Here is a 115,343-nt window from a genome sequence, read left to right on the forward strand (position 1 = left end):
CATGGCGATCATCGGCTCCGGTATCTTTGCGGTGATCCTGCTTATCATTGCAGAACCCTACCGTATGCGCCGTGTGACGTCGTTCTGGAATCCCTGGGAAGATCCGTTTGGGAGTGGCTACCAGCTGACCCAGTCGCTGATGGCCTTTGGCCGCGGTGAGTTCTGGGGACAGGGACTCGGTAACTCCGTGCAAAAGCTGGAATATCTGCCGGAAGCGCACACCGACTTTATTTTCGCCATCATAGGGGAAGAACTCGGTTACATCGGTGTGGTATTGGCACTTTTAATGGTATTCTTCGTCGCTTTTCGTGCGATGTCGATTGGCCGACGTGCGCTGGAGCTGGATCAGCGTTTTTCCGGCTTTTTAGCCTGTTCAATTGGCGTCTGGTTCAGCTTCCAGGCGCTGGTTAACGTCGGGGCTGCAGCCGGTATGTTACCGACTAAAGGCCTGACCTTACCGCTGATCAGTTACGGTGGTTCGAGTCTGATCATTATGTCGACCGCCATCGTCTTTTTATTACGCATAGATTATGAAACGCGCCTGGCGAAAGCGCAGGCGTTTACCCGAGGTGGTCGATGAGCGGTAAGCGATTGATGGTGATGGCAGGCGGAACCGGCGGACATGTTTTTCCCGGTCTGGCTGTCGCCCATCATCTGATGGAACAGGGCTGGCAGGTTCGCTGGTTAGGCACCGCCGACCGCATGGAGGCCGATCTGGTGCCGAAGCACGGCATTGAGATCGACTTTATCCGCATCAGTGGACTGCGTGGTAAAGGCCTGAAAGCGCTGCTGCTGGCGCCCATGCGCATCTTCAATGCATGGCGTCAGGCGCGCCGCATTATGAAAGCCTGGCAGCCCGATGTTGTGCTGGGCATGGGCGGCTACGTTTCCGGTCCCGGTGGCCTGGCGGCCTGGAGTTGCGGCATTCCGGTGGTACTGCATGAGCAGAACGGGATTGCCGGACTGACTAACAAATGGCTGGCGAAAATTGCCACCAAAGTGCTGCAGGCGTTTCCGGGGGCTTTTCCTGCTGCCGATGTGGTGGGCAATCCGGTGCGTACGGATGTGCTGGCGCTGCCTCTGCCGGCACAACGGCTGGCCGACCGGTCAGGCCCGATCCGGGTGCTGGTGATTGGCGGCAGTCAGGGCGCACGGATACTGAATCAGACGCTGCCGCAGATTGCGGCGCTGGTGGGTGATGAGATCACCCTGTGGCATCAGACCGGTAAAGGGGCGCTGCCCGAAACGGAAAAAGCCTATCAGCAGGCGGGTCAGACGCAGCACAGGGTCACCGAGTTTATCGATGATATGGCGGCGGCCTATGCTTGGGCCGATGTGGTGGTCTGCCGCTCCGGAGCGTTAACCGTGAGTGAAGTCGCTGCCGCTGGTTTACCGGCGATTTTCGTGCCGTTTCAGCACAAGGATCGCCAGCAGTACTGGAACGCGCTGCCGCTGGAAAAAGCGGGCGCCGCCAGAATTTTTGAGCAGCCGCAGTTTACTGCGGAGGCCGTAGCGGATCTGCTACGCCACTGGGATCGCGCAACCCTGTTGACGATGGCTGAGCAGGCCCGTCAGGTGGCGATCCCCGATGCGACCGATCGGGTCGCACAGGAAGTGGCTCGCGCCGCAAAGTAATCATTCCGGTCAGCGTGTCTGACCTGTACCCGGGCCGGGTACAAACTGAAAGAGCAGGTAATTGAGAGCGATGAATACACAACAATTGGCAAAACTGCGTTCTATCGTGCCCGAGATGCGTCGCGTCCGGCACATCCACTTTGTCGGCATCGGTGGTGCTGGCATGGGCGGTATTGCCGAAGTGTTAGCAAATGAAGGCTACCATATCAGCGGTTCAGATCTGGCCCCTAACCCGGTGACGCAGAACCTGATAGCGCTGGGTGCGACCATCTATTTTAACCATCGCCCTGAAAACGTGAACGATGCCAGCGTGGTGGTGGTTTCCAGCGCGGTTTCACAGGATAACCCTGAACTGGTGGCGGCGCGTGAACAGCGCATTCCGGTCATTCGTCGCGCGGAGATGCTGGCGGAGCTGATGCGATTCCGTCACGGCATCGCCGTTGCGGGCACCCATGGCAAAACCACCACCACGGCGATGGTCTCAAGCATTTATGCGGAAGCCGGGCTGGATCCGACCTTTGTGAACGGCGGACTGGTCAAAGCAGCAGGCACCCATGCCCGTCTGGGCAACAGCCGCTATCTGATTGCCGAAGCGGATGAGAGTGACGCGTCGTTCCTGCATCTGCAGCCGATGGTGGCGATTGTAACCAACATCGAAGCGGACCACATGGACACCTATCAGGGCGATTTTGAGAACCTGAAGCAGACCTTTATTAACTTCCTGCACAACCTGCCGTTTTACGGTCGCGCAGTGATGTGCGTGGATGATGCGGTGATCCGCGATCTGATCCCACGTGTAGGACGGCACATTACCACCTACGGTTTCAGTGATGACGCTGACCTGCGCATTGAGAATTATGAGCAGAGTGGTGCGCAGGGACATTTCACCCTGATCCGTCAGGATAAAGCGCCGCTGCAGATTACGCTGAACGCACCGGGCCGCCACAACGCGCTGAATGCGGCCGCCGCGGTTGCCGTCGCCAGTGAAGAGGGCATTGAAGACAACGCCATTCTGGCCGCGCTGGAGAGCTTCCAGGGCACGGGCCGTCGCTTTGATCTGCTGGGTGAGTTCCCGACCGAACCGGTAAACGGGCAGCCGGGCAGCGCAATGCTGGTGGATGACTATGGTCATCACCCGACTGAAGTTGAGGCGACGATCAAAGCGGCACGTGCAGGCTGGCCGGACAAAAAACTGGTCATGGTATTTCAGCCGCACCGTTTCAGCCGAACCCGCGATCTCTTCGATGATTTCGCCAACGTGCTGTCACATGTCGATGTCCTGCTGATGCTGGATGTCTACTCTGCCGGTGAGACGGCCATTCCGGGCGCAGACAGCCGTTCGCTCTGCCGTGCGATTCGCAATCGGGGCAAAGTGGATCCGATTCTGGTGCCGGAACATGACGCGCTGCCGGAGATGCTGGCACCGCTGCTGTCAGGCAACGATCTGATTCTGGTGCAGGGAGCCGGTAACGTCGGCAAGGTTGCCCGCAAGCTGGCTGACGCGAAGCTCCAGCCGGAGCAGAAAGCGGAGGATCGTCATGGCGGATAAAGTTGCCGTATTAATGGGCGGTACCTCGGCAGAGCGTGAGGTGTCGCTTAACTCGGGTCAGGCTGTGTTAGCCGGATTACGGGAAATGGGCATTGATGCACATGGCATCGATACCCGTGATGTTTCGGTTCTCACGCTGAAAGAGCAGGGCTTTACCAAAGCCTTTATCGCTCTGCATGGCCGGGGTGGCGAAGATGGCTCGCTACAGGCGGTACTGGAGTTTCTTCAACTGCCCTACACGGGCAGCGGCGTGATGGCCTCAGCCGTCACCATGGACAAGCTGCGCACCAAACTGCTGTGGCAGGGGCGCGGCTTACCTTCAGGACGCTTTGTCTGGCTGACGCGTCAGCAGTTTGCTGCCGGGCTGGATGCCGAGAGCGACGCGGCGATTGCGGCGCTTGGCCTGCCACTGTTTGTTAAGCCAGCCTGTGAAGGCTCCAGCGTGGGCATCAGCCGGGTCAACGATCTGAGCGCGCTGCCTGCTGCACTGGAACTGGCGTTTAAGCACGACAATGACGTGCTGGTCGAGGCGTTTCTCAGCGGCGCGGAGTATACCGTCGCAATTGTGGGCGATCGTATTCTGCCTGCCATTGAAATTAAGAGCGCCAGCGAGTTCTATGACTATGAAGCTAAATACATTTCTGACGATACTCAGTATCTCTGTCCGGCCGATTTAAGTGCCGAACGGGAAGCAGAATTGCAGCAGCTGGTGCTGGCAGCCTGGCGTGCGCTGGGATGCCGTGGCTGGGGACGGGTTGATGTGATGACCGACGGAGAGGGGAACTTTCAGCTGCTGGAAGCCAACACCTCACCGGGCATGACCAGCCACAGTCTGGTTCCGATGGCGGCGAAACAGGCGGGTATGCGTTTCCCGCAGCTGGTTGCCCATATTCTGGAGCTGGCCGACTGATATGTCACAGGCGGCGATGAGAGTTCGAAACCGTGAACCGCAGGAGCGTACTCGCACCGGGCGCAGTAACGGAGCCCGACTGTTCGGTATTGTTTTCCTGCTGATCGTCATCGGGATTATGATTTCCGGCGGGCTGGTGGTGCTGAAGTGGATGAATGATGCGTCCCGGTTGCCGTTATCCAGACTGGTGGTAACGGGGCAGACGCACTACACCACGCACGATGATATCCGCCAGGCGATCCTGTCGCTTGGCCCACCGGGCACCTTTATGTCGCAGAATGTCGACATCCTGCAGCAGCAGATCGAGCGGCTGCCGTGGATTAAGCAGGTCAGCGTGCGTAAACAGTGGCCGGACGAGCTAAAGATTCATCTGGTGGAGTACACGCCAGTGGCGCGCTGGAACGATGTGCATATGGTGGATGCTGATGGGGTTTCCTTCAGTGTGCCTGCCAGCCACATTGGTAAAGAGACGTTGCCAATGCTGTATGGACCTGAAGGGAGTGAGAAAGAGGTCCTGGCGGGCTATCACAGCATGGATGATGTGCTGAAAGCCCGGAAGTTTACTCTGAAGGTGGCGTCGATGACGGCCCGGCGTTCATGGCAGCTGGTCACCAGCGATGATGTTCGTATCGAGCTGGGCCGCAGCGACACCATGAAACGACTGAATCGCTTTATTGAGCTCTACCCGGTGCTGGAACAGCAAGGTCAGAACGAGAGCAAACGTATCAGCTACGTGGATTTGCGATACGACTCGGGCGCTTCTGTTGGCTGGACACCGGTTGTGATGGAGCCACAGGACAGTAATCAGCAACAGAACCAGGCACAGGCTAAACAACAATGATCAAGGCAACGGACAGAAAACTGGTAGTTGGACTCGAAATCGGCACTGCGAAGGTCGCCGCCCTGGTTGGGGAAATTCTGCCCGATGGTATGGTCAACATTATTGGGGTGGGCAGCTGTCCCTCCCGCGGTATGGATAAAGGTGGCGTAAACGACCTTGAGTCGGTGGTGAAATGCGTTCAGCGTGCCATCGACCAGGCTGAGCTGATGGCAGATTGCCAGATCTCCTCTGTCTACCTTGCTTTATCGGGCAAACATATCAGTTGTCAGAACGAAATCGGGATGGTTCCGATTTCGGAAGAGGAAGTGACTCAGGATGATGTGGAGAACGTCGTGCATACCGCCAAATCGGTGCGTGTGCGTGATGAGCATCGCATCCTGCACGTGATTCCTCAGGAATATGCCATCGACTATCAGGAAGGGATTAAGAACCCGGTCGGACTTTCCGGCGTGCGTATGCAGGCGAAAGTGCACCTGATCACCTGTCACAACGACATGGCGAAGAACATCGTGAAAGCCGTTGAGCGGTGCGGGCTGAAAGTCGATCAGCTGATTTTTGCCGGCCTCGCCTCCAGTTTTGCCGTTTTAACGGAAGACGAACGTGAGCTGGGCGTGTGTGTTGTCGACATTGGTGGCGGTACAATGGACATTGCCGTATATACCGGCGGCGCTTTACGGCACACTAAGGTCATACCGTATGCGGGCAACGTCGTCACCAGCGATATCGCCTATGCGTTTGGCACACCGCCAACCGATGCGGAGGCGATTAAAGTGCGGCATGGCTGTGCGCTGGGATCGATTGTCGGCAAAGATGAGAACGTTGAAGTGCCAAGCGTGGGCGGACGTCCACCGCGCAGCCTGCAGCGTCAGACGCTGGCAGAGGTGATTGAGCCGCGTTATACCGAACTTTTGAATCTGGTCAACGACGAGATTCTGCAGTTACAGGAACAACTGCGTCAGCAGGGCGTGAAGCACCACTTAGCCGCAGGCATTGTCCTGACCGGTGGCGCCGCGCAAATTGAAGGACTGGCGGCCTGTGCGCAACGCGTATTCCATACGCAGGTGCGTATCGGACAGCCGCTGAATATTACTGGCCTGACTGATTATGCGCAGGAATCGTACTACTCCACCGCGGTGGGACTGCTGCACTACGGCAAAGAGTCGCACATGAACGGTGATGCAGAGACCGAAAAGCGTGTCTCAGTAGGTAACTGGTTCAAGCGTTTTAACAGTTGGTTAAAAAAAGAGTTTTAATTTTTGTGAAAGGAGATCATGCTGTTTTCTTTAGTGATCTCCAGGCGACAGGCACATAACGGAGAGAAATCATGTTTGAACCTATGGAATTAACCAACGACGCGGTGATTAAAGTCATCGGCGTCGGTGGCGGCGGCGGTAACGCCGTAGAGCACATGGTACGCGAGCGTATCGAAGGTGTGGAATTCTTTGCTGTGAATACCGACGCTCAGGCGCTGCGTAAAACAGCGGTCGGCCAGACGATCCAGATCGGTAACAACATTACCAAAGGTCTGGGTGCGGGTGCGAACCCGGAAGTGGGCCGTAACTCTGCAGAAGAAGATCGCGAAGCACTGCGTTCTGCGCTGGAAGGGGCAGACATGGTGTTCATCGCAGCCGGCATGGGCGGCGGTACCGGTACCGGTGCAGCGCCTGTCGTGGCTGAAGTGGCAAAGGATTTAGGCATCCTGACGGTGGCCGTGGTCACTAAGCCGTTCAACTTCGAAGGCAAAAAACGCATGGCGTTTGCCGAGCAGGGGATCGCTGAACTCTCTAAGCATGTCGATTCACTGATCACCATTCCTAACGACAAGCTGCTGAAAGTGCTGGGTCGCGGCATCTCCCTGCTGGATGCGTTTGGCGCAGCCAACGACGTGCTGAAAGGTGCAGTCCAGGGTATTGCCGAGCTGATCACCCGTCCGGGCCTGATGAACGTCGACTTTGCTGACGTGCGTACCGTCATGTCTGAAATGGGCTATGCGATGATGGGTTCAGGCGTTGCGTGCGGTGAAGATCGCGCGGAAGAAGCGGCTGAAATGGCGATCTCCAGCCCACTGCTGGAAGATATCGACCTGTCTGGTGCACGTGGCGTGCTGGTCAACATTACGGCAGGCTTCGATCTGCGTCTGGATGAGTTCGAAACCGTGGGTAACACCATCCGCGCCTTCGCCTCTGACAACGCAACCGTGGTTATCGGCACCTCGCTGGATCCGGAAATGAACGACGAACTGCGCGTCACCGTGGTGGCAACCGGTATCGGCATGGACAAGCGTCCGGAAATTACGCTGGTCACTAACAAGCCAGCCAGCCAGCCTGTGATGGATCATCGCTATCAGCAGCACGGTATGTCACCGCTGCCGCAGGAGCAGAAACCCGCTGCTAAAGTGGTTAACGACCAGGCTGCGCAGTCGAACAAAGAGCCCGACTATCTTGATATTCCGGCCTTTTTACGCAAGCAGGCCGATTAGGATTAACCCTATAATTGGGGTTCTCCGCTCTTTGTGCTAAAGTGTCTGCCCGCTGGTAAAGTATACTGGCGGTCGGAAAGGTAATATTGCGAGATAATGCGATGATCAAACAAAGGACATTAAAACGTATTGTTCAGGCGACGGGTGTCGGTTTGCATACCGGCAAAAAAGTCACCCTGACATTACGCCCTGCGTCGGCTAACACCGGGGTCATCTATCGTCGCACCGACTTGAATCCACCGGTAGATTTTCCGGCTGATGCAAAATACGTGCGCGACACCATGCTGAGTACCTGCCTGGTGAATGATGACGGCGTGCGTATTTCAACGGTCGAACACCTCAATGCCGCCCTGGCCGGTCTGGGTATCGATAACATTATTGTTGAAGTCGATGCTCCGGAAATCCCGATCATGGATGGCAGCGCAGCACCGTTTATCTATCTGCTGATGGATGCGGGTATCGAGCAGCTCAACAGCGCGAAGAAATTCGTGCGCGTTAAGCAGACCGTGCGTGTGGAAGAGGGTGATAAATGGGCCGAGATCAAACCGTACAACGGTTTCTCGCTTGATTTCACCATCGACTTCAAACACCCGGCTATCGATTCCAGCTCACAGCGTTATGCGATGAACTTTTCTGCTGATGCCTTTGTTCGTCAGATCAGCCGGGCGCGTACATTTGGCTTTATGCGTGAAATCGAATATCTGCAGTCTAAAGGCCTGTGCCTGGGCGGTAGCTTAGATTGTGCGATAGGTCTGGATGATTTCCGCGTACTGAATGAAGAAGGCCTGCGTTTTGAAGACGAGTTTGTCCGTCACAAAATGCTGGACGCTATCGGCGACCTGTTTATGTGTGGTCACAACATCATTGGTGCATTTACTGCATTCAAATCAGGCCACGCACTGAACAACAAGCTGCTGCAAGCGGTTCTGGCTAAGCAGGAAGCCTGGGAATGGGCAACCTTCGAAGACGAAGCTGAACTGCCGCTGGCATTCAAAGCACCGAATCTGGTTCTGGCTTAATTACCCCGGAACGCGAAACGGCTGGTTATGCTGACACCCTCTCCGGTCAGCGGCGCCAGCCGTTTTTTATTGCCCTCCTGTTCTCCGTCGCAATTGTGTGACCTCTCTCGTAACGCCTTGTCTGTTCTGCTGAATTGCTGAACAATCGCTCGCCTTTTCTCACACCGCCACTTTAATCTCAGGTGTGGATGCCCCACATTAATGATACTATCTGTGGCGCTTTTACAGGCCGAAATCCGTTGCAGCATGCGGCGGTTGAACGAAAACAAAGGCGCAGGAGCATGCGCAATGGAAAGGGTGTGATCGGGATTCTTCAGCGCTGGCGACAATTGGGTAGACGCTATTTCTGGCCCCATCTCCTGTTAGGGATGGTCGCGGCCAGCTTTGGCCTGCCAGCCTGTGCGCAAAACTCCGAACTCAGCACCTCTTCAGAATCTCCGGCCAGCAGCCTTTTTCTGGGCAGTGCCGCACGTTTTGACCACCTGATACGGCTTCAGGAAGCGTCCCGCCGTCCCAGCTTCAGCGTGGATTACTGGCATCAGCACGCCATCCGTACGGTTATCCGTCATCTTTCGTTCACGCTGGCGCCACAGGCCCAGGCGGAGCCACAGATTTTACCGCTGGCGGCACAAAAGCTGGCGCTGATTGATTCACTGCATAACTTACTGACGTCTCATTCTGCGCGGCATACCGCCCCGCAGCTGATGACGGCACCCCCGCTTTTCACCGCCGTAACCCGCTCATGGGTTGAGTGGCATGCCAGCGTGCATGGCATTCGCGCCGGACCTGCCCGATTGTTCTGCTAATATTTTTGGTTTTATTCACTCTGTTAAGATTTCGCAGTCCGGCAAGCGCCGGCTGAATTGAGAAACTATTGATTATGTTAAGCAAAATATTGACCAAGGTTTTTGGCAGCAGCAACGATCGTACGCTGCGCCGCATGCGCAAAGTGGTAGATGTCATCAATAAGATGGAGCCTGATTTCGAGAAGCTCTCTGATGATGAACTGAAAGCCAAAACGGACGAGTTCCGCGAGCGCCTGAAAAAAGGCGAATCGCTGGAGAGCCTGATTCCTGAAGCCTTTGCGACAGTGCGTGAAGCCAGTAAACGTGTGTTTGGCATGCGTCACTTCGACGTTCAGCTGATTGGCGGCATGGTGCTGAACGACCGCTGCATCGCTGAGATGCGCACCGGTGAAGGTAAAACCCTGACCGCGACCCTGCCAGCCTACCTGAACGCACTCTCCGGCAAAGGCGTTCACGTGGTGACCGTCAACGACTATCTGGCTCAGCGCGATGCGGAAAACAACCGTCCACTGTTCGAGTTTCTTGGCCTGAGCATTGGTATCAATATGTCGGGCCTGCCTGCGGTAGCGAAGCGCGAAGCCTACGCTGCAGACATTACCTACGGCACCAACAACGAGTATGGCTTCGACTACCTGCGCGACAATATGGCTTTCAGCCCGGAAGAGCGCGTACAGCGTAAACTGCATTACGCGCTGGTGGATGAGGTCGACTCCATCCTGATCGATGAAGCGCGTACGCCGCTGATTATCTCCGGTCCGGCAGAAGACAGTTCTGACCTCTACACCAAAGTGAACAAAATCATCCCTCATCTGGTTCGTCAGGATAAGGAAGATAACGAAACCCATCAGGGTGAAGGTGACTTCTGGGTCGATGAGAAAGCGCGTCAGGCTCACATGTCCGAGCGCGGTCTGGTTAAGGTGGAAGAGCTGCTGGTCAGCCAGGGCATCATGGAAGCGGGTGAGTCACTCTATTCACCGACCAACATCATGCTGATGCATCACGTTACGGCGGCGCTGCGTGCTCATGCGCTCTTTACCCGCGACGTGGACTATATCGTCAAAGATGGCGAGGTCGTGATTGTTGATGAACACACCGGCCGTACCATGCAGGGTCGTCGCTGGTCCGATGGTCTGCATCAGGCGATTGAAGCGAAAGAAGGGGTAGAGATTCAGAACGAGAACCAGACGCTGGCCTCTATCACTTTCCAGAACTACTTCCGTATTTACGAGAAGCTGGCCGGTATGACCGGTACCGCAGACACTGAAGCGTTCGAATTCAGCTCCATCTATAAACTCGACACTATCGTGGTGCCGACCAACCGTCCGATGGTACGTAAAGATCTGGCTGACCTGGTCTACATGACCGAGAAAGAGAAGATCGACGCTATTATCGAAGATATCCGTGAGCGTACTGCTAACGGTCAGCCGGTGCTGGTGGGGACGATCTCGATTGAAAAATCGGAAGTGGTCTCTAACGAACTGACCCGTGCGGGTATCAAACACAACGTTCTGAACGCCAAGTTCCACGCCCGCGAAGCGGATATCGTGGCGCAGGCGGGTCAGCCGGGTGCGGTAACGATCGCCACCAACATGGCGGGTCGTGGTACAGATATTATGCTGGGCGGCAGCTGGCATGCCGATGTGGCGGCGCTGGAGAATCCGACCGAAGCGCAGATCGAAGAGATCAAAGCGGCCTGGAAGGTTCGTCACGATGCGGTTCTGGCATCAGGTGGTTTGCACATCGTCGGTACCGAGCGTCACGAGTCCCGCCGTATCGACAACCAGCTGCGTGGTCGCGCAGGTCGTCAGGGTGATGCCGGTTCCTCACGCTTCTACCTCTCAATGGAAGATGCGCTGATGCGTATTTTTGCCTCCGATCGCGTGTCGAATATGATGCGTAAACTGGGCATGAAGCCCGGCGAGGCGATTGAGCATCCATGGGTCACCAAAGCGATCGCCAATGCTCAGCGCAAAGTTGAAAGCCGTAACTTCGATATTCGTAAGCAACTGCTGGAATATGATGATGTGGCAAACGATCAGCGTCGCGCTATCTACAGCCAGCGTAATGAGCTGCTGGATGTCTCTGATGTGAGCGAAACCATTAACAGCATTCGCCACGATGTCTACAAAGCGACCATCGATACCTACATTCCGCCGCAGTCACTGGAGGAGATGTGGGACGTGCCAGGGCTGGAAGAGCGTCTGCGCGCCGACTTCGATCTTAACCTGCCGATTGCGGAATGGCTGGATAAAGAGCCGGATCTGCACGAGGAAGTGCTGCGTGAGCGCATCATGACCCACGCGACCGAGAGCTATGCTGCCAAAGAAGAGATCGTCGGTGCCGAGATGATGCGTAACTTCGAAAAAGGCGTGATGCTCCAGACGCTGGATTCGCTGTGGAAAGAGCATCTGGCTGCGATGGACTATCTGCGTCAGGGCATCCATCTGCGTGGCTATGCGCAGAAAGATCCGAAGCAGGAGTACAAGCGCGAATCCTTCGCCATGTTCGCTGCGATGCTGGAATCACTGAAGTATGAAGTGATCAGTACCCTGAGCAAGGTTCAGGTGCGTATGCCTGAAGAGGTTGAAGCGATGGAGCAGCAGCGTCGTGAAGAAGCCGAGCGTCTGGCGCAGCAGCAGCAGCTGAGCCACGTAGAAGAGGATGCGCTGGCAGAACCGGCGGCAGAGCAGAGCGGTGAACGTAAAGTCGGCCGCAACGATCCCTGCCCGTGTGGTTCCGGTAAGAAATACAAGCAGTGTCATGGCCGTATCGCCTGATACGCAATGCTGATGAAAAAGGAGCCGCTGGCTCCTTTTTTTATGCCCGCGGCCCATCTCGCCAGAGCAGACGTAAAGCGGTTAACTTCCGCTATAGCATGTTCTAAAATCAGCCCTCACTCATTACGACCGGACAGTTTCCATGAAGCACCTGCAGGTTGCGGTTGGCATCATTCGCAATGCCAGTAAACAAATTTTCCTTGCCCAGCGCGCGTCAACGTCTTACATGGCGAACAAATGGGAGTTTCCCGGCGGCAAGATTGAAGCGGGCGAAAGCGCGGAAGAGGGGCTCGTCAGAGAACTCCATGAAGAAACCGGTATTGAAGTGACCGATGCGCGCCCGATTGGTCATGCCGACCATACCTATGACGATCTGCGCGTAACGCTGCATTTCTTTCTGGTCGAAGGCTGGAAGGGAGAGCCGTGGGGTAAAGAGGGGCAGCCGCAGCGCTGGGTTGATCAGCAGGCGCTGGTCGCCGACGAATTTCCGGCCGCGAATCATCAGCTGATTGCGCGTCTGGTCGCCGGCGAGCTCTGAGCGGATGGGGCAGTGCGCCCCATCCTTCTGTCAGCGATCTTCTTCGCTCCAGTTTTCACTGTCGTTCATATCATCGCTGCTGGGAATGCGTTTCTCTTCGGCAGCCCATTCCCCTAAATCGATAAGCTGACAGCGCTTACTGCAAAACGGCCGAAACGGGCTGAGTTCATCCCAGATCACCTCTTTGCCGCACTGCGGACAGGAGACGGTCATGACTTCTTGCTGCATAGTTACCTCTAACAACAGGCCAGCTGGAAGTTAAGACGGGCGGGCACTTCGCCGCGCTCGCTGTCCAGCGGCATAAAACGAATGGCGTAGCGGCTTTTGTGGCCGGACACCTGTGGATAGAGCGCATCATCCAGCGACAGCTGCAGTCGCAGCAGATCGGCATCCTCGGCATTATCCTGATAAAAGCCATTGAGGCTGGTCTGCGTATGGAACGAACCCGACTGGCGGATCAAATCCAGCACCATCGCCAGGGCATGATGGAGTGGCTCCAGGGTCTGCATCCAGGCTTCAACCTGCGCATCGCGGACTTCCTGTGGCAGATGCAGCCAGATGTGCAGACCCGGCAAATCAAAACTGCAGCAGCCGCCAGGAATGCTCAGACGCTGGCGAACCAGGGCAATGAGACGATCCTCGCGGAGTTGCTGCCCCATCCGTGGTGCATTCATCAACCGGGTTGACTGACTTTTGAGTTTATCGCTCAGGGCATCAACCCGCGTCATATCGACACCCGGCACATCCGCCCAGGCGCGTAATTTCTGCTGCTGACGCTCCAGCTCTTTCAGCAGCTCTGTGCGAATATCGCCCCGCTCGCAAATGTCGAGCAACTCGCCGGTGAGGCGGAAAAAGGTCAGTGCATTGACGGTTTTATCCAGCGGGGTCGTTTCGTCTAACTGATTAATTAAAAACTCAACCCGTAGCCAGGTCCGCATTTTTTCATTCAGTGGGTGTTCAAACAGAACGGGTGTGCTCATGTTATTAATCCTGTTTCGTTGCCGCCAGCCAGAGGTAGCGCTGGTGAAGTCCGGCAACCTGTGGCAAGGCGTCATCGGGCTCGCCACTGTTATCAATAATATCGTCGGCACAGGCGAGGCGCTGCTGGCGCGTCGCCTGCGCGGAAAGAATACGTTGCGCCTGCTCCAGGGAGAGCCCATCGCGCTGTCGGGTACGGGCTAACTGCGTCTCCTCATCAACATCCACGACCAGCACCCGATCAGCCTGGTGCTGTAACTGATTTTCTACCAGTAGTGGCACCACCCAGAGCACATAAGGTGAGGCCGCCTGGGCGATCAGCTGTCGCGTCCGGGCGTTAATCAGCGGGTGCAGCAGCGCGTTTAACCAGCTTTTCTCTTCGGGCTGCTGGAAAATAATTTCGCGCAGGCGAGCACGGTCAAGCGTTCCCTGTCCGGTCACGATCGATGCGCCGAAGCGCGCCTCAATGGCCTGCAGAGCGGGAGTGCCTGGCTCGACCACTTCGCGTGCGATCAGGTCAGCATCAATAATTTCCACACCAAGCGCAGCAAAGGCTCCGGCTATCGTGCTTTTACCACTGCCGATTCCTCCTGTGAGCGCGACGGTATAGGGCATGTTTCTCACCTGGCTTCTCATATGGACATAGGTTCAGGGTAATGATCTGAACAAAAAACGCAAAAATGAGCGACAGATCACACCAGTAAAGCAGCAATAAATTTTACGGATTGTAGCGTAAATAAAGTGAAATTCGCAGTCTTGTCGCGTCGCCAGAGGCGCGTAATATAACGTCACTGGAACCGTGCTTATTTCGCGAACGGCGAGTTGTTGCCACCTACCAGGACACTGTTTATGCGTATTGAAGAAGATCTGAAACTGGGCTTTAAAGATGTCTTAATCCGGCCCAAACGCTCCACGCTGCAAAGCCGCTCGCAGGTCGAGCTGGAACGCAGCTTCACCTTCCGGCACTCCCGCCTGAGCTGGAGCGGCGTCCCGATTATCGCGGCCAACATGGATACCGTCGGCACCTTTTTAATGGCTGAGGCGCTGGCCAGTTTTGATATTCTCACCGCCGTTCACAAGCACTACAGCGTGGAGGAGTGGCGGGCGTTTATTCAGCGCGTCCCCGCCACGGTTCTGAAGCATGTGATGGTGTCAACCGGCACCTCTGAAAACGATCTGAACAAGCTGGTCGCCATTATGGCGCTGTCCGACGATCTGCAGTTTATCTGCATCGACGTGGCCAACGGTTACTCGCAGCATTTTGTTGATTTTCTGCAGCGCGCTCGTGAGATGTTTCCCGCGAAAACCATCTGTGCCGGTAATGTGGTGACAGGGGAGATGGTGGAAGAGCTGATTCTGTCGGGTGCGGATATCGTTAAGGTTGGCATCGGTCCGGGGTCGGTCTGCACGACCCGGGTGAAAACCGGCGTGGGCTATCCGCAGCTTTCTGCCGTCATCGAATGTGCCGATGCGGCCCATGGCTTAAGTGGACAGATTGTCAGTGATGGCGGCTGTTCGGTGCCAGGCGATATTGCGAAAGCCTTTGGCGGCGGAGCGGACTTTGTGATGCTGGGAGGCATGCTGGCGGCACACGATGAGTGTGAAGGGCAGGTCGTCGAAGAAAATGGCGAAAGCTTCATGCTGTTTTACGGCATGAGTTCTGAATCGGCGATGAAACGTCATGTCGGCGGTGTCGCCCAGTATCGGGCTGCCGAAGGTAAAACGGTGAAGCTGCCACTACGTGGCCCGGTGGCTGATACTGCACGGGATATTCTGGGAGGTTTGCGGTCCGCCTGCACCTACGTCGGGGCTGAGCGTCTGAAAGAGCTGACCAAGCGCACGACCTTCATCCGGGTCAATGAGCAGGAAAACCGCGTATTCAACCGGTAATCGTCCGGGGCGCATCCGGCGCCCCTTAATGCATCGCATCACCCAGACCGAATACGGGCAGATACATCGCGACTACCAGCGAGCCGACGATAGCGCCAATGACCACCATCATCACCGGCTCCAGCGACGCCGCCAGGGTATCAGCACGTTTGCGGGTCTCTGCCTCGTGCCACTCCGCCAGACGCGCCAGCATCACATCCAGTGCCCCCGCCTCTTCGCCGACCCGAATCAGCTGACCACATAACGGCGTGAAAAGCGAATGATGCATCAATGCCTGATGCAGGGGATGACCCTGAGCAATGTGCTGCTGGAGGGCGGCCATGGCCTCCCGCCAGAGCAGGGCAGAGAGCGTCACTTCTGCGGCGGCCAGTCCCTGCAACAGGGTCAACCCGGCACGCTGCGTCAGCGTCAGGATGGTGTAGATCTGCGTCAGCTGCATCCCCCGCCATAATCCGGCAAGCAGCGGGAGGCGCAGCAAAAGCGCCTGTTCGCGGCGCTGCCACTCCGCAGAGCGTCGTCGCAACTGAAACACAATCGCCAGTATCAGCGTTACGCCGAAAGCGAGGACGCCTCCCCATGCCTGAAGCAGGGCTGATAGCTGCATCACCGCTGCCGTAAAGGCGGGCAGGGGCGCGTCAAAGGCGTCATAGACGGCAACGAACTCAGGCAGCACAAACAGCAGCATGCCGCAGGTGACAGCGAGGGCCACCAGCAGGATGAACAGCGGATAACGCAACGCTTTCACCACCTGCTGACCTAACTGCTGTTGCCGGATCTGCTGGCGGGCCAGCTCCTCGCAGCAGACATCGAGCTGACCGGTCAGTTCACCCACCTCCATCAGTGCCGGATAGAGCGCCGGAAAAATCTGTGGCCATTCACGTAATGCCTGAGAAAAAGGGGCACCGCTGAGCACACGATAATGCAGGGCGAGCAGCAATGCCCGCCAGCCTGCATGCGGATGCCCCTCTGCCAGCAACGCCAGACTCTCTGCCAGCGGCAGACCGGCTTTGAGCAGGGTCGCCAGCTGGCGTATCAGATCGCTCTTCTGCTGCCACTTCCATTCCGACTGACGCCAGCCCTTTTCCCGCTTCCAGCTCACGGGCAGCAGGTCGCGCTGCGCCAGCACCCGCAGCAGGGTTTCACTGTCAACCGCCAGCAGCTGACCGCTGCGCAACTGCCCCTGGCTATCTACCGCCTGCCAGCGGAACAGCGCTGCATCAGCCATCGTCCAGCCCGATGACCCGCTGCATCTCTTCCAGCGAGGTGTCGCCCCGGCTTACGGCTTCCAGACCGGAAACCAGCAGGGGGCGCAATCCCTGCTGTTTTGCCAGCGTGAGCAGATTCTCCAGCGGCATCTCAGCAGCAATGGCATTCTGTAGCCTGGCATTGATCGGCAGCAGTTCAAACAGCGCCAGCCGGCCAAAGTAGCCGGAGAAACAGTGATCGCAACCGGGCGCCCGCCAGGTCTGCAGCGTGCCGGGCCAGATTTCTGCGGGGTAGTGCGCCACCGCCTGAGCCGGCTGACGGCAATGGGGGCAGAGGCGCCGGACCAGGCGCTGAGCCACGATCAGCTTCAGCGCCGGGCCCAGCAGATAACCGGGGATACCCATCTGCCGCAGCCGCGTCAGCGTCTCGGCGGTAGAGTTGGTGTGCAGGGTTGAAAGCACCAGATGGCCGGTCTGCGCTGCCTTCACTGCAATCTCTGCCGTTTCGGCATCGCGGATCTCTCCGACCATAATGACGTCCGGATCCTGTCTTAGTAACGCCCGCAGCACACGGTTAAAATCCAGCCCCTTGCGGTTATGGATCTGCGTCTGATTAATGCCGGACAGCGGGATCTCAATCGGATCTTCCACGCTGCACAGGTTTTTTTCTGGCCGGTTCAGGGCGCTGAGTCCACTGTAGAGGGTAAATGTCTTGCCGCTGCCGGTCGGCCCGGTGACCAGGATCAGCCCCTGCGGCTGGGCCAGCGCCGCCATGAAGAGGCGCAGCTGCGCAGGGGGGAGGCCGAGCTTATCCAGTGACAACGCCGCGCTTTCACTCTGCAACAGCCGGATGACTGCTTTTTCACCGCCATACACGGGTAACGTTGCCAGACGAAAGGAGGCTGACTGACCGGCGATCGCCAGACTGAACTGACCATCCTGGGGCAACCGGCGTTCGGCAATATCCAGTCCGCTGAGGATTTTCAGGCGCGCCAGCAGCGCCGCAGGCTGGGTCACAGGCAGGGAAGAGAGCGGGTGAAGGACACCGTCAATACGCAGCCGCACCCGCATCCCCTCAGCGCCGGGTTCGATATGCACATCCGAGGCGCGACGTTCCAGCGCCTGACGCAGAATCAGCTCGGCGGCTTCAATCGCCGATTCAGCGGGTGTCTCTTCGCGCGCGACCCGCCCCGTGTCGGCATGCTGACGTTGATCCAGGCGGGCCTGAGGCCAGCATTCAATGTCAATCTGACACTGACTGGCAAAGTGAAGCGCTTCAGAGAGGCCGGGCGGAACGCTCTCCGCTACGGCAACGCGTAACCGATCGGCATCATGCTGCAAAATCAGCGCGCGATAGCGCTGGCAGAGTGCTGTTATTGCGTCGTCAGGCGGATTCATCGCTGGCCCCTTTATCCGCAAAGCGGAACTGTTCCAGGCAATTGTCGCGCAGATTGTTGTTGCTGCTGGTGCAGCTGCGCTGCCAGCTGATGCTGCCATCCGTGGCATCATGAATCGGCACCATTTCAACGCTCAGGCCATTCAGACTCTCCTGGCCGGTCAGTGTAATCACCCCGTTAGTGACGCTCAGTGCCGAAACGTAGCGCGATCCTTTCGCAGCAGGGATACCAGCCTGTCCGGCCTGACACTGCGTCGGGCCGCCGCGCTCCATGGCACAGAGTTCGACGGCGGTTTTATAGGGCACCATCGTTTGCAGCATGTCGGTAAGCGCGGCGCGCTGCAGATAGTTTTGATAGGCGGGCAGGCCGATGGCACTCAGAATCGCCACAATGCCGACCACAATCATCAGTTCAACCAGCGTAAATCCACGTTGATAGTTCATTCCATCGTCTCCTGATTAAGAAGTCGACAGGGTAGAAAGCGGGGGCGGTGAAAAACAGTGGCGAGTTTTCAGGCTGGAAAGGATCACCGAAAGAATGTGCGTCGTTACAACGCAGTAGCAATGGCGCTGTAAGCGAGGTCGCAAAACGTGTGGCCGCGCGGGCGGGTCAGCAGAATGCGCGGACAGAGGCAGCGGCACTGACCGTGCCGCTGCGGTTTACTTTTGCTGAAAACGCATCGAGAGATCCAGCGCCCGGACATGTTTGGTCAGTGCGCCAACCGAAACGTAGTCCACGCCGGTCAGGGCGATCTGCGGCAGGGTGGCTTCGGTAACGTTGCCGGAAACTTCCAGCAGCGTCCGCCCCTGATTCAGTTCGACGGCGGTACGCATCTCCTCCAGGCTGAAGTTATCCAGCATGACAATGTCAGCGGCGGCCTCCAGCGCCTGGCGTAACTCCTCCAGCGATTCCACCTCAACTTCAACCGGCACGTCGGGCTGTAACCACTGCGCTCTTTCCACCGCCTGAGCAATCGACCCGCTGGCGATAATATGATTCTCTTTGATCAGATAGGCGTCAGAGAGGCCGAGCCGGTGATTGCTGCCGCCACCGCAGAGCACGGCATATTTCAGCGCCGTCCGCAGGCCGGGCAGGGTTTTGCGCGTGTCCAGCAGCTGGGTCTGGCTGCCTGCCAGCAGCGCAACATAGCGGCTGACTTCGGTCGCCACGCCGGAGAGCGTCTGCACAAAATTGAGCGCCGTCCGCTCGGCGGTCAGCAGCAGGCGGGCCGGGCCTTCAATTTCAAACAGCAGCTGGTCAGCCTTGATCGGATCGCCATCACTGACGTGCCAGTTCAGGGTGGCGTGCGCGCCCAGCTGAATAAACACCTCTTCGACCCAGCGTTTACCACAGAAAACACCGGCTTCGCGGGTAATGACCTGCGCATGGGCCTGGGTGTCGGCCGGTAACAGCTGTGCGGTGATATCGCGGTCGGCGTCGATCTCCCCACCGAGATCCTCCTTTAACGCCAGCGCAACGGCATCCGGGATGTCACTTTCAATGCGTTTAATCAGCGCCTGACGGCGGCTGTCGGGATCATAACCACGAGAAGACATAGGCTTACACTCCAGAAAAGGGGATGTCTGAGGCGGTCACAATAGCCTGAACTGCCACGCGGTGCCAGCCATAAACCGTATTTTGTTTAGTATCCTTAACACGAAATCAGATAATGTCACGCTGCCGACACACTAAGGGGCAAGAATCCTTTATTATTCATGCTATTCTCAGCCAGTCAGAACAAGGAAATCCGGTATGAAAATCAAACAGGGCTGGCTGACCGGCGTACGTCAGGTGCCCTCATCACATTGCAATGAACGACCTGACAATGAGGCACCGTCGCTGCTGGTGATTCACAATATCAGCCTGCCGCCGGGAGAGTTTGGCGGACCGTGGATCGATAAGCTGTTCACCGGCACGCTTCCGCCGGATGCGCATCCCTATTTTGCCGATATCGCGGCACTGAAAGTGGCGGCACACTGCCTGATTCGCCGTGACGGCGAGATTGTGCAGTATGTTCCCTTTGATAAGCGCGCCTGGCATGCGGGGGTTTCGCAGTTTGAGGGCCGGGAAAACTGCAATGACTTCTCTATTGGCATCGAGCTGGAAGGAACTGACAGCGAGCCTTATACCGGGGCGCAATATCGGGCTTTGCAGCAGGTTACGCAGTTGCTGCTGCAGCACTATCCGGTCACGCCTGCACGTATTACCGGGCATAGCGACATCGCTCCGGCGCGCAAAACCGATCCTGGTCCTGCTTTTGACTGGGAGTACTACAGAGAGCTGTTAACGCAGCAAAAATCCTGATTTTTGCGGGGTCAGTATGACGTTGTTTACCTTGTTGTTGGTTCTGGGCTGGGAGCGCCTGTTTAAACTGGGCGAGCACTGGCAGCTCGAACACCGGCTGGAGCCGATTTTTCGCCATCGCCGCCACTTCTCCATGATGCGGACGCTGCTGATGACCGTGCTGGCGATGGCGCTGACGGCACTGGTGCTGGTGACGCTGAAAGGCGTGCTGTTTGGCGTGGTGCTATTGCTGTTCTGGATTGTGGTCGGGCTGCTCTGTATCGGGGCCGGTTCAGTGCGGCAGCACTACCATCACTATCTGAAGGCGGCCAGTCATGACGACGATGCGGCGCATCAGGCGATGGCGGCGGAGCTGACGCTGATTCATGGTGTGCCGGTGGAGTGCAGCGAACGCGAATTTCTGCGCGAGCTGCAGAATGCGCTGATCTGGATAAACTTCCGTTTTTATCTGGCACCGATGTTCTGGCTGGTGGTGGGAGGTCCCTGGGGACCGGTGCTGCTGGTGGGTTACGCCTTCCTGCGAGCCTGGCAGGGCTGGCTGGCAAAGCACGGCACACCGATGGCGCGGGCGCAATCGGGGGTCGACGGTATTCTGCATCTGCTCGACTGGATACCGGTCCGGCTGGCGGGGGTGGCTTACGCTCTGCTGGGTCACGGTGAAAAGGCGCTGCCCGCCTGGTTTGTCTCACTGACCGATCGTCACCGTTCTCAGTATCAGGTGCTGACCACCCTGGCGCAGTTCTCGCTGTCCCGCGATCCGCACACGGATAAAGTTGAAACGCCACGGGTGGCCGTGGCGTTGGCGAAACGGACCTCACTGGTGCTGGTGGTGGCCGTAGCGCTGCTGACGATTTATGGCACGCTGGTGTGATCAGCAGGGGGCACGCCAAAATCGGGCGTGCCATCGCTGCGCCAGCTGAAATATTTCAGTCGGGTATGGCGGTTCGGGTCCCATAACGGATCGCCCTCAATCTCCGTGTAGTTTCGCGCATGGTAGACCAGCACGTCCCGCCCCGACTCATCCTGCGTAAAACTGTTGTGCCCCGGCCCATACTGATGATTGTCCCAGCTGGACACAAACACCGGCCGCGCCGATTTCTGCCATGCGGTCACATCGAGCGGGTCCGCCTCTGCGGCAATCGACAGCATGCCCAGGCAGTAATTCTCATCGGTGGCGCTGGCGGAGTAGGTAACAAACAGCCTGTCACCATGACGAATGACCGCCGGTCCTTCATTCACGCTAAATCCTGCACACTCCCACTCATATTCAGGCCGGCTTAGCATTACCGGCGTGCCTTTCAGCGTCCAGGGATTAAGCAGCTCCGCCAGATAGAGGTTGGAGTTACCGGGAATGGCGGGATCTTTCTGTGCCCAGAGATACCAGTTTTTACCCTGATGCACGAAGTGGGTGGCATCCAGTGAAAAGCTGTCAAGCTGGCTGAAGACGCGCCGGCAGGGCTGCCATTCGCCCTGCAGCGGGTCGCCGGCCTCGCACACCAGTGCGTACATACGATGCTGGAATAATCCCTCTTTAATGTCGCGCGTCGGTGCCGCCGCGAAATAGATCACCCACAGCCCGTCGATATAGTGCAGCTCGGGTGCCCAGATGAGTTCGCTGCAGGGGCCGCTCTCCGGCTTGTGCCAGACCACCACCGGTTCTGCGCTGCGCAGGTCAGCCAGCGTGGTGGCGCGGCGAATCTCCAGCCGGTCATATTCCGGTACTGAGGCGACAAAATAGTAGTGCTGTTCATGGCGCAGAATAAACGGGTCAGCGCGCTGCTCAATAAAAGGATTCGGCCAGGCTGGGCTCATTTTACATCTCCGGTTGGCGTGGCAGCACGGTTGTGCAGATGAACAGTGTGTAAGTCGTGGAAGTTTTCGCGACGCAGCGCCAGATCCTGCTGGATGGTGAGCATCATTTTGCGGTCAACCTTCATCAGCCGTACCACGCCGGCGGTGATCAGGTAGCCGACGCCCGGAATAACGGTAAACAGCAGCATGATGCCGTTAATTGCCTCGGCTGACTGCTGTTTTGCGCCCGCGTTGTAGCCATACATTGAGAGCAGAAAACCGACCATCGCTCCCGCGACAGCCAGACCCACCTTGAGGAAAAAGAGGTTGCCGGAGAAGCTGATGCCGGTAATGCGTTTACCGGTTTTCCATTCGCCGTAGTCATCCACATCGGCCATCAGCGACCAGTGCAGGGGGGAGGGGATCTGATGCAGAATATTCAGCACAAAATAAGCCACCACGACCATCAGGGTGGCGTGCGGATCGATCCAGTAAAAGCCGCTGGAAAAAAGGGCCAGCGCGATATTGGTCCAGAAAAAGACTTTGAGTTTGCACCAGCGGTCGGTGAGCACTTTCGCCAGCGTGCTGCCCACCATCATGCCGATTACCCCCAGGCTGATAAACAAGGTGGCGAAGTGCGTTGACTGACCCATGACCCAGGTTACGTAGTACATGGTCGCCGCCATGCGAATGAAGCCGGGACAGACGTTGCAGAAGGTGAGCAGCAGGATCCGGACCCACTGGTCATTCTTCCAGACGTCACGCAGATCTTTTTTCAGGTCATCATTGCTGGGAACGGCAGGGCGGATGCGTTCACGCACCGTAGCAAAGCAGAAGAGAAACATCGCCAGGCCCAGAGTGGCCAGCACCGCCATCGCCATCTGATAGCCGCGCGCCTTATCCGCGCCGCCAAACCACTCCGCCATCGGCAGCAGTGACAGGGAGAGGGTCAATGTAGCGATGCCGACCATAACAAAGCGGTAGGACTGGCAGGAGACGCGCTCGCCGGGATCGCTGGTAATCACGCCGCCCAGGGAACAGTAAGGAATATTAATGGCGGTGTAGGTCAGTGACATCAGGAAGTAGGTGACAAATGCCCAGATCACCTTGTTGTGATAGGTCCAGTCTGGCGTGGTAAACATCAGCACGCTGAACAGCACGTAGGGAACGGAAACCCACAGCAGCCAGGGACGAAAACGACCCCAGCGACTCTGGGTACGATCGGCAATCGCGCCCATAATCGGGTCGGTGACCGCATCCAGCACCCTGACCGAGAGCAGCAGCGTGCCCACCAGCGCCGGAGCCAGGCCGAACACGTCGGTATAGAAGTAGTTGAGAAACAGCATGATGGCACCGCCAATCATGTTGCATCCGGCATCGCCCATGCCATAACCCAGTTTTTCTTTGAATGTGAGTGCCGCGGGCTTCATTGTGCTTCTCCTGCAAACCATGAAGCTAATGATTATCAGCGCTTAAGTCATTCACGGCGTGGCAGTATTGAGTCACAGAGATGGACAAAACGGGCGGGCGCAAAAAAATGTGAACTGGCACGCAGGCGCGGGCCCGTTCACATCACATTAAGCGGGGCAGGGCGGCAGAGAATCGTTAAGCTGCGCTGTTATTCTGTCCTTCAACCAGGCCACCGAGCAGACTGCCAATCCAGCCACCAATGGTGCTGAAAAGCGTACTGGCCACCGAGGAGATCACGCCGTTGAGAAAGGGAATCGGTATCAGGGAACCCATCACGCTGCCCAAAAGCGAACCGGCCTGCTGGCCGACGGCGGTGGTGATATCCTGAATCAGGCCACATCCGCTGACGGCCATAATTTCTGAAGGTGCGAGTTCACGCATAGTTATTTTTTCCTTTATTGGGTGAGAAGCAGGAAAAAATTATCACTACCCGTCAGCAATAAAAATAGTAACAGAACGAAAGTGGCCGGTGCGCCTGAGCAGGCGCACCGGATAAGAGAAGGGATCAGACTTTCTGCGTCTGGTTCTTAATAAAGTAACCCAGCGCCAGAATCACCAGCCAGACCGGGATCAGCCAGACAGAGATGGCCATGCCCGGCGTGGTTGCCATCAGCACCAGAATTGCCGCCAGGAAGATCAGGCAAATCCAGTTACCGGCCGGATAGAGCAGCGCTTTGAAGCGGGTGGTCACGCCCTGCTGATCTTTCTTACGACGGAACTTAAGGTGCGCCAGGCTGATCATCGCCCAGTTGATGACCAGTGCAGAGACCACCAGTGACATCAGCAGGCCGAACGCTTCACCGGGCATCAGGTAGTTGATCAGCACGCAGAGCGCCGTGGCAACCGCAGAAACCAGAATGGTTAAGACCGGAACGCCGCGACGGTCAACTTTCAGCAGCGATTTGGGCGCGTTGCCCTGCTGAGCCAGACCAAACAGCATACGGCTGTTGCAGTAAACGCAGCTGTTGTAGACCGACAGGGCGGCCGTCAGGATCACCACGTTCAGCGCATTCGCCACCATGGCATCGCCCAGCTCGTGGAAGATAAAGACAAACGGGCTGACTTCAGAGGTGACACGGCTCCACGGCATCAGTGACAGCAGCACCGCCAGTGAACCAATGTAGAAAATCAGGATGCGCCACAGCACCTGGTTGGTCGCTTTCGGGATGCTGACTTCCGGATTATCGGCTTCAGCGGCGGTGATCCCCACCAGCTCCAGCCCACCGAATGAGAACATGATGATCGCCATGACCGTCACCAGACCGCCAATGCCGTGCGGGAAAAAGCCGCCCTGTTCCCAGAGGTTACGCACCGTCGCCTGCGGACCGCCGTTGCCGCTGAAAAGCAGCCAGCCGCCGAACAGGATCATGCCAATGACCGCCACCACTTTAATAATGGCGAACCAGAACTCCATCTCACCAAAGACTTTCACGTTGGTAAGGTTGATGGCGTTAATCATGACGAAGAAGATGGCTGCCGAGGCCCAGGTCGGAAAGTCGGGCCACCAGAACTGAATATATTTGCCGACGGCAGTGAGCTCTGCCATGGCGACCAGCACGTAAAGTACCCAGTAGTTCCAGCCCGAGGCGAAGCCGGCAAAGTTGCCCCAGTATTTATAGGCGAAGTGGCTGAAGCTGCCGGCAACCGGCTCCTCAACGACCATCTCGCCCAGCTGGCGCATGATTAAAAAGGCAATAAAACCGGCAATGGCATAGCCCAGAATAACGGCCGGACCGGCGGATTCGATGACCGATGCGCTGCCCAGAAACAGGCCGGTTCCTACTGCTCCACCCAGCGCGATGAGCTGAATATGGCGGTTCTTAAGACCACGTTTCAGCGCCTCGCCTTGCTGTTGTTCCATACAAACCTCGTGATGTTTTTATTCTTCGTTCCCAGCGCGGTTCGCTGTAAGGAAGTAGTTACATTAACGTATTGATTATTTTACGGTATCTGGCGTGCTGAGTGCTGCCATGCGCTACCCTGGCGACAAGAATAGTGATAAGCGAATCGCTTTGCACCTGCTTTCGCCTTTCGTGCTGAGAGTTGACTGAAAAAACGCCGTCCCGGTCACGTCAGGCCAGAGAAATTTCTGCCATGAAATGCGGTTCATGACGAATAGCTTTCACTTATGGATGCCGCTGCGCTTCGGGGCTAAGCAGGTGTAAGGTTTGGTAAAAGTGAATTTATTTAACATTCAGCTCAACGCGAATTTTTCATTTTTTTAACCGCAAGTTAGCGTCAGAGCGGGCTTCAGAGGCAGGGGAATGTCACAGACACCATATAGACACAAGGTGAATACTTTGTTACTTTACCGCCACCTCTGTACAATTGGTATTACCAATTTACTCCGGACGACTGGCTTAATAAGAAGGGATGATGGCTTACAGTAAGATTCGCCAACCCAAGCTCTCAGATGCTATCGAGCAACAGCTCGAATCCCTGATTATGGAAGGGACACTGCGTCCGGGAGAGAAGCTGCTCCCTGAGCGCGAACTCGCCAAACAATTCGATGTCTCACGTCCGTCTCTCCGCGAAGCGATCCAGCGCTTAGAAGCGAAAGGATTGTTGCTGCGCCGTCAGGGCGGCGGAACATTCGTACAGGAGCATCTCTGGCAAAGCCTGAGTGATCCACTCGTTGAGCTTCTCGCAGACCATCCGGAATCACAGTTTGACCTGCTGGAAACGCGTCATGCCTTAGAGGGCATCGCCGCCTATTACGCGGCGCTGCGCGGCACAGAAGAAGATCTGCTGCGCATTCGCGACTGCCATGTGCACATCCAGCAGGCGCAGGATAGCGGCGATTTAGACGCCGAAGCGGACGCCGTGATGCAGTATCAGATCGCTGTCACAGAAGCGGCCCATAATGTGGTGCTTTTGCATTTGCTACGCTCAATGGGCCCTATGCTGGAACAAAACGTCCGTCAGAATTTCGAATTGCTCTACTCTCGCCGGGAAATGCTGGCAAAAGTGAGCGGTCACCGCGCCAGAATCTTTGAGGCGATTGTGGCCCGTGAGCCAGAAAAAGCGCGCGAGGCTTCACACCGTCACCTGGCGTTCATAGAGGAAATCTTGCTGGACAGAAGTCGGGAGCAGAGCCGTCGAGAACGCTCCCTGCGTCGTTTACAGCAACGTAAGGAATAACGTGCGACAAAGATCGTACGGACATGTGCGACGAGCCTGCCTGCTTGTGCTTTGACAGGCTCCCGATTATTCAACGTATTAGACACAGATAAGGAACACACCCATGTCAGAACGTTTACACAATGACGTGGATCCGATTGAAACTCGTGACTGGCTACAGGCGATCGAATCGGTCATCCGTGAAGAAGGTGTTGAACGTGCACAGTATCTGATCGATCAGGTACTGGGTGCAGCCCGCAAAGGCGGCGTGAACGTTGCTGCAGGATCGTCTGCTATCAGCAACTACATCAACTCTATTGCCGTTGAAGATGAACCCGACTATCCGGGCAACACCTCTCTTGAACGTCGTATCCGTTCCGCTATCCGCTGGAACGCCATCATGTCGGTGCTGCGCGCATCGAAGAAAGATCTGGAACTCGGCGGCCATATGTCCTCCTTCCAGTCTTCTGCGACCATTTATGAAGTGTGCTTCAACCACTTCTTCCGCGCGCGTAATGACAAAGATGGCGGCGATCTGGTCTATTTCCAGGGCCACATCTCTCCGGGCATCTATGCCCGTGCGTTCCTTGAAGGTCGCCTGACCGAAGAGCAGATGAACAACTTCCGTCAGGAAGTTGACGGTAAAGGTCTCTCTTCTTATCCGCACCCGAAATTAATGCCAGAGTTCTGGCAGTTCCCGACCGTTTCTATGGGTCTGGGTCCATTGTCAGCGATCTATCAGGCGAAGTTCCTGAAATATCTGGAACACCGTGGCCTGAAAGATACCTCTGCTCAGACCGTCTACGCCTTCCTGGGTGATGGTGAGATGGATGAGCCAGAATCCAAAGGTGCGATCACCATCGCGACCCGTGAAAAACTGGATAACCTGGTCTTCATCATCAACTGCAACCTGCAGCGTCTGGATGGCCCGGTCACCGGTAATGGCAAGATCATCAACGAGCTGGAAGGCATCTTTGCCGGTGCTGGCTGGGAAGTGATCAAAGTCATCTGGGGCGGTCGCTGGGATGAGCTGCTGCGCAAAGATACCAGCGGCAAGCTGATTCAGCTGATGAACGAAACTGTCGACGGCGACTACCAGACCTTTAAATCCCGTGATGGCGCCTATGTGCGTGAGCACTTCTTTGGTAAATATCCGGAAACCGCCGCGCTGGTTAAAGACATGTCCGATGATGAAATCTGGGCACTGAACCGTGGCGGCCACGATCCGAAGAAAATCTACGCGGCACTGAAAAAAGCGCAGGACACCAAAGGCAAGCCGGTGCTGATCCTGGCGCATACCATCAAAGGTTATGGTATGGGCGACACCGCGGAAGGCAAAAACATTGCTCACCAGGTGAAGAAGATGAACATGGATGGCGTGCGCTATATCCGTGATCGCTTCAACGTGCCGGTTGCTGACGATAAAATCGAAGAACTGCCGTACGTGACCTTCGAAAAAGGCTCAGAAGAGCACACTTACCTGCACGGTCAGCGTGAGAAGCTGGGTGGCTACCTGCCAACGCGTCAGCCGAAGTTCACCGAGAAGCTGGAAATGCCAGCGCTGGAAGAGTTCGGTGCGCTGCTGGAAGAGCAGAACAAAGAGATCTCCACCACCATCGCCTTCGTTCGTGCCCTGAACGTGATGCTGAAGAACAAGTCGATCAAAGATCGTCTGGTTCCGATCCTTGCGGATGAAGCGCGTACCTTCGGTATGGAAGGTCTGTTCCGTCAGATTGGTATCTACAGCCCGAACGGCCAGCAGTACACTCCGCAGGACCGTGAGCAGGTTGCTTACTACAAAGAAGATGAGAAAGGCCAGATTCTGCAGGAAGGGATCAACGAGCTGGGCGCAGGTTCATCCTGGCTGGCAGCGGCGACCTCTTACAGCACCAACAACCTGCCGATGATCCCGTTCTACATCTATTATTCGATGTTCGGCTTCCAGCGTATCGGCGATCTGATGTGGCTGGCGGGTGACCAGCAGGCGCGCGGCTTCCTGGTCGGCGGAACCTCCGGCCGTACCACGCTGAACGGCGAAGGTCTTCAGCATGAAGATGGCCACAGCCATATTCAGTCGCTGACCATCCCGAACTGTATCTCTTACGACCCGTCTTACGCCTATGAAGTGGCTGTCATCATGCATGATGGTCTGGTGCGTATGTATGGCGAAGCGCAGGAGAATATCTACTACTACATCACCACGCTGAACGAAAACTACCATATGCCAGCCATGCCGCAGGGTGCGGAAGAGGGTATCCGTAAGGGTATCTACAAGCTGGAAACGGTAGAAGGCAGCAAAGGCAAAGTGCAGCTGCTGGGCTCAGGTTCTATCCTGCGTCACGTACGTGAAGCGGCACAGATCCTGGCGAAAGATTACGGTATCGGCTCTGATGTCTACAGCGTCACCTCGTTCACCGAACTGGCGCGTGATGGCCAGGATTGTGAGCGCTGGAACATGCTGCATCCGACAGAAGAAGCACGCGTGCCTTACATCGCTCAGGTGATGAATGACGCGCCAGCGGTTGCCTCAACCGACTACATGAAACTGTTCGCTGAACAGGTTCGCAGCTATGTTCCAGCCAGCGATTACCGCGTGCTGGGTACCGATGGCTTTGGTCGCTCTGACAGCCGTGAGAATCTGCGTCATCACTTTGAAGTTGATGCATCTTATGTGGTGGTTGCTGCGCTGGGTGAGCTGGCTAAACGCGGCGAGATCGAGAAGAAAGTGGTGGCGGATGCCATTACCAAATTCAACATCGATGCCGATAAAGTTAACCCGCGTCTGGCTTAAGAGGTAAGAGAGTAATGGCTATCGAAATTAAGGTACCGGATATCGGGTCTGACGAAGTTGAAGTCACCGAGATTCTGGTGAAAGTTGGCGACAAGGTGGAAGCCGAGCAGTCGCTGATCACCGTGGAAGGCGACAAAGCCTCAATGGAAGTGCCTTCCCCGCAGGCTGGCGTAGTGAAAGAGATCAAAATCGCCACCGGTGACAAAGTAGAAACCGGCTCGCTGATCATGGTGTTTGACGCAGAAGGGGCCGCAGAAGCGGCACCTGCCGCCGCCGAAGAGAAGAAAGCGGATGCGGCACCTGCACCCGCCGCGGCAGCCGCCACCGCCAGCAAAGAAGTGGCTGTGCCGGATATCGGCGGTGACGAAGTCGAAGTCACTGAGATTCTGGTGAAGGTTGGCGATAAAGTTGAAGCCGAACAGTCACTGATTGTGGTGGAAGGTGATAAAGCGTCAATGGAAGTGCCGGCTCCGTTCGCGGGTGTGGTTAAAGAAATCACCATTGCGACCGGCGATAAAGTCAGCACCGGTTCTGCCATCATGGTCTTTGAAGCGGAAGGGGCTGCACCGGCCGCTGACGCGAAGCCAGAACTGAAAGAAGAAGCGGCATCGGCACCCGCCGCAGCGGCGGGCGCAAAAGAGGTTAACGTCCCGGACATCGGCGGTGATGAAGTAGAAGTCACCGAGATCCTCGTGAAAGTGGGCGACAAAGTTGACGCTGAGCAGTCACTGATCGTGGTGGAAGGCGATAAAGCGTCAATGGAAGTGCCTGCGCCATTCGCGGGTACCGTCAAAGAGCTGAAAGTGGCGACCGGCGACAAAGTCAGCACCGGATCACTGATCATGGTGTTTGAAGTCGAAGGTGCCGCACCGGCCCCGGCGGCAGCGAAGCAGGAAGCCGCACCGGCCCCGGCTGCGAAACCTGAAGCTAAATCTGCGGCGCCTGCTCCGGCAGCCAAAGCGGACAGCAAAGGTGAGTTTGCCGAGAACGATGCGTACGTTCACGCTACCCCGGTGATCCGTCGCCTGGCGCGTGAGTTCGGTGTGAACCTGGCGAAAGTCAAAGGCACCGGCCGTAAAGGTCGCATTCTGAAAGAAGACGTGCAGACTTACGTGAAAGAGGCGGTGAAACGCGCTGAAGCGGCACCGGCTGCGTCAAGCGGTGGCGGCCTGCCAGGCATGCTGCCATGGCCGAAAGTGGACTTCAGCAAGTTCGGTGAAGTTGAAGAAGTCGAACTGGGTCGTATCCAGAAAATTTCGGGTGCGAACCTGAGCCGTAACTGGGTGATGATCCCGCACGTTACGCATTTCGACAAAACCGATATCACCGATCTGGAAGCGTTCCGTAAGCAGCAGAATGCCGAAGCAGAGAAGCGTAAGCTGGATGTGAAGTACACCCCGGTGGTGTTCATCATGAAAGCTGTCGCTGCCGCGCTTGAGCAGATGCCACGCTTCAACAGCTCGCTTTCCGAAGATGCGCAGAAGCTGACGCTGAAGAAATACATCAACATCGGTGTGGCGGTCGATACGCCAAATGGCCTGGTGGTTCCGGTCTTCAAAGACGTGAACAAAAAGGGCATTACCGAGCTGTCGCGTGAGCTGATGGCGGTGTCGAAGAAAGCGCGTGACGGTAAGCTGACCGCGGGCGACATGCAGGGCGGATGCTTCACCATCTCCAGCCTGGGCGGCCTGGGAACCACACACTTCGCGCCGATTGTTAACGCGCCGGAAGTGGCTATCCTGGGTGTCTCTAAATCGGCGATGGAGCCGGTGTGGAACGGTAAAGAGTTTGCACCACGTCTGATGATGCCAATCTCTCTCTCCTTCGACCACCGCGTGATCGACGGAGCTGATGGTGCAAGATTCATCACCATTATTGGCAATATGCTCTCAGACATACGTCGTTTAGTTATGTAAATGTGAAGAAGGCCGGCGGATGCCGGCCTTCCTTTAACGTTTCGTCGCGTCACGGTTGGCAGTTTGTTAACAATTCTGTAAACTCTTGCGGTGAAAGTCCCGGTGGAACAAGGGCATTATAAGAACGTCTGACCCGCCGGATATCAAATAAGAGGTCATGATGAGTACAGAGATTAAAACCCAGGTCGTGGTACTTGGGGCAGGTCCTGCAGGTTACTCTGCAGCCTTCCGTTGTGCGGATTTAGGTCTGGAAACCGTACTGGTAGAGCGTTACAGCACCCTTGGCGGTGTGTGTCTGAACGTCGGTTGTATCCCCTCTAAAGCGCTGCTGCACGTTGCCAAAGTGATCGAAGAGGCGAAAGCCCTTGAAGAGCACGGCATTGTGTTTGGTCAGCCCTCTACTGATATCAACAAGATTCGCAGCTGGAAAGAGAAGGTGATTAACCAGCTGACTGGCGGCCTGTCAGGAATGGCAAAAGGTCGTAAAGTCAAAGTGGTTAATGGCCTCGGCAAATTCACCGGTGCTAACACCCTGGTGGTGGAAGGTGAAGGCGGTGCGACCACCATCAACTTCGATAATGCCATCATCGCTGCGGGTTCACGCCCAATCGAACTGCCTTTCATTCCTCATGACGATCCCCGCGTCTGGGATTCAACCGATGCGCTGGAACTGAAAGAAGTGCCGAAGCGTCTGCTGGTTATGGGCGGCGGTATCATCGGTCTGGAAATGGCGACGGTGTATCATGCGCTGGGTTCAGAGATCGATGTGGTTGAGATGTTTGACCAGGTTATCCCGGCTGCGGATAAAGATGTCGTCAAAGTCTTTACCAAGAAAATCAGCAAGAAGTTCAACCTGATGCTGGAAACCAAAGTGACCGCCGTTGAAGCAAAAGACGATGGCATTTACGTTTCAATGGAAGGCAAAAAGGCACCGGGTGAAGCGCAGCGTTATGACGCCGTGCTGGTGGCTATCGGTCGTGTGCCGAACGGTAAAGGTCTGGATGCCGGTAAAGCGGGCGTGGAAGTGGACGATCGCGGCTTTATCCGTGTCGACAAGCAGATGCGTACCAACGTGCCACACATCTATGCTATCGGCGACATCGTCGGTCAGCCAATGCTGGCGCACAAAGGCGTGCACGAAGGCCACGTTGCGGCGGAAGTGATCTCCGGTCTGAAGCACTACTTCGACCCGAAAGTGATCCCATCCATTGCCTATACTGAGCCAGAAGTTGCCTGGGTCGGTCTGACCGAGAAAGAAGCGAAAGAGAAGGGCATCAGCTACGAGACCTCCACCTTCCCGTGGGCTGCCTCTGGCCGTGCTATCGCTTCTGATTGTGCAGACGGTATGACCAAACTGATTTTCGACAAAGAGACGCACCGTGTCATCGGTGGCGCGATTGTCGGCACTAACGGCGGCGAGCTGTTAGGCGAAATCGGTCTGGCGATTGAGATGGGTTGTGATGCGGAAGATATCGCGCTGACCATCCATGCTCACCCGACCCTGCATGAGTCAGTCGGTCTGGCAGCAGAAATCTTCGAAGGCAGCATCACCGATCTGCCTAACGCGAAAGCGAAGAAGAAGTAAGTTTCCGCTGCTGCAAAGAGAAAGCTCCCGTTATGGGGGCTTTTTTTTGGCTTGGATTCTGAGCAGTATATTAAGTATGTATCTAGGGTAAGTCAGGGTGTAAAATCTGGTAGATTTTTGGTGTCCGAAAAAATCTTTTTTAATCATCAAGATAATTTTAGAGTGTTCCCCGCACGAGCGGGGATAAACCGCCGCTCATCAGCGGCTTTGATGTTAGTAATTAGTGTTCCCCGCACGAGCGGGGATAAACCGCCCAAGTTTATGATGATTACTGAGCGTTTAAAGTGTTCCCCGCACGAGCGGGGATAAACCGGATAAATTCATAACAAACTCCATTTATATTATGTGTTCCCCGCACGAGCGGGGATAAACCGGCGGGCGGATTGTTCAGGCGTGGTTTAACCGTCGTGTTCCCCGCGCGAGCGGGGATAAACCGTATATGGATAGAATTTTGCTTACAGATGATATGTGTTCCCCGCGCGAGCGGGGATAAACCGCCGTGTATTTACATGTGCTGGTGAATGCCTCAGTGTTCCCCGCGCGAGCGGGGATAAACCGGAGCTGGAGGCGGCATCATCTGCCAGCGGCACGTGTTCCCCGCGCGAGCGGGGATAAACCGATGGTGAGTGATGAATGCAGCAGCCAGAGAAAGTGTTCCCCGCGCGAGCGGGGATAAACCGCAGTCTTTTATGCTCCGTTCGGTATCACAGGTGTGTTCCCCGCACGAGCGGGGATAAACCGACGGAGCCTCATTTTTCATGCGGTTGGTTGAGGTGTTCCCCGCACGAGCGGGGATAAACCGAAATCCGCACAGGGCACGCTCAAGACGTTTGGGTGTTCCCCGCGCGAGCGGGGATAAACCGAGATAGGGCTTTTTTGATGGCATCGGTGAGAGGTGTTCCCCGCACGAGCGGGGATAAACCGCACGTCACTGGTCACCAAAATGTCATTCAAAAGTGTTCCCCGCACGAGCGGGGATAAACCGCCCCGGCGACGGGGCAGGTACAGACCGCGCCCGTGTTCCCCGCACGAGCGGGGATAAACCGGATTGGCTGTTCCATTATTCCACCTCCGGCGCGTGTTCCCCGCACGAGCGTGGATAAACCGCGATTAGCCAGTACATCGATGGTGTTCGCCAGGTGTTCCCCGCACGAGCGGGGATAAACCGAAATTTTCAAATACAAAACATCTGACCAATTAGTGTTCCCCGCACGAGCGGGGATAAACCGGTCTGGAAGTTTAAAGACAGATTTCCTCTGCTGAGTTCCCTGCGCGAGCAGGGATAAACCGCAGTAGCCGTGAGGGAGATTATATTGAGGGCGGCGGTCCCCGTGCGAGCGGGGATGAACCGTCCAGCTGTTCACGATGGTGGAGGGCTAAACGGTATTACCTGTATGAACAGGGATAATTCCCCCAATAAATCTTTACTGGATATATGACAGCAGGGTATCACCCGAGTATGCAGGATAAAACGCCGGATACATAATCGGTTGCGCCGTTAACTTTAAATTCAAAACAAGATTTTTACAGCAACAGCCGGGCAAGCAGAGAAATACGTAATATAAATTAACCTTATCAGGAGGTGTTTTTTAACATCGCCATCAAAATCGAATTCAAATCAAAAAAAACACAAAAATCTTCGAAAAATGTTGGAATTCTATTTCTGGGGCGTATTTTAGGAAAGAATTTAGCTGATTCCCTGAATAAGGAATTTTATGGTGTTAGCAAAGGACGACCTTTACCACTATTGGGGGAAGGCAAATCGTAGTGACGCGAATGCTCCGCCAGCGTCTCATTTATTACCTTATCATTGCCTGGATGTTGCAGCCGTAGCAGCCTATTGGTGGGATCACGCCCCTGCATTAAGAAAGAGCTTTTCTCAGAAAGAGAACCAGGCAGAATATCGCGGCTGGTTACTTTTTTTTATTGCTCTGCATGACCTGGGTAAATGGGACATACGATTCCAGGCTAAATGCTGGCATGCCTGGGAGGCATTAAATAGCGTCACCTCAGGAAAAAATGCGATTGGTAAAACGTGGGATCACGGTCAGGGTGGTCTTTACTGGTTTAAACAAGATTTCGATCAGGATAGCGATTATGACGGCGCTTTTATTACGCATAGTCTGCATCCTAAAGAGAAATGGTTTCCCTGGGTGGAGGCCGTTACAGGGCATCATGGTTATATTTATCAGCATATCAATCTTACCACATCAGATTTAGCGTTAAGCGTTCAATTAAAGCTTCAGGGCGAGAGAGATAAAAAGGCTCGTCTGGCATGGCTTGATGCACTGGCTGTCCTCTTTCTGCACCCGGTCGGGCTATCGCTTGATGATAATCCGCCATCCTGCTCATCCTTACTGGCAGGTTTTTGTTCAATATCGGACTGGCTGGGATCCTGGAATAGTGAAGAAACGTTTCAATTTCAGTCAACGCCGGAACCTTTACACGACTATTATTTGCGCCGTTATGCTGTTGATGCACCAGTAGTAATGAAGCGAAGTGGCTTGCTGAGCAAGATTAACCCCTGGGGGGGGACCGCTGCCTTACTCAATAAGGGCTATAAGCCACGTCAGCTTCAGACGCTGGTTGAGGCGTTGCCGGATGAGCCGGGATTGATAATTATTGAAGCTCCGACAGGGTCTGGGAAAACGGAAACTGCACTGGCCTATGCCTGGCGACTATTAGCCAGTGGTTATGCCGACAGCATAATTTTTGCCCTTCCTACCCAGGCGACTGCCAACGCAATGCTTAATCGACTTGAGAAGCTGGCTTCAGCGCTATTTGGTAAGCCTAACCTGATTCTTGCTCACGGCAACTCACGTTTTAGCTCGGATTTTAATGCCATTAAATCGCGCAGCAAAAGTGTGCAGGAACAGGAAGCCTGGGCTCAATGCTGCGAGTGGCTGAGTCGGAGTAATAAACGTGCTTTTCTGGGACAGATTGGCGTCTGCACCATCGATCAGGTGCTGATCTCCGTGTTACCAGTGAAGCATCGCTTCATTCGTGGCTTCGGTGTTGCCCGCAGCGTGTTGCTGGTTGATGAAGTCCATGCTTACGATACATACATGCACAGCCTGCTGGAAGAGGTATTACGACAGCAGGCCATGGCCGGACAAAGTGCGTTACTGTTATCCGCTACTTTGCCTGCATCTTTAAAACAACGCCTACTTAAAACTTACGGTCACTCAGCTACAACCTCTCCATCGGATGAATATCCTCTGGTCATATGGCAACAGCAGGATCGCCAGCGTTGCTTTGATCTTAGCGCTGCTCCAGAGCATCTACCGCCAGTTGTTCAGCTCAATATTGAGTGCTGTTATCTCAATGAAATGCAGCCTGATGCTGGCCTGCTTGAGCAAATGATCGCTGCCGCTCAGGCGGGGGCTCAGGTCTGTCTGATCTGTAATCTTGTGGATGTTGCCCAGCAGGTTTATCAGCGGTTGTGCGCCAGCACAGCGCTTGAGATCATCCTTTTTCATTCTCGCTTCACCTTGACCGACCGGGCAACGAAAGAAGAGCTGACGCTGCGCTATTTTGGCGCGTCAGGCGATCGCAGCATCGGACGTATCCTTGTGGGCACTCAGGTCGTGGAGCAGTCTCTGGATGTCGATTTTGACTGGCTTATAACGCAACTTTGTCCTGTAGATTTGCTGTTCCAGCGTGCCGGACGGCTGCATCGTCATTCCCGTCAATGCAGACCTGAAGGCTATCAGCAGCCGAAACTGACCGTGCTGCTTCCTGCCAGTCATGATTATGGTAACAGTAATTACGTCTACACCAATACGCGTGCCATGTGGCGAACCCAGCAGTTGCTAGAGCAACAGGGCCAGTCAGCTCTCTGTTTCCCGCAGGCATACCGACTTTGGATTGACCATGTCTATCGGGATGAAACGGACGAGTCAGAACCTGACTGGGTTGCAGAGGGATTGGCTCGCTTCGAATCACAGGAGCAATCAAAGCGTTATAACGCCCGACTTTCATTAAATCAGGCGACACGAGTCACCCCCTTTGCTGATGACGATGTACGTATCCGCGCGGTTACCCGTGATGGTGAAATGAGTCTGCCAGTCGTACCTTACGTAGAGACAGCCAGAGGAAAGCAGCTTTGCGACAGACAATATCTCAGTCAGCTGTCTGAGTTTTCACTGCCTGAGGCACTGGCACTTAACCGGGTTAATGTGCCGGGTAGCTGGCAACGGAGATACAGGCTTGAGCCAGATGAGGAGGGGATGGTGTGGATAGCCGGAACACTGAAAAATGGTCAGTGGACAGCAGAGATGGTTGATTACTATCTGGTTTATTCGAAAGAAGTGGGGATGAGTGTTATTCAGTTCAATTTTCAGGGAGGAATCTAATGAATTTACTTACGGATCGCTGGATCCCGATCAGGCCGGTTGCGGGCTGCGGAGTGGAGCAAATAAGCCTGGAAACATTGCTATGTGAACCCCATCAGCGAGCGCTTTCTCTCCCGCGTGATGACATGGAAATGGCAGCCTGCCAGCTACTTGTTTGCATCGTCCAGCTACTCTGGCCCCCGACGAACATGGAACAGAGTATCCAGCGCATACAAACTCCGCTTACAGAAGAGGAGTTTTTAACAGGTCTCACTGGCTGGGAAGAGAGTTTTATTCTTAATCATCCTGAGCATCCATTTATGCAGGTTAAAGGCGTCATTGCCAAAGAGACCACTGACATGGACAAGCTCATGGTTGGCCTGACCGGCTCCACCAGCTGTGCCTTTGTGAATCAGCCTGGTCAGGGCGAAGCACTTTGTGGCGGATGTGCTGCCATCGCACTATTTAATCAGGCTTGCAATGCGCCTGGATTTGGCGGTGGATTTAAAAGTGGTTTACGAGGCGGTGCGCCCATAACTACGCTAATCCAACAGAGATGCCTGCGCTCGACACTCTGGGCCAATGTACTCAACGCTGAAAGCCTGGAAAGGGATTACCCTGAATGGCAGAAACAGCACTGTCAGGGTTTTACCTGGCAAAAACCGATTGTCAGTAATGAAAAGATCCCGGCGCATAGCATCGGGCTGGCACGCGGTCTGTTCTGGCAGCCCGCACATATTGAACTCTCACCTCCCTCGGCAGCAGGGCAGTGCAGCGCTTGTGGGGGCCAGGCTGATAAACGTTATCTGAGCTTTCTTAAAGCCAAATTTAACTACACCGTTGAAGGCTTCTGGTTGCACCCGCACTCTCCTTGCGTAGAACAGACTAAAAAGGGAATATCTGAAAAACGTCATATTGGCTTCACATTACCGATCCCTTGCTGGACGCAGGTTGGACGACTATTAATCTCTCAGCAGTTAGAAAAGAACCAGGAAGGTCGACGTCCGGCACTGGTCATTGAGCAGGCAAGACAACTTGCTAACGGTAAACCGCTATATATGAGTATTGGTGGTTATCGTAATAATCAGGCGGCAATAGTGGAGCGGCGACATGAGGTAATGGTATTCAGCCAGGGCTGGGATCGCCATCAGGATATCATCAATGAAATTATCCATACTGGTCAGGGGTATCGACTTGCACTACGCAAAGCACTTTATCTTTTTGTTGAGGGTATGAAGGATAACGATATCATTGGTTCGCGTATTCCGGTTCATGAGGTCGCTGAACGTCGTTTTTACCGTGAAAGCGACATCTATATTACCCGGCTGCTGGCGACAATAAATTATGAGCGGCCTTTAAAAGAACTGGAATCGCTGCATCTTTATCTTTCCGCTTTATGCCAATCATTGTTTGAAGCCGCTACCGATCCCTATGATCACCATGTGAAATTAATCCAGACCCTGGCAATTTCCCGTCGCGTATTAATAGCACAGTTATCCGCTTTAAAAATGCAAGGAGAGCAAGCTGATGAACCCACACCTTGAAACTAAGGCGCTCTATGACGCCTGGCCCAGCCTGGATAAAGGCAGCCAGGCAAAATTAAGACGGGCTGACTCACCCGACAAACTACTGGAGATCCCTGATTTCTACGTATTAGCAGGTAAGTTTGGCTGGCCGGAAGAACGTTTCGCATTGCAAAGAATGATCTATTGCCTGGCTACAGGAGCTATTAAACACAGCGATGATGAATCACTAACTTTGGGTAAGGCGCTGGCACAAAGTAAAAAAATTTCACTAGTGCGCGTAATGCAACTTGTCCGGCAGGAATATCCTAATGATATGGTTCAGCTAAGACGCATGTTAATTCATGCTGAGCCCGTAGTGCATTGGCCTTTGCTGGCAGCACAATTGAAGTGGTGGGGCAAACATGAACGCCGGAACCTGATTGAAAGTTTTGTTCTCTCTTCTCCTAAAAAATAACTGTGTAAGGATACCCGATGAATAATTTTCTTAACTTTCATGTTTTGATTTCTCATAGCCCCTCCTGTCTTAACCGCGATGATATGAACATGCAAAAGGATGCAATCTTTGGCGGCAGACGTCGCGTACGTATCTCCAGCCAGAGTCTGAAGAGAGCAATACGCAAAAGCCACTACTACCAACGTCACATTGGCGAATCCAGTATCCGGACAATTCATCTGGAACGGCTGCGGGATGTTGTGCATCAGAAACTGTCAGAAAAATATCCTGCTGAAGTCATTAACACCACGCTGAGTCTGCTCAGTGGCAAAAATATTGCTCAGGAAGAGAAAATCGACGGAGGAGCCGTTTCTCCATGGGTACTGGATGAGATTGAGTGGTTTTGCCAGCAAATTAATGACCCGCAAAATAGTGCTCTGGGTACAGATGAGAAAAAATGGACCAAGGCGTTAAAAGATCAGATCACGGGGCTACGTTCCATGCTCAGCAGCGCGGTGGACATCGCGCTGAGCGGCCGGATGGCGACCAGTGGCCTGATGAGCGAACTGGGTAAAGTTGATGGTGCAATGTCACTGGCACATGCCATCACGACGCATGTTGTTGAATCTGACATCGACTGGTTTACTGCTGTTGACGATCTGCATAAAAGCACTGGTGCGGCTCATCTGGGCACTCAGGAGTTTTCTTCAGGCGTGTTCTACCGTTATGCCAGCCTGAACCTGGCTCAGCTTCAGGAAAACCTTGGTGGAGCCACTCGTCAGCAGGTGCTGAAGATTGCTGCCCATCTGGCCCACATGCTGGCAACAGAGATTCCCGGCGGTAAGCAGCACAGCTTTGCGGCGTTTAACCCAGCTGACATGGTAATGGTTAACTTTTCTGATTTACCAGTTTCGATGGCAAATGCTTTTGAAAAACCGGTACCCGCCAGCAAAGAGGGTTTCCTGCGTCCTTCCCTTGAAGCTTTTAACAGTTACTGGACGAAAGTCTCCCGGGGTTATGGTCTGGCAGGCCCGGTGGCTCAGTTCGTGCTCGATGACGTTGCTTCAGCAGAAAGCGTAATGCAGATGACTGATTTAAAAGCACTTAAGCAATGGATAGGTAATGACGGCGAGGTCTGAGATGCAGGATTTTTTGATTTTGCAACTAAGTGGACCGATGCAATCATGGGGGTTACCTACCTTTGAGGGCATCCGGCCGAGTGCGCCTTTCCCAGGCCGTAGTGGGTTGCTGGGGTTACTTGGCGCATGCCTAGGTATTAAGCGCAACGATCGCACATCACTGCAGAAGCTTTCAGCAGGCACACGGTTTGCTGTCCGTTGTGATAACCGTACCAGCTATCATCCCGTAAACATCTCCGATTTTCATACCGTCAAGGATGCCAGGGAAAAACCGGGAAGCCTGAAAATGAATGATACCATTATCACCCGTCGTGAATATCTGTATGACGCCAGCTTTACAGTAGCGGTCTGGACTGCTGGTTTACCAGAGCAATGCTATACACTGTCTGAGCTTATTGATGCGGTTCAGCGTCCTTGCTATACCCCTTATCTTGGAAGAAGGTGCTGTCCACTTTCCCGACCACTCTTCAATTCTGTTCAGCAGGCGAAAAATCCTGTTGCGGCTTTAGCAGCAGGCGTTCCTGGCGACGGTGCTATTTACAGCGAGGAACCACTAACCGGTAATGAACGCTGTTTGTCAGTACGCGATGACCCTATCATCGATCTGCCCCGGCAGTTCGCCAGACGATCGTGGTTTGTCATTCAGGGAGACAAAAATGTTCCTGAGTAAAGTGCTTGTTAACTGGCGCTGGGCTAAAGATCCTTACCAGCTTCATCGTGCGCTGTGGCAGTTATTTCCTGATCGTCCTCAGGATCAGCGCGACTTTCTGTTCAGAGTTGAAAGTGGAGAGGCCAGACAGGGTCTCAATGTGTTACTGCAATCATCTCACTCTCCGCAGTCGGCAAAAGCAGTCACGGTACTGGCAACGAAATCTTTTAATCCGGTTTTACCGTATGGCAGATATCGCTTCCGGCTGCGGGCTAATCCCATCAAATGCATTAAAGATGAGCAAGGGCGTTTAAATGCACGTGGGGAAATAAAAATCTGTCGGGTTCCGTTACTCGGAGATGAAGAGTGCATGAAATGGCTGGTACGCAAACTCGGTCATGCGGCACAGCTGGAATCGGCTCAAATGGTTAAAGAACCGGTGATGGTGTTCAATAAAAAAGAGACGAGCGGCAAAATTCAGACAATCTGTTTTGATGGCATCCTCAGCATCAGGGATGCAGAGGCATTTGCTTCGCTGCTCCATTCCGGTATTGGTCCTGCTAAAAGTATGGGATGCGGCCTACTTTCTCCAGGGCGGATATGAAATAAGGATAAAGCGGCGCAATGCCGCTTTTACAGGATGTGATAATGACTTATGTGCCTCTGGTTCCACTTCCTCTTAAAGATCGCATTTCAATAATTTTCCTTAAGTATGGTCAGGTTGACGTCCTTGATGGTGCTTTCGTCCTTATCGATGCATCAGGTATACGTACTCACATCCCGATAGGTAATGTAGCCTGCATTATGCTGGAACCTGGGACCCGTGTTTCACATGCTGCGATAAAACTGGCCGCAATGGTCGGCACATTACTGGTATGGGTTGGTGAAGCCAGTGTGCGGTTATATGCCGCAGGACAGCCAGGAGGAGCGCGTTCCGATAAGCTACTTTATCAGGCGCGACTTGCACTTGATGAAAATCTGCGGCTTAAAGTTGTTCGCAAAATGTTTGAACTTCGTTTTGGCGAAGAGGCCCCATCCCGACGTTCTGTTGAACAATTGAGAGGCATTGAAGGCGTTCGTGTTAAAGGTATTTATCAACTTCTGGCAAAGCAATATGGCGTCAGATGGCAGGGACGCCGTTACGATCCTAAAGACTGGGAGAAAGGAGACATTATTAATCAGTGCATCAGCGCGGCAACTGCCTGTCTTTATGGCATCACTGAAGCCGCAGTGCTTGCAGCTGGATATGCACCCGCGATTGGATTTTTACACAGCGGCAAACCACTCTCTTTTGTCTATGACATTGCCGATATTATTAAATTTGAAACTGTTGTACCTGCTGCTTTTGAGATAGCAGCCCGCCGTCCTGACGAAGTGGAAAAACAGGTCAGGATGGCGTGCCGTGATCTCTTCCGAACCAATAAAACTGTTGCCAGGCTTATTCCTTTAATTGAGGAGGTGCTTTCTGCTGGTGGTATTACACCGCCACCGCCTCCTCAGGATGCTCAGCCAATAGCCATTCCTGAACCGACTCCCTTTGGGGATGTCGGACATCGGAGTGCATGATCATGAGTATGTTGATGGTTGTTACTGAGAATGTACCACCACGTTTAAGGGGCCGGCAGGCCATCTGGCTGCTGGAGGTACGTGCCGGCGTTTATGTGGGTGATGTTTCTCGTCGCAGCAGAGAGATGATCTGGCAACAGATTAGTAAGCTATCTGAAACGGGCAATGTCGTAATGGCATGGGCGAGTAATAATGAATCTGGTTTTGAGTTTCAGACTCTAGGAGAAAACAGGCGTTTGCCGGTGGAGATGGATGGTATCCGCTTAGTCTCTTTTCAACCCATTAATAATCAATAGATTATGGCTCTTTAAAAATGCAGATAAGTTGGTGAGATTTTTAGTAACTAAGATATTATTATATTTCAAATGCATACATTTAGAGTGTTACCCGCGCGAGCGGGGATAAACCGCATTAATTACTACTGCCTTCAGTATATTTCACGTGTTCCCCGCGCGAGCGGGGATAAACCGACGCCGACGGGCCGTTAACCCATGTTTTGGGAGTGTTCCCCGCGCGAGCGGGGATAAACCTCATGATTTCATAGTCACGCGGCATAACAAATCGTGTTCCCCGCGCGAGCGGGGATAAACCGGTGATTATTATGGTTAGTAAAAACACAAAATCGTGTTCCCCGCGCGAGCGGGGATAAACCGATACTGCTGATATGCAGCAGAGACAGGTTGAGGTGTTCCCCGCGCGAGCGGGGATAAACCGATCGTCTATCTGATTGAATGCCGGAATTATGAGTGTTCCCCGCGCGAGCGGGGATAAACCGCAGCCGCAAATCAGCTCGGAACGGCTATCAAAGTGTTCCCCGCGCGAGCGGGGATAAACCGGATGTTTCCTGGTCGTTACAGGATGAAAATTCGTGTTCCCCGCGCGAGCGGGGATAAACCGACCTAACATATTGGCGTGAGGTGACGTCATCAGTGTTCCCCGCGCGAGCGGGGATAAACCGAGTGCAATTACTACCGGCAACTAAAGCACCTGGTGTTCCCCGCGCGAGCGGGGATAAACCGGACGGTGAAACCATCGACGGGAATGGGCTGGAGTGTTCCCCGCGCGAGCGGGGATAAACCGTCGTTAGGTGCTACGCATGTGCAATTCCGTAAGTGTTCCCCGCGCGAGCGGGGATAAACCGCCTGCACGCGGGCAACAGCGGCATTCTGACCGGTGTTCCCCGCGCGAGCGGGGATAAACCGCAAAACTTCATGAGAGCCGGTTCACAAATCTAGTGTTCCCCGAACGAGCGGGGATAAACCGGTACTGGGCGGTATCAATTAGTCTGGGTTGGGATGTGCCCTGCGCCAGTGGAAATAACCCCATCACCTCTCCTCCACGGCGTCCTGTAAACCTTCTGATCACCGCTCAGCGACGCGCTTCCCATACCGCCACCCGCTCCACAAACATCTGCGCCAGGGCCGCAATGGCGCTGTTGCCGGGCAGCCTCTCTTCATTGATATACATCACCAGCGAACTGCTGCGTCGGCGGCCCTGCAACAGCGGCAGGGGACGCAGTTCACCGCTCTTTAGCAGCCCGGCGATATTCTGTTCCGGTAACCAGCCATAGCCCAGCTGATGCTGGACTGCTTCAATCGCGGCGGAGAGCGTCGTGAAGGACCAGTTCTCCGCCTGATCGCCACTGACCTCGGATTGCTGCTGTTGCTGCCGATCCAGGATGGTGATGCAGGGCCAGCGAGCCAGCGTGGTGGCACTCAGCGGGGCAGGTTCACTGTGCAGCGGATGATCACGATGGGCAACGGCCACGAAATCGACGCTCATCAGGCTTTCGCCAGCGACAGGGGCATCGCCATATTGCGCGACCAGCCAGAGGTCGGCCTGCTGCTCAGCCAGCCTTTCCGGCGTTTCGCTGCGAACAATTTCGCTGAACCAGATGCGGACATGGGGGTAGTGCTGCTGAAAGGTCTGCAGCACATCAAACAGCAGAGGTTTAGGCAGCGTCGCGTCCACCATCAGATCGATGCGCGAACGTTCACCCCGCTGCAGCGCATGCGCCTTAGCTTCAAGCGCGCTGAATCCCTCCAGCAATGGACGAACCTGAGCCAGTAGCTGATGTCCCTCGGCAGTGAGGACGGCGCGACGCCCCTCCTGTTGCAGCAGTGTCAGACCCAGCCGCTGCTGAAGCAGGCTAAGCTGATAGCTCAGTGACGACTGGCTGCGATGATGCTTTTCTGCGGCCAGCGCAAAGCTTCCTTCATTCACCACCGCGTCGAGCAGCGCCCACTGTTCCAGTGTCGTTTTATACATGACAACTTATCGAAAAATTAGATTATTCAGTGCTAAAAATAGCGTTATTCATCTCATCTGTAACGCGCAATAATCTCCTCAAGGCAAATAAATGAGGAATTGACCATGAGCACTTTTGATAAACACGATCTGTCAGGCATCGTTGGCAAACACCTGGTTTACACCTACGACAACGGCTGGAATTACGAGCTCTACATCAAAAATGCCAGCACTATCGACTATCGCATCCACAGCGGCATGGTGGGTAATCGCTGGGTTAAAAATCAGCATGTCTATGTCGTCCGTCTGGCGCAGGATGTCTATAAAGTTTCCTGGACTGAACCTACCGGCACCGATGTCAGCCTGGCCGTGAACCTGGCGGATAAAATCTTCCACGGCACCATCTTCTTCCCGCGCTGGGTAATGAATAATCCGAAAAAAACCGTCTGTTTCCAGAATGACCATCTGGAAGAGATGGCTGCCTTCCGCGAAGCAGGTCCGGCTTACCCAACCGAAGTCATTGACGAGTTCGCAACGCTGACCGTGATCCGCGATGTGGGCGAAAATAACGAAAGCGTGATCGACTGCCCGCCCGATCAGCTGCCCGCTGACTTCCCGGAAAATCTGAAAAACTGATAGCAGGCAGAAGAGGCCATTAAGGCCTCTTCTGCTCCGCTGTGTCTGGCCGGTGGCATCGATGGCCAGTCCCACAAACCGCACCTTTCTATTCCTGTCCGTTATCGATTCTGCCCTGATACTTCTCTTAAACCGCGATAAACCTGACATTTTTCGGGGCTAATTTCCCCGGCATGCGGTACGCTCGGGACCGTCCGTTTACGCACAATCAGCCCGCGCAGACGGCGAACCGGACGGGCAGAATGGGCGTAGTCGATTATGTTGTATTTTTGTAAACAGATTAACAAACAGACGAAATCCTGCTATTCTGCCCTCCGCGAAACCGGGCACCTCAACCTGGACAAGAAAAGGGAAGGTTGTTCTCCATAAGTGAGCAAGGTGGTCGGAAAGCCCTACATAATGAGAGCGAGGATAACGTCGTGCTAGAAGAATACCGTAAGCACGTTGCCGAGCGTGCTGCCCAGGGAATTGTTCCTAAGCCTTTAGAGGCTTCCCAGATGGCCGCGCTGGTTGAACTGCTGAAAAATCCACCTGCGGGTGAAGAAGAATTTCTGACCGATTTACTGGTCAACCGAGTCCCACCTGGCGTCGATGAAGCGGCGTATGTCAAAGCTGGTTTCCTGGCGGCTGTTGCCAAAGGCGAAGCAACCTCTCCTCTGATCTCTCCTGAAAAAGCGGTCGAACTGCTCGGTACCATGCAGGGCGGTTATAACATTCATCCGTTGATCGAGGCGCTGGACGACAGCCGACTGGCCCCCATCGCGGCCAAAGCCCTTTCACACACCCTGCTGATGTTCGACAACTTCTATGATGTCGAAGAGAAAGCCAAAGCGGGCAATGAATACGCGAAGCAGGTCATGCAATCCTGGGCCGATGCGGAATGGTATCTGTCACGTCCTGAGCTGGCCGAAAAGATCACGGTCACGGTATTCAAGGTAACGGGCGAAACCAACACCGACGATCTCTCTCCGGCCCCGGATGCCTGGTCACGTCCTGACATCCCGCTGCACGCCCTGGCGATGCTGAAAAATGCCCGCGAAGGTATTGAGCCGGATGAGCCGGGCAATATCGGCCCGATCAAACAGATCGCAGCGCTGCAGGCCAAAGGCTATCCGCTGGCTTACGTCGGTGACGTGGTCGGAACCGGCTCATCCCGTAAATCCGCCACCAACTCGGTGCTGTGGTTCATGGGCGACGACATCCCGAACGTGCCAAACAAAAAAGGCGGCGGCGTGGTGCTGGGCAGCAAAATTGCGCCTATCTTCTTCAACACCATGGAAGATGCGGGCGCACTGCCTATCGAAGTGGACGTCAACGACCTGAACATGGGCGATGTGATCGACATCTACCCTTACAAAGGGGAAGTGCGTAACCACGAAACCAACGACCTGCTGGCCAGCTTCGAACTGAAAACCGAAGTGCTGATTGACGAAGTGCGCGCCGGTGGCCGTATTCCGCTGATCATCGGCCGTGGCCTGACCACCAAAGCGCGCGAGTCGCTGGGTCTGCCGCACAGCACCGTATTCCGTCAGGCGAAAGATGTTGCGGAGAGCACCCGTGGCTTCTCACTGGCGCAGAAAATGGTCGGCCGCGCCTGTGGCGTAACCGGTGTGCGTCCGGGCGCGTATTGCGAACCGAAGATGACCTCCGTGGGATCGCAGGATACCACCGGTCCGATGACCCGTGACGAGCTGAAAGATCTGGCTTGCCTGGGCTTCTCGACCGATCTGGTGATGCAGTCCTTCTGCCACACCGCCGCCTATCCTAAGCCGGTCGATGTGAACACGCACCACACGCTGCCAGACTTCATCATGAACCGTGGCGGTGTCTCACTGCGTCCGGGTGACGGCATTATCCACAGCTGGCTGAACCGTATGCTGCTGCCGGATACCGTAGGAACCGGCGGTGACTCCCATACCCGTTTCCCTATCGGTATCTCTTTCCCGGCCGGTTCGGGCCTGGTGGCGTTTGCTGCGGCAACGGGCGTCATGCCGCTCGACATGCCGGAATCGGTCCTGGTGCGCTTCAAAGGCAAGATGGAACCCGGTATTACGCTGCGCGATCTGGTTCACGCCATTCCGCTTTATGCCATCAAACAGGGCCTGCTGACCGTTGAGAAGAAAGGTAAGAAAAACATCTTCTCTGGTCGCATCCTGGAGATTGAAGGTCTGCCGGATCTGAAAGTTGAGCAGGCGTTTGAGCTGTCCGATGCGTCAGCAGAGCGTTCTGCGGCGGGCTGTACCATCAAGCTGGATAAAGCGCCAATCATCGAATATCTCAACTCCAACATCGTGCTGCTGAAGTGGATGATCGCAGAAGGTTACGGCGATCGTCGTACGCTGGAGCGTCGCGTGGAGAGCATGGAGAAATGGCTGGCCGATCCTCAGCTGCTGGAAGCCGATGCGGATGCGGAATACGCCGCCGTGATCGAGATCGATCTGGCTGATATCAAAGAGCCGATCCTCTGTGCCCCTAACGATCCAGACGATGCCCGTCTGCTCTCGGACGTTCAGGGCGAGAAGATCGACGAAGTGTTTATCGGCTCGTGCATGACCAACATCGGTCACTTCCGTGCTGCCGGTAAGCTGCTGGACAGCCACAAAGGTCAGCTGCCAACCCGTCTGTGGGTGGCGCCGCCAACCAAGATGGATGCCGCACAGCTGACCGAAGAGGGCTACTACAGCGTCTTCGGTAAAAGCGGTGCGCGTATCGAGATCCCGGGCTGTTCACTCTGCATGGGTAACCAGGCGCGTGTGGCAGACGGTTCGACAGTGGTTTCCACCTCGACCCGTAACTTCCCGAACCGTCTGGGGACCGGCGCAAACGTCTATCTGGCGTCTGCCGAGCTGGCTGCCGTTGCATCACTGCTGGGCCGGCTGCCCACGCCTGATGAGTATCAGCAATTTATGGCGCAGGTCGATAAAACGGCCAGCGACACCTATCGCTATCTCAACTTCGACCAGCTGGCGCAGTACACCGACAAAGCGGAAGGCGTGATTTTCCAGACCGCAGTCTGATCCTTCACCTTGTAAGCATGCATAAGGGGCGATGATTCGCCCCTTTTTTTCGTCTTCGCGCCGGTCACCGGCACGATCAAAAGCTGGATTTCGCCTGACAGCCTGTAATAATGCGCGACGTGTCACATTATGCTGCAAAGCCAGCCGTGACACTCATTGAGTGACGCGACGACGTTGAGAGGAACGGGCGATGGAATATGAATTTTTACGCGATGTGACCGGACAGATTAAGGTCCGCATGTCGATGGATCATGAAGCGGTCGGCCACTGGTTCAACGAAGAGGTGAAAAACGATCCGGGTCTGCTGGATGAAGTCGAAGCCGCTATCGAAGACGTCAAAGGCAGTGTGCGACAGTGGCAGCGCATCGGCAGCGAATACACCATCCTGGTGGATGAGGAGGAGGTGATGATTCGCGCCAACCTGCTGGCGCTGGAAGATGACGGCATGGAGGAGGGGATGAACTACTACGACGAAGAGAGCCTCTCATTCTGCGGCATTGAAGATTTTCTGCTGGTCATCGCCGCGTATCGCCAGTTTGTGAACCAGTATGGCAATCCCGTCCGGCGTTAAATGCCGGACAGGTGGCGCTTCACGTCTGGCCGGGATGTGAAACCGCCCGGCGGGCGGCAGGGGCAGCTTAGCTCAGCGAGGCGCCACCGCAGATCACCAGTTGCTGCCCGGTGATTGCCGCTGCTGAGGGAGAGAGCAGGAACGCCACCAGATCGGCCACTTCCTGCGGCTGAATATAGCGGCCTATTGGCGGCAGGCGCGGCGGTGAACTGGCGCGGCCCGGCTGGTTCAGCATCGGTGTTTCGGTCGCACCGGGGGCCACGATATTGGCGGTAATGCCACGCGGAGCCAGTTCTGCCGCCCAGCTGCGCACCATGCCGATCATCGCTGATTTGGTCGCCACGTACTGACTGCGGCCTGCGGTACCGCCTGACGTACGGCTCCCCAGCAGCAGCACTCTCCCGCCTGCCGCCATCCGCGGCGCAAAATGGTTCGTCAGCTGTTCCGCAGCGGCCACGTGCAGCTGCCACAGACGGGCGCTGGCCGCCAAATCCAGTTCCCCCAGCGGCGCGGCCTGCATCATACCCGCGGCATGGATCACCGCCTGCGGCACAGGCAGTTGTTCCAGCAGCACCTGCAGGGCAGCGCTGTCACTGATATCGATCTGATGACTCTGCCAGCCCGGTTCTGTTCGGCTGACCGCCGAACGGCTCAGGCCGATCACCTGCCAGCCGTCACTCAGTAAGCGGTCACAAATCGCCTGACCGATGCCGGAGCTGGCACCGGTCACCAGCGCCATCCGTTCATTCACGCGTCACCTCCCTGCACCCATGACTCCTCAATCCGCACATATTTGATCGCCTGACGATACCAGGTATAGGCGATATGCAGTTCGCCATGCAGACCCTCTTTGATGCTGGGATAGGAGAACTCACGGTTTAACTTCTGCTGCGAGTTATTGGTCATACAGTAGCCATCGCCTTCGTCCAGATTGCGCTGCAGCGGCCAGCTTTTGCCGCCATCGGTTGAGATCGCCAGCGTCATGGGCGCTCGGGGCGCACCCCAGAAGGCGGTACGGCCGCTGTGTACCACCGCTTCGGCGGCCACCGCCACCTCATCGTCCTCTTCATCATCTTCAATTTCGTCATAGAGCGACAGGCGACGTTCGCTGGCACCTTCAGCGCTCATGGCGTTAAACACCAGCGCCAGATGACCGTTGCGCAGCGTCGTGACCTGAATAGAGGAGTTGTTATTTGGCAGCGACAGCGCTTCGGGTGCGCTCCAGCTCTCTCCCTGATCAAACGAGCGGCTCTGGTAGATGTGATCGGCCCAGCGACTGCGGTAGAGCGCCAGCAGCGAGCCATCCTCCAGCAGGGTGACGTTCATATGGACGCAGCCGGTGCTGTCAGGCACGCTGACATCGCGCCAGCTCCGGCCTTTATCCTCTGAGATCTTCACGGCGCTGACATCATAGTTTCCCACCCATTTTTCACCGGGCGGCGTCAGGCAGTAAAAGACCGGCAGCAGCCAGTTGCCATTCGGCAGCACCACGATCGGCTGACGAATAAAGGTGCCAGGCTTATCCAGCAGGGTGTCGATCGCGCCCCAGCTCCGGCCCAGATCGTGAGACTGACGATAGCGCACGATGGCGGTGTCCTGATTACCGGACTTCTGCGCCGTCCAGAGCAGCCACAGGACCTGATCGGGATCGAGGAACAGCACCGGATTCTGCTCGGACCGCGTCGGATCCTCAGAGAGTTTCTGCGCCTCACTCCAGCGATCGCTGCCTTTCTGCAGCCGTGAACACCAGACAGAGATATCGGCGATCCCCTCCTGGGTGCCGCCAAACCAGACGCAGAGCAGATCGCCATCCGGCAGCGGCAGCAGGTTAGCCGCATGGTTTTGCGGGCAGGAGGAGGGCAGCATCGCAACCTGCTGCGCGCTATCCTGCGGATGCGGCGCAAGCTGGCCGGTGCGTTCGGCGGTGACGGTTTCCTGAGTCATATTAGGCTCCACTCTTTTGTGCATTGCGTTGCGGTTGAGGCTGAGACTGGCGTGACGGGATGCAGCGGTCAATCACCATAATGATCGCTGGTGTGGCCAGCGCCACATACATATTATCGATGCCAAACGGATTCCCCATCAGGAACCAGACGGAGGTGACCAGACAGGAACCAATCAGACCGGCGTTGGCACCGCGTGTGCTCTTAAACCACGGCAGATAGAACGCCATGATCGCCACGACGGTGATCGACAGGCGAATCGCGCGGGTAAAGAAGGAGAGCTTCAGCACTTCCGGGAAGAACAGCACAAACAGCAGCGGAAAGAAGCCGATGGCAATCGAGAACCAGCGCGTCACTTTGAACTCGCGCTCTGGCGTAGGGTGACGGTAAGGAACATAAAAATCTTTCACCACCAGCGAGGCGATCGCCAGCGCCACGGTGCCGACGCTGACGAAAATCGATGCCACCAGCGAGGTCGTCACGATGCCCGCCAGCCAGGGTGACATATCCTGCAAAAACACCGGCAGGGCATAGAGGCTCTTGATGTCGGGATGAGCAAACTTCGCCGCCACGCCGATCAGTGCCATCGCCAGGCCGATAGGCAGGCAGAAGAAGAAGGCGACCCACGTGGCACGCTTAGCGGATTTGACATCTTTGGTCGAGGAGATCGCCTGGATCACAAACTGGGTGCAGAAGATCGAGCCCACGGTTCCGATCAGCCAGGCCACAATGGTACTGGCCCCGACATGACCATCCCACGTCCAGTAGAAGGCGGGCATTTTCTCGATCATCGGGGCCACGCCGCCGGTCATCTTCAGCGCCACGTAGAGGATAATCAGGATCCCGATGTACTTAATGGCGCTGTGCAGCAGCGTCACCCAGGCCACCCCTTTCATGCCGCCAAACGCGAAGTAGAAGGTACTCACCACCGCGGTAATAAAGGCCGCCTGGGTCAGGTCGATCTTCAGCACGGTAGAGATCGCCGCCGCGCCGCTGATGTAGTTGCCGACGTTCACCAGCAGCAGCGCATAGATCATGATCAGCGAAATGATGTTTTTGGTCGAACTGCCATATTTTTCGGCGATCGCCCCGGAGATGGTGATCTTACCGGTGTTGTAGATGCGCTTCACCAGGATCAGACCAAACAGCGGAAAGCCAATCGCCGCGCCGATCACTGACCAGGAAGCGGCGAAGCCATTTTCAAAGGCGGCCTGCGCAGTGCCGATCGTGGATTTTGCCCCGATATATTCCGACATCAGCATGATGCCGACGATAAAGGCAGGCATGGCGCGGGAGCCTTCCATAAAGTCACCGCTGCTTTTACTGCGCAGCCGCCAGGTCAGCCAGGTGGTGAACAGGATATAGGCGACCACCATGCCTACGATCAGTAAGGTGCTCTCAGTTGAAAATGCGTTCATCATAACCTCGATTGTGCTGGCAGATGGCGACCATCAGGTTCGTTCTCATCTGACCGGTAGGAGACAAAGGCGATGGCGTTTATTGCAGGTAGTGGGTGACGATCTGACGGATCTGCTGCTGCTCTTCGGCGCTGAACTGCACCGCATAGCGGCTTTCACCCACCTCGAAGCCCAGCAGGCTGACCGCTTTTTTCACGGCGGCCGGTGAGAAACCGATGCTGTAGAGCGCCGTGCGCAGACCGGTGACGTTCTCCTGAGCCTGCTGCGAACCGGCAATATCGCCGGCAGCGAAGCGCGCCCAGATAGCGTTAATCGCCTCCGGGGCCACGTTGGCCAGCCCGGAAATGGCGGCGGAGCAGCCCTCAACAAACCCCTGATGGATCAGCGAGTCGGGGCCATTCAGCACATCAAAACCGTCACAGTCGGCGGTGGCCTGCAGGAAGCCGCGCAGGCTGTCATAACTGCCCGCCGAATCTTTGATGCCGATGATATTTGGATGGGCGGCCAGCGTGCGCACCGTCTCCGGCTGCAGCGTATTGCCGGTGCGCGCCGGGATGTTGTAGAGGAACAGCGGCACCGTCAGCGCGTCAGCCACGCGCCGGTAGTGATCGATCAGCTCCTGCTGTTTCAGCGGCACAAACCAGGGGGTGATCGCGGAGACGGCATCCACGCCCAGGCGGGCGATCTGTGTGCCGAGCCGGATCGTTTCACGCGTCGAGATTTCGCCGATGTGCGCCACCACCGCCGCGCGGCCGCTGACTTCATCCACGCAGGTGGCGGTGACGGCGAGCTTTTCCTGCTCGTTCAGCACAAAGAATTCGCCGTTGGTGCCGCCGCAGAAGATGCCGTTACCGGCCCGGAGCTGTCGTCTGACCTGCTCACGCTGTCTCACCGGATCAAAAGCGCCGTCACGATCGAAGGTGGTGACGATGGCAGTCAGTACGCCGCTTATTTTCTTATTCATGACAATCCTCATTACGCCTGGCAGGAAGGAAACAGGGTCAGATAGACCGCGCGCACATCGTCAGCGGTGACCGCCATCGGGACATTTTTCATCAGGCGCTGCACGTCGAGCGCGGCTTCCACCAGATAGGGCAGGTGATCCGGGCCGATGCCCAGCGCTTCCAGACTGGCAGGCAGCTGCAGACGCGCCACCAGTGCGGTGAAGTAGTCGACCAGCGCATGGGATTTCGCTTCATCACTTAAACGGTGGTCAGCATCAGGCAGCAGGTCATAGGCCTGAGCGAATTTACTCACCGCCGCCGGACGGACAAAGCGCATGCAGGGGGCCAGCAGAATGGCATTCGCCACGCCGTGCGGCAGATGATATTTGCCGCCGAGCGGGTAGGAGAGGGCGTGCACCAGATGCGTGCCGGCATGGGCAATCGACGCACCGCCATAATAAGAGGCCCACAACATCTCCAGTCGTGCCTGCAGATTCTCCGGCTCCCGCAGGGTGGTTTCGAGATTGGCGAACAGCTTCTTCATCCCGATCAGCGCATAGTTATCGCTGACCGGATTGGCGACGCAGGCGGTAAAGCACTCTATCAGGTGGCAGAGGGCATCAATACCGGTTGAGGAGGCGATGTGCGCGGGCATGCTGGTGGTGAGTTCCGGCAGCAGCGCGACGACATCGGGCAGCATGATCGGGGAAATAATGCCGACTTTGGTCTCCTTCTCCGGGATCGCCAGAATCGCATTGGGCGTGGCTTCTGAGCCGGTACCCGCGGTGGTCGGAATCAGCATGGAGCGGGTGCGGTGCTGCGGTTTCTCCCCCGCCAGCAGGGCTTCCAGCGACGGGGCCGCATCCACGCACAGCACCGACAGCAGCTTTGCCACATCCAGCACGCTGCCACCGCCAATACCGATCACCATGTCAGCCCTGCGCGACGTGAGTGCGGCAAGAAGGGCGGCCACATCATGCTGGCTCGGCTCGGGGGGAACACTGTTCACCACGCTGATCTGGGGGATCTGCTCCCGGAGTTGCCCCAGCAGCGCCTGCACAGCCGGAATCGCTTCAATGTTCCGGTCAGTTACCACTACCGCGGATGAAACCCCCTCCAGCAGATAGCGCATGTCGTTTAACGCCTGATAGCCGCTGATCACCGTGCTGTTAATGTTCATTTCATACCCTTATGTCGATCGCGTCTGAGCAGATGATTAACTTTGCTCATCTCAATGCGAGGTCAGTCACTCTGTATGGCTCATTTTATAGGGCATATCGATTTCGATTAATTTGAAGTTGCTCACATATAATCAATTATGATTGAATATAATCAATGGCAGCGGCAATCGCCTGACAGGAGTGAGGATGGGCTCATCATTATGGAAAACGCCGGTACTGGTCATCGCCGATGACTTTACCGGTGCCAACGATGCGGGAAGCGGACTGGCGCAGGCCGGCGCAGGCGTTCAGGTGCTGTTCGACACCCGGGGCGCGTTGCCAGAGACGGCAGATGTGCTGGTCGTCAGCACGGAGAGTCGGGCGATCAGCGCCACCCAGGCGGCAGAGCGCGTCACGCAGGCGGTGCGGCACTTCGCGGCGCAGTTTCAGCACGGCTGGCTGTTCAAAAAGATCGACTCTACGCTGCGCGGCAATATCGGCGCTGAAACGGCGGCGGCACTGAAGGCCAGTGCGAAAACGCTGGCGCTGGTTGCACCGGCGGTGCCCCGACTGGGCCGCACCACGTGCGGAGGTCACGTCCGGGTCCATCAGCGTCTGCTCACGGACACCGAATTTGCCAGCGATCCGAAAACCCCGATCGCCAGCGCCAGCGTTCTTGAACAGATGCAGATCGCCGGCAGCGTGCTCGATCTTGCCACGCTGCGCAGCGACCGGCTTGATGCGGTGCTGGCGGCGGCGCACGGCATCGTCGTCGTGGATGCCGAAACCGGGGCGGACCTGGCGCGACTGATCGCCGCGGCTGCGCGGCTGCGCGAGACGCCGCTGCTGGTCGGGGCCGCCGGATTAAGCGATGCGCTGGGCGCCGCGCTCCGGGTGCGAACGCCCCGGCCGGTGCTGGCGGTGGTGGGATCGATGAGCGAGAGCGGGCAGCAGCAGGTTGCCCAGCTGCTCAGCCAGCGTGACGCAGCGAGAGTGGATGTCGATATCCGGCAGCTGTTCCGGCAGCCCGCCTGGCCCGATCGGGATCGCTGGATCGATGAGGCGGCTGCGGCACTGCGGGCCGGTCGCCATACGGTGATCACCACCTGCCAGCACGAGGCGCAGCGGCACGAGATTGCGCAGCTCTGTCAGCACTTCAGCATGACGCGCCAGCAGCTGGGGGAGGCGATCTGTCAGTTTCTCGGCGAGATTACTTACCGGCTCTGCCGCAGCGCGCAGCCGCATGCGCTCTATCTGTCGGGAGGGGATGTGGCGATGGCCGTCGCCCGGGCACTGGGTGCCAGCGGCTTTACCATTCAGGGTCTGGTGGCGGGCTGTGTGCCGCACGGGGTTCTGCTTAACAGTGAATTTACTCTGCCGGTGATGACCAAAGCGGGTGGCTTTGGTGATGAAAATACCCTGGTAGCAGCCATTGATTTTATTGAGGAGAAGTCGAGTGAGTAAAATTATTGCGATCACCATGGGCGACCCGGCGGGCATCAGCCCGGAAATCATCATTAAATCGCTCTCTGAAGGTGAGCTGAATGGCATTCCTGCCGTGGTGATTGGCTGCGCCAGTACACTGCGCCGCATTCTGGCGATGAACATTACGCCCCAGGCCGAGCTGCGGGTCCTTGACCGGGTGCAGGATGCACGCTTTGCTCCTGGCATCATCAACGTGATTGACGAGCCGCTGGCTGACCCCGACGCGCTGAAACCCGGCGTGGTGCAGAAAGAGGCGGGCGATCTGGCGTGGCGCTGTGTGAAACGTGCTACGGCGCTGGCGCTGGCGGGCGACGTGCAGGCGATTGCCACCGCGCCGCTGAACAAGGAGGCGATGCATGCGGCCGGCCATCTCTATCCGGGGCACACGGAGCTGCTGGCCCACCTCACTGACACCCGGGATTACGCCATGGTGCTCTACACCGATAAGCTGAAGGTGATTCACGTCACCACCCACATTGCACTGCGTAAGTTCCTCGACACGCTGAACCAGCCGCGCATTAAAACGGTCATTGGTATGGCGGACACTTTCCTGCGGCGCGTCGGTTATCAGGCTCCGCGCATCGCCGTGGCGGGCGTCAATCCCCATGCCGGTGAGAACGGGCTGTTTGGCGATGAGGAGATCACCACCGTTGCACCTGCCATTCAGGCGATGAAAGCGCAGGGGATTGATGTCGCCGGGCCGTGCCCGCCGGACACGGTGTTCCTGCAATGCCAGGAGGGGCTCTATGACATGGTGGTCGCGATGTACCACGATCAGGGGCATATCCCGCTGAAGCTGCTGGGCTTCTATGACGGCGTCAACATTACCGCCGGCCTGCCGTTTATCCGCACCTCTGCGGACCACGGCACCGCTTTTGATATCGCCTGGACAGGTAAAGCGAAGTCTGAGAGCATGGCGATCTCTATCAAACTCGCGATGCAGCTCGCATAGGGAAATATGAAGGGACAGAGCCGTCTTGACCAGATTATGGATTATCTGAAAAGCCATAATCTGGTGACTGTTGAGCAACTGGTCAGTGCGATCTCCGCCTCACCCGCCACGATTCGCCGTGATTTGATCAAGCTGGATAAAGAGGGCGTGATCAGCCGCAGTCACGGTGGTGTCACCCTGAATCGGTTTATTCCCGCCCAGCCGACCACCCTGGAGAAGATGCAGCGTCACCTGGCGGAGAAGCAGGCCATTGCGGAGTGCGCCGCCAGCTTTGTCCGGGCAGGCGACGCCATCGTGCTGGATGCCGGCACCACCATGCTGGAACTGGCGCGTCAGCTGACACATCTGCCGCTGCGGGTGATCACGGCCGATCTGCACATTGCGCTGTTTCTGTCGGAATTTAAGCAGATTGAAGTGACGATTATCGGCGGGCGGATTGATGACTCCAGTCAGTCCTGCGTGGGGGAACATGGACGCCGGTTGCTGCGCAGCATCAATCCCGATATCGCCTTCGTCAGCTGTAACTCCTGGAGCCTGGAGCGCGGCATCACCACGCCGACCGAGGAGAAAGCGGGGCTGAAACATGACCTGCTGGCCAATGCGGCTCGCCGGGTTCTGCTGGCGGACAGCAGCAAATATGGTTCCTGGTCGCTGTTCTGCGCGGCACCGCTGGATGAGCTGACCGACGTGGTTACAGACAGCGGTTTAGAGGACGCGGTCTGCCGCACGCTGCGCGAGCGCGGCATTGCGCTCGCGCTGACAGCCTGAGAGACAGCACGCGCAGGTTACCGCCGGTAACGCTGCGCGCCTGAGGGTTACAGCGTCTTCAGACCGACAGAAGGGATGTTTCTGCCGTAGTAGATCTCACGCATCTCTTTCCACAGCAGGTCGGTGATGCGTTTGTGCTCCTGCGGGCTGAGATCTTCCGGACGGGTGTTAAACAGGTAGTGCTTCAGCTCAAACTCTTTCAGCAACATCTTGGTGTGGAAGATGTTTTCCTGATAGACGTTCACATCCACCATGTCATACATCGCCTTCATATCCTCAGACATGAAGTTCTGAATCGAATTAATCTCGTGGTCGATAAAGTGCTTCATCCCTTTCACGTCACGGGTAAAGCCGCGCACCCGGTAATCGACGGTGACGATGTCTGACTCCAGCTGGTGGATCAGATAGTTCAGCGCTTTTAGTGGTGAGATCACGCCACAGGTTGAGACTTCAATATCCGCGCGGAACGTGCAGAGTCCACCTTCAGGATGGCTCTCCGGATAGGTGTGCACGCAGATATGGCTCTTATCCAGATGGGCCACCACCGAGTTGGGCAGGGGACCCGGATGTTCTGAGTTATCGATATCTTTCGGATCGATCGGCTCTTCGCTGACCAGAATCGTGACGCTGGCTCCCTGCGGCTCATAATCCTGACGCGCGATGTTCAGCACGTTGGCACCGATGATGGAGCAGGTCTCGGTCAGGATCTCCGTCAGGCGATTCGCGTTATATTGTTCATCGATATAGGCGATGTACCCATCGCGTTCAGCTTCAGTATTCGCATAGCAGATATCGTAAATACAAAAACTCAGGCTTTTCGTCAGGTTGTTGAAGCCATGTAGTTTTAGCTTTTGCAATTTCATTCACCCCCTTAGAAATGTGCTGTCAGCATGCGGCAGACAGCGCATTCAACAGATATTGTGGCAGGGCAAAGCTGCCGGTATGGATGGCTGGCGTGTAGTAACGGCAGGCCAGGCCAGCGGCCTCGAAACGCGCCTGTAGCGTGGCGGTATCCAGGTGGCGCAGCGCCGGATTGTCGCTCGCCCAGGCAAACGTCATGATGCCGCCGTAGTAGGTCGGGATCGCGGCCTGATAGAAGCTGACATCCGCAAAGTAGTGACCCAGCTTGCGATGGCTGTTCACCGCCTCATCCTGCTGCAGGAAGCAGACGCCATTCTGTGCCACAAAGATGCCATTTTCATTAAGGGCCGCTTTGCAGCCGGCATAAAATTCAGAGGTGAACAGACTCTCGCCCGGACCAATCGGGTCGGTACAGTCGGAGATGATCACATCGAATTTTTCCTGCGTCTGATTGACGAAGTTTACCCCGTCATCGATCACCAGCGTAAAGCGCGGATCGTCGTAGGCGCCTGCGCTGTGGTTCGGCAGGTACTGGCGGCAAAAGGTCACGACGCCCGCATCGATCTCCACCATGGTAATCTTTTCGATCTGAGAATGACGCGATACTTCACGCAGCATCGCACCGTCACCACCGCCAATGATCAGCACGCTCTTCGCGGCGCCGTGCGCCAGCAGGGGAACGTGAGTCATCATTTCATGATAGATAAATTCGTCACGCTCGGTCGTCTGAACCACACCGTCCAGCGCCATGACGCGACCCATCGCGGCATTTTCGAAAATGATTAAATCCTGATGCGCAGTTTTTTCACGGTACAGCTCTTTGTCTACCGTAAAATACTGGCCAAAACCGGCATGAAGGGTTTCATGCCACGTTTCATTGTGGGCCATGGTGCTCTCCTCTGATGTCGCCATGAAGATGGGCGGCACATCATAGCTAACACTGACCGTGGTTGCACGGTCAAATGTCCGGCAGCAGAGGGCGGGGGCGTTACCTGACGTAAGCCAGCAGGCTCAGTGAATCGCGGGCCAGAGACTTGCACTTTTTGTCGTTGGTGATGGCGATGCCGCTGAGGTCGCGATAGCTCTCTTCGCCCAGCGCTTTCATGTTGTAGTTGCTGTAGTTGCTTAAATCCCAGCGGTTTTGCTGAGCAAAAAAGACCAGCGCTTTGCGAATCTGCGCGTCCGGAAGATCCTGATAGCCACAATCATTTTTCAGATAGACGAAAACCGCCGTGAGATCCGCCAGATCTTCCGCTTCGGATTCACTCAGGGCAAAACTGGTGGAGGAGAAGCCAAGGAGTCCCGTCAGCAGCAGGATCTTGATGCTTTGCTTCATAGTCGTTCTCTTCAATGGATATTGTTAATGACGTTAGCACAGTTGCTCTCAGGTTTTCGATTAATTTGCCGTGGTGAGCCGCTGCGCCGCCTTTTTTCGTCAGATTATCACGGGTAGCGCTTGACCTTCCCATAAGGTCAGGGTTTAGGCTGTGCGCTCTGATGCCACAAGGATGATCACCATGCAACGTCGCCACTTCCTGAAACTCACCGCCGCACTGAGTGCAGCCGGAGCGTTACCGCTCTGGAGCCGTTCGCTGATGGCGGCACCCCGTCCGCTGCTGCCGATTCCCTCTCTGCTGGAACCCGACGCCAGAGGCACATACAGCCTTACCGCCATGCAGGGGAGCACGCAGTGGAACGGCAAAGCGGTGCCGACCTGGGGCTACAACGGCAGCCTGCTGGGGCCGGTACTGCGGCTACAGCGCGGCCAGCCGGTGACGGTGAACATTCATAACCGGCTCAGCGAAGCGACCACGCTGCACTGGCACGGGCTGGAAATCCCTGGCGCGGTGGATGGCGGACCGCAGGCGGCGATAGCCCCCGGCGGCTCGCGTCAGGTCTCCTTCACGCCCGATCAGCCCGCCGCAACCTGCTGGTATCACCCTCATCTGCACGGCAAAACCGGGCATCAGGTGGCGCAGGGGCTGGCGGGCCTGATCCTGCTGGAAGATAAAGAGAGCGGCACACTGCGGCTGCCTGTGCAGTGGGGCGTGGATGATGTGCCGCTGATTTTTCAGGATAAGCAGCTGACTCAGGATGGCCGCCATATCGACTATCAGCTCGACGTGATGCGCGCGGCGGTAGGCTGGTTTGGTGACATGATGCTGACTAACGGGGCGCACTATCCGCAGCATGCGGTGCCGCGCGGCTGGCTGCGTCTGCGCCTGCTCAATGGCTGTAATGCCCGGTCGCTGCACGTTGCCGCCAGTGATAAACGTCCTCTCTATGTGATCGCCAGCGACGGCGGTCTGCTGGCGGAGCCGGTCAGCGTCGACGCGTTGCCGATCCTGCCGGGCGAGCGCTTTGAGGTGATGATCGACACCTCCGACGGCAAAGCCTTTGATCTGGTGACGCTGCCCACCGATCAGATGGGGATGACGCTGCCGCCATTCGATCAGCCGCTGCCGCTGGTGCAGATCCTGCCGCTGCGGGTGATGGCCAGCGCCACGCTGCCGGATCGGCTGGCGACGCTGCCCGCTCTGCCCGCGACAGAGGGGCTGCACACCCGCTGGCTGCAGCTGATGATGGACCCGCAGCTGGACCAGCAGGGGATACAGGCGCTGATGCAGCGCTATGGCGAGAAAGCGATGGGCAAAGGCGGGCATCACGCAATGCCGCAGAGGCAGGGAAAAGCCGGGGAGACGGGCGACCATCCGGCGATGGCGCAGGCGCACGGCTCATCCGCCGCGCCGATGGATCACAGCATGCACGGTATGGCGGGTATGGCGCAGCCAGCGGGTTATGATTTCCGAAACGGCAATAAAATCAACGGTCAGGCGTTTGATATGACGAAACCGTCGTTTGCAGTGAAGCTGGGCGACTATGAGAAGTGGACGATCTCCGGCGAAGGCGATGCGATGCTGCATCCGTTTCATATTCACGGCACCCAGTTCCGCATTCTCTCCGAGAATGGCAAACCGCCGGCACCCCATCGGCAGGGCTGGAAAGATATGGTCAATGTCGACGGCTGGCGCAGTGAAGTGCTGGTGCGCTTCAACTATGTCGCCGCCGCCGAACACGCTTATATGGCCCACTGTCATCTGCTGGAGCATGAAGATACTGGCATGATGCTGGGCTTTACCGTGAGCTGATTACGCCTGCTCCAGCGCCAGCTTCACATCTTCAATCAGGTCGCCCGCGTTCTCAATGCCAATCGACAGCCGCACCGTGGCGTCAGTGATACCGATTCGCTGACGCACGGCCTGCGGCACGCCGGAGTGGGTGGTGCTGCCCGGATGGCTGGCCAGCGACTCGGTGCCGCCCAGGCTCACCGCCTGCTTGAACAGCGACAGCGCGTTGAGGAAACGGAACGCCGCAGGCTGGCCGCCGACGATATCGAACGAGAAGGTCGAACCGGCGCCGCTGCACTGCTCGCGATACGTTTTGCCCTCGGCGCTCTCCGCGTCGAGATAGGGCAGCCAGTGCAGCTTCGCCACTTTCGGATGATCGCGCAGAAACGCCGCCACGGCTTCCGCATTCTGCCAGGCCTTTTCCATGCGCAGCGACAGCGTTTCCAGCGATCGGCTGAGCATCCAGCTTGAGTGCGGGTCCAGCTGGGTGCCGATGGCGCTGCGCAGGGCGCGCACTTTTGCCATCAGTGCTTTGCTGCCCATCGCCGCCCCCGCAATCAGGTCCGAATGTCCCCCCACATATTTAGTCAGCGAGTAGAGCGAGAGATCCGCGCCCAGGGTCAGCGGCTGCTGGAACAGCGGGCCGAGCAGCGTGTTGTCACAGGCGATAATGGGTCGGGAGCCCTGCTGCTGGTCAATCTCATCAGCGATACGCGCCATCAGACGAATGTTGACCAGGCTGTTGGTGGGATTCGCCGGGGTTTCAATCAGGATGATCGCCACGCGGCCCTGCGCCATCGCCTGCTGTGCCGCTTCACGCACTCTGGCCTCATCATTGCCGTCGCTGAAGCCGACCGCGCCAATCTCCAGATTGTGCAGCGTCTTGCTGAGCAGGGTTTCGGTGCCGCCATACAGCGGCTGGGAGTGCAGGATCACCTCGCCGGGACGGGCAAAGGTCAGCAGGGTGGTGGCGATGGCGGCCATGCCGGAGGAGAAGAGTGAGCAGCTCTCTGCCTGCTCATAGACGGCCAGCCGATCCTCCACGATTTCGCTGTTAGGGTGGTTAAAGCGGGAGTAGACCAGCCCGCCCGATTTGCCCTCTGGCGGCTCGCGCCGGCCGGAGACGTAATCGAAGAAATCGCGTCCCTCTTCGGCGCTGTCGAAGACAAAGGTGGAGGTCAGAAAGACCGGCGGCTTCACCGCGCCTTCGGACAGGCGGGGATCGTAGCCATAGTTCAGCATCTGCGTTTCAGGGTGCAGCGGCCTGTCGCCGATATGCGTTTTCTTGCTTGAAGGTGAAGTCATTGTGATCTCCGGCCTGCGGCGCGAGTAGGGTAACGATATGTTGGATAAAGGCTACCATGCAGCGAATCATGCTGGTAAATGCCGTAATGTTCTAAGGTAATGCGCATTTGAGCCAGCCGCAGACGACTGTGAACAATTTTCGCGACGTAATCGTTTGCCTGCGCTGCGGCGCAGCCGACGCGGCGGCGTCTGTGATAGACTTCGGGGCTTTTCTGACGTAACCGGGCTGAACGCAATGAAACACACTGTTGAAGTGATGATCCCTGAACAGGCAATCGCCACGCGCATCGCTGAACTGGGCAAAGAGATTACCGATCACTACCGCGACAGCGGCAGCGATATGGTGCTGGTGGGGCTGCTGCGCGGCTCATTCATGTTCATGGCTGACCTGTGTCGCGCCATTGAGGTGCCGCATGAAGTCGATTTTATGACCGCCTCCAGTTACGGCAGCGGCATGTCCAGCTCACGTGATGTGAAAATCCTGAAAGATCTGGACGAGGACATTCGCGGCAAGGATGTGCTGATCGTCGAAGATATCATTGATTCCGGCAACACCCTGAGCAAAGTGCGGGAGATCCTGCAGCTGCGTCAGCCAAAATCACTGGCGATCTGCACCCTGCTGGATAAGCCTGAACGCCGCGAAGTCGAGGTTAACGTTGAGTATGTCGGCTTCGCCATTCCCGATGAATTTGTGGTGGGCTTTGGTATCGACTACGCCCAGCACTATCGCCATCTGCCTTACATCGGCAAAGTGGTGCCGCTGGAATCCTGACAGCGCATAACCGCACATTCTTCCAAGGCCTGCACCCTCCGACTGGTGTAGGCTATGTCGCGTTTTGCGCCGCGATCGGTTCAGGCTTCGACCTTCATCTGCAGACTGGCGATGCCGTTGCGGTAGCGCTGTTCCAGGATCTCCCGACTGTCTGCCGTGACATCAAGGTTACGCAGGCAGCCGTCCTGAATGCCGTAAACCCAGCCGTGCAGTGAGACTTTCTGCCCGCGTTTCCAGGCAGATTGCACTACGGTCGAGTGTCCCAGGTTATAGACCTGTTCAATCACGTTGATTTCACACAGTTTGTCCAGGCGCTTATCCGGCGGGAGTTCCCCCAGCAACACGCTATGCTTGTACCAGAGGTCGCGGATGTGCAGCAGCCAGTTGTCGATCAACCCCAGCTCCGGGTTATCCATCGCGGCCTGCACGCCGCCGCAGCCGTAGTGGCCGCACACGATGACGTGTTCAACTTCCAGCACTTCAATAGCGTACTGCACCACGGACAGACAGTTCAGATCGGTGTGGATCACCAGATTGGCGACGTTGCGGTGAACAAAGAGTTCGCCCGGTTCAAGTCCGGTCAGGCGTTCGGCAGGAACACGACTGTCTGAGCAGCCGATCCACAGGAAGCGCGGTTTTTGTGCCTGGGCGAGCCGCTCAAAAAAGCCGGGATCTTCTTCAATCAGTAATTTTGACCATTCGCGGTTGTTACTGATCAGGGTGTTAATGTCTGTCATGGCGTTGAGCGACCGGTTACTGCGCAAGGTGCGCGCGCGTACTATATGCCAGGGCTGACTAAATTTAAACGGCATTACGATGCCACCAAAACAGGGTATGGATGCAGAATGACATATGCACTGGAACTTTCTCAGCTGACCAAGACCTATCCCGGCGGCGTACAGGCGCTGAAGGGCATCGATCTTAACGTTGAAGCGGGTGACTTTTATGCGCTGCTGGGGCCAAACGGTGCCGGTAAATCCACCACCATCGGGATTATCAGTTCGCTGGTCAATAAGTCCGGCGGCAGCGTGCGGGTGTTTGGCTACGACCTGCAAAAAGATGTGGTGAATGCCAAGCGCCAGCTCGGCCTGGTGCCACAGGAGTTTAACTTTAACCCGTTTGAGACGGTGATGCAGATCGTCGTTAACCAGGCGGGTTACTACGGCGTCGGACGGCGTGAGGCCAATCAGCGGGCGGAGAAGTACCTGAAACAGCTCGATCTGTGGGGAAAACGCAGTGAACGGGCGCGCATGCTCTCCGGCGGGATGAAACGCCGTCTGATGATCGCCCGCGCGCTGATGCATGAGCCCAAACTGCTGATTCTGGATGAGCCGACGGCGGGGGTCGATATCGAACTGCGGCGCTCAATGTGGGGGTTCCTGAAAGATCTGAATGCCAAAGGCACCACCATCATTCTCACCACCCACTATCTGGAAGAGGCGGAGATGCTGTGCCGCAACATCGGCATCATCCAGAGCGGTGAGCTGGTGGAAAACACCTCGATGAAAGGGCTGCTGTCCAAGCTGAAATCAGAAACCTTTATCCTCGATCTGGCGCCGCGCAGTCCGCTGCCCGCGCTGGAAGGATTCCAGTATCGCCTGACGGATACCTCCACGCTGGAGGTGGAAGTACTGCGTGAGCAGGGGCTGAACAGCGTCTTCAGCCAGCTGAGTGCGCAGGGGGTGCAGGTACTGAGTATGCGAAATAAAGCGAACCGTCTGGAAGAGCTGTTCGTTGGCCTGACGACGCAGGGAAAAACAGGAGCAAAAGCATGACACATTTGTACTGGGTGGCGCTGAAAAGTATCTGGGCCAAAGAGATTAACCGTTTTGCCCGCATCTGGATCCAGACGCTGGTGCCGCCGGTAATCACCATGACGCTCTATTTCATCATCTTCGGTAACCTGATCGGGTCACGCATTGGTGAGATGCACGGCTTCAGCTATATGCAGTTTATCGTGCCGGGATTGATCATGATGGCGGTCATTACCAACGCCTATGCTAACGTCGCATCCTCATTCTTCAGTGCCAAATTCCAGCGCAACATTGAAGAGCTGCTGGTCGCGCCGGTGCCGACCCACATCATTATTGCGGGGTATGTTGGCGGCGGCGTGGCGCGTGGCGTCTGCGTCGGGGTTCTGGTCACGGCCATTTCGCTCTTCTTCGTGCCGTTTCACGTTCACTCCTGGACGATGGTGGCGGTGACGCTGCTGCTGACCGCGATTCTGTTTTCACTGGCCGGTCTGCTGAACGCCGTGTTTGCCCGGACCTTTGACGATATCAGCCTGATCCCGACCTTTGTGCTGACGCCGCTGACCTATCTGGGTGGCGTGTTCTATTCGCTGAGTCTGCTGCCGCCATTCTGGCAGGCCGTTTCGAAGCTGAACCCTATCGTCTATATGATCAGCGGGTTCCGCTATGGCTTCCTGGGCATTAATGACGTGCCGCTGGCCTTTACGCTTTCGGTATTGATCGCGTTTATTCTGGTCTTTTACGGGCTGGTCTATGCGCTGATTCAGCGCGGACGCGGATTACGCACCTGACGAAACCTTTACCGAAGCCACGCAGCGAAACGCGCGTGGCTTTTTTATTATCGGATAAAAAATCGCCGCCTTTTCCGGTTGTCACTGGCCTTAAAAAACGATCCTTTCTTCTGCTCCGCCTCTCTTTTTTCACGCGATTGCGGAAAATAGCTGCCTTTTTCGCCCTCCTGATAAAAAATAACCCTAAGCATTATCTGATATTAAAGTGGAACCGGTTTCTATCTTAATGATTCTCCACTGTTAAATTTTTTTTAAGATTAGCCTTAAGCCCCGACTGTTGTTTATTTCAGCGCGAGTGATCAGAATACCGCCGAATAAGGTTATTCCTCTGCTCAGGGACGAAAGGGCGGGAATGGAGTGTCTGTAATAAGAAGAATGGTCGCACATTCAGGGCCAGTTTTTAATCAAAGGCAGGAAAAGATGAATCGTATAACGTGGATCGACAATCTGCGGGGATTGAGTATTCTCGCAATCATTTTTTTGCACAGTACTATCGCTGTCCATAACAATGCCGGTCATTTTACCGCCTTCAGCAGCCTGCTAAATGAGATGCTGGCACCGGTAAGGCTGGGGCTGATGTTTTTTGTGTCGGGCTTATTTGTCGATGCCGGATTAAGAAAAGGCCTGGGTCCTTTTTTTAATAACAAGGTGCGCAGTATTCTCTATCCGTTCGTGGTCTGGGTGGCAGTATATGGCGGGCTGAAAATTCTGTTCAGCTCAATGGCCAATACGCCGCAATCGCCGATGAATATTATTCTCTCTCACCTGACCGGTGGCGGCGATATGACCTGGTTCCTGCATTCGCTGTTTATCTTCTTTATTGTGATTATCTTTGCCCGCCATCTGCCGTTCCTGCTGGTGTTCGGCATCTGTATGGCGCTGAGCTGGGCACTGCCAGCCATTGACCCGGACGGCGTGTTTGCCAGTTTCGATAACAGCCACATTAATAAATCCCTTTATCTGTTTGTTTTCTTCTATCTGGGCGATTACGTGGTGAGAAAGCAGGTGGATATCGCGGAGAAAGTGCAGCACGGTCCGACCCTGCTCATTTCAGTGGCCAGTTTTGCGCTGCTCTCCTGCCTGAATATTTTTGTGCTGGATCGTCATTCGCAGGCATTACTGTCACCGCTGGCACTGCTGTCGGTTCCGTTCTTTGTCTGGATTGCGCTGAAGCTGAAGTCTGAACTGGTTTATTATATCGGCGTCAATTCTATCGTCTTTTACCTGTCGCATTATCTGGCGATTCAGTTCTTCAGTAAGATTGTGAAATTTGAAAGCCCGTCCGCCTGGGTTAACGATCTGAAGTTTATTTCGGCTTTCCTGGTGGCGCTGGCGTTACCCTGGACGCTCTGCCTGATGAGAAAGCGTGGCTGGTTTAATTTCCTCTTTACGATGAAAAAACCGTCGAAGCCGCTGGCGGCCAAACCGGTTTAACGGAAATAACCGCAAAGAAAAAGGGCCGGCCGTATCACGGGCGGCCCTTTTTTATCAGGCGATCTGTACTGGCAGCGCTTTTGCCAGACGCTTCATCTGGTTGTCACCCTCAAAATAGGCGACCTTTGGCTGCCACTGACGCGCTTCCGCATCTTCAACCTGCACATAGGAGCAGATAATTAAAATATCGCCCTGACAGGCGCAGCGGGCGGCCGCACCATTTACCGAAATGATCTTTGAGCCACGCTCAGCCGCGATAGCATAGGTGGAAAAACGCTGACCGTTGGTGACGTTATAAATATCGATCGCTTCATATTGCAGAATGCCGGAGGCATCCAGGAAATCCTGATCGATCGCGCAGGAACCTTCGTAATTGAGGTCCGCCTGCGTCACTTTCACGCGGTGTAATTTGCCTTGCAGAACAGTGCGAATCATAGCCAGAAACCTTGTCAGAGAAATAAAATAATCTGTAGCGGGTGTGCTTACAGCGTCAGGTCAACGGTTTGGTTGTCAATCAGGCGGGCATTGCCCAGCCAGGCGGCCATCAGTACGACAGCGCGCTGACTGTCCACCGTCAGCGGCTGCAGCGTTTCCGCATCGCAGATCGCCAGGCCATCAGGACGCAATCCCTGCGCGACCAGCGCCTCACTGGCCGCCTCGATAATCTCTTCAACATGGCGCTCGCCGTTTTCAAGCCGCGTCGCCATCTGACGCATCACCTGGCTCAGCACCGGGGCCAGCTGACGCTCATCGGCCGTCAGGTAGCCGTTGCGCGAACTCAGCGCCAGACCATCCGCAGCCCGTACGGTAGGCACACCGACAATTTCAATGTCGAAGCCCATATCGGCCACCATCTTACGAATGATAGCCAGCTGCTGAAAATCCTTTTCACCGAAACAGGCAATGTCGGGCTGCACCAGATTAAAGAGTTTACTGACGATGGTGGCCACGCCGCGAAAATGGCCCGGACGGGTCGCGCCCTCCAGCAGAGAGGAGAGCACCGGCACCTCAACAAAGGTCTGATTCTGCGCGCCCTGCGGATAGACTTCAGCCGGCGAGGGGGCAAAGACGACATCCACCTGATGGCGGTTCAGCTTTTCGCAATCCTCCTGCAGCGTGCGCGGATAGCGAGCCAGGTCGTCTGCCCGGTCAAACTGCATCGGATTCACGAAGATCGACACAATCACGATGTCGCCGCGCGCCCGCGCCTCATCCACCAGCGTCAGATGCCCTTCGTGCAGGTTGCCCATGGTCGGCACCAGCGCAATACGTTTACCCTGCTGACGCCAGCGACGGACTTCCTGGCGCAGCATCAGCAGCGTTTCAATGATCAACACGGTGACTCTCCTGAATTACTGGAAACTGTGCTCTGCCGCCGGGTAGGTGCCGGCTTCAACTTCAGCGATATAGTGGCGAATCGCCGCGCGAACATCGCCGCTCTCCGCTAGGAAATTTTTGGCAAATTTAGGGATGTGTCCGCCGGTCACGCCCAGGGCGTCATGCATCACCAGAATCTGTCCATCGGTGACGTTACCGGCACCAATGCCGATCACCGGAATAGTGAGGGCGGCGGTGATCCGCTGAGCGAGCGAGACCGGCACGCACTCCAGCACCATCAGCTGTGCACCCGCGGCTTCCAGCGCCAGCGCGTCGGCCAGCAGCTGCTCGGCTCCCGCTTCATCACGCCCCTGGACTTTATAACCGCCAAAGATATTGACCGACTGCGGCGTCAGCCCCAGGTGACCACACACCGGCACCGCCCGCTCGGTCAGCATCCGGACGGTTTCAGCCAGCCAGCTGCCGCCTTCCAGTTTGACCATGTTGGCTCCGGCGCGCATCAGCTGCGCAGCATTGTCAAAGGTCTGTGCCGGCGTGGCATAGCTCATGAAGGGCAGGTCAGCGAGCAGCAGCGCCTGCGGCGCGCCACGGCGCACGGCGGCGGTGTGATAGGCGATGTCGCTGACCGTCACCGGCAGCGTTGAGTCATGCCCCTGAATCGTCATACCTAACGAATCGCCAACCAGCAGCACCTGAATGCCTTCATCGGCAAACAGGCGGGCAAAACTGAAATCGTAGGCGGTCAGCGTCGCGAATTTTTTACCGCTGGCTTTCGCCTGACGCAGATGTGAAATCGTGGTGGGTTTCATGGCGCTCTCAACTCAGGAATTCTGATGGGCGCAGTTTACTGGATAGCGTCAGAGAGCGGAATCAGAGAGTTGTGTTTGTCTGCTCAGCGCGGCCACAGGGTGATGCTGCGGCTGTCGAGCGTGGCCAGAATTGTGCTGAGCGCGCGGCCATCCGGCAGGCGAACATCCGGCGCAATCGCCAGCAGCGGCACCAGCATAAACGCCCGATTCAGCAGGTCATAGTGCGGCACCGTCAGGCGTTCACTGTTGATCACTGCCTCGCCAAACAGCATCAGATCGATATCCAGCGTGCGCGGTCCCCAGCGCTCCGCCTTTCGCACCCGGCCATGCTCCTGCTCAATGCGCTGGGTGTGGTCCAGCAGCGCTTCTGCGCTGAGATCGGTCTCCAGCGCCACGGCGGCATTCAGGAAGTCGGGCTGATCAGGCGGGCCATAGGGTGGCGTGCGGTAGAAGGGCGAGGTGGCAATGCGCTGCGTCTGCGGCAACGCATCCAGGGCGCGAAGCGCTGCATCAACCTGATGCAGCGGATCGGCCAGATTACTGCCTAATGCCAGGTAAACCCGGGTCATGAGGCGTTCTGGTTGTCACGACGCGGCGCGGAAGAACGGCGGCGCGGACGACGCGATTTATGGCGCGGCACCGGATCGTCGCCGAGGTTGTTCAGCATGTTTTTCTGCTGCGGCGGCGCGGCGACCTGGAATTCGCCCCACCACTGGCTCAGACGCAGCAGTTCCGGGTTATTTTCCACTTCCGCCCGCAGCGCCAGCAGATCGTAAGCGGCGCGGAATTTCGGATGCTCCATCAGTTTCCAGGCGCGTTTACCGTGACGGCGCGACATGCGTAGCTGCAGCAGCCAGATATCGCGGATCAGCGAGGTGATGCGCTTCGGAATCGCCAGCGCACGGCAGGCTTCATCCAGCGTATCATTCATCGCCATCGCAAAGGCTTCAAAGTAGGTCAGGCCACTTTCCTGCGCAATGCGCTCTGCCGCTTCCAGCTGCGGATACCAGAACATCGCGGCAAACAGAAACGCCGGATTCACGCGCATATCATTCTGAATGCGGTTATCGGTGTTTTTCAGCACCTGCGCCAGCATGCGCTCCATGTGGCTGTCGCTGTTTTCCGTGAAATTGCGCGCCAGCGTCGGGAACAGCGGCTGGAACAGCTGATATTCACAGAGCTTCAGATAGGTGCTGTAGCCGTAGCCCGCCTGAAGCAGCTTCAGGGACTCTTCAAACAGGCGAGCCGGTGGAATATCACGCAGCAGCGAGGCCAGACGCGGGATCGGCTCTGCCGTTTCCGGCGCAATGCGCATATTAAGCTTCGCAGCAAAGCGCGCCACGCGCAGCATACGGACCGGGTCTTCGCGGTAACGGGTTTCCGGATCGCCAATCAGGCGGATGATGCCCTGTTCCAGATCGCTGATGCCGCCCACGTAGTCACGCACGGTGAAATCCGCCACGCTGTAGTAGAGGCTGTTGATGGTGAGATCGCGACGCTGAGCATCATCTTCAATCGAACCGAAAATATTGTCGCGCAGCAGCATGCCGCTCTGGGCGCGCTGCGAGCTGTTGCGATCCTCGGCCATCTCTTCCGCCTGATGATGTCCACGGAAGGTGGCAACTTCGATCACTTCCGGGCCAAACATCACGTGTGCCAGACGGAAACGGCGACCGACCAGACGGCAGTTGCGGAACAGCTTGCGCATCTGCTCAGGCGTGGCGTTGGTCGTCACGTCGAAATCTTTCGGTTTTTGCCCCAGTAGCAAATCGCGCACGCCACCGCCTACCAGATAGGCTTCATAACCGGCTTTATTGAGGCGATAGAGCACTTTGAGGGCATTTTCGCTGATGTCTTTACGTGAGATGGTATGGCTTTCACGAGGGATGATGGTCATAAGACGCTCTGGTTCAACCTCTGCTGGGGCTTCCTCTTCATCACGCTTCAGGACTTTCCGGCAAAAATTAGCTACTCGGGTAAAAATGGGACACCTCGACAGTGGCATAAAAAGGGTGTAGGTAAAATCAGCGGCTAATCATAGCCTGTTGAGAACCGTTTGAGAATGCTGTTGTCTATGCATCCGGTTTCAGGGCGTTCTCCTGCGGCATCAAAGCGATATTCCACTGCGACACCGCATCAGACAGCAGTTTGTCCTGCGTTAAGTCCTGCCAGCCGGGTGAAACAGGCTGTCCGAGAAAGCGCAACGCCGCCACTAACAGCGGCCGGGCGTCGCCATCCGGCAGCGACGGCGCATGATTCTGCTTCGACAGCTTATTACCGTCGTGATTAAGCGCCAGCGGCAGGTGCAGCCAGGCGGGCACCGCCCAGCCGAACTGCTGATAAAGCGCAATCTGCCGGACGGTCGGCTCAATGAGATCGGCGCCGCGCACCACTTCGGTTATGCCCTGAAAGTGATCGTCAACCACCACCGCCAGGTTATAGGCAAACAGCCCGTCGCGCCGGTGAATAATAAAATCTTCCTCTGCCAGCCCCCTGTCCGCCTCAACGTGACCGCGCAGCCGATCCTCAAAGGCAAAAACCGGGGCATGCTGACGTAAACGCAGCGCAGCATTCTCCGGCCCGCGATGTCGATCGCGGCAGTAGCCATCATAAAAACCGCCAATCTCCTGAATGCGGCGCCGGGGGCAGGTGCAGAAATAGCTCTGACGATGCTGCTGCAGCCAGGCCAGCGCCTCCCGGTAGGCTTCATGACGCTGCGACTGCCACAGCACCTCACCATCCCACGCCAGTCCATAGTGCGTCAGCTGATGCAGGATACGATCTGCAGCCCCCGGCACTTCGCGTGGCGGGTCGATATCTTCAATCCGCACCCGCCAGAGCCCGTTCTGCGCACGCGCGCTCAGGTAACTGCCCAGCGCAGCAATCAGCGAGCCGAAATGGAGTTCACCAGAAGGAGAGGGGGCGAAGCGACCGATACAGGAGGATGACATAGGTTTCAGAAGTGACCACGCAGCGGACAGGACAACAGGTGTACCGCTGCGTGGCAACAGGCTGGACGCGGCATCAGCCGGCCATTTGTTTCTCACGAATTTCTGCTAAGGTCTTACAGTCGATGCAGAGATCGGCGGTAGGACGCGCTTCGAGACGGCGGATACCGATCTCTACGCCACAGGAATCGCAATAGCCGAAGTCGTCATCTTCCACTTTCTTCAGCGTCTTCTCGATCTTTTTAATCAGTTTACGTTCGCGATCGCGGTTACGCAGCTCCAGGCTGAACTCCTCTTCCTGCGCGGCACGGTCTACCGGGTCCGGGAAGTTAGCAGCTTCATCCTGCATGTGCGATACGGTACGATCGACTTCGTCCCGCAATTGATTACGCCAGGCTTCCAGAATCTTGCGAAAATGGGTCAGCTGCGCGTCGTTCATATACTCTTCGCCCGGTTTCACCTGGTAAGGTTCGACGCCGGCGATAGCGAGAATACTCAGGGACGATGTTTTACGGTTTTGACCTTCTTGCATGTTGCTTCTCCTGGATAACACGCACTATACCCTTCGACTTGCGTCTCGCAGGGGCGTTGCTGCCAGCCTGCATTTGACATCTGCGGGGTACATCGATCCCCCATTGGGGAAAAAAACAGGCCGCTATAAATAACAGAAGCAGTCAGGGTTGGCAATTCTTCGTGAACACACCTTGACAAGCCTGTGAGGAACAGCGTAGTTGGCCCCCGATTCTGAGCATTCTTACCACATAAAATTGCAAAAGATATTACAAGGTTACGTTAACCGGCGTTTTAAGAACTATTCCCGCCGCAGATAAGTCTGCCTGATACGCGAAAACCTCTACACCCTCTCGCTGCGCCTGAGCCAGTTGTTCTGCATACGCCGCATCAATGTGGCGTGCCGGGGAAACGTCCTCAATCCCCGAGTGCAGAACGGCAAACAACAAAACGGCCCGATGACCCTCTGCCGCAACCGTGGCCAGTTCGCGCAGGTGTTTCTGTCCTCGAATCGTCACCGCATCCGGAAAATAACCTTTACCTTCATGTAAAAGGGTTACGGATTTCACCTCAATATAGCAGTTGCGTCGGCCCTCTGCTCTGAGCAGGAAATCAATTCTGCTTTTTTCACTGCCATATCTGACTTCCGCCTGACGCTGGGCATAACCGGTCAGTTCCGCTATCCGGTTCTGCTCCAGCGCTTCGGCTACCAGTTGATTCGCGCGCAGCGTATTGACGCAGATCCACTCTCCCGCCTGCGTCTCGGTCAGCTCCCAGCTGTGCGGGTATTTGCGCGTCAGGCTGCCGGAGGTGGAGTACCAGACCCGATCGCCTGGGGTGGCGCAGCCGGTCATGGCGCCGGTGTTGGCGCAGTGAATCGTCAGCTGCTCGCCCTCGGGCGTCACGACATCGGCCAGGAAGCGCTTGTAGCGGGCGATCAGGCGGGCGGGCTTAAGAGGAGGAGAGAAGTGCATGGGGATCCTGAGAGCGTAACGGCCAGCTGGCCAGGGTGCGATAACGGGTACGGCCCCGGCTGTACTCCGAGGCAAACAGCGAAAACGCCGGGACATGAAAACGCCAGTGAAAGCCGCGCGGTGGCAGCGCCACGGGCTGTGTCGCCTGGCGTAACAGCGTGATGTGCGGATGAAACGGCTGCGGGCTCTGGTGGCAGCCGTGCCGGGCAGCCTGGGCCCGCAGCAGGCTGGCGAGCTGTAACAGACCGCGTGGGGCGCGCTGGCAGCCGAGCCAGACCACCCCGGGGCGGGGCCAGTGTCCGGCATCATCCAGCTCGAGATCGAAGCCGGGCTGATCAATGCGCGATGCCAGCGTCTGCAGGCGCCGGGAGGTCTCCGGCGCGACCTCGCCGAGAAACGCCAGTGTCAGGTGCAGACTGGCGGCGGCCACCGGCTGGCCCGCCTCCGCAGGAAAGGTGTCGGCCCGCCAGCGCACCAGCTGTTGCTGCATCGCGTCAGGCAGGCTGATGGCAAAAAATAAGCGTTGTGTCGCCATGGCGCTCTCCGGCAAATATCACGGATGGATGCTACAATGCGCGCCATCTTAGCACAGGCAGAAGCGGAGTTTGCTGTGAGCGATTTACCGGTCAGCGCGGTGCTGCCTGACATTCTGGCGGCGCTGAACCACGCCCCTCAAATCCTGCTGGCCGCACCGACGGGGGCAGGCAAATCGACCTGGCTGCCGCTGCAGCTGTTACAGCAGGCGGCACTGCCGGGACGAATCATTATGCTGGAGCCACGGCGGCTGGCGGCGCGCAACGTAGCGCAACGGCTGGCGGAGCAGCTCGACGAGCAGCCGGGGGCGACGGTAGGATTCCGCATGCGCGGCGAAAGCTGCGTCGGGCCAGAGACGCGACTGGAAGTGGTGACCGAAGGCATGCTGACGCGCATGCTTCAGCACGACCCGATGCTGGAGGGCGTGTCGCTGGTGATCCTGGATGAGTTTCACGAGCGCAGCCTGCAGGCCGATCTGGCGCTGGCGCTGCTGCTTGATGTGCAGCAGGGGCTGCGCGATGACCTCAGAATCCTGCTGATGTCCGCCACGCTGGACAATGCCCGGCTGGCGGCGCTGCTGCCCGACGCCCCGCTGATCGTCTCAGAAGGACGCAGCTTTCCGGTGGAGCGGCGTTATGCGTCGCTGAACCAGACGGTGCGTTTCGAAGAGGCGGTAGCGCGTGAAGTCGCCCAGCTGCTGCGGGAGGAGAGCGGTTCGCTGCTGCTGTTTCTGCCGGGCGTGGCGGAGATCGAACGGGTGAAGCGTGAACTGGAGGCGCGCATCAGCGACGACGTGGATCTGACGCCGCTCTACGGTGCGCTGCCGCTGGCGGCACAGCGCCGGGCAATCCAGCCCGCCGCGGCCGAACGCCGCAAAGTGGTGCTCGCCACCAATATTGCCGAAACCAGTCTGACCATTGAGGGGATCCGGCTGGTGGTCGACAGCGCACTGGAACGCAGCGCCCTGTTCGATGCCCGCAGTGGCGTGACGCGTCTGCAGACCCAGCGCATCAGCCAGGCGTCTATGATCCAGCGTGCAGGCCGCGCCGGGCGTCTGATGCCGGGGATCTGCCTGCATTTACTGCCGCAGGAGCAGGCCGCCCGCGCGGCCGCGCAGAGCGAGCCGGAGATCATGAACAGCGATCTCTCCTCGCTGTGGCTGGATCTGCTGCAGTGGGGCTGCACCCAGCCGCAACAGCTGCAGTGGCTGGATCAGCCGCCGGTGAAAAACCTGGCGGCGGCCCGGCAGCAGTTAACCCGTCTGGGGGCACTGGATGACCATGGCCTGCTGAATACCCTGGGGCGGCGCATGGCACAGCTGGGCAGCGATCCGCGCCTGGCGGCGATGCTCTGTGCGGCGGGCGACGAGGCGGATGCGGTTGCCAGCGCCGCACTGCTGGTGGCGATTCTGGAAGAGCCACCCCGCAGCGGCAGCGCCGATCTGCGCGATGCGCTGCACCGGCCTCAGGCTCAGTGGCAGCGGCGGGCGCAGCAGTGGCAGCAGCGACTGAAGGTACGCGGCGGGAGGGTCGATGAGGATCGTTTCGCTGGCTTGCTGGCGGTGGGGTTTGGCGATCGGCTGGCGCGGCGACGCGACCAGAGCGGCCGCTATCAGCTCGCCAACGGGCTGGGGGCCCGGCTGGATGAGCAGGATGGCCTGACGCGTCATGAATGGCTGATCGCGCCTGCCCTGTTACAGAGCAGCGCCGCGCCGGATGCCCGGATGCTGCTGGCTCTGCCGGTCGACATTGAGGCGCTGTGCCAGCAGCGGCCCGCCCTGGTTGAACGCCGCACCGAGGTTGAGTGGGATGAAGAGAAGGGCACGCTGCGCGCCCTGAAGCGTGAGCAGATTGGCGCACTGATACTCCGGACGCAGCCGATGGCAAAGCCGGAACCGGCGGTGCTGCACGCGGCGATGCTGCGCTGGATTGCGGAAAAGGGGCTGTCCGTGCTCGGCTGGACGCCAGAAGCAGAGCAGCTGCGGGTGCGTATCCAGTGTGCGGCGCAGTGGCTGCCGGAAGAGGGCTGGCCTGGTGTCGATGATGCGGCACTGCTTGAACGTCTGCCGGAGTGGCTGCTGCCGCAGATGACCACGGTGCGCGATCTCCGCAGCCTGCAGGCGGTAAACCTGACCTCCGCACTCTTACATTTACTCACATGGTCACAACGTCAGCGGCTGGATAGTGCGCTGCCAACTCATTACACTGTGCCGACCGGAAGCCGGCTGCCGATTCGCTACGATGCGGAGAAGCCGCCCGCGCTGGCGGTACGGATTCAGGAGATGTTTGGTGAAGCGCAGAACCCCACCGTAGCGGAAGGCCGCATTCCGCTGGTGCTGGAGCTGTTATCGCCCGCCCAGCGGCCATTGCAGATCACCCGCGATCTGGCGGCATTCTGGCGCGGTGCCTGGCCGGAGGTCAGGAAAGAGATGAAGGGACGGTATCCGAAACACCTCTGGCCCGACGATCCGGCTACCGCCTTGCCAACAAGGCGAACCAAAAAAATGTCCCCGCAGGGTTGAGTCCACTGGATCGAATTCAGAGGGTTCTGCCATGCGTTATGCGAGAAAGCAGTTAGAGTAGCGGCGCTGCCGTAAGCACTGCCTGGAGAAGAAAAGTAATGTCTGGGAACGATCGCGAACCAATAGGGCGCAAAGGTAAAGCGTTGCCGCCGCGCAGCAGTGCGGGGCGGGGACGACGCAGGGATATCGAACAGGATATCGACCAGGACGATTTTAATGATGACGAGGAGGAAGCGCCGGTGCCACGTAAAGGTAAAGGTGGAAAACCGCCGCGCGGCAAACGCCGTTGGCTGGGATGGGTAATTAAACTGTTCCTGGTGTTTGTGGTGGTTATGGCCGCGTGGGGCATCTACCTCGACTCGGAAATTCGCAGCCGTATCGACGGTAAAGTGTGGCAACTGCCTGCCACCGTCTATGGCCGCATGGTCAGCCTGGAACCGGGCATGGCCTACAACAAAAGTGAAATGGTCGCCCTGCTGGAAGGCACCCAGTATCGCGAAGTGTCGCGCATTACCCGTCCCGGCGAGTTTTCGGTGAAGGGCAACACGATTGAGCTGCTGCGTCGTCCGTTTGATTTCCCCGACAGTAAAGAGGGGCAGATCCATGCACGCATGAGCTTCAGCAAGGATGAGCTGAGCGAGATTAAAAACCTCGAAACCGGTCGCGATTTTGGCTTCTTCCGCCTCGATCCCCGGCTGATCACCATGCTGCAGTCGCCAAATGGCGAACAGCGACTCTTCGTGCCCCGCGCCGGTTTCCCGGATCTGCTGGTCGATACGCTGATTGCCACCGAAGATCGCCATTTCTATGAGCATGACGGCATCAGCCCTTACTCGATTGGCCGTGCCTTCCTGGCGAACATCACCGCCGGCAAAGCGGTGCAGGGCGGCAGTACGCTGACGCAGCAGCTGGTGAAGAACCTGTTCCTCACCAACGAGCGTTCGCTGTGGCGAAAAGCGCGTGAAGCCTATATGGCGGTGATCATGGATGCACGCTACAGCAAAGACCGCATCCTGGAGCTCTACCTGAACGAGGTCTATCTCGGCCAGGCGGGCAGCGATCAGATCCGCGGTTTCCCGCTGGCAAGCCTCTACTACTTTGGCCGTCCGGTCGATGAGCTGAGTCTGGATCAGCAGGCGATGCTGGTCGGCATGGTAAAAGGTGCCTCGCTCTACAACCCATGGCGCAACCCGAAACTGGCGCTGGAGCGACGCAACCTGGTGCTGCGTCTGCTGCAGCAGCAGAAGGTGATCGATCAGGAGCTGTATGACATGCTGTCGGCGCGTCCGCTGGGCGTGCAGCCGAAAGGGGGCGTGATCACGCCACAGCCTGCCTTTATGCAGATGGTGCGTAACGAACTGCAGGCGAAACTGGGTGATAAGATCAAAGATCTCTCCGGGGTGAAAATCTTCACCACGCTGGACCCGGTGTCGCAGGATGCGGCGGAAAAAGCGGTGGTTGACGGGATTCCGACGCTGAAAAAACAGCGCGGCCTGAAGGATCTGGAAACGGCGATGGTGGTGGTTGACCGTTTCAGTGGCGAAGTGCGCGCCATGGTCGGCGGTGCCGATCCGCAGTACGCCGGGTACAACCGTGCGCTGCAGGCGCGCCGTTCGATTGGCTCACTGGCGAAGCCGGCGACCTATCTGACCGCGCTGAGTCAGCCTAACAGCTACCGCCTCAACAGCTGGATCGCCGATGAGCCGATTGCGCTGAAGCAGCCCAACGGCAGCCTCTGGAAACCGATGAACGACGATCGTCGCTTCAGCGGCAAAGTGATGCTGGTGGATGCGCTCACCAACTCCATGAACGTGCCGACGGTGAACCTCGGTATGACGCTGGGGCTTGATGCGGTGGTGGACACCTGGACGAAGCTGGGCGTGGCGAAGGATCAGCTCAATCCGGTACCAGCCATGCTGCTGGGTGCACTGAACCTGACGCCGGTTGAAGTGGCGCAGGCGTTCCAGTCGATTGCCAGCGGCGGTAACCGCGCTGAGCTCTCGGCGGTGCGGTCGGTGATCGCCGAAGATGGCAGCGTGCTCTATCAGAGCTATCCGCAGGCGCAGCGCGTGGAACCGGCTCAGGCCGCCTATCTGACGCTCTATACCCTGCAGCAGGTCGCCGATCACGGCACCGCCCGTGCGCTGGGCGCACGTTTCCCGAATGCGCATCTGGCCGGGAAAACCGGGACCACCAACGATCTGATCGACAGCTGGTTTGCCGGTATTGATGGCAAAGAAGTGGCGATCACCTGGGTGGGACGCGACAACAACCAGCCGACCAAACTCTACGGTGCCAGCGGTGCGATGCAGATCTACCGTCGCTACCTCGATAATCAGGCACCGATGCCGCTGCAGCTGACGCCGCCGGAAGATGTCTCGCTGATGAACATCGACTCTGCCGGTAACTTTGTCTGCGGCACGGGCAGCAGTACCTGGCGCGCGCTGCCGGTCTGGGCGCTGGATCCGAATGCGCTGTGTCAGCAACAGCAGCAGCAGGTTCAGCAGCAGCAACAGCTGTTCGATCAGCAGCAGCAACAGCAGCAACAGCAGCAGCCGACCCAGCAACCGCAGGAGCAGAAAGAGAGCGACGGCGTAGCAGGGTGGATAAAAGATATGTTTGGCAAATAAATCGGCCAGATGGGTCGAAAAGGGCGCTTCGGCGCCCTTTTTTTGTGGTCTTTTATTACTCTTCAATCGCCCCGCAAACGGCGTCAACGCTGGGATTTGTTCTTGCAGTGCCCGCTGCAGTTCGCATATTATCTAATCCGTTATAATAATCATTATCGTTTCGATTCGCTCGCCTGAGCCTATTTTAAGAGACACTTTTATGAATGCGCGAACGCGTTTTGCCGACAACACCAAAAAAACATTTTCCCGACCGCTTCTGGGCGTCATGATCTCGCTCAGCCTGAGCACCTCGCTGTATGCCGCGCAGACGGAGACGATGGTCGTCTCGGCAGAAGGCGGCAGTGGGGTCGAAGCCGAAAGCCCCTGGGGCCCGGCGCCGACGATCGCCGCGAAGCGCAGCGCTACCGGCACCAAAACCGATACCCCAATCGAAAAAAATCCGCAGTCCGTCTCCGTGGTGACCCGCGAAGAGATGGAGATGCGCAACGTGACCAGCGTCAAAGGGGCGTTTAACTACACGCCTGGCGTGCTGACCGGCAACCGGGGCAGCTCAGACGTGATTGATGCGTTGTCGATCCGCGGCTTCAGCGAAACCAACACCAACCAGTATCTGGATGGCCTGAAACTGCAGGGGGATAACTACTCGGAGTTTGCCCTCGCCCCTTACTTCCTGGAGCGCGCCGAGCTGCTGCGCGGTCCGGTGTCGGTGCTCTACGGCAAAAGTAACCCTGGCGGCGTGGTCGCGCTGGTGAGTAAGCGTCCGACGCAGGAGACCCTGCGTGAAGTCCAGTTCCAGATGGGTAACGACAATCTCTTCTCCACCGGCTTTGATTTTGGCGGCGCGCTGGATGATGACGGTGTATACAGCTATCGACTGACCGGGCAGGCGCGCAGTCAGGATGCGCAGCAGGCGATGAACAAAGAGAAGCGCTACACCATCGCGCCCGCATTCAGCTGGCGTCCCGATGAGCGGACCCGTGTTGACCTGCTGACCTATTTCCAGAACGAGCCGGAAACCGGCTATTACGGCTGGCTGCCGCGGCAGGGCACGATCGTGCCGATCACCCGCGCGGATGGCCGTGAATATAAGCTGCCGACCAACTTCGATGAAGGCGAGCAGAGCAACAAGATCTCCCGCACCACCAAAATGGTGGGCTACAGCGCTGAGCACAGCGTCGACGACACCTGGACGCTGCGTCAGAACCTGCGCTACGCCGATCTGCGCACCGACTACCGCAGTATTTATGGCAATGGTTTCAACGCCGCGACGCAGGAGATCACCCGTGGGTCAGCAGCCTCCAGCGAGAAGCTGAATCAGTTTGCCGTGGATACGCAGGCGCAGGCGAAATTTGCCACCGGCCTGGTGGATCATACGCTGCTGCTGGGTGTGGATTTCCAGCGTACCCGCAACGATATCGACGCCCAGTTTGGCTCTGCCTCCAGCCTGAACGCCGTTAATCCGCAGTATGGCGATGACAGCGTGACGCCATTTGCCGATCCTTATCAGCACCTTAACAAGCAGCGCCAGACAGGTCTCTATGCTCAGGATCAGATGGAGTGGAACCGCTGGGTGCTGACGCTGGGTGGCCGCTACGACTACGCCATGAATTCGGTATATAACCGGGTCACCGACACTGTTGATCGCCAGAACGACCAGGCCTTCACCTGGCGGGGTGGTCTGAACTATGTCTTTGATAACGGTATCGCGCCTTACTTCAGCTACAGCGAAGCCTTTATTCCGAATGCGGGTGCCACTTATGATGGCGAAGCCTTTGATCCGTCACGCGCTAAGCAGTATGAAGCGGGCGTGAAGTATGTGCCGAAAGATCGTCCGGTAGTGCTCACCGCTGCGCTGTATCAGCTGACCAAAACCAAAAACCTGACTGCCGATCCGGATACGCAGAATCATCCATTTGCCAGCGTGCAGAGCGGTGAGATCCGTTCGCGCGGTGTTGAGCTGGAAGCCAAAGCGGCGCTGAATGCCAACGTCAACCTGACCGCCTCTTATACCTACACCGATGCGGAATATACCGAAGACACCCTGCTGAAAGGCAAAACGCCGGTGCAGGTGCCGAAGCATATGGCCTCACTCTGGAGCGACTACACCTTCCACGAAACCGCGCTGTCAGGTGTGACGCTCGGCGCTGGGGTACGGTATGTGGGCGAAAGTCAGGGGCTTTACAGCACTGGCTCTGAGCAGAACCAGAACTTTAAGGTTGCCGGTTACACCACGGTGGATGCGGCGCTGAAATATGATCTGGGCCGTTTCGGATTGCCAGGCTCGTCGGTGGGCGTTAACGTCAACAACCTGTTCAACCGCGAGTATGTCGCCAGTTGCTACCGTGAATACGCCTGCTACTGGGGTGCAGAGCGCCAGATTGTCGGTACCGCCACCTTCAGATTCTGATTTAACCGGGCGCTGCGGCGCCCGTTCACAGGGATTATCATGCCGTATCCGCACGCAGAAGAGGCCACCTTTACGCTGGATAACGCCAGCTTTGAGGTCCCGGGCCGAACCCTCCTCCAGCCACTTTCACTGACTTTTCCACCAGGCAAAATGACTGCGCTGATTGGTCACAACGGTTCAGGTAAGTCGACGCTGTTGAAAATGCTGGGTCGTCATCATGGTGCCAGCCACGGCGAGGTTCGTCTGAATCAGCAGCCGGTCGGGCGCTGGAACAGTAAAGCCTTTGCCCGTCAGGTCGCCTATCTGCCGCAGCAGTTACCGGCAGCCGAAGGCATGACGGTTCGTGAGCTGGTGGCGATTGGCCGCTATCCCTGGCACGGCGCGCTGGGCCGCTTTGGTCAGGAAGATCGCGACCGGGTGGAGGATGCGATTACGCAGGTGGGGCTTAAACCCTTTGCCGGTCGGCTGGTGGACAGCCTGTCGGGCGGTGAACGCCAGCGCGCCTGGCTGGCCATGATGGTGGCGCAGAACAGCCGCTGCCTGCTGCTCGATGAACCCACCTCGGCGCTGGATATTGCTCATCAGGTTGAGGTGCTGGCGCTGATCAAAAACCTCAGTCAGCAGCGCGGCTTAACCGTGATTGCGGTACTGCATGATATCAATATGGCAGCACGCTATTGCGATCATCTGGTGGCGCTGCGTCAGGGAACGATGATTGCCGAAGGTGACGCAGAGGCCATTATGCAGGCTGAGGTGCTGGGTGCAATTTACGGCATCCCGATGGGGATTTTACCGCACCCGCAGGGTGGCGCACCGGTCAGTTTTGTCTGTTAAGGAAAGGATGATGCCCGATCTTTCTCGCCGCCGCCTGATGCTGGCACTGGCGGCCTCGCCACTCTTTTGTGCGCTTCCCCTGCGTGCCGCGACGCCGAACCCTGGCCGGATTATCGCGCTGGAGTGGTTACCCACCGAATTGCTGATGGCGCTGGGTATCACACCTTACGGCGTGGCCGATCTGCATAACTACAACATCTGGGTCGGGGAGCCGCCGCTGCCGGCGGGCGTGACGGATGTCGGTCTGCGCACGGAACCCAATCTTGAGCTGATGGTACAGATGCAGCCGTCGCTGATCCTCTGCTCCAACGGCTACGGCCCTTCGAAAGAAAAACTGATGCGCATCGCGCCGATCATGGGCTTTGACCTGCAAAGCGGCGACGGCAAACCCCTGACCGCCGCCCGGGCATCGCTGCGCCAGCTGGCTGCGCGGCTTGGGGTCAGCGAGCGGGCGGAGCAGCATCTGCGCGAGGTCGACGCTCAGCTGGCGGCAGCGCGGCAGCGTCTGGCACCCTATGCCGGACGCACCCTCCTGCTGATGTCGCTGCTCGACAGCCGTCATGCCATCACCTTCGGCAAAAACAGTCTGTTTCTGGAAGTGATGACGCTGCTGGGCCTGAAAAATGGCTGGCAGGGCGAAACCAACTTCTGGGGCAGCGCGGTGGTTGGCATCGAACAGCTGGCGCAGGCCGGGGATGTGCAGGCAATCTGCTTCGATCATGACAACGATGCCGATATGGCACAGCTGATGCGCAGTCCGCTGTGGCAGTCGCTGCCGTTTGTGCGCGCCGGACGTTTTCAGCGCGTTCCGGCGGTCTGGTATTACGGTGCGACGCTCTCGGCGCTGCACTTTGTTCGCGTGCTGGAACGTGCGCTGGAGACGCAATGATGCGCCATGCCCTGTTTCCTCTCCTGCTGCTTAGCCTGCTGTTTCTGCTGGCGCTCAGCCTGACGCTGGTCAATCTGCAACAGGTCCTGCCGCCCGCCGACTGGGCGCAGGCGCTCTGGTCACCGGCTGCCGATAACCTGTCGCAGATGGTGTTTCACTACAGCCTGCTGCCGCGCACCGTACTGGCGCTGCTGGTCGGTGCCGGACTGGGGCTGGCCGGTCTGCTGTTTCAGCAGATCCTGCGCAATCCGCTGGCGGAGCCGACCACGCTGGGCGTCTCGTCCGGGGCGCAGCTTGGGATCACCGTGGCGACGCTCTGGCATCTGCCCGGCGGCGCGCTGACCCAGCAGTTTGCCGCGCTCAGCGGCGCGGTGCTGGTGGGGGCGCTGGTGCTGGGTGTGGCCTGGGGCAAGCGTCTGTCGCCGGTCACGCTGATTCTGGCCGGCCTGGTGCTGAGTCTCTACAGCGGCTCGGTCAATCAAATCTTCGCTATCTTCAATCACGATCAGCTGCAGAACATGTTTCTGTGGAGCACCGGCGCACTGAATCAGATGAGCTGGGACAATGTGCAGCAACTCTGGCCGCGCCTGCTGCTGGCCTTTGTGCTGGCCCTGGCGCTGCTGCGTCCGCTGACGCTGATGGGGCTGGATGATAGTGTGGCGAAGAATCTGGGCCTCGCGCTCTCTGTGGCGCGCATTGGCGGCCTTGCGCTGGCCATCCTGCTCAGCGCCCAGCTGGTGAATGTGGCCGGGGTCATCGGTTTTATCGGGCTGTTCGCTCCTCTGCTGGCGAAGCTGCTGGGGGGACGACGTCTGATCACCCGGATGGTGCTGGCTCCCCTGACGGGCGCGCTGCTGCTCTGGCTGGCGGACAGCGGCGTGCTGTGGCTTAGCACGCACTGGCGTGATATTCCGACCGGTACAGCCACCGCGCTGCTGGGCGTGCCCATCCTGCTGTGGCTGCTGCCGCGTCTGCGAACCGGCTCCGTGCCGCCCGCCCTGAATCAGGGTGACAACGTGCCCGCCGAGCGGCAGAACCTGCTGCGCTGGGCGCTGATCGGCATCGCCGTGCTGGCCCTGCTGGCCTGGGTCGGCCTGGCCGGGGGACGGGATGCGCAGGGCTGGAGCTGGTCAGCGGGGGAGATGCTGCATTCACTGCTGCCGTGGCGTGCGCCGCGGGTGCTGGCTGCGCTGGTGACCGGCCTGATGCTGGGCGTGGCGGGCAGCCTGATCCAGCGGCTGACCGGCAATCCGATGGCCAGCCCGGAAGTGCTGGGCATCAGTTCCGGTGCCGCCTGTGGTGTGGTCGTCATGATGTTTCTCGTGCCGGGGGATGCACTGGCGTGGCTGCTGCCTGCCGGTGCGCTGGGGGCGGCGCTGACGCTGCTGGTGATTATGCTGGTCGCCAGCCGGGGGGGATTCTCGCCGGAGCGGATGCTGCTGGCAGGTATGGCGCTGAACAGCGCCTTTGTCACGCTGCTGATGCTGCTGCTGGCCAGTGGCGATCCGCGCATGGGCGACCTGCTGAGCTGGATCTCCGGCTCGACCTATAACATCAGCGGCCGTCAGGCGATGCAGAGCGCGCTCTGCGCGCTGGTGCTGGTCGCGCTGGCACCGCTCGCCAGTCGCTGGCTGACCCTGCTGCCGCTGGGCAGTGTCACCGCGCGCTCGGCCGGCATCGCATTAACACCGGTGCGGCTGAGTCTGCTGCTGCTGGCGGCCGCGCTGACCGCCAGCGCGACGCTGACTATCGGTCCGCTGAGCTTTGTCGGGCTGATGGCTCCGCATATGGCGCGGATGCTGGGCTTCCGGCGGGCTCTGCCGCAGATGGTGCTGTCAGGATTGCTGGGAGCGGGGTTGATGGTGCTGGCGGACTGGTGCGGGCGGATGCTGGCCTTTCCGGATCAGATCCCAGCCGGGCTGATGGCGACGTTTTTAGGCGCGCCTTACTTTATCTGGCTGTTGCGGCGTTCAGGTTAATAAGACCGGCGCCGCCGCCGGTCTGAGAGTATTGACAAAATCTGGTCCGACTCGCTGTCAGAGCGAGCCTGCGCAGGGAACACAGTCAGATCGGAAAGACGCAAAAGCCGTCATCCCTGACACGCTCGGCCCGCGCCATCCCTGGCGCGGGACGCTTTCCTCCTCTGCCTGTGTTCCCTGCGCATTGAGTTTCGTGTTGCTGTGAGATCCTGGATCGGATGCTACTGCCGATCTGCATCTCTACTGCAGCCTGTTACAGCTTCGCGAAACAACGACGCGCGGCATCGATGGTGTGCTGAATATCCACTTCGCTGTGTGCCAGCGACATAAAGCCCGCTTCATAAGCCGATGGAGCAAAGTAAACGCCTTCCTCCAGCATCAGATGGAAGAAGGTTTTAAAGCGCTCCACATCACAACGGGTCACGTCCGCGTAACAGGTCACGCTGTCAGCGTCGGTGAAGAAAAAGCCGAACATGCCGCCAACGTGGTTCACCACCAGCGGGATATTCTGCTCTTTCGCCGCATCACGCAGACCTTCAGCCAGCTGACGGGTCAGCGCATCCAGTTTCTCATGGGTGCCCGGCTGTGCAAGCTGAGTCAGACAGGCGTAGCCCGCCGCCATCGCGATCGGGTTACCGGAGAGTGTACCCGCCTGATAAACCGGACCGGTCGGGGCCAGCGCCGCCATCACTTCGCGACGGCCACCGAATGCGCCCACCGGCATACCGCCACCGATGATTTTACCCAGGCAGGTAAGATCGGGACGGACATTGTAGTGAGTCTGCGCGCCGCCCAGCGCAACGCGGAAACCGGTCATCACTTCGTCAATAATCAGCAGCGCACCAAACTCGTCGCACAGGGCGCGCAGGCCCGGCAGAAACTCAGGCTGTGGCGGAATGCAGTTCATGTTGCCCGCGACCGGCTCAACGATAATGGCGGCAATCGCCTCAGGGTATTGCTCAAACGCGCTGCGCACCGAGTCGAGGTCGTTAAAGGTGCAGGTCAGGGTATGTTTGGCGAAATCGGCCGGGACACCCGGCGAGTTTGGCTGACCGAGGGTCAGGGCACCGGAACCCGCTTTCACCAGCAGATGATCGGCATGGCCGTGATAGCAGCCTTCAAACTTGATGATTTTGTCGCGGCCGGTAAAGCCACGCGCCAGACGGATAGCGCTCATGGTCGCTTCGGTGCCGGAGTTCACCATCCGCACCATCTCCATGCTCGGCACCAGATCGCACACCAGTTGCGCCATGGTCACTTCCATGCCGGTCGGTGCGCCAAAGCTCAGGCCACGCCCGGCCGCTTCGATCACCGCATCGCGGATCGCCGCGTTGTTGTGACCCAGTACCATCGGGCCCCATGAGCCGACATAATCGATGTAGGCTTTGCCATCGGCGTCATAGAGACAGGCTCCGTCAGCGTGATCGATAAACAGCGGAACGCCGCCCACACCGGTAAATGCGCGTACTGGCGAGTTTACGCCACCCGGGATCAGGCGTTGTGCCTCGGCAAACAGTTGTTCGGACTTACTCATTTTCGGCTCCAGCGGTTCAGAAAAATAGGGTGCCATTCTACGGAAGAGGGGCAGCCGGCGAAAGGTGGTTTCACCCGCAGCGCCCCTTACAGAGGGGAAAGCGGCACAGAGTGCGAAGGGCAGAGCTTGATTGCGCTGAGGTGCTGACTGATAATAGCGTAATTAAGGTCGTTTTCTGACCTGGACGTTTAGCGGAGTAAAACATGAGTGATGAAGTAGTAGCACTGCCGTTGCAGTTTACCGACGCCGCAGCTAACAAGGTCAAGAACCTCATTGCCGATGAAGAGAACCCGGCGCTGAAACTGCGTGTCTATATCACCGGTGGCGGTTGCAGCGGTTTCCAGTATGGCTTCACCTTTGATGACCAGCTGAACGATGGCGACATGACGATTGAAAAGCAGGGCGTCTCGCTGGTGGTTGACCCGATGAGCCTGCAATATCTGGTGGGTGGATCGGTGGATTACACCGAAGGGCTGGAAGGTTCGCGCTTCATCGTGACCAACCCGAATGCGAAAACCACCTGTGGCTGTGGCTCCTCTTTCAGTATCTGATGATGCAGGCCGTCAATCTGACGGCCTCGTTTACCACTCTACCGTTACCAGACGGATTCCCTGCTTCTGACTTCCCTCTGTCCGGCTCTGGCTCTCTGTAATGCGCGGCTGCGCACTGGCCTGTCTGCCACAGTCAACCTGCGGTGCGGGCTGACCACGTGCCGTGTTAATTTCACAGCGTGAATAGATGACAAGCCTGGCGCCTATAGAGCCAGTGATCGATCCCGCACAGGCAGATCCGGCGATCGTCAGCCCTATGGCCAGCAGCAGTGCTCTGGTCATATAAAGTTCCTGGTGTTTAAAAGGCGCCGGGGCGCTAAAAGGAGGGCGAGCATACGTGGCTCGCCCGTCTCTGTTATTGATTAACGGCAAAAAGTGCGGCGGCTTTAATCAATTCGCTGATTTATCGATCGGGATGCAGGGCCGCACAGAGTTGCTGCGCCGCCAGCAGCAGTCGCGGGCCAGGGCGGCTAAGCCAGTCCTCGTTGATGGCGATCACCGGCACCCTGAGCTGCGGCTGCCAGAATGTCCGGATATTCTCCGCCTGCTGCGCATCGCCGCCCGTCACTATCGCCTGAGGATGGCGCATCAGAACCTGCTCGCGGCTCACCTGCGGCCAGCTGACGCGGCTGTCAGCAAAGATATTCCTGCCCCCGCAGAGGGTAACCATCTCATTCTGCATCGTCTCTCTGGCGGCGGTGAACAGCGGTTGCTGGCCAAACTGCAAAAAAAGCGGAACCGCAGCCAGGTGAGTATAGCGCTGGCGCAGCGCCGTTGCCTGCTGATGTAACTGCCGGGCCGCGCGGGCCGCCTGCTCCGGCCTGGGGCTCCAGTGACCCAGATCGGCCAGCGCCGCGATCATCTCATCCAGCGTCCGCGGATCGATCCACTTAACCGGTACACCGAGCTGCTGTAACTGGGCGATCTGCCGCTGCGGATTGCCGCCCCGCCAGGCCAGAACCAGATCGGGTTTAAGCTGCAGGATCCGTTCTGTTCTGATGCCCTGCCAGTCGGCAACCTGTTCAATCTGTTTTGCCTGTGGCGGAAAGTCGGACCAGGCGCTGACCGCAATCGGGGTGATCCCGGCGGCAAAGGCGAGCTCGGTGAGATGGGGAGCAAGGGTAATAACGCGGGGTGGGGAAGCCAGCAGGCTGCCGCTCAACAGCAGCAGCCAGCAGAAGAGCAGGGTTTTAGCCACGCGCCAGATGCGCCAGCAGGTTCTCCACCATCAGTGAAGATTGCTTTGCTGCCACGCTGAGGAACTCATCAAAACTGAGGTGCGACTCTTTGTCGGCCACGTCAGAGATGGCCCGCACCACCACAAATGGCACCTGGAACTGATGGCAGACGTGACCGATGGCGGTCGCTTCCATCTCAACCGCAATCGCCTGCGGGAACTGACTGCGAATGCGCGCCAGCGGTTCGGCGCCGTTGATAAAGGCATCTCCGCTGACCACCAGGCCGCGCACGGCATTCAGATCAAGCTGTTTAATGCAGGCTTCCGCTGCGGCGATGAGGGTGCTGTCTGCCACGAACGCGGCCGGACAACCCGCCATCTGACCCGGCTCGTAGCCAAAGGCCGTGACGTCCGCATCATGATAACGCACTTCTTCAGAGACCACGATATCGCCCACGCTGAGCGACGGCGCTAATCCACCCGCAGAGCCGGTGTTGATCACGACGTCAGGCTTGCAGAGTTGCAGCAGCAGCGTGGTACCCAGCGCGGCAGAGGTTTTACCAATGCCCGATTTCAGCAGTGCCACCTCAACGCCCTGCAGGGTGCCGGTATAAATTTCACAACCCGCCAGCGACAGCGTTTGACGGTTTTCAATTTTGTCGCGCAGCAGTGTGACTTCCTGCTCCATCGCGCCAATAATGCCTGCTTTCATAGTGAGTCCCGCTAATGTAAAAAATGAAAAATTAGGGCATAGTTTAGCATGGCATTCAGGGGATTAATTCACGAAAAAATAAGGGGTAATCCATGTCGGCGATCAATTTCAGGAAGAAGATCAGCTTCTCGCGCCCTTATACCAGTCGAAAAGATCCGGAAGGCGAATATTACATTACCCGCCATTTTGAGAGCGACCGCGGGCGGATTATCAACTCCGCCGCTATCCGTCGCCTGCAGCAGAAAACCCAGGTGTTCCCGCTGGAGCGCAACGCCGCCGTCCGCTCCCGCTTAACGCACTCGCTGGAGGTCCAGCAGACCGGCCGCTACATCACCAAAGAGATCCTGCAGACGCTGAAGATGCAGGGCGGGCTGGCGCAGTATGGTCTGGATGAGTTAGAGGGGGCGTTTGAAAGCCTGATAGAGATGGCGTGTCTGCTGCACGACGTCGGCAATCCGCCGTTTGGCCATTTTGGCGAGGCGGCGATCAACGACTGGTTTGAAGAAAATCTGCCTGCCGAACTGGTCGATCCGCTGGTGGCCGGTGTGGAAGGGGAGGCGCAGCGTCAGGCTTTTGATCAGCTCAACGCCACCATCCGCCAGGATCTCTGCCATTTTGAAGGCAACGCCCAGGCCATTCGCATGGTGCATACGCTGCTGCAACTCAATCTCAGCTATTCTCAGGTTGCCTGCATCCTGAAATATACGGCCCCCGCCTGGTGGCAGGGTGAAAAACCCGCCGAATTTAGCGTCCTGATGAAGAAACCGGGTTTTTATCTCTCTGAACAGGATTATATTACCGAGCTGCGTGCTGCCACCAATATGAAAGAGCACCACCGCTTTCCGCTCACCTATATAATGGAAGCCGCGGATGATATCTCCTATTGTATTGCCGATTTGGACGACGCTGTAGAAAAAGATATCTTCAATGTTGAGAGTTTGTATGAATTTCTCAATAAAGCCTGGGGGCCGGTTAAAAATAATGATGCTTTCAGCCGGACGATTGGCGAAGCCTGGCGTGAAGCCTGTAATAAAAAACGCCGCAGCCGCAGCGATCAATTTTTTATGTCATTACGCGTAAATGTTCAGAGTGTATTGGTCAGCTATGCGGTCAAGCGTTTTGTTGATAATCTGCCGGCCATATTTGACGGCAGTTTCAACCATGCGCTGCTGGAAGATGAGGGTGAAGAGGGGCGTTTGCTGCAGCTGTTTAAGACCGTCGCCCGTCAGCAGGTCTTTAACCATTCTGAAGTGGAACAGCTGGAACTGCAGGGTTATCGGGTCATCAGGGGCCTGCTGGAGATCTATCAGCCGCTGATGCGCCTCAATTACGAAGCCTTTACCACGCTGATAAATGAAGATTTCCTGCGTAAGCATCCCATCGAAACCCGGCTTTTCCATAAGCTCTCCGGTAAACACCGCAAAGCGTATTTACATAAGATGCGTAACCTGGTGGTGGAGCATAAATATCAGCGGCTGTTGTGGGAGCGTTATTATCGCTTCCGCCTTATTCAGGATTATATCAGCGGCATGACCGATCTCTATGCCTGGGATGAGTACCGGCGGCTGATGGCCGTAGAATAAGCCGCCAATTGTAAAGAGCGCGAATAAATTTTTACTTTTGCCTGAAACTTTTTAAGGAACTTCGCGCTAAAACATTTATCTCACCTTTCGACCACAGCAATGGTCTGAACAGTAATCTTACAGAGAAACGAAAAATGAAAAAAAAGACCTTAGTATTAAGTGCGCTGGCGTTAAGCCTGAGCATGGCGCTCGCCCCTGTTACTGTTTCTGCTGCGCAAACGGCCTCTTCAGATAGCCAGCAACTGCCAAGTCTGGCTCCAATGCTGGAGAAGGTCATGCCGTCTGTGGTCAGTATCAGCGTCGAGGGCACCACCACGGTTAAAACTCCCCGCATGCCACAACAGTTTCAGCAATTCTTTGGCGACAATTCGCCTTTCTGCCAGGACGGCTCTCCGTTCCAGGGCTCACCAATGTGCCAGGACGGTGGAGCAGGCGGTAACGGCGGAGCGCCAGGCCCGGATACCCAGCAGGAGAAATTCCGCGCGCTGGGATCGGGCGTCATCATTAACGCCGAAAAAGGCTATGTGGTCACCAACAACCACGTGGTGAACAACGCCACCAAAATTCAGGTGCAGCTGAGCGATGGCCGTCGCTATGACGCCAAAGTCATTGGCAAAGATCCGAGCTCCGATATTGCGCTGGTGCAGTTGCAGGACGCCAAAAACCTGACCGCGGTGAAAATCGCCGACTCTGACAGCCTGCGTGTGGGTGACTACACCGTGGCGATCGGTAACCCTTACGGACTGGGTGAAACCGTGACGTCAGGTATCGTCTCTGCGCTGGGACGCAGCGGCCTGAACGTGGAAAATTATGAGAACTTTATTCAGACCGATGCGGCGATTAACCGGGGTAACTCCGGCGGCGCGCTGGTTAACCTCAACGGTGAGCTGATCGGAATTAACACCGCGATTCTGGCACCGGATGGCGGCAACATTGGTATCGGCTTTGCTATCCCCAGCAACATGGTGAAAAACCTGACGGCGCAGATGGTGGAGTTTGGTCAGGTGAAACGGGGTGAGCTGGGCGTGCAGGGAACAGAGCTGAACTCCGAGCTGGCTAAAGCGATGAAGGTGGACGCACAGCGCGGTGCCTTTGTCAGCCAGGTGCTGCCGGACTCAGCTGCCGCCAAAGCGGGGATCAAAGCCGGTGACGTGATCGTCTCCATGAACGGCAAACCGCTCAGCAGCTTTGCCTCGCTGCGTGCGGAAGTGGGCTCACTGCCGGTGGGCACTACGCTGAAGCTGGGACTGCTGCGTGACGGCAAGCCGCTCGATGTCTCTGTCCAGCTGCAGCAGAGCAGCCAGGCGAAAGTTCAGTCTGCGACCATCTACACCGGCATTGAAGGCGCCGATCTCAGCAACATCGAAGCGGGTGCCAAAGGTGTGCGGGTGGATAACGTCAAACCGGGCAGTGCCGCGGCGCGTATCGGCCTGAAGAAGGGCGACGTGATTCAGGGCGTTAACCAGCAGGTGGTGACCAACCTGGGCGAGCTGCGTAAAGTCCTCGACACCAAACCATCGGTTCTGGCGCTGAACGTGAAGCGTGGCGACAATACGCTCTATCTGCTGATGCAGTAAGCGACGCGTAAAAACCTTTCAGGCGGATTGCGGTCCGCCTTTTTTATGCCCGCTCTCCGCCGTGGCAGAGTGTGATAGTGACCGCAAATCCGGGAAATCAGCGCCTGCCTCTGTGCAATTGCACAATGCTCCGCGTGCGACGCCTGCGTATTCTGTTGCTCCCCTATTTTTTCAGGAGTAATGGATGGCTGCCTATCACCTTGATGCCCGGCTGGCGCAGGATATCGTGGCGCGCACCATGAGAATTATCGACAGCAATGTCAACGTGATGGACGCGCGGGGCCGCATCATTGGCAGCGGCGACCCTGAACGCGTTGGAGAGTTGCACGAAGGCGCACTGCTGGTGCTCTCTCAGGGACGCGTGGTGGACATTGATGACGCCGTGGCTAAACATCTGCACGGCGTGCGGCCAGGCATCAACCTGCCGCTGCGCCTGGATGGCGATATTGCGGGTGTGATTGGCCTGACCGGCGAACCGCTGTCGCTGCGTCATTATGGCGAGCTGGTCTGTATGGCGGCAGAGATGATGCTGGAGCAGGCGCGGCTGCTGCACATGCTGGCCCAGGATAGCCGTCTGCGTGAAGAGCTGGTGCTGAATCTGATCCGCAGTGACACGCTGTCGCCGCAGCTGACCGAGTGGGCGCAGCGGCTCGGCATCGACCTCAATCAGCCTCGCGTTGCCGCTGTCATCGAGGTGGACAGCGGCCAGCTCGGCGTGGACAGCGCCATGTCAGAGTTGCAGAAGCTGCAGACACTGCTGACCACGCCGGAGCGCGATAATCTGATCGCCATTGTTTCGCTGACCGAAATGGTGGTGCTGAAACCCGCCCTGAATGCGCATGGACGCCACGATCAGGAGGATCATCGCCGCCGCATCGAGCAGTTGCTGCAGCGGATGAAAGAGAGCGGGCATCTGCGGATGCGTATTGCACTCGGCAATGTTTTTACCGGTCCCGGCAGCATTGCGCGCTCCTATCGCACCGCCCGCACCACCATGATGGTCGGCAAGCAGCGGATGCCGGAATTACGCAGCTACTTCTATCAGGATCTGGTGCTGCCGGTGCTGCTCGACAGCCTGCGAGGCGGCTGGCAGGCGAATGAGCTGGCGCGGCCACTGGCAAAGCTTAAAAGCATGGATAACAACGGCCTGCTGCGTCGTACGCTGATGGCCTGGTTCACCCACAACGTACAGCCGGGCGCCACTGCGCGCGCGCTGTTTATCCATCGCAATACGCTGGAGTACCGGCTGAACCGGATATCTGAACTGACCGGGCTTAATCTTGGGCAGTTTGATGACAGGCTGCTACTCTATGTGGCGTTGCAGCTGGATGAGCAGGGATAACACGCAAACAGCGGGCATAAAAAAGGCCAGCAGTACTGGCCTTTCCGATCGGGCAGGGAATTAACGACCGTTGCGGGTTAATTTTTCCAGGTCCGATTCAATCTCACTGATTTTGTGAGAAACCACGCTTTCCAGATGACGCAGGTCATCCAGAATTTTGCGTTTCAGATCCACTTCAACCTGGTCACGCTGGCAAATCTGGTCCAGTTCGTCGATGACATAACGCAGATTCGGGCTGATCTCCTGAACTTCTTTATAGCCCTGGGTCGCGTGATCGGCCACGACGGTTTTGCGCTGACGCGGATATTTGAATTTGACGCTTTTCGCGAAAAATTCACCTTTATCTTTGCGGAAGTAGATTTTCAGAATGTCGTTATTCGCTTCCTGACGCAGGCTGTAGCGATCGATGTCGTCCGGATTACTGATTCCTAAGCTTTTCAGATTGTCATACATGGCGTTGTTTCCATCAAAAGTGAGAAGCGCGCAGTCTTGTTCATGACGTCAGACAACTGTAGACATAAATCAGCGGGATGAACATTGCGCGACAGGATTTAACTGGCGCGGATTATGACCTGGATGAAATCTAAACGCACCCGTTCCTTCGCGGCGCGAATCAGGTTGATTTGGAATGGCTGTAAAGAAAAGATGACGGGCTGGTTTCCAGCCCGTCACTGACATCAGTCGATGGTGCGCAGCAGTTCGTTGATACCGGTTTTGCTCAGGGTTTTCGCGTCAACTTTCTTCACGATCACCGCACAGTAGAGGCTGTAGCTGCCATCTTTAGACGGCAGGTTACCGGAAACGACGACCGAACCGGCAGGAACGCGGCCGTAATGCACTTCGCCGGTTTCGCGGTCATAAATTTTGGTGCTCTGACCGATATAGACGCCCATTGAGATCACGGAGCCTTCTTCAACAATCACGCCTTCAACGATTTCAGAGCGTGCGCCAATGAAGCAGTTGTCTTCGATAATGGTCGGGTTTGCCTGCAGCGGTTCCAGCACGCCACCGATTCCCACGCCACCTGAGAGGTGAACGTTTTTGCCGATCTGCGCACAGGAGCCGACGGTCGCCCAGGTATCCACCATGGTGCCTTCATCGACGAAAGCGCCGATGTTGACATAAGAGGGCATCAGCACCGTGTTACGGGCAATGAACGCGCCCTGACGCACTGCCGCAGGCGGCACCACGCGGAAACCGGCGGCTTTAAAACGCGCCTCATCCCAGCCAGAAAACTTCATCGGCACTTTGTCGTAAAAACGGGTTTCTGCCCCTTCCATGACCTGATTGTCGTTGATGCGGAAAGAGAGCAGCACTGCTTTTTTCAGCCACTGATGCGTTACCCACTCGCCGTCGATCTTTTCAGAAACGCGCAGTTCGCCGCTGTCCAGCAGGGCGATCACCTGGTTGATGGCATCACGGGTTTCGCTGTCAACGCTGACGGGGGTAATGTCCGCGCGACGTTCAAAGGCGGATTCGATAACGCTTTGTAACTGTTGCATATTTTTTTCCTGATCGGTCATGTGCAATGCCGGGCACTTTCCCGGCACAAATAAAAATAGAGGATGATAAATCGTGTCTGGTCACACTTTATCGTTTGGATTAAGGGCCTCTGTCAACCGTTGTTGCAATGCTTTGCGCATTTCTTCGTCCAGCGCCTGCCGCTCACTGTTGGCCAGAATAAAGAGATCTTCGACCCGTTCGCCGATGGTGCTGATGCGCGCGCCATGCAGTGAAACCCCGAGATCGGCAAAGACTTCACCAACCCGGGCCAGCAGACCCGGCTGGTCCAGCGCCACCAGTTCCAGGTAGCTGCGCCGGTCGGTGTGGGTCGGCAGGAAGTTGACCTCGGTGTCCACACTAAAGTGCCGGAGTTTGGCTGACGGTCGGCGGGTGCGCGGCGGCACCCACTGCGACTGGGTTATCGCCTGCTCCAGCGCCTGAATGATCATCGGATGGCGATCCGGGGAGAGCGGACTGCCATCGGGTTCCAGCACAATAAAGGTATCCATGGCCATGCCGTCGCGGCTGGTGAAGATCTGAGCGTCATGGACGCTGAGATTGCGGCGGTCCAGTTCACCGGCGACAGCGGCAAACAGGTGGGGGCGATCGGGGCTCCAGATAAAAATCTCCGTTCCGCCGCGCGTGGCCTGCGGGCTGACCAGCACCAGCGGCTTCTTCAGGTCATGCACCAGCAGATGGCGGGCATGCCAGGCGATCTGATTTGGCGTATGGCGCAGGAAGTAGTCAGCGCGGCAGCGATTCCAGATCTGATGCAGGCGCTCCTCATCTATATTGTCCATCCGCAGCAGCGCCAGCGACTGCAGACGATGATGGCGCACCCGCTCGCGCAGATCCGGACTGTTCTCCATGCCACGACGCAGCTGCTTCTCCGTGGCGAAAAAGAGTTCGCGCAGCAGGCTCTGCTTCCAGCTGTTCCAGAGGCTCTCGTTGGTGGCGCAGATATCGGCCACCGTCAGGCAGACCAGATAGCGCAGCCGGTTTTCGTTCTGCATCACCTCCGCGAACTGCTGGATGACCGTCGGGTCCTGAATATCGCGCCGCTGAGCCGTGACCGACATCAGCAGATGATGGCGCACCAGCCAGGCCACCAGCTGTGTTTCCCGCGAGTTGAGGCCGTGCATCTCCGCGAAGTCGAGCGCGTCCTGTGCGCCGAGAATCGAGTGGTCACCGCCGCGCCCCTTGGCGATGTCATGCAGCAGCGCGGCCATCAGCAGCAGCTCCTGCTGAGGCAGGCGCGGCCACAGCTCGACGCACAGCGGATGCTGCGGACGGGTAGACTCGCTGGCGAAGCTCTCCAGCTTCTGCAGGACGCGAATGGTGTGCTCATCCACGGTGTAGGCGTGGAACAGATCAAACTGCATCTGGCCGACAATATGGCCCCACAGCGGCGTATAGGCCCACAGCACGCTGTGGCGATGCATCGGCACCAGCGCCCGGCTGACCGCGCCAGGATGGCGCAGAATCGACATAAACGTGCGGCGCGCCTCCGGGATCTGACACAGCGGCTGTTTCAGATGGCGGCGGGCATGGCGCAGGTGACGCAGGGTGGTGGAGTAGATGCCTTTGATGTTCTCGTTGCGCACCATGACGTAGAACATGCGCAGGATCGCCTGCGGCTCACGGGTGAACAGCGTTTCATCACGCAGGTCGATCAGGTCGCCACGCAGCTGAAAGTCGTCATCGACAGGTCTGGGCTTCTCATTGGTGGAGAGCGCCAGAATCGCCTCATCAAACAGCTGTAACAGCATCTGGTTCAGTTCACCGATGCGTCGCGTGCCCCGGTAGAAATCCTTCATCATCCGCTCGACCGGCTCGTTGCCTTCGCCCTGATAGTTCAGGCGCTGCGCCACGCTGAGCTGGCGATCAAACAGCAGGCGGTTATCGTAGCGGGGCAGGGAGAGGTGCAGCGCAAAGCGGATGCGCCAGAGAAACGCCTGGCATTCGTTGAGTTCGCTGCGCTCTGCCTCAGTGAGAAAGCCAAAGCCGACCATCTCATCCAGCGTGGTGGCACCGAAATGGCGTCGGGCGACCCATTGCAGCGTATGAATGTCACGCAGGCCGCCGGGGCTGCTTTTGATATCCGGCTCAAGGTTGTAGCTGGTGCCGTGATAACGTTTATGGCGCTCCTGCTGCTCTTCGATTTTGGCGGCAAAAAAGCGGGATGAGGGCCAGAAGCCGTCGCTGAAGACGTTCTTCTGCAACTCCAGGAACAGCGCCACGTCGCCGGTCAGCATGCGTGATTCAATCAGATTGGTGGCGACGGTGAGGTCAGATAGCCCCTCCAGCAGACACTCCTCCAGCGTGCGCACGCTGTGGCCCACTTCCAGCCGGAGATCCCACATCAGGGTCAGCAGTTCGCTGGTGCGCTGTGCCGCCTGGTCATCCAGCGGCTGACGGCTGAGGATCAGCACATCGATGTCAGAGAGCGGGTGGAGTTCGGCCCGCCCATAGCCGCCCACGGCCACCAGCGCGATGGCGGGCATCGCATCGAAGCCAAAGAAGCGCCACAGGCGGCGCAGCAGCCGATCGATAAACAGCGTACGGGCATCAATCAGCTGTTCCACGGCTTCACCGGCGTCGAATGCTGCAGCCAGATGCTGCTGGAACTGCTCCAGCCGCGGCTTCAGCAGGTCGCGCGTCAGCTGATCGTCACCCCATTCGGCCGGTGAATCGACCAGACCGTTTTTTACCTCTTCCGACAGGCTCACGCTCATGCTGCTCTTCTCTTTTTTAGCCAAAAAAAAGCCGGCACATGGCCGGCTTGATCTCTATCCGGGGAATTACCCCTCGGCGACGAGCACAGCAGGCAGCGTGTCGTCTTTGCGCAGGGTTAAAATCTCGCAGCCGTTTTCCGTCACCACAATAGTATGCTCATACTGCGCGGACAAGCTGCGATCTTTGGTTTTTACCGTCCAGCCATCTTTCATGGTGCGGATGCGGTAATCGCCGGCATTGACCATCGGTTCAACGGTAAAGGTCATGCCCGCCTGCAGCACGACGCCGCTGTCATCCGCATCGTAATGCAGCACCTGCGGCTCTTCGTGGAACCCTTTACCGATGCCGTGACCGCAATATTCACGCACCACGGAGAAGTCATTCGCTTCTACATACTTCTGGATAGCCCGGCCCAGCTCGCGCAGACGGATGCCTGGCTTGATCAGACGCAGTGAAAGATAGAGGCTCTCCTGGGTCACGCGGCAGAGGCGCTCGCCCTGAATGGTCGGTTTGCCGACAATAAACATCTTCGAGGTATCGCCGTGGTACTCATCTTTGATCACGGTGACGTCAATGTTGACGATATCGCCATCCTTTAACGGGCGATCGTCGCTCGGGATACCGTGGCACACTACTTCGTTCACCGAAATGCAGACCGACTTTGGAAAGCCGTGATAGCCGAGGCAGGCAGAGACAGCCTGCTGCTTTTGGGTAATATGATCGTGGCAGATGCGGTCCAGTTCACCGGTGGTCACACCCGGTTTAACGTGCGGTTCGATCATCTCCAGCACTTCGGCGGCCATGCGGCCCGCGACGCGCATTTTTTCGATTTCTTCAGCTGTTTTGATTGAAATTGGCATTAAATTAATCCGCATTTGTCGAAATTTTCGACAATAATAAGTTCTGTGCTGTCATGTTAGCAGCCAGAAAATGGGCTGCCAAATAGAGAACGCGCTGGCTTCCGTCAGCGATCATTTATTGGCGTCCCCCGGCGGTTTGTGGTATAAAGCGCGCCGACGATTCTCTGTATGGCCGTTTTGGTCAGCAGGAAACGCATAACTCTCATTATGTGTAATAAAACACACATGTATCGACACATACGCCGGGGTGCCTTGAAAGAGGTCGGTCGTATGGGATACATGGAGGCCCAACCCCAAATCAAATTTCAGAGGTAATCATGGCAACTGTTTCCATGCGCGACATGCTCCAGGCTGGTGTTCACTTCGGTCACCAGACCCGTTACTGGAACCCAAAAATGAAGCCATTCATTTTTGGTGCACGTAACAAGGTTCACATCATCAACCTGGAAAAAACCGTTCCTATGTTCAACGAAGCTCTGGCTGAACTGAACAAGATCGCTTCCCGTAAAGGTAAGATCCTGATCGTAGGTACCAAGCGCGCTGCTGCTGAAGCGGTAAAAGAGTCTGCACTGAGCTGCGACCAGTTCTTCGTAAACCACCGCTGGTTAGGTGGCATGCTGACTAACTGGAAAACCGTGCGTCAGTCAATCAAGCGTCTGAAAGATCTGGAGACTCAGTCTCAGGATGGTACTTTCGACAAACTGACCAAAAAAGAAGCGCTGATGCGTGCGCGTGAGCTGGCCAAGCTGGAAAACAGCCTGGGCGGTATCAAAGACATGGGCGGTCTGCCAGACGCGCTGTTTGTTGTTGATGCTGACCACGAACACATCGCAATCAAAGAAGCAAACAACCTGGGTATCCCGGTATTTGCTATCGTTGATACCAACTCTGATCCAGATGGCGTTGATTTCGTTATCCCAGGTAACGACGACGCAATCCGTGCTGTAAGCCTGTACCTGAATGCCGTTGCGACCACCGTTCGCGAAGGCCGTTCTCAGGATCTGGCTGAGCAAGCTGAAGAAGCGTCTTTAGAAAACGCTTAATAAGGTTTGCTCTGCATAAGAGCCCTTAGTATTCAGATGTGATCTGTAAGGGGCCTGTACTGGCCCCTTTATTTTATCTAAGTCTGTAACGCCCCCTGTCGGACGGCGGGACAGAGTAAATTTTCCGCAAATAAGTGTCTGCTGGTGCACATGTACTCAGGCACGAACCGAGGATTCTGGAATGGCTGACATTACCGCTGCATTGGTAAAAGAACTGCGCGAGCGTACTGGCGCTGGCATGATGGACTGCAAAAAAGCGCTGACCGAAGCGAACGGCGACATTGAGCTGGCGATTGAGAACATGCGTAAGTCTGGCGCAATCAAAGCAGCGAAAAAAGCAGGTAACGTTGCGGCTGATGGCGTGATCAAAACCAAGATCGTTGGCGACTACGGCGTGATTCTGGAAGTAAACTGCCAGACTGACTTCGTCGCAAAAGATGGCGGTTTCCAGGCATTCGCAGACAAAGTTCTGGACGCGGCTGCAGCCGATCGCGTAACCGATGTAGAAGTTCTGAAAGCGCAGTTCGAAGAAGAGCGCGTTGCACTGGTTGCTAAAATCGGTGAGAACATCAACATCCGTCGCGTCGCAATCCTGGAAGGTGCAGAGCTGGGCAGCTACCTGCACGGCGCACGTATCGGCGTACTGGTTTCAGCGAAAGGCGCTAACGAAGATCTGATCAAACAGATCGCTATGCACGTTGCGGCAAGCAAGCCTGAATTCGTTAAGCCAGAAGACGTTTCTGCTGACGTGGTTGAGAAAGAGTACCAGGTTCAGCTGGACATCGCGATGCAGTCTGGCAAGCCAAAAGAGATCGCAGAGAAGATGGTTGAAGGCCGCATGAAGAAATTCACCGGCGAAGTCTCTCTGACTGGTCAGGCTTTCGTTATCGACCCAAGCAAAACCGTTGGCCAGGCTCTGAAAGAGCAGGGCGCTGACGTCATCAACTTCATCCGCTTCGAAGTGGGCGAAGGCATCGAGAAAGTTGAGTCTGACTTCGCTGCAGAAGTTGCAGCCATGTCCAAGCAGTCTTAATGCTCTGAAAGAACCGCCAGATGGCGGTTCTTTTTTGTCTGTGAACCGCAACAGACACATTTTCAGTTTCATCCCAATAGCAATTTCATTGCGGTAAGCGGATGATCGATCACAATTTACTTCTCCTTTACACCCTATCTTCCAGGAAGAACTGACCATGGCGACCAACGCAAAACCTGTTTATCAACGTATCCTGCTTAAACTCAGCGGTGAAGCCCTGCAAGGCGCTGAAGGTTTTGGTATCGACGCGAGTGTGCTGGACCGTATGGCACAAGAGGTAAAAGAGCTGGTTGAGCTGGGCATCCAGGTTGGCGTTGTGATCGGCGGGGGTAACCTGTTCCGCGGAGCGGGCCTGGCACAGGCCGGGATGAACCGCGTTGTGGGTGACCACATGGGTATGCTGGCTACCGTAATGAACGGCCTGGCGATGCGTGATGCGCTGCACCGCGCCTATGTGAATGCCCGCCTGATGTCAGCGATTCCACTGAATGGCGTCTGCGATAACTACAGCTGGGCAGAGGCGATCAGCCTGCTGCGTAACAACCGCGTGGTGATCTTCTCCGCCGGTACCGGCAATCCGTTCTTCACCACCGATTCTGCAGCCTGCCTGCGCGGCATTGAGATTGAAGCGGATGTGGTCCTGAAAGCGACCAAAGTGGATGGCGTCTATTCCGCCGATCCGGTGAAAAACCCGGATGCGACCCTGTATGAGCAACTGACCTATACTGAAGTGCTGGATCAGGAGCTGAAAGTGATGGATCTTGCGGCCTTTACCCTGGCGCGTGACCACAAACTGCCTATCCGTGTTTTCAACATGAATAAGCCAGGCGCGCTGCGTCGCGTAGTGATGGGTGAAAAAGAAGGCACCCTGATTACGCATTAATACCCGAGGCGAGATAAAATAAGGTATATTCTGTCAGCGCGATGATGACGCATCGCGCACCAGTCAGGATTATCGATGATTATCGATCCCGCTTCCGGCCAGGCCGGAACTGGCCAGGTCAAACCGAATCCAAGGGTTTCAACGTGATTAACGACATCAAAAAAGATGCTGACACGCGCATGGAAAAATGCGTTGAAGCATTCAAAAACACCATCAGCAAAGTGCGCACGGGTCGTGCTTCCCCTTCGCTGCTTGACGGCATCGTCGTCGAATATTACGGCACGCCGACGCCACTGCGTCAGCTGGCTTCCGTCACTGTGGAAGACTCACGCACGCTGAAAATCAACGTGTTTGATCGCACCCTGAGTGCGGCAGTTGAAAAAGCGATCATGAAGTCCGATCTCGGTCTGAACCCAAGTTCAGCCGGCAGCGACATCCGTGTTCCGCTGCCTGCGCTGACCGAAGAGCGTCGTAAAGATCTGATTAAAATCGTGCGCGGCGAAGCCGAGCAGGGCCGTGTGTCGGTACGTAACGTCCGTCGCGATGCCAACGATAAAATCAAAGCGCTGCTGAAAGATAAAGAGATCAGCGAAGACGACGAACGTCGTGCGCAGGATGAAATCCAGAAAATGACGGATGCTTACATCAAGAAAGTGGATGCTGCACTGTCAGAAAAAGAGACGGAGCTGATGGATTTCTAATCCCATCGCTGCCGGAAAAAACGCCGTACAGAGAGGTATTCGTATGAATGCGACATCTGGCGGCGTTTTACATTGTGCCACTGTGCACCCTGACTTCACACGGATAGCTTCATGAAGCGATTAACTCTGCTGGGATCAACCGGCTCAATCGGCACCAGCACGCTGGCGGTGGTTCGCGCCAATCCGGCGCTCTATCAGATTACAGCACTGGTGGCCGGTCATAACGTGGCGCTGATGGCCGAACAGTGTGCAGCCTTTACCCCGCGCTACGCCTGCATGGCAGACGAAGCCTCCGCTGCTGCGTTGCGTGAGCGACTGAGAGCAATCAGGGTCAATACTGAAGTGCTCTCCGGCGTTCAGGCAGCCTGTGAGCTGGCCGCGCTGGATGAAGTGGATCAGGTGATGGCAGCGATTGTTGGCGCCTCCGGCCTGCTGCCGACGCTGGCAGCCATCCGTGCCGGAAAAACCGTGCTGCTGGCGAACAAAGAGTCCCTTGTCACCTGCGGCCGTTTGTTTATGGAGGCCGTGCGTCATCATCACGCACAGTTACTACCGGTCGACAGCGAGCATAACGCCATTTTTCAGAGTTTACCGGCTACCATCCAGCATCAGTTAGGTTACGCTGACCTGCGGGATAATGGCATCGAGTCGATTATCCTTACGGGATCAGGTGGTCCTTTTCGTGACACAGATTTAGCCGATCTCAGCGCCATGTCGCCCGATCAGGCCTGTGCTCATCCGAACTGGTCGATGGGGAGAAAAATCTCTGTCGACTCGGCCACCATGATGAATAAAGGTCTTGAGTACATTGAAGCCCGTTGGTTGTTCAACGCCAGCGCAGCGCAGATGGAAGTGATACTCCACCCGCAGTCGGTGATTCACTCCATGGTGCGATACTGCGATGGCAGCGTGCTGGCTCAGTTAGGTTCACCGGATATGCGTACGCCCATTGCTCACAGCATGGCCTGGCCTTCGCGCATCAATGCAGGCGTGACGCCGCTGGATTTCACCCGCATGTCGGCGCTGACGTTTGCTGAACCTGACTTTAATCGCTACCCCTGTCTGAAGCTGGCCATTGATGCCTGCGAAGCAGGGCAGGCGGCCACCACCACGCTCAATGCAGCCAACGAGGTTGCCGTTGCGGCTTTCCTGAATCACCAGATCCGCTTTACCGACATCGCTGCGCTGAACAGTGCGGTGCTGGCGGCACAGGTGTGTGCGGAACCGGATTCGGTGGACGCTGTCCTTGAAATCGATCGCTCTGCGCGCGCGCGGGCAACAGAAATGTTGTCGCGCTTCACGTCGTGACGCCGATCGATATGAGGCCATTTGTTCGCTTCAGGTGAAAATGGTATAGTCGCTGGCTCGCGTTTCACGGTCTGTCACCGAATTCGGTGTGGCCCGACACTGAGAATCTGTCGGGATTTGAATCGGGCGCAATGTATTCAGAAACCACAGCATTTCTGATGAAAGGAATTGGTTAAGCGTTATGTCGTCTAACAATCACAACAACACTGATGACCAGCAGGGAAACGGTCCGCGCCACGTCGCTATCATCATGGATGGCAACGGTCGCTGGGCCAAAAATCAGGGAAAATTGCGCATTTCAGGCCACAAAGCGGGCGTCAAATCGGTACGTCGTGCCGTTAGCTTTGCTGTCAGCAACAATCTCGAAGCCCTGACGCTTTACGCCTTCAGCAGTGAAAACTGGAGCCGTCCGGCGCAGGAAGTCACCGCGTTAATGGAACTGTTTGTCTGGGCACTCGACAGTGAAGTGAAGAGCCTGCACAAACACAACGTCCGGTTACGCGTCATTGGCGATACCAGCCGTTTCAGCCCGCGTATTCAGGAACGTATTCGCCGTTCTGAGACGCTGACTGCAAATAATAGTGGCCTGACGCTCAACATTGCTGCCAACTATGGCGGCCGTTGGGATATTATCGAAGGCGTGAAAAAACTGGCTGAACAGGTTCAGGAAGGCTTACTGCGTCCTGACCAGATTACCGAAGAGAGCCTGACGTCGCAGCTCTGTATGCAGGAGCTGGCGCCAGTGGATTTAGTGATAAGGACCGGGGGAGAGCATCGGATTAGCAACTTCCTGCTGTGGCAGATTGCCTATGCTGAATTCTATTTTACCGATGTGCTCTGGCCGGATTTCGATGAACACGTTTTTGAAGGTGCACTGAATGCATTCTCTCTGCGGGAGCGTCGTTTTGGCGGCGCTGCACCAGGCGGCGCCTGAGCAATCTGGGGGTAACCTTTGCTGAAGTCTCGTCTGATTACCGCGTTAATTTTAATTCCGCTGGTAATAGCTGCACTGTTCTGGTTACCACCTGTGGGTTTCGCAATTACCACCATCATTATCTGTATGCTGGCCGCCTGGGAATGGGGTCAGCTGGCAGGGATGGCATCCCGTCAGCAGCGCGTCTGGCTGGCGGTTCTTTGTGGCCTCTTACTGGCCCTGATGCAGTTTACTCTGCCTCCTTATCAGCATGATGTGCATCTGCCGCAGGTGGCGACATCGCTCTGGGCGTCGCTGGTGTGGTGGGTCGTTGCGCTGCTGCTGGTTCTCTCCTATCCCGCTTCGGCCGCCTTCTGGCGCCATTCACGTCCGCTTCGCCTGCTGTTTGGTCTCTTAACCCTGGTGCCTTTTTTCTGGGGCATGATGGCGCTGCGTCAGTATCACTATGAAACCGATCACTTTGCCGGGGCCTGGTGGCTGCTGTTTGTCATGCTGCTGGTGTGGGGCGCGGATTCAGGGGCCTACATGTTTGGCAAGATGTTCGGCAAACACAAGCTGGCGCCAAAGGTCTCACCGGGTAAAACCTGGGAAGGTTTTCTGGGCGGTCTGGTCTCTTCCGCGCTGATTGCGCTGCTGTTCGCAACGCTGGCCCCTCTGACGGTGTCAGCTGGCACGCTGGTGGTCTGCGCGGTGATTGCGACGCTGGCGTCGGTGCTGGGTGATCTCACCGAAAGTATGTTCAAACGCGAAGCGGGCATCAAAGACAGCGGTAATCTGATCCCCGGTCACGGCGGGATTCTGGATCGCATTGATAGTCTGACTGCGGCAGTGCCGGTGTTTGCCTGTTTATTGCTGCTGGTGTTTCGCACCCTTTAAGGACAGGCAAAGATGTTGAGCATAATCTGGAGTTTTGTCGCCTTTATCGTTGCGCTGGGCGTGCTGATTACCGTCCATGAATTTGGCCATTTCTGGGTCGCCCGTCGCTGCGGCGTCAAAGTTGAACGCTTTTCCATCGGTTTCGGTAAATCACTCTGGCGGCGTCGTGACCGCCAGGGCACCGAGTTTGTCATCGCGCTGATTCCCCTTGGCGGCTACGTGAAAATGCTCGACGAGCGTGTCGAGAGCGTGCCCGCCGAACTGCGTCATCAGGCTTTCAACAACAAAGCCGTCTGGCAGCGCGCTTCCATCATTGCGGCGGGTCCTGTCGCTAACTTCCTCTTTGCCATCTTTGCCTACTGGGTTGTGTTTATTCACGGCGTGCCGGGTGTGCGCCCGGTAATCGGTGAAATTTTAAACGGTTCGGTCGCGGCGGAAGCGCAAATTGCACCCGGTATGGAACTTAAGGCGGTTGACGGTATCGAAACGCCTGACTGGGATGCTGTGCGGATGGCGCTGGTGGGTAAAATCGGCGACAGCAGCACAACCCTGACGGTGGCACGATTTGGCGAGGACGCGACCCACGAGAAACAGCTGGATTTGCGTAACTGGCAGTTTGAGCCAGACAAGCAGGATCCGGTTGTCGCGCTGGGCATCCGGCCACGTGGTCCGCAGATTGAGACCACGCTGGCAGAAGTGCAGGCGAACTCGCCAGCCAGTGAAGCCGGTTTGCAAGCTGGCGACAGGATCGTTAAAGTCGATGGTCAGCCATTATCGCAGTGGCAGACTTTTGTCACGCAGGTCCGGGATAACCCGGGCAAAAGCATGGCGCTTGAGGTGGATCGCGGCGGTGATGCAATTACGCTGACCATGACGCCAGAAGCCAGATCGGGCAGCAAAGGCGAAGGATTTGCGGGTGTTATCCCGCGCATTGTCCCGCTGCCGGAAGAGTACAGAACGGTAAGACAGTATGGCGCGTTTGCGGCTATCGGTGAGGCCAGTGTAAAAACCTGGCAGCTGATGAAGCTTACCGTTTCTATGCTGGGCAAGTTAATCACGGGTGATGTGAAGCTGAACAACCTGAGCGGGCCAATCTCGATTGCGCAGGGTGCAGGGTTGTCAGCAGAGTATGGGTTGATTTACTACCTGATGTTCCTGGCGCTGATCAGCGTCAACCTGGGCATCATCAACCTGTTCCCATTGCCGGTTTTAGATGGTGGGCATCTGCTCTTCCTGGCGATCGAAAAGATCAAAGGTGGACCGGTGTCCGAGCGAGTTCAGGACTTTAGTTATCGCATCGGTTCGATTTTGCTGGTGCTGTTAATGGGGCTTGCACTTTTCAATGATTTCTCCCGTTTGTAACCGCTGGAACGCGAACATTCAGGGGATGTGTTAGGAAAACGCATAATAACGATGGCGATGAAAAAGTTGCTCATAGCGTCGCTGCTGTTTAGCAGCGCCACCGTTTACGGTGCAGACGATTTCGTGGTGAAGGATATTCATTTCGAAGGGCTGCAGCGAGTCGCCGTCGGCGCGGCTCTGCTGAGCATGCCAGTTCGGGTTGGCGATACGGTGAATGACGATGATGTCAGAAACACCATTCGCTCACTGTTCGCGACTGGCAACTTTGAGGATGTTCAGGTCCTGCGAGACGGTACAACGCTGATTGTCCAGGTCAAAGAACGTCCTACCATTGCCAGCATTACCTTCACCGGTAACAAAGCGGTGAAAGAGGATCAGCTGAAACAGAATCTGGAAGCCTCCGGTGTGCGTGTCGGCGAAGCGCTTGACCGTACCACGCTCTCTTCTATCGAGAAGGGCCTGGAGGATTTCTACTACAGCGTCGGTAAATATACGGCCAACGTGAAAGCGGTGGTCACGCCACTGCCGCGTAACCGTGTCGATCTGAAGCTGGTCTTTACGGAGGGTGTCTCTGCCAAAATTCAGCAGATCAACATCGTCGGTAACAAGGCGTTCAGTTCTGATGAACTGATCTCCCGCTTCCAGCTGCGCGATGAAGTGCCCTGGTGGAACGTGGTCGGCGACCGTAAATACCAGAAACAGAAACTGGCCGGTGACCTCGAAACCCTGCGCAGCTTCTATCTGGATCGCGGCTACGCCCGCTTTAATATCGATTCGACCCAGGTCAGCCTGACGCCGGATAAAAAAGGCATCTACATCACGGTCAACATCACTGAAGGCGATCAGTACAAAATCGCCGGCGTGATCGTGAATGGCAGCATGGCAGGCCACTCAGCAGAGATTGAACATCTGACCAAAATTCCGGCAGGCGAGCTCTATAACGGCGCCAAAGTCACGAAGATGGAAGATGACATCAAGAAACTGCTGGGCCGCTACGGCTACGCCTATCCGCGCGTCGTGACACAGCCTGAAATCAACGATGCTGATAAGACTGTCAAACTGCACATCAACGTCGATGCCGGCAACCGCTACTACGTGCGTCACGTTCGCTTTGAAGGTAACGACACCTCAAAAGATGCGGTGCTGCGTCGTGAAATGCGTCAGATGGAAGGGGCCTGGCTGGGCAGCGACCTGGTCGAGCAGGGCAAAGAGCGTCTGAACCGCACCGGTTACTTTGAAAACGTCGATGTGGATACCCAGCGCGTGCCAGGTTCACCGGATCAGGTTGATGTGGTCTACAAGGTTAAAGAGCGCAACACCGGGACCTTCAACTTCGGCGTCGGTTACGGCACCGAGAGTGGCGTAAGCTTCCAGGTCGGGGTCACGCAGGATAACTGGCTGGGCACCGGTAATACCGTCGGCATCAGCGGCACCAAAAATGACTACCAGACCTATGCCGAGTTCTCGCTGACTGACCCTTACTTCACCGTGGATGGGGTGAGTCTGGGTGGTCGTCTGTTCTATAACGACTTTAAAGCGGACAATGCCGACCTCTCTGACTATACCAACAAGAGCTATGGTCTGGATGGCACGCTGGGCTTCCCGGTTAACGAAAACAACACCCTGCGTGTCGGTCTGGGCTATGTCCATAACGACCTCTCCAACATGCAGCCGCAGGTGGCGATGTGGCGTTATCTGGATTCAGTCGGCAAGCCGCAGCAGCTGGATGATAAAGGCGAATTCTCTGCTGATGACTTCACCTTCAACTACGGCTGGACCTACAACACGCTGGACCGTGGCTTCTTCCCGACGGCGGGTAACCGCACCAACCTGAACGGTAAGGTGACGATTCCTGGCTCAGACAACAGCTTCTACAAGGCCACGCTGGACACCCAGCAGTATGTGCCGATTAACCAGGATCACACCTGGGTGCTGCTGGGTCGCGGCCGTGTGGGTTACGGTGATGGTCTCGGCGGCAAAGAGATGCCGTTCTATGAGAACTTCTACGCCGGTGGTTCCAGTACCGTTCGTGGCTTCCAGTCCAATACCATTGGTCCGAAGGCTGCCTACTACAATAACAACTCGTCGAATTGCCGCCTGGCCGATCCGGATGGCATCTGTAAGTCTGACGATGCGGTCGGCGGAAACGCCATGGCGATTGCCAGCCTTGAGCTGATCACGCCAACGCCGTTCCTGAGCGAGAAGTATGCTAACTCGGTACGTACCTCGGTGTTTGTCGATACCGGTACCGCATGGGATACCCACTGGGAAAACACGGCCGAAACTCGTGCGGCGGGCATTCCGGACTACAGCGATCCTAACAATATCCGCGTTTCAAGCGGTGTTGCGCTGCAGTGGATGTCACCGCTCGGCCCGCTGGTGTTCTCTTACGCCCAGCCGATAAAGAAAGTGGATGGAGACAAGTCAGAGCAGTTCCAGTTTAACATTGGTAAAACCTGGTAATGTTCTGAGCATGGATGCATAGCTGAAGTCTTGCTGCCGGACAGCGCAGGCTGTTCCGGGGCAAACACTGTGTCGCTGACACAAACGTTGATGGTAAGGAGTTTATAGTGAAAAAGTTGTTGTGTGCCGCAGGTCTGGGTCTTGCTTTAGCGGTTTCCGCTGGTGTTCAGGCTGCTGACAAAATTGCAGTGGTAAACGTGTCCAGCATTTTCCAACAGTTACCGCAACGTGCGACTGTTGCTAAACAGCTGGAAAATGAGTTCAAAGGCCGTGCAACTGAGCTGCAGAGCCAGGAACGCGATCTGCAAACTAAAATGCAGCGTTTACAGCGTGACGGCTCTACCATGAAGGCCAGCGAACGCAGCCGTATGGAAAAAGATGTCATGTCTCAGCGTGAAGCTTTCTCTTCAAAAGCCCAGGCCTTTGAGCAGGATAACCGCCGTCGTCAGATGGAAGAGCGTAACAAGCTGCTGAGCCGCATTCAGGACGCCGTGAAGAAAGTCGCTGACAGCGATGGTTACGATGTCGTGATCGACGCGAACGCGGTGGCTTATGCATCAAACGCAAAAGACATTACTGCTGACGTGCTGAAACAGGTTAAATAATTCATGGCATCTATTCGACTGGCTGATTTAGCCCAGCAGTTGGATGCAGAATTGCACGGAGATGGCGATATCGTCATCTCCGGCATTGCTTCTATGCAATCCGCCACAACTGGCCAAATCACATTTCTTGCAAACAGCCGTTACCGCGAGCAACTCGCCCTGATAAAGGCTTCAGCCGTGGTGCTGACGGAAGCGGATCTGGAGTGGTGCAATACGGCAGCGCTGGTGGTGAAAAATCCCTACCTGACCTATGCGCGTATGGCACAGATACTCGATACCACCCCCCAGCCCGCGCAGAATATCGCGCCCAGCGCGGTGATCGACCCTTCAGCCCGACTCGGCAACAACGTCGCGATTGGCGCTAACGCCGTCATCGAAGCGGATGTGGAGCTGGGCGACAACGTGGTGATCGGCGCAGGCTGCTTTGTGGGCAAAAAAACCCGCATCGGTCGTGGTACCCGTCTCTGGGCCAACGTCTCCGTTTATCATGAGATTCAGATCGGCCAGGATTGTCTGATTCAGTCAGGCACCGTCATCGGTTCTGATGGCTTCGGCTATGCCAACGATCGCGGTAACTGGGTGAAAATCCCGCAGTTAGGCGCGGTAATTATCGGCGATCGGGTGGAAATTGGTGCCTGCACTACCATCGATCGCGGTGCGCTGGATAACACTCTGATAGGCAATGGTGTTATCATAGACAACCAGTGCCAGATCGCTCACAACGTAGTTATTGGTGACAATACTGCGGTTGCAGGCGGTGTGATCATGGCGGGTAGTTTGAAAATTGGACGTTACTGTATGATTGGCGGTGCCAGCGTCATTAACGGCCATATGGAAATCTGTGACAAAGTCACCGTGACCGGTATGGGCATGGTCATGCGTCCTATCACAGAGCCTGGCGTCTATTCCTCAGGCATTCCGCTGCAACCCAACAAAACCTGGCGCAAAACTGCAGCGCTGGTGATGAACATCGATGACATGAGCAAACGCTTAAAAGCCATCGAGCGCAAGGTCGGCAAAGACGACTGACCGCCATCCCAAAACTGACCGGCTTTCATAATAAAAATGTTAAGCAGGGAAGCCCGGCGCCACAGAACCTATTTGCGGCCTGCGGAAGATCATTTTGATCTGTGCAGGCCGTGTTATTGATGTCATCAGATTTTTAGGACAGGAAGAGTATTTTGACTACTGAAACTCATACTCTGAAAATTGAAGAGATTTTAGAGCTGCTGCCGCACCGCTATCCGTTTCTGCTGGTAGACCGCGTGCTGGAATTTGAAGAGCACAAATACCTGCGTGCAGTGAAGAACGTTTCTGTTAACGAACCGTTTTTCCAGGGGCATTTCCCTGGTAAACCGATTTTTCCTGGCGTTCTTATCCTGGAAGCGATGGCGCAGGCCACCGGTATTCTGGCGTTTAAAAGCGTAGGTAAACTGGAGCCAGGTGAACTCTATTATTTTGCCGGTATCGACAACGCCCGCTTCAAGCGCCCTGTGGTACCAGGCGACCAGATGATCATGGAAGTCACTTTCGAGAAAACCCGCCGTGGTCTGACCCGCTTCAAAGGCGTGGCGACTGTCGACGGTAAAATCGTTTGTGAAGCGACCATGATGTGTGCCCGCAGCCGGGAGGCATAATTCGTGATTGATCCAACCGCCACTATCCATCCCAGTTCTGTCATCGAAGAGGGCGCGGTTATCGGCGCCCGCGTTCACATTGGCCCGTTTTGCTTTATTGGCGCGAATGTGGAGATCGGTGAAGGAACGGTACTGAAGTCACACGTTGTGGTGAACGGCCACACACGTATCGGTAAAGATAACCAGATCTATCAGTTCGCCTCTATCGGCGAAGTGAACCAGGATCTGAAATATGCCGGTGAGCCAACACGGGTTGAAATCGGCGATCGCAACCGCATCCGTGAAAGCGTGACGATTCATCGCGGCACCACTCAGGGTGGCCATGTCACCACGGTGGGCAGCGATAATCTGCTGATGGTCAACGTTCATATTGCGCACGACTGCGTCATCGGTAACCGCTGTATCTTCGCCAACAACGCGACCCTGGGTGGTCACGTCACGGTCGATGATTTCGCCATTATTGGCGGCATGACAGCAGTGCATCAGTGGTGCACTATTGGTGCGCACGTGATGGTGGGTGGCTGTTCCGGCGTGGCGCAGGATGTGCCGCCTTACGTTATTGCGCAGGGCAACCATGCCACGCCGTTCGGGATCAACATTGAAGGCCTCAAGCGCCGTGGATTCAGCAAAGAGTCGTTGCACGCGATCCGCAACGCCTACAAGTTGCTCTATCGCAGCGGCAGAACGCTGGAGGAAGTGAAGCCGGAGATTGAAGCGCTTGCGCAGCAGCATAGCGAAGTGCAGCCTTTCTACGATTTCTTTGCCCGTTCAACCCGTGGATTAATTCGTTAATTCATGTCAGCGCGTCCTCTAACGATTGCCCTGGTCGCCGGAGAAACCTCCGGCGATATTCTTGGTGCAGGTCTGATTCGAGCCCTGAAAGCGCGCCATCCCGACGCGCGTTTTGTCGGCGTAGCCGGTCCGTTGATGCAGGCGGAAGGGTGTGAAGCCTGGTATGAGATGGAAGAGCTGGCGGTCATGGGCATTGTGGAGGTGCTGGGACGTCTGCGCCGTCTGCTGACGATCCGCCGCGATCTCACCCGGCGCTTTACCGAACTCCAGCCCGATGTGTTTGTCGGGATCGATGCGCCTGACTTCAATATTACGCTGGAAGGCAACCTGAAACGCGCCGGTATCCGTACCATTCACTACGTCAGTCCCTCTGTCTGGGCATGGCGTCAGAAGCGCGTCTTCAAGATTGGTCGTAACACCAATCTGGTGCTGGCCTTCCTGCCGTTTGAAAAAGCGTTCTACGATCGCTTTAATGTTCCCTGCCGTTTTATCGGTCACACCATGGCGGATGCGATGCCGCTGCACCCTGACAAACAGGCTGCGCGTCGTCACCTGGGAATTGCCGATAATGCGCTCTGTCTGGCCCTGCTGCCCGGCAGTCGTGGCGCAGAAGTTGACATGCTCAGCGCCGATTTTCTCAAAACGGCCCGGTTACTGCGGCGTCACTATCCGGCGCTGGAAGTCGTCGTTCCGCTGGTTAACGCCCGCCGGCGCGAACAGTTTGAGAAGATAAAAGCCGAAACGGCTCCCGACCTTCCTGTTCATCTGCTGGATGGTCAGGGACGCGAGGCGATGATCGCGAGCGATGCCGCACTTCTGGCATCGGGCACTGCTGCACTGGAGTGCATGCTGGCAAAATGCCCGATGGTGGTGGGGTATCGAATGAAACCGGCGACCTTCTGGCTGGCAAAACGGCTGGTGAAGACCCCCTATGTTTCGCTGCCCAATCTGCTGGCAGGACGGGAACTGGTGAAAGAGTTACTGCAGGATGAGTGTCAGCCTGAAGCCCTGGCCGCGGCGTTAGATCCGCTGCTGCATGCCGGGCCTGAGCGCGAAACCCTGCTGCAGACGTTCAATGAATTACATCAACAGATCCGCTGGAACGCCGATGAACAGGCGGCGGATGCGGTACTGGAGCTGGTGAATGCCTGATTTTATCTATCCTGCCGCCACGCTGATTGCCGGTGTGGACGAAGTCGGGCGCGGCCCGCTGGTTGGCGCGGTCGTTACGGCGGCGGTGATCCTCGATCCGACCAACCCGATTACCGGGCTGGCGGACTCGAAGAAGCTGTCGGAAAAACGCCGGCTGGCCCTGTTTGACGAAATCAAAGAGAAGGCGCTGGCGTGGAGCCTGGGCCGGGCAGAACCGGAAGAGATTGACCAGCTGAATATCCTGCATGCGACTATGCTGGCGATGCAGCGTGCGGTTGCTGGCCTCTGCATTCAGCCTGACTATGTGCTGATAGACGGTAATCGCTGCCCGGCGCTGCCGATGCCGTCACAGGCGGTAGTCAAAGGGGACAGTCTGGTCGCTGAGATCAGCGCCGCTTCTATCATTGCCAAGGTCTCCCGCGACCGTGAAATGGCTGAACTCGATCTGCTGTTCCCGCAATATGGCTTTGCACAGCACAAAGGCTATCCGACGGCGCTGCACATGGAAAAACTGACGCAGTATGGCGCGACTCCGCACCACCGTCGCAGTTTTGCTCCTGTCCGCAACGCGCTGATCGATGCGGACGTACTGGCCGCCAGCCAGCCCCATACGCTTTAATAGCCTGACGCTGTTTTAACCGGAAACTGATATGGCTGAACCCCGTTTTATACATCTGCGCGTCCACAGTGACTATTCGATGGTTGATGGCCTGGCGAAAACCGGGCCGCTGATCAAAAAGGCGGCTGCGCTCGGCATGCCCGCGATTGCGATCAC

At 56.8% G+C, this 115,343-nt stretch carries 102 protein-coding genes and 2 CRISPR repeat arrays (2 of these 104 running past the window's edge); of the genes, 63 read left to right on the forward strand and 39 right to left on the reverse strand.

Annotation, left to right across the window (positions count from 1 at the left end; translation table 11 throughout):
• The 11 genes from ftsW to mutT form a co-directional block, all read left to right on the forward strand.
• Positions 1 to 580, forward strand: the final stretch of a protein-coding gene (ftsW, locus tag AC1V0D_RS12875; protein ID WP_009092138.1) for a cell division protein FtsW. Its footprint begins 635 nt before the window's first position; only the last 580 of its 1,215 coding nucleotides appear in the window; its start codon lies beyond the left edge, outside the window; its stop codon occupies positions 578 to 580.
• Positions 577 to 1,635 carry an undecaprenyldiphospho-muramoylpentapeptide beta-N-acetylglucosaminyltransferase gene (gene murG / locus AC1V0D_RS12880; protein ID WP_009092136.1) on the forward strand — a complete coding sequence of 353 codons (1,059 nt, stop codon included), beginning with the start codon at positions 577 to 579 and terminating at the stop codon, positions 1,633 to 1,635. The genes ftsW and murG overlap by 4 nt, the downstream gene beginning before the upstream one ends.
• Before the next feature lie 70 nt (positions 1,636 to 1,705).
• On the forward strand, positions 1,706 to 3,184 hold the full coding sequence (murC, locus tag AC1V0D_RS12885; RefSeq protein ID WP_009092134.1) for a UDP-N-acetylmuramate--L-alanine ligase: 1,479 nt from the start codon (positions 1,706 to 1,708) through the stop codon (positions 3,182 to 3,184).
• Positions 3,174 to 4,094 (forward strand): D-alanine--D-alanine ligase, encoded by a 921-nt coding sequence (locus tag AC1V0D_RS12890; RefSeq protein WP_140028858.1) that lies wholly within the window; start codon positions 3,174 to 3,176, stop codon positions 4,092 to 4,094. The genes murC and AC1V0D_RS12890 overlap by 11 nt, the downstream gene beginning before the upstream one ends.
• Before the next feature lies 1 nt (position 4,095).
• Positions 4,096 to 4,935, forward strand: a complete 840-nt coding sequence (gene ftsQ / locus AC1V0D_RS12895; RefSeq protein ID WP_009092131.1) for a cell division protein FtsQ — start codon at positions 4,096 to 4,098, stop codon at positions 4,933 to 4,935.
• Complete coding sequence (gene ftsA, locus AC1V0D_RS12900; protein WP_009092129.1) at positions 4,932 to 6,188, forward strand: cell division protein FtsA; 1,257 nt, start codon at positions 4,932 to 4,934, stop codon at positions 6,186 to 6,188. Before ftsQ ends, ftsA begins: the two co-directional genes overlap by 4 nt.
• A 71-nt stretch (positions 6,189 to 6,259) precedes the next feature.
• Positions 6,260 to 7,414: a cell division protein FtsZ gene (gene ftsZ / locus AC1V0D_RS12905; protein ID WP_009092127.1), complete on the forward strand. Its 1,155-nt coding sequence runs from the start codon at positions 6,260 to 6,262 to the stop codon at positions 7,412 to 7,414.
• 101 nt (positions 7,415 to 7,515) lie between these two features.
• The gene (gene lpxC, locus AC1V0D_RS12910) at positions 7,516 to 8,433 is read left to right on the forward strand and encodes a UDP-3-O-acyl-N-acetylglucosamine deacetylase (RefSeq protein WP_009092125.1); all 918 of its coding nucleotides are present in this window, start codon (positions 7,516 to 7,518) and stop codon (positions 8,431 to 8,433) included.
• A 299-nt stretch (positions 8,434 to 8,732) separates the two neighbouring features.
• Positions 8,733 to 9,239, forward strand: coding sequence for a secA translation cis-regulator SecM (secM, locus tag AC1V0D_RS12915; RefSeq protein ID WP_223812705.1), 507 nt, complete (start codon positions 8,733 to 8,735; stop codon positions 9,237 to 9,239).
• Between the two features lie 74 nt (positions 9,240 to 9,313).
• Positions 9,314 to 12,016: a preprotein translocase subunit SecA gene (gene secA / locus AC1V0D_RS12920; protein WP_009092121.1), complete on the forward strand. Its 2,703-nt coding sequence runs from the start codon at positions 9,314 to 9,316 to the stop codon at positions 12,014 to 12,016.
• Between the two features lie 142 nt (positions 12,017 to 12,158).
• Complete coding sequence (mutT, locus tag AC1V0D_RS12925) at positions 12,159 to 12,554, forward strand: 8-oxo-dGTP diphosphatase MutT (protein WP_009092119.1); 396 nt, start codon at positions 12,159 to 12,161, stop codon at positions 12,552 to 12,554.
• Positions 12,555 to 12,584: 30 nt separating this feature from the next.
• Here the strand turns inward: mutT and yacG are convergent, their stop codons facing one another.
• The 3 genes from yacG to coaE are packed head-to-tail and all read right to left on the reverse strand — an operon-like array spanning position 12,585 to position 14,147.
• Positions 12,585 to 12,782 (reverse strand): DNA gyrase inhibitor YacG, encoded by a 198-nt coding sequence (gene yacG / locus AC1V0D_RS12930; protein WP_009092117.1) that lies wholly within the window; start codon positions 12,780 to 12,782, stop codon positions 12,585 to 12,587.
• An 8-nt stretch (positions 12,783 to 12,790) separates the two neighbouring features.
• Positions 12,791 to 13,534: a cell division protein ZapD gene (zapD, locus tag AC1V0D_RS12935; protein WP_482907527.1), complete on the reverse strand. Its 744-nt coding sequence runs from the start codon at positions 13,532 to 13,534 to the stop codon at positions 12,791 to 12,793.
• Positions 13,535 to 13,538: 4 nt separating this feature from the next.
• Positions 13,539 to 14,147 (reverse strand): dephospho-CoA kinase, encoded by a 609-nt coding sequence (gene coaE, locus AC1V0D_RS12940; RefSeq protein ID WP_482907528.1) that lies wholly within the window; start codon positions 14,145 to 14,147, stop codon positions 13,539 to 13,541.
• Between the two features lie 234 nt (positions 14,148 to 14,381).
• Here coaE and AC1V0D_RS12945 point away from each other — a divergent pair, with 234 nt between their 5' ends.
• The gene (locus tag AC1V0D_RS12945; RefSeq protein WP_046101217.1) at positions 14,382 to 15,422 is read left to right on the forward strand and encodes a GMP reductase; all 1,041 of its coding nucleotides are present in this window, start codon (positions 14,382 to 14,384) and stop codon (positions 15,420 to 15,422) included.
• Between the two features lie 25 nt (positions 15,423 to 15,447).
• On the opposite strand, the gene hofC is transcribed toward AC1V0D_RS12945, so the two are convergent.
• From hofC to nadC, 4 genes are all read right to left on the reverse strand, one after another.
• Positions 15,448 to 16,647: a protein transport protein HofC gene (hofC, locus tag AC1V0D_RS12950; RefSeq protein ID WP_140924249.1), complete on the reverse strand. Its 1,200-nt coding sequence runs from the start codon at positions 16,645 to 16,647 to the stop codon at positions 15,448 to 15,450.
• Positions 16,640 to 18,025, reverse strand: coding sequence for a type II secretion system protein GspE (gene gspE, locus AC1V0D_RS12955; RefSeq protein ID WP_482907529.1), 1,386 nt, complete (start codon positions 18,023 to 18,025; stop codon positions 16,640 to 16,642). The genes hofC and gspE overlap by 8 nt, the downstream gene beginning before the upstream one ends.
• Positions 18,012 to 18,467, reverse strand: a complete 456-nt coding sequence (gene ppdD / locus AC1V0D_RS12960; RefSeq protein WP_009092106.1) for a prepilin peptidase-dependent pilin — start codon at positions 18,465 to 18,467, stop codon at positions 18,012 to 18,014. The genes gspE and ppdD overlap by 14 nt, the downstream gene beginning before the upstream one ends.
• A 216-nt stretch (positions 18,468 to 18,683) precedes the next feature.
• Complete coding sequence (gene nadC / locus AC1V0D_RS12965) at positions 18,684 to 19,580, reverse strand: carboxylating nicotinate-nucleotide diphosphorylase (RefSeq protein WP_009092105.1); 897 nt, start codon at positions 19,578 to 19,580, stop codon at positions 18,684 to 18,686.
• A 196-nt stretch (positions 19,581 to 19,776) separates the two neighbouring features.
• Here nadC and ampD point away from each other — a divergent pair, with 196 nt between their 5' ends.
• Entirely contained in the window at positions 19,777 to 20,328 is a 552-nt protein-coding gene (ampD, locus tag AC1V0D_RS12970) for a 1,6-anhydro-N-acetylmuramyl-L-alanine amidase AmpD (RefSeq protein ID WP_482907530.1), read from the forward strand.
• Positions 20,329 to 20,344: 16 nt separating this feature from the next.
• Entirely contained in the window at positions 20,345 to 21,199 is an 855-nt protein-coding gene (gene ampE, locus AC1V0D_RS12975) for a beta-lactamase regulator AmpE (RefSeq protein WP_058957895.1), read from the forward strand.
• Here ampE and AC1V0D_RS12980 read toward each other — a convergent pair.
• The 4 genes from AC1V0D_RS12980 to aroP all read right to left on the reverse strand — a co-directional run bounded on the left by AC1V0D_RS12980 (position 21,181) and on the right by aroP (position 25,450).
• On the reverse strand, positions 21,181 to 22,140 hold the full coding sequence (locus tag AC1V0D_RS12980; RefSeq protein ID WP_482907531.1) for a glycoside hydrolase family 43 protein: 960 nt from the start codon (positions 22,138 to 22,140) through the stop codon (positions 21,181 to 21,183). The genes ampE and AC1V0D_RS12980 overlap by 19 nt on opposite strands.
• A complete protein-coding gene (locus AC1V0D_RS12985) occupies positions 22,137 to 23,549 on the reverse strand; it encodes a glycoside-pentoside-hexuronide (GPH):cation symporter (protein WP_009092099.1) in 1,413 nt (470 codons plus the stop codon). Before AC1V0D_RS12985 ends, AC1V0D_RS12980 begins: the two co-directional genes overlap by 4 nt.
• Positions 23,550 to 23,724: 175 nt before the next feature.
• Positions 23,725 to 23,970, reverse strand: coding sequence for a hypothetical protein (locus AC1V0D_RS12990; protein ID WP_009092098.1), 246 nt, complete (start codon positions 23,968 to 23,970; stop codon positions 23,725 to 23,727).
• A 124-nt stretch (positions 23,971 to 24,094) separates the two neighbouring features.
• Positions 24,095 to 25,450, reverse strand: a complete 1,356-nt coding sequence (aroP, locus tag AC1V0D_RS12995) for an aromatic amino acid transporter AroP (protein WP_009092097.1) — start codon at positions 25,448 to 25,450, stop codon at positions 24,095 to 24,097.
• 515 nt (positions 25,451 to 25,965) lie between these two features.
• On the opposite strand from aroP, the gene pdhR reads away from it, so the two are divergent.
• The 12 genes from pdhR to cas2e all read left to right on the forward strand — a co-directional run bounded on the left by pdhR (position 25,966) and on the right by cas2e (position 42,944).
• The gene (gene pdhR / locus AC1V0D_RS13000) at positions 25,966 to 26,730 is read left to right on the forward strand and encodes a pyruvate dehydrogenase complex transcriptional repressor PdhR (RefSeq protein WP_009092096.1); all 765 of its coding nucleotides are present in this window, start codon (positions 25,966 to 25,968) and stop codon (positions 26,728 to 26,730) included.
• A 103-nt stretch (positions 26,731 to 26,833) separates the two neighbouring features.
• Positions 26,834 to 29,500: a pyruvate dehydrogenase (acetyl-transferring), homodimeric type gene (gene aceE, locus AC1V0D_RS13005; protein WP_111208293.1), complete on the forward strand. Its 2,667-nt coding sequence runs from the start codon at positions 26,834 to 26,836 to the stop codon at positions 29,498 to 29,500.
• Positions 29,501 to 29,514: 14 nt separating this feature from the next.
• Positions 29,515 to 31,416 carry a pyruvate dehydrogenase complex dihydrolipoyllysine-residue acetyltransferase gene (gene aceF / locus AC1V0D_RS13010; RefSeq protein ID WP_482907532.1) on the forward strand — a complete coding sequence of 634 codons (1,902 nt, stop codon included), beginning with the start codon at positions 29,515 to 29,517 and terminating at the stop codon, positions 31,414 to 31,416.
• A gap of 160 nt (positions 31,417 to 31,576) precedes the next feature.
• Positions 31,577 to 33,001 (forward strand): dihydrolipoyl dehydrogenase, encoded by a 1,425-nt coding sequence (gene lpdA, locus AC1V0D_RS13015; RefSeq protein WP_046101230.1) that lies wholly within the window; start codon positions 31,577 to 31,579, stop codon positions 32,999 to 33,001.
• A 162-nt stretch (positions 33,002 to 33,163) separates the two neighbouring features.
• Positions 33,164 to 34,352: direct repeats of the CRISPR family, unit length 29 nt; unit sequence GTGTTCCCCGCGCGAGCGGGGATAAACCG.
• 364 nt (positions 34,353 to 34,716) lie between these two features.
• On the forward strand, positions 34,717 to 37,356 hold the full coding sequence (cas3, locus tag AC1V0D_RS13020; RefSeq protein WP_482907533.1) for a CRISPR-associated helicase/endonuclease Cas3: 2,640 nt from the start codon (positions 34,717 to 34,719) through the stop codon (positions 37,354 to 37,356).
• The gene (casA, locus tag AC1V0D_RS13025; RefSeq protein WP_482907534.1) at positions 37,356 to 38,879 is read left to right on the forward strand and encodes a type I-E CRISPR-associated protein Cse1/CasA; all 1,524 of its coding nucleotides are present in this window, start codon (positions 37,356 to 37,358) and stop codon (positions 38,877 to 38,879) included. Before cas3 ends, casA begins: the two co-directional genes overlap by 1 nt.
• Positions 38,863 to 39,315, forward strand: a complete 453-nt coding sequence (gene casB, locus AC1V0D_RS13030; protein ID WP_482907535.1) for a type I-E CRISPR-associated protein Cse2/CasB — start codon at positions 38,863 to 38,865, stop codon at positions 39,313 to 39,315. The genes casA and casB overlap by 17 nt, the downstream gene beginning before the upstream one ends.
• A 17-nt stretch (positions 39,316 to 39,332) precedes the next feature.
• The gene (gene cas7e / locus AC1V0D_RS13035; RefSeq protein WP_482907536.1) at positions 39,333 to 40,433 is read left to right on the forward strand and encodes a type I-E CRISPR-associated protein Cas7/Cse4/CasC; all 1,101 of its coding nucleotides are present in this window, start codon (positions 39,333 to 39,335) and stop codon (positions 40,431 to 40,433) included.
• Position 40,434: 1 nt separating this feature from the next.
• A complete protein-coding gene (gene cas5e / locus AC1V0D_RS13040) occupies positions 40,435 to 41,103 on the forward strand; it encodes a type I-E CRISPR-associated protein Cas5/CasD (RefSeq protein WP_482907537.1) in 669 nt (222 codons plus the stop codon).
• On the forward strand, positions 41,090 to 41,686 hold the full coding sequence (gene cas6e, locus AC1V0D_RS13045) for a type I-E CRISPR-associated protein Cas6/Cse3/CasE (protein ID WP_482907538.1): 597 nt from the start codon (positions 41,090 to 41,092) through the stop codon (positions 41,684 to 41,686). The genes cas5e and cas6e overlap by 14 nt, the downstream gene beginning before the upstream one ends.
• Before the next feature lie 44 nt (positions 41,687 to 41,730).
• Positions 41,731 to 42,648, forward strand: a complete 918-nt coding sequence (gene cas1e, locus AC1V0D_RS13050; protein WP_267369808.1) for a type I-E CRISPR-associated endonuclease Cas1e — start codon at positions 41,731 to 41,733, stop codon at positions 42,646 to 42,648.
• Positions 42,649 to 42,650: 2 nt separating this feature from the next.
• Positions 42,651 to 42,944: a type I-E CRISPR-associated endoribonuclease Cas2e gene (gene cas2e, locus AC1V0D_RS13055; RefSeq protein ID WP_482907539.1), complete on the forward strand. Its 294-nt coding sequence runs from the start codon at positions 42,651 to 42,653 to the stop codon at positions 42,942 to 42,944.
• 84 nt (positions 42,945 to 43,028) lie between these two features.
• Positions 43,029 to 43,911: direct repeats of the CRISPR family, unit length 29 nt; unit sequence GTGTTCCCCGCGCGAGCGGGGATAAACCG.
• 105 nt (positions 43,912 to 44,016) lie between these two features.
• Here the strand turns inward: cas2e and AC1V0D_RS13060 are convergent.
• Entirely contained in the window at positions 44,017 to 44,916 is a 900-nt protein-coding gene (locus tag AC1V0D_RS13060; RefSeq protein WP_482907540.1) for a LysR family transcriptional regulator, read from the reverse strand.
• Positions 44,917 to 45,021: 105 nt separating this feature from the next.
• On the opposite strand from AC1V0D_RS13060, the gene AC1V0D_RS13065 reads away from it, so the two are divergent.
• From AC1V0D_RS13065 to yacL, 3 genes are all read left to right on the forward strand, one after another.
• Entirely contained in the window at positions 45,022 to 45,531 is a 510-nt protein-coding gene (locus AC1V0D_RS13065) for a phenolic acid decarboxylase (protein ID WP_482907541.1), read from the forward strand.
• Positions 45,532 to 45,950: 419 nt separating this feature from the next.
• Positions 45,951 to 48,548: a bifunctional aconitate hydratase 2/2-methylisocitrate dehydratase gene (acnB, locus tag AC1V0D_RS13070; RefSeq protein ID WP_009092086.1), complete on the forward strand. Its 2,598-nt coding sequence runs from the start codon at positions 45,951 to 45,953 to the stop codon at positions 48,546 to 48,548.
• A 190-nt stretch (positions 48,549 to 48,738) separates the two neighbouring features.
• Positions 48,739 to 49,119: a protein YacL gene (gene yacL, locus AC1V0D_RS13075; RefSeq protein ID WP_009092085.1), complete on the forward strand. Its 381-nt coding sequence runs from the start codon at positions 48,739 to 48,741 to the stop codon at positions 49,117 to 49,119.
• A gap of 67 nt (positions 49,120 to 49,186) precedes the next feature.
• On the opposite strand, the gene AC1V0D_RS13080 is transcribed toward yacL, so the two are convergent.
• The 5 genes from AC1V0D_RS13080 to AC1V0D_RS13100 form a co-directional block, all read right to left on the reverse strand.
• A complete protein-coding gene (locus AC1V0D_RS13080; protein WP_482907566.1) occupies positions 49,187 to 49,858 on the reverse strand; it encodes an SDR family NAD(P)-dependent oxidoreductase in 672 nt (223 codons plus the stop codon).
• 8 nt (positions 49,859 to 49,866) lie between these two features.
• Positions 49,867 to 51,063 (reverse strand): sialidase family protein, encoded by a 1,197-nt coding sequence (locus AC1V0D_RS13085; protein ID WP_267369811.1) that lies wholly within the window; start codon positions 51,061 to 51,063, stop codon positions 49,867 to 49,869.
• Between the two features lies 1 nt (position 51,064).
• A complete protein-coding gene (locus tag AC1V0D_RS13090; RefSeq protein ID WP_009092082.1) occupies positions 51,065 to 52,480 on the reverse strand; it encodes a sodium:solute symporter family protein in 1,416 nt (471 codons plus the stop codon).
• A 79-nt stretch (positions 52,481 to 52,559) separates the two neighbouring features.
• The gene (locus AC1V0D_RS13095) at positions 52,560 to 53,444 is read right to left on the reverse strand and encodes a dihydrodipicolinate synthase family protein (RefSeq protein ID WP_154928413.1); all 885 of its coding nucleotides are present in this window, start codon (positions 53,442 to 53,444) and stop codon (positions 52,560 to 52,562) included.
• Positions 53,445 to 53,455: 11 nt separating this feature from the next.
• Positions 53,456 to 54,604, reverse strand: a complete 1,149-nt coding sequence (locus tag AC1V0D_RS13100; RefSeq protein ID WP_482907542.1) for an iron-containing alcohol dehydrogenase — start codon at positions 54,602 to 54,604, stop codon at positions 53,456 to 53,458.
• Between the two features lie 187 nt (positions 54,605 to 54,791).
• On the opposite strand from AC1V0D_RS13100, the gene dtnK reads away from it, so the two are divergent.
• From dtnK to AC1V0D_RS13115, 3 genes are read left to right on the forward strand one after another with little or no spacing between them, the layout of a single operon-like run.
• Positions 54,792 to 56,048, forward strand: a complete 1,257-nt coding sequence (dtnK, locus tag AC1V0D_RS13105; RefSeq protein ID WP_482907543.1) for a D-threonate kinase — start codon at positions 54,792 to 54,794, stop codon at positions 56,046 to 56,048.
• Positions 56,041 to 57,021 (forward strand): D-threonate 4-phosphate dehydrogenase, encoded by a 981-nt coding sequence (locus tag AC1V0D_RS13110; RefSeq protein ID WP_482907544.1) that lies wholly within the window; start codon positions 56,041 to 56,043, stop codon positions 57,019 to 57,021. The genes dtnK and AC1V0D_RS13110 overlap by 8 nt, the downstream gene beginning before the upstream one ends.
• 6 nt (positions 57,022 to 57,027) lie before the next feature.
• Positions 57,028 to 57,789 carry a DeoR/GlpR family DNA-binding transcription regulator gene (locus AC1V0D_RS13115; RefSeq protein WP_046101239.1) on the forward strand — a complete coding sequence of 254 codons (762 nt, stop codon included), beginning with the start codon at positions 57,028 to 57,030 and terminating at the stop codon, positions 57,787 to 57,789.
• Positions 57,790 to 57,836: 47 nt separating this feature from the next.
• Here the strand turns inward: AC1V0D_RS13115 and speD are convergent, their stop codons facing one another.
• The 3 genes from speD to AC1V0D_RS13130 form a co-directional block, all read right to left on the reverse strand.
• Entirely contained in the window at positions 57,837 to 58,652 is an 816-nt protein-coding gene (speD, locus tag AC1V0D_RS13120) for an adenosylmethionine decarboxylase (RefSeq protein WP_009092072.1), read from the reverse strand.
• Between the two features lie 22 nt (positions 58,653 to 58,674).
• On the reverse strand, positions 58,675 to 59,538 hold the full coding sequence (speE, locus tag AC1V0D_RS13125; RefSeq protein ID WP_046101240.1) for a polyamine aminopropyltransferase: 864 nt from the start codon (positions 59,536 to 59,538) through the stop codon (positions 58,675 to 58,677).
• Between the two features lie 100 nt (positions 59,539 to 59,638).
• Positions 59,639 to 59,986: a YacC family pilotin-like protein gene (locus AC1V0D_RS13130; RefSeq protein WP_009092068.1), complete on the reverse strand. Its 348-nt coding sequence runs from the start codon at positions 59,984 to 59,986 to the stop codon at positions 59,639 to 59,641.
• Between the two features lie 181 nt (positions 59,987 to 60,167).
• Here AC1V0D_RS13130 and cueO point away from each other — a divergent pair, with 181 nt between their 5' ends.
• Entirely contained in the window at positions 60,168 to 61,799 is a 1,632-nt protein-coding gene (gene cueO / locus AC1V0D_RS13135) for a multicopper oxidase CueO (RefSeq protein ID WP_482907545.1), read from the forward strand.
• Here cueO and AC1V0D_RS13140 read toward each other — a convergent pair whose 3' ends face one another.
• The gene (locus AC1V0D_RS13140) at positions 61,800 to 63,083 is read right to left on the reverse strand and encodes a cystathionine gamma-synthase family protein (protein WP_009092062.1); all 1,284 of its coding nucleotides are present in this window, start codon (positions 63,081 to 63,083) and stop codon (positions 61,800 to 61,802) included.
• A 235-nt stretch (positions 63,084 to 63,318) separates the two neighbouring features.
• Between AC1V0D_RS13140 and hpt the strand changes: the two genes are divergently transcribed.
• The gene (gene hpt / locus AC1V0D_RS13145) at positions 63,319 to 63,855 is read left to right on the forward strand and encodes a hypoxanthine phosphoribosyltransferase (RefSeq protein ID WP_009092060.1); all 537 of its coding nucleotides are present in this window, start codon (positions 63,319 to 63,321) and stop codon (positions 63,853 to 63,855) included.
• 80 nt (positions 63,856 to 63,935) lie between these two features.
• On the opposite strand, the gene can is transcribed toward hpt, so the two are convergent.
• On the reverse strand, positions 63,936 to 64,592 hold the full coding sequence (gene can / locus AC1V0D_RS13150; RefSeq protein ID WP_033736612.1) for a carbonate dehydratase: 657 nt from the start codon (positions 64,590 to 64,592) through the stop codon (positions 63,936 to 63,938).
• Positions 64,593 to 64,700: 108 nt separating this feature from the next.
• Between can and AC1V0D_RS13155 the strand changes: the two genes are divergently transcribed.
• The 3 genes from AC1V0D_RS13155 to AC1V0D_RS13165 all read left to right on the forward strand — a co-directional run bounded on the left by AC1V0D_RS13155 (position 64,701) and on the right by AC1V0D_RS13165 (position 67,831).
• Positions 64,701 to 65,630: an ABC transporter ATP-binding protein gene (locus AC1V0D_RS13155; protein WP_009092057.1), complete on the forward strand. Its 930-nt coding sequence runs from the start codon at positions 64,701 to 64,703 to the stop codon at positions 65,628 to 65,630.
• Complete coding sequence (locus tag AC1V0D_RS13160) at positions 65,627 to 66,397, forward strand: ABC transporter permease (RefSeq protein WP_009092055.1); 771 nt, start codon at positions 65,627 to 65,629, stop codon at positions 66,395 to 66,397. The genes AC1V0D_RS13155 and AC1V0D_RS13160 overlap by 4 nt, the downstream gene beginning before the upstream one ends.
• Before the next feature lie 420 nt (positions 66,398 to 66,817).
• Positions 66,818 to 67,831, forward strand: a complete 1,014-nt coding sequence (locus AC1V0D_RS13165) for an acyltransferase family protein (protein WP_009092052.1) — start codon at positions 66,818 to 66,820, stop codon at positions 67,829 to 67,831.
• A 54-nt stretch (positions 67,832 to 67,885) separates the two neighbouring features.
• Here the strand turns inward: AC1V0D_RS13165 and panD are convergent, their stop codons facing one another.
• The 9 genes from panD to thpR form a co-directional block, all read right to left on the reverse strand.
• Positions 67,886 to 68,266: an aspartate 1-decarboxylase gene (gene panD / locus AC1V0D_RS13170; protein WP_009092050.1), complete on the reverse strand. Its 381-nt coding sequence runs from the start codon at positions 68,264 to 68,266 to the stop codon at positions 67,886 to 67,888.
• A 47-nt stretch (positions 68,267 to 68,313) separates the two neighbouring features.
• Positions 68,314 to 69,168, reverse strand: a complete 855-nt coding sequence (gene panC, locus AC1V0D_RS13175) for a pantoate--beta-alanine ligase (protein ID WP_046101244.1) — start codon at positions 69,166 to 69,168, stop codon at positions 68,314 to 68,316.
• Between the two features lie 15 nt (positions 69,169 to 69,183).
• Positions 69,184 to 69,978: a 3-methyl-2-oxobutanoate hydroxymethyltransferase gene (gene panB / locus AC1V0D_RS13180; RefSeq protein WP_009092046.1), complete on the reverse strand. Its 795-nt coding sequence runs from the start codon at positions 69,976 to 69,978 to the stop codon at positions 69,184 to 69,186.
• A gap of 83 nt (positions 69,979 to 70,061) precedes the next feature.
• Positions 70,062 to 70,547 (reverse strand): 2-amino-4-hydroxy-6-hydroxymethyldihydropteridine diphosphokinase, encoded by a 486-nt coding sequence (folK, locus tag AC1V0D_RS13185; RefSeq protein WP_046101246.1) that lies wholly within the window; start codon positions 70,545 to 70,547, stop codon positions 70,062 to 70,064.
• On the reverse strand, positions 70,544 to 71,962 hold the full coding sequence (gene pcnB / locus AC1V0D_RS13190; RefSeq protein WP_208971008.1) for a polynucleotide adenylyltransferase PcnB: 1,419 nt from the start codon (positions 71,960 to 71,962) through the stop codon (positions 70,544 to 70,546). Before pcnB ends, folK begins: the two co-directional genes overlap by 4 nt.
• A gap of 88 nt (positions 71,963 to 72,050) precedes the next feature.
• Positions 72,051 to 72,929: a tRNA glutamyl-Q(34) synthetase GluQRS gene (gluQRS, locus tag AC1V0D_RS13195; protein WP_426607790.1), complete on the reverse strand. Its 879-nt coding sequence runs from the start codon at positions 72,927 to 72,929 to the stop codon at positions 72,051 to 72,053.
• A gap of 73 nt (positions 72,930 to 73,002) precedes the next feature.
• Entirely contained in the window at positions 73,003 to 73,458 is a 456-nt protein-coding gene (dksA, locus tag AC1V0D_RS13200) for an RNA polymerase-binding protein DksA (protein ID WP_008925615.1), read from the reverse strand.
• 247 nt (positions 73,459 to 73,705) lie between these two features.
• Positions 73,706 to 74,410 carry a DNA/RNA nuclease SfsA gene (sfsA, locus tag AC1V0D_RS13205; RefSeq protein WP_046101248.1) on the reverse strand — a complete coding sequence of 235 codons (705 nt, stop codon included), beginning with the start codon at positions 74,408 to 74,410 and terminating at the stop codon, positions 73,706 to 73,708.
• Positions 74,388 to 74,945 (reverse strand): RNA 2',3'-cyclic phosphodiesterase, encoded by a 558-nt coding sequence (thpR, locus tag AC1V0D_RS13210; RefSeq protein WP_111208509.1) that lies wholly within the window; start codon positions 74,943 to 74,945, stop codon positions 74,388 to 74,390. The genes sfsA and thpR overlap by 23 nt, the downstream gene beginning before the upstream one ends.
• A 36-nt stretch (positions 74,946 to 74,981) precedes the next feature.
• On the opposite strand from thpR, the gene hrpB reads away from it, so the two are divergent.
• The 6 genes from hrpB (at position 74,982) to fhuB (ending at position 86,204) form a co-directional block, all read left to right on the forward strand.
• On the forward strand, positions 74,982 to 77,465 hold the full coding sequence (hrpB, locus tag AC1V0D_RS13215) for an ATP-dependent helicase HrpB (RefSeq protein ID WP_482907546.1): 2,484 nt from the start codon (positions 74,982 to 74,984) through the stop codon (positions 77,463 to 77,465).
• A gap of 98 nt (positions 77,466 to 77,563) precedes the next feature.
• On the forward strand, positions 77,564 to 80,095 hold the full coding sequence (gene mrcB, locus AC1V0D_RS13220; RefSeq protein WP_009092030.1) for a bifunctional glycosyl transferase/transpeptidase: 2,532 nt from the start codon (positions 77,564 to 77,566) through the stop codon (positions 80,093 to 80,095).
• A 199-nt stretch (positions 80,096 to 80,294) separates the two neighbouring features.
• A complete protein-coding gene (fhuA, locus tag AC1V0D_RS13225) occupies positions 80,295 to 82,502 on the forward strand; it encodes a ferrichrome porin FhuA (protein WP_482907547.1) in 2,208 nt (735 codons plus the stop codon).
• A 39-nt stretch (positions 82,503 to 82,541) separates the two neighbouring features.
• Entirely contained in the window at positions 82,542 to 83,336 is a 795-nt protein-coding gene (gene fhuC / locus AC1V0D_RS13230; protein WP_009092026.1) for a Fe3+-hydroxamate ABC transporter ATP-binding protein FhuC, read from the forward strand.
• Positions 83,337 to 83,346: 10 nt separating this feature from the next.
• Positions 83,347 to 84,225: a Fe(3+)-hydroxamate ABC transporter substrate-binding protein FhuD gene (fhuD, locus tag AC1V0D_RS13235; protein WP_046101254.1), complete on the forward strand. Its 879-nt coding sequence runs from the start codon at positions 83,347 to 83,349 to the stop codon at positions 84,223 to 84,225.
• Entirely contained in the window at positions 84,225 to 86,204 is a 1,980-nt protein-coding gene (fhuB, locus tag AC1V0D_RS13240) for a Fe(3+)-hydroxamate ABC transporter permease FhuB (RefSeq protein WP_482907567.1), read from the forward strand. The genes fhuD and fhuB overlap by 1 nt, the downstream gene beginning before the upstream one ends.
• Positions 86,205 to 86,457: 253 nt before the next feature.
• Here the strand turns inward: fhuB and hemL are convergent, their stop codons facing one another.
• Entirely contained in the window at positions 86,458 to 87,738 is a 1,281-nt protein-coding gene (gene hemL, locus AC1V0D_RS13245; protein ID WP_482907548.1) for a glutamate-1-semialdehyde 2,1-aminomutase, read from the reverse strand.
• Positions 87,739 to 87,941: 203 nt separating this feature from the next.
• Between hemL and erpA the strand changes: the two genes are divergently transcribed.
• The gene (gene erpA, locus AC1V0D_RS13250; protein ID WP_009092018.1) at positions 87,942 to 88,289 is read left to right on the forward strand and encodes an iron-sulfur cluster insertion protein ErpA; all 348 of its coding nucleotides are present in this window, start codon (positions 87,942 to 87,944) and stop codon (positions 88,287 to 88,289) included.
• Positions 88,290 to 88,319: 30 nt separating this feature from the next.
• Here erpA and AC1V0D_RS13255 read toward each other — a convergent pair whose 3' ends face one another.
• From AC1V0D_RS13255 to mtnN, 3 genes are all read right to left on the reverse strand, one after another.
• Entirely contained in the window at positions 88,320 to 88,571 is a 252-nt protein-coding gene (locus AC1V0D_RS13255) for a hypothetical protein (RefSeq protein WP_009092016.1), read from the reverse strand.
• 121 nt (positions 88,572 to 88,692) lie between these two features.
• On the reverse strand, positions 88,693 to 89,487 hold the full coding sequence (btuF, locus tag AC1V0D_RS13260) for a vitamin B12 ABC transporter substrate-binding protein BtuF (protein WP_154928392.1): 795 nt from the start codon (positions 89,485 to 89,487) through the stop codon (positions 88,693 to 88,695).
• The gene (gene mtnN / locus AC1V0D_RS13265) at positions 89,480 to 90,178 is read right to left on the reverse strand and encodes a 5'-methylthioadenosine/S-adenosylhomocysteine nucleosidase (protein WP_150028611.1); all 699 of its coding nucleotides are present in this window, start codon (positions 90,176 to 90,178) and stop codon (positions 89,480 to 89,482) included. The genes btuF and mtnN overlap by 8 nt, the downstream gene beginning before the upstream one ends.
• A gap of 92 nt (positions 90,179 to 90,270) precedes the next feature.
• Between mtnN and dgt the strand changes: the two genes are divergently transcribed.
• The 3 genes from dgt (at position 90,271) to AC1V0D_RS13280 (ending at position 94,680) form a co-directional block, all read left to right on the forward strand.
• A complete protein-coding gene (gene dgt, locus AC1V0D_RS13270) occupies positions 90,271 to 91,761 on the forward strand; it encodes a dGTPase (RefSeq protein ID WP_058958053.1) in 1,491 nt (496 codons plus the stop codon).
• A 134-nt stretch (positions 91,762 to 91,895) separates the two neighbouring features.
• Positions 91,896 to 93,338 (forward strand): serine endoprotease DegP, encoded by a 1,443-nt coding sequence (gene degP, locus AC1V0D_RS13275; protein WP_009092009.1) that lies wholly within the window; start codon positions 91,896 to 91,898, stop codon positions 93,336 to 93,338.
• Between the two features lie 184 nt (positions 93,339 to 93,522).
• Positions 93,523 to 94,680, forward strand: coding sequence for a CdaR family transcriptional regulator (locus AC1V0D_RS13280; RefSeq protein WP_140923146.1), 1,158 nt, complete (start codon positions 93,523 to 93,525; stop codon positions 94,678 to 94,680).
• Between the two features lie 60 nt (positions 94,681 to 94,740).
• On the opposite strand, the gene AC1V0D_RS13285 is transcribed toward AC1V0D_RS13280, so the two are convergent.
• The 4 genes from AC1V0D_RS13285 to map all read right to left on the reverse strand — a co-directional run bounded on the left by AC1V0D_RS13285 (position 94,741) and on the right by map (position 99,779).
• Complete coding sequence (locus AC1V0D_RS13285; RefSeq protein WP_009092005.1) at positions 94,741 to 95,133, reverse strand: DUF3461 family protein; 393 nt, start codon at positions 95,131 to 95,133, stop codon at positions 94,741 to 94,743.
• A 224-nt stretch (positions 95,134 to 95,357) separates the two neighbouring features.
• On the reverse strand, positions 95,358 to 96,182 hold the full coding sequence (gene dapD / locus AC1V0D_RS13290; protein ID WP_140923147.1) for a 2,3,4,5-tetrahydropyridine-2,6-dicarboxylate N-succinyltransferase: 825 nt from the start codon (positions 96,180 to 96,182) through the stop codon (positions 95,358 to 95,360).
• 81 nt (positions 96,183 to 96,263) lie between these two features.
• Positions 96,264 to 98,918: a bifunctional uridylyltransferase/uridylyl-removing protein GlnD gene (gene glnD / locus AC1V0D_RS13295; protein ID WP_482907549.1), complete on the reverse strand. Its 2,655-nt coding sequence runs from the start codon at positions 98,916 to 98,918 to the stop codon at positions 96,264 to 96,266.
• A gap of 66 nt (positions 98,919 to 98,984) precedes the next feature.
• Positions 98,985 to 99,779, reverse strand: a complete 795-nt coding sequence (gene map / locus AC1V0D_RS13300; RefSeq protein ID WP_482907550.1) for a type I methionyl aminopeptidase — start codon at positions 99,777 to 99,779, stop codon at positions 98,985 to 98,987.
• Between the two features lie 317 nt (positions 99,780 to 100,096).
• Here map and rpsB point away from each other — a divergent pair, with 317 nt between their 5' ends.
• From rpsB to dnaE, 16 genes are all read left to right on the forward strand, one after another.
• Entirely contained in the window at positions 100,097 to 100,822 is a 726-nt protein-coding gene (rpsB, locus tag AC1V0D_RS13305; protein WP_009091997.1) for a 30S ribosomal protein S2, read from the forward strand.
• Between the two features lie 181 nt (positions 100,823 to 101,003).
• Entirely contained in the window at positions 101,004 to 101,855 is an 852-nt protein-coding gene (tsf, locus tag AC1V0D_RS13310) for a translation elongation factor Ts (RefSeq protein WP_009091996.1), read from the forward strand.
• Between the two features lie 157 nt (positions 101,856 to 102,012).
• Positions 102,013 to 102,738 carry a UMP kinase gene (gene pyrH / locus AC1V0D_RS13315; protein ID WP_009091994.1) on the forward strand — a complete coding sequence of 242 codons (726 nt, stop codon included), beginning with the start codon at positions 102,013 to 102,015 and terminating at the stop codon, positions 102,736 to 102,738.
• 143 nt (positions 102,739 to 102,881) lie between these two features.
• Positions 102,882 to 103,439 carry a ribosome recycling factor gene (gene frr, locus AC1V0D_RS13320; protein WP_009091992.1) on the forward strand — a complete coding sequence of 186 codons (558 nt, stop codon included), beginning with the start codon at positions 102,882 to 102,884 and terminating at the stop codon, positions 103,437 to 103,439.
• Positions 103,440 to 103,550: 111 nt separating this feature from the next.
• A complete protein-coding gene (gene ispC, locus AC1V0D_RS13325) occupies positions 103,551 to 104,747 on the forward strand; it encodes a 1-deoxy-D-xylulose-5-phosphate reductoisomerase (protein ID WP_046101259.1) in 1,197 nt (398 codons plus the stop codon).
• A gap of 181 nt (positions 104,748 to 104,928) precedes the next feature.
• Complete coding sequence (gene ispU, locus AC1V0D_RS13330; protein WP_009091989.1) at positions 104,929 to 105,681, forward strand: (2E,6E)-farnesyl-diphosphate-specific ditrans,polycis-undecaprenyl-diphosphate synthase; 753 nt, start codon at positions 104,929 to 104,931, stop codon at positions 105,679 to 105,681.
• Positions 105,682 to 105,699: 18 nt separating this feature from the next.
• Positions 105,700 to 106,557, forward strand: coding sequence for a phosphatidate cytidylyltransferase (gene cdsA / locus AC1V0D_RS13335; protein ID WP_009091988.1), 858 nt, complete (start codon positions 105,700 to 105,702; stop codon positions 106,555 to 106,557).
• A 12-nt stretch (positions 106,558 to 106,569) separates the two neighbouring features.
• Positions 106,570 to 107,919, forward strand: a complete 1,350-nt coding sequence (gene rseP, locus AC1V0D_RS13340) for a sigma E protease regulator RseP (RefSeq protein ID WP_482907551.1) — start codon at positions 106,570 to 106,572, stop codon at positions 107,917 to 107,919.
• Between the two features lie 51 nt (positions 107,920 to 107,970).
• Positions 107,971 to 110,382, forward strand: coding sequence for an outer membrane protein assembly factor BamA (gene bamA, locus AC1V0D_RS13345; protein WP_009091984.1), 2,412 nt, complete (start codon positions 107,971 to 107,973; stop codon positions 110,380 to 110,382).
• Positions 110,383 to 110,489: 107 nt separating this feature from the next.
• Entirely contained in the window at positions 110,490 to 110,987 is a 498-nt protein-coding gene (gene skp / locus AC1V0D_RS13350; RefSeq protein WP_003852644.1) for a molecular chaperone Skp, read from the forward strand.
• Between the two features lie 3 nt (positions 110,988 to 110,990).
• On the forward strand, positions 110,991 to 112,016 hold the full coding sequence (gene lpxD, locus AC1V0D_RS13355) for a UDP-3-O-(3-hydroxymyristoyl)glucosamine N-acyltransferase (RefSeq protein WP_058958057.1): 1,026 nt from the start codon (positions 110,991 to 110,993) through the stop codon (positions 112,014 to 112,016).
• A gap of 152 nt (positions 112,017 to 112,168) precedes the next feature.
• Positions 112,169 to 112,624, forward strand: coding sequence for a 3-hydroxyacyl-ACP dehydratase FabZ (gene fabZ / locus AC1V0D_RS13360; protein WP_009091980.1), 456 nt, complete (start codon positions 112,169 to 112,171; stop codon positions 112,622 to 112,624).
• 3 nt (positions 112,625 to 112,627) lie between these two features.
• Positions 112,628 to 113,416: an acyl-ACP--UDP-N-acetylglucosamine O-acyltransferase gene (lpxA, locus tag AC1V0D_RS13365; RefSeq protein ID WP_009091978.1), complete on the forward strand. Its 789-nt coding sequence runs from the start codon at positions 112,628 to 112,630 to the stop codon at positions 113,414 to 113,416.
• Between the two features lie 3 nt (positions 113,417 to 113,419).
• Complete coding sequence (lpxB, locus tag AC1V0D_RS13370; RefSeq protein ID WP_058958058.1) at positions 113,420 to 114,568, forward strand: lipid-A-disaccharide synthase; 1,149 nt, start codon at positions 113,420 to 113,422, stop codon at positions 114,566 to 114,568.
• Complete coding sequence (gene rnhB, locus AC1V0D_RS13375) at positions 114,561 to 115,187, forward strand: ribonuclease HII (protein WP_058958059.1); 627 nt, start codon at positions 114,561 to 114,563, stop codon at positions 115,185 to 115,187. Before lpxB ends, rnhB begins: the two co-directional genes overlap by 8 nt.
• A gap of 31 nt (positions 115,188 to 115,218) precedes the next feature.
• Positions 115,219 to 115,343: the 5' portion of a DNA polymerase III subunit alpha gene (gene dnaE, locus AC1V0D_RS13380; protein ID WP_482907552.1), read on the forward strand. Its footprint extends 3,358 nt past the window's final position; 125 of the gene's 3,483 nt are visible here — the first part of the coding sequence; it begins with the start codon at positions 115,219 to 115,221; its stop codon lies beyond the right edge, outside the window.

The sequence above is a fragment of the Pantoea sp. PA1 genome (genome assembly GCF_056856975.1).

What these genes read in the sequence shown, in the direction of transcription:
- murG (WP_009092136.1), top strand. Translation starts at nt 577, where the DNA reads ATGAGCGGTAAGCGATTGATGGTGATGGCAGGCGGAACCGGCGGACAT.
- murC (WP_009092134.1), top strand. Translation starts at nt 1,706, where the DNA reads ATGAATACACAACAATTGGCAAAACTGCGTTCTATCGTGCCCGAGATG.
- AC1V0D_RS12890 (WP_140028858.1), top strand. Translation starts at nt 3,174, where the DNA reads ATGGCGGATAAAGTTGCCGTATTAATGGGCGGTACCTCGGCAGAGCGT.
- ftsQ (WP_009092131.1), top strand. Translation starts at nt 4,096, where the DNA reads ATGTCACAGGCGGCGATGAGAGTTCGAAACCGTGAACCGCAGGAGCGT.
- ftsA (WP_009092129.1), top strand. Translation starts at nt 4,932, where the DNA reads ATGATCAAGGCAACGGACAGAAAACTGGTAGTTGGACTCGAAATCGGC.
- ftsZ (WP_009092127.1), top strand. Translation starts at nt 6,260, where the DNA reads ATGTTTGAACCTATGGAATTAACCAACGACGCGGTGATTAAAGTCATC.
- lpxC (WP_009092125.1), top strand. Translation starts at nt 7,516, where the DNA reads ATGATCAAACAAAGGACATTAAAACGTATTGTTCAGGCGACGGGTGTC.
- secA (WP_009092121.1), top strand. Translation starts at nt 9,314, where the DNA reads ATGTTAAGCAAAATATTGACCAAGGTTTTTGGCAGCAGCAACGATCGT.
- mutT (WP_009092119.1), top strand. Translation starts at nt 12,159, where the DNA reads ATGAAGCACCTGCAGGTTGCGGTTGGCATCATTCGCAATGCCAGTAAA.
- yacG (WP_009092117.1), bottom strand. Translation starts at nt 12,782, where the DNA reads ATGCAGCAAGAAGTCATGACCGTCTCCTGTCCGCAGTGCGGCAAAGAG.
- zapD (WP_482907527.1), bottom strand. Translation starts at nt 13,534, where the DNA reads ATGAGCACACCCGTTCTGTTTGAACACCCACTGAATGAAAAAATGCGG.
- coaE (WP_482907528.1), bottom strand. Translation starts at nt 14,147, where the DNA reads ATGCCCTATACCGTCGCGCTCACAGGAGGAATCGGCAGTGGTAAAAGC.
- AC1V0D_RS12945 (WP_046101217.1), top strand. Translation starts at nt 14,382, where the DNA reads ATGCGTATTGAAGAAGATCTGAAACTGGGCTTTAAAGATGTCTTAATC.
- hofC (WP_140924249.1), bottom strand. Translation starts at nt 16,647, where the DNA reads ATGGCTGATGCAGCGCTGTTCCGCTGGCAGGCGGTAGATAGCCAGGGG.
- gspE (WP_482907529.1), bottom strand. Translation starts at nt 18,025, where the DNA reads ATGAATCCGCCTGACGACGCAATAACAGCACTCTGCCAGCGCTATCGC.
- ppdD (WP_009092106.1), bottom strand. Translation starts at nt 18,467, where the DNA reads ATGAACTATCAACGTGGATTTACGCTGGTTGAACTGATGATTGTGGTC.
- nadC (WP_009092105.1), bottom strand. Translation starts at nt 19,580, where the DNA reads ATGTCTTCTCGTGGTTATGATCCCGACAGCCGCCGTCAGGCGCTGATT.
- ampD (WP_482907530.1), top strand. Translation starts at nt 19,777, where the DNA reads ATGAAAATCAAACAGGGCTGGCTGACCGGCGTACGTCAGGTGCCCTCA.
- ampE (WP_058957895.1), top strand. Translation starts at nt 20,345, where the DNA reads ATGACGTTGTTTACCTTGTTGTTGGTTCTGGGCTGGGAGCGCCTGTTT.
- AC1V0D_RS12980 (WP_482907531.1), bottom strand. Translation starts at nt 22,140, where the DNA reads ATGAGCCCAGCCTGGCCGAATCCTTTTATTGAGCAGCGCGCTGACCCG.
- AC1V0D_RS12985 (WP_009092099.1), bottom strand. Translation starts at nt 23,549, where the DNA reads ATGAAGCCCGCGGCACTCACATTCAAAGAAAAACTGGGTTATGGCATG.
- AC1V0D_RS12990 (WP_009092098.1), bottom strand. Translation starts at nt 23,970, where the DNA reads ATGCGTGAACTCGCACCTTCAGAAATTATGGCCGTCAGCGGATGTGGC.
- aroP (WP_009092097.1), bottom strand. Translation starts at nt 25,450, where the DNA reads ATGGAACAACAGCAAGGCGAGGCGCTGAAACGTGGTCTTAAGAACCGC.
- pdhR (WP_009092096.1), top strand. Translation starts at nt 25,966, where the DNA reads ATGGCTTACAGTAAGATTCGCCAACCCAAGCTCTCAGATGCTATCGAG.
- aceE (WP_111208293.1), top strand. Translation starts at nt 26,834, where the DNA reads ATGTCAGAACGTTTACACAATGACGTGGATCCGATTGAAACTCGTGAC.
- aceF (WP_482907532.1), top strand. Translation starts at nt 29,515, where the DNA reads ATGGCTATCGAAATTAAGGTACCGGATATCGGGTCTGACGAAGTTGAA.
- lpdA (WP_046101230.1), top strand. Translation starts at nt 31,577, where the DNA reads ATGAGTACAGAGATTAAAACCCAGGTCGTGGTACTTGGGGCAGGTCCT.
- cas3 (WP_482907533.1), top strand. Translation starts at nt 34,717, where the DNA reads ATGGTGTTAGCAAAGGACGACCTTTACCACTATTGGGGGAAGGCAAAT.
- casA (WP_482907534.1), top strand. Translation starts at nt 37,356, where the DNA reads ATGAATTTACTTACGGATCGCTGGATCCCGATCAGGCCGGTTGCGGGC.
- casB (WP_482907535.1), top strand. Translation starts at nt 38,863, where the DNA reads ATGAACCCACACCTTGAAACTAAGGCGCTCTATGACGCCTGGCCCAGC.
- cas7e (WP_482907536.1), top strand. Translation starts at nt 39,333, where the DNA reads ATGAATAATTTTCTTAACTTTCATGTTTTGATTTCTCATAGCCCCTCC.
- cas5e (WP_482907537.1), top strand. Translation starts at nt 40,435, where the DNA reads ATGCAGGATTTTTTGATTTTGCAACTAAGTGGACCGATGCAATCATGG.
- cas6e (WP_482907538.1), top strand. Translation starts at nt 41,090, where the DNA reads ATGTTCCTGAGTAAAGTGCTTGTTAACTGGCGCTGGGCTAAAGATCCT.
- cas1e (WP_267369808.1), top strand. Translation starts at nt 41,731, where the DNA reads ATGACTTATGTGCCTCTGGTTCCACTTCCTCTTAAAGATCGCATTTCA.
- cas2e (WP_482907539.1), top strand. Translation starts at nt 42,651, where the DNA reads ATGAGTATGTTGATGGTTGTTACTGAGAATGTACCACCACGTTTAAGG.
- AC1V0D_RS13060 (WP_482907540.1), bottom strand. Translation starts at nt 44,916, where the DNA reads ATGTATAAAACGACACTGGAACAGTGGGCGCTGCTCGACGCGGTGGTG.
- AC1V0D_RS13065 (WP_482907541.1), top strand. Translation starts at nt 45,022, where the DNA reads ATGAGCACTTTTGATAAACACGATCTGTCAGGCATCGTTGGCAAACAC.
- yacL (WP_009092085.1), top strand. Translation starts at nt 48,739, where the DNA reads ATGGAATATGAATTTTTACGCGATGTGACCGGACAGATTAAGGTCCGC.
- AC1V0D_RS13080 (WP_482907566.1), bottom strand. Translation starts at nt 49,858, where the DNA reads ATGGCGCTGGTGACCGGTGCCAGCTCCGGCATCGGTCAGGCGATTTGT.
- AC1V0D_RS13085 (WP_267369811.1), bottom strand. Translation starts at nt 51,063, where the DNA reads ATGACTCAGGAAACCGTCACCGCCGAACGCACCGGCCAGCTTGCGCCG.
- AC1V0D_RS13090 (WP_009092082.1), bottom strand. Translation starts at nt 52,480, where the DNA reads ATGAACGCATTTTCAACTGAGAGCACCTTACTGATCGTAGGCATGGTG.
- AC1V0D_RS13095 (WP_154928413.1), bottom strand. Translation starts at nt 53,444, where the DNA reads ATGAATAAGAAAATAAGCGGCGTACTGACTGCCATCGTCACCACCTTC.
- AC1V0D_RS13100 (WP_482907542.1), bottom strand. Translation starts at nt 54,604, where the DNA reads ATGAACATTAACAGCACGGTGATCAGCGGCTATCAGGCGTTAAACGAC.
- dtnK (WP_482907543.1), top strand. Translation starts at nt 54,792, where the DNA reads ATGGGCTCATCATTATGGAAAACGCCGGTACTGGTCATCGCCGATGAC.
- AC1V0D_RS13115 (WP_046101239.1), top strand. Translation starts at nt 57,028, where the DNA reads ATGAAGGGACAGAGCCGTCTTGACCAGATTATGGATTATCTGAAAAGC.
- speD (WP_009092072.1), bottom strand. Translation starts at nt 58,652, where the DNA reads ATGAAATTGCAAAAGCTAAAACTACATGGCTTCAACAACCTGACGAAA.
- speE (WP_046101240.1), bottom strand. Translation starts at nt 59,538, where the DNA reads ATGGCCCACAATGAAACGTGGCATGAAACCCTTCATGCCGGTTTTGGC.
- AC1V0D_RS13130 (WP_009092068.1), bottom strand. Translation starts at nt 59,986, where the DNA reads ATGAAGCAAAGCATCAAGATCCTGCTGCTGACGGGACTCCTTGGCTTC.
- cueO (WP_482907545.1), top strand. Translation starts at nt 60,168, where the DNA reads ATGCAACGTCGCCACTTCCTGAAACTCACCGCCGCACTGAGTGCAGCC.
- AC1V0D_RS13140 (WP_009092062.1), bottom strand. Translation starts at nt 63,083, where the DNA reads ATGACTTCACCTTCAAGCAAGAAAACGCATATCGGCGACAGGCCGCTG.
- hpt (WP_009092060.1), top strand. Translation starts at nt 63,319, where the DNA reads ATGAAACACACTGTTGAAGTGATGATCCCTGAACAGGCAATCGCCACG.
- can (WP_033736612.1), bottom strand. Translation starts at nt 64,592, where the DNA reads ATGACAGACATTAACACCCTGATCAGTAACAACCGCGAATGGTCAAAA.
- AC1V0D_RS13155 (WP_009092057.1), top strand. Translation starts at nt 64,701, where the DNA reads ATGACATATGCACTGGAACTTTCTCAGCTGACCAAGACCTATCCCGGC.
- AC1V0D_RS13160 (WP_009092055.1), top strand. Translation starts at nt 65,627, where the DNA reads ATGACACATTTGTACTGGGTGGCGCTGAAAAGTATCTGGGCCAAAGAG.
- AC1V0D_RS13165 (WP_009092052.1), top strand. Translation starts at nt 66,818, where the DNA reads ATGAATCGTATAACGTGGATCGACAATCTGCGGGGATTGAGTATTCTC.
- panD (WP_009092050.1), bottom strand. Translation starts at nt 68,266, where the DNA reads ATGATTCGCACTGTTCTGCAAGGCAAATTACACCGCGTGAAAGTGACG.
- panB (WP_009092046.1), bottom strand. Translation starts at nt 69,978, where the DNA reads ATGAAACCCACCACGATTTCACATCTGCGTCAGGCGAAAGCCAGCGGT.
- folK (WP_046101246.1), bottom strand. Translation starts at nt 70,547, where the DNA reads ATGACCCGGGTTTACCTGGCATTAGGCAGTAATCTGGCCGATCCGCTG.
- gluQRS (WP_426607790.1), bottom strand. Translation starts at nt 72,929, where the DNA reads ATGTCATCCTCCTGTATCGGTCGCTTCGCCCCCTCTCCTTCTGGTGAA.
- dksA (WP_008925615.1), bottom strand. Translation starts at nt 73,458, where the DNA reads ATGCAAGAAGGTCAAAACCGTAAAACATCGTCCCTGAGTATTCTCGCT.
- sfsA (WP_046101248.1), bottom strand. Translation starts at nt 74,410, where the DNA reads ATGCACTTCTCTCCTCCTCTTAAGCCCGCCCGCCTGATCGCCCGCTAC.
- thpR (WP_111208509.1), bottom strand. Translation starts at nt 74,945, where the DNA reads ATGGCGACACAACGCTTATTTTTTGCCATCAGCCTGCCTGACGCGATG.
- hrpB (WP_482907546.1), top strand. Translation starts at nt 74,982, where the DNA reads ATGCGCGCCATCTTAGCACAGGCAGAAGCGGAGTTTGCTGTGAGCGAT.
- mrcB (WP_009092030.1), top strand. Translation starts at nt 77,564, where the DNA reads ATGTCTGGGAACGATCGCGAACCAATAGGGCGCAAAGGTAAAGCGTTG.
- fhuA (WP_482907547.1), top strand. Translation starts at nt 80,295, where the DNA reads ATGAATGCGCGAACGCGTTTTGCCGACAACACCAAAAAAACATTTTCC.
- fhuC (WP_009092026.1), top strand. Translation starts at nt 82,542, where the DNA reads ATGCCGTATCCGCACGCAGAAGAGGCCACCTTTACGCTGGATAACGCC.
- fhuD (WP_046101254.1), top strand. Translation starts at nt 83,347, where the DNA reads ATGCCCGATCTTTCTCGCCGCCGCCTGATGCTGGCACTGGCGGCCTCG.
- fhuB (WP_482907567.1), top strand. Translation starts at nt 84,225, where the DNA reads ATGCGCCATGCCCTGTTTCCTCTCCTGCTGCTTAGCCTGCTGTTTCTG.
- hemL (WP_482907548.1), bottom strand. Translation starts at nt 87,738, where the DNA reads ATGAGTAAGTCCGAACAACTGTTTGCCGAGGCACAACGCCTGATCCCG.
- erpA (WP_009092018.1), top strand. Translation starts at nt 87,942, where the DNA reads ATGAGTGATGAAGTAGTAGCACTGCCGTTGCAGTTTACCGACGCCGCA.
- AC1V0D_RS13255 (WP_009092016.1), bottom strand. Translation starts at nt 88,571, where the DNA reads ATGACCAGAGCACTGCTGCTGGCCATAGGGCTGACGATCGCCGGATCT.
- mtnN (WP_150028611.1), bottom strand. Translation starts at nt 90,178, where the DNA reads ATGAAAGCAGGCATTATTGGCGCGATGGAGCAGGAAGTCACACTGCTG.
- dgt (WP_058958053.1), top strand. Translation starts at nt 90,271, where the DNA reads ATGTCGGCGATCAATTTCAGGAAGAAGATCAGCTTCTCGCGCCCTTAT.
- degP (WP_009092009.1), top strand. Translation starts at nt 91,896, where the DNA reads ATGAAAAAAAAGACCTTAGTATTAAGTGCGCTGGCGTTAAGCCTGAGC.
- AC1V0D_RS13280 (WP_140923146.1), top strand. Translation starts at nt 93,523, where the DNA reads ATGGCTGCCTATCACCTTGATGCCCGGCTGGCGCAGGATATCGTGGCG.
- AC1V0D_RS13285 (WP_009092005.1), bottom strand. Translation starts at nt 95,133, where the DNA reads ATGTATGACAATCTGAAAAGCTTAGGAATCAGTAATCCGGACGACATC.
- dapD (WP_140923147.1), bottom strand. Translation starts at nt 96,182, where the DNA reads ATGCAACAGTTACAAAGCGTTATCGAATCCGCCTTTGAACGTCGCGCG.
- glnD (WP_482907549.1), bottom strand. Translation starts at nt 98,918, where the DNA reads ATGAGCGTGAGCCTGTCGGAAGAGGTAAAAAACGGTCTGGTCGATTCA.
- map (WP_482907550.1), bottom strand. Translation starts at nt 99,779, where the DNA reads ATGCCAATTTCAATCAAAACAGCTGAAGAAATCGAAAAAATGCGCGTC.
- rpsB (WP_009091997.1), top strand. Translation starts at nt 100,097, where the DNA reads ATGGCAACTGTTTCCATGCGCGACATGCTCCAGGCTGGTGTTCACTTC.
- tsf (WP_009091996.1), top strand. Translation starts at nt 101,004, where the DNA reads ATGGCTGACATTACCGCTGCATTGGTAAAAGAACTGCGCGAGCGTACT.
- pyrH (WP_009091994.1), top strand. Translation starts at nt 102,013, where the DNA reads ATGGCGACCAACGCAAAACCTGTTTATCAACGTATCCTGCTTAAACTC.
- ispC (WP_046101259.1), top strand. Translation starts at nt 103,551, where the DNA reads ATGAAGCGATTAACTCTGCTGGGATCAACCGGCTCAATCGGCACCAGC.
- ispU (WP_009091989.1), top strand. Translation starts at nt 104,929, where the DNA reads ATGTCGTCTAACAATCACAACAACACTGATGACCAGCAGGGAAACGGT.
- rseP (WP_482907551.1), top strand. Translation starts at nt 106,570, where the DNA reads ATGTTGAGCATAATCTGGAGTTTTGTCGCCTTTATCGTTGCGCTGGGC.
- bamA (WP_009091984.1), top strand. Translation starts at nt 107,971, where the DNA reads ATGGCGATGAAAAAGTTGCTCATAGCGTCGCTGCTGTTTAGCAGCGCC.
- lpxD (WP_058958057.1), top strand. Translation starts at nt 110,991, where the DNA reads ATGGCATCTATTCGACTGGCTGATTTAGCCCAGCAGTTGGATGCAGAA.
- lpxB (WP_058958058.1), top strand. Translation starts at nt 113,420, where the DNA reads ATGTCAGCGCGTCCTCTAACGATTGCCCTGGTCGCCGGAGAAACCTCC.
- rnhB (WP_058958059.1), top strand. Translation starts at nt 114,561, where the DNA reads ATGCCTGATTTTATCTATCCTGCCGCCACGCTGATTGCCGGTGTGGAC.